At 66.6% G+C, this 112,827-nt stretch carries 111 protein-coding genes, 1 tRNA gene and 1 riboswitch; of the genes, 51 read left to right on the top strand and 61 right to left on the bottom strand.

From position 1 onward, the window contains the following. Positions 1-38: 38 nt before the first annotated feature. Together MNI96_RS00555 and MNI96_RS00550 are read left to right on the top strand one after the other, a co-directional pair. On the top strand, positions 39-629 hold the full coding sequence (locus MNI96_RS00555) for a L,D-transpeptidase (protein ID WP_249689407.1): 591 nt from the start codon (positions 39-41) through the stop codon (positions 627-629). A gap of 201 nt (positions 630-830) precedes the next feature. Beyond that, a complete protein-coding gene (locus MNI96_RS00550; protein ID WP_249689406.1) occupies positions 831-1,220 on the top strand; it encodes a c-type cytochrome in 390 nt (129 codons plus the stop codon). Positions 1,221-1,222: 2 nt separating this feature from the next. Here MNI96_RS00550 and MNI96_RS00545 read toward each other — a convergent pair whose 3' ends face one another. Further along, entirely contained in the window at positions 1,223-1,873 is a 651-nt protein-coding gene (locus MNI96_RS00545) for a L,D-transpeptidase (RefSeq protein ID WP_249690362.1), read from the bottom strand. Positions 1,874-2,009: 136 nt separating this feature from the next. Further along, positions 2,010-2,381, bottom strand: coding sequence for a gamma-butyrobetaine hydroxylase family protein (locus MNI96_RS00540; protein ID WP_502960284.1), 372 nt, complete (start codon positions 2,379-2,381; stop codon positions 2,010-2,012). Positions 2,382-2,607: 226 nt separating this feature from the next. On the opposite strand from MNI96_RS00540, the gene moaA reads away from it, so the two are divergent. Both moaA and MNI96_RS00530 read left to right on the top strand, forming a co-directional pair. Next, positions 2,608-3,609, top strand: a complete 1,002-nt coding sequence (gene moaA, locus MNI96_RS00535; protein WP_249689404.1) for a GTP 3',8-cyclase MoaA — start codon at positions 2,608-2,610, stop codon at positions 3,607-3,609. A 1-nt stretch (position 3,610) separates the two neighbouring features. Continuing rightward, a complete protein-coding gene (locus MNI96_RS00530; protein WP_249689403.1) occupies positions 3,611-3,940 on the top strand; it encodes a hypothetical protein in 330 nt (109 codons plus the stop codon). A 22-nt stretch (positions 3,941-3,962) separates the two neighbouring features. On the opposite strand, the gene MNI96_RS00525 is transcribed toward MNI96_RS00530, so the two are convergent. Next, on the bottom strand, positions 3,963-4,724 hold the full coding sequence (locus MNI96_RS00525) for a DUF3306 domain-containing protein (RefSeq protein ID WP_249689402.1): 762 nt from the start codon (positions 4,722-4,724) through the stop codon (positions 3,963-3,965). Beyond that, entirely contained in the window at positions 4,721-5,257 is a 537-nt protein-coding gene (locus MNI96_RS00520; protein WP_249689401.1) for a DUF3305 domain-containing protein, read from the bottom strand. Before MNI96_RS00520 ends, MNI96_RS00525 begins: the two co-directional genes overlap by 4 nt. 248 nt (positions 5,258-5,505) lie before the next feature. On the opposite strand from MNI96_RS00520, the gene MNI96_RS00515 reads away from it, so the two are divergent. Continuing rightward, positions 5,506-7,545: a 4Fe-4S dicluster domain-containing protein gene (locus tag MNI96_RS00515; protein ID WP_249689400.1), complete on the top strand. Its 2,040-nt coding sequence runs from the start codon at positions 5,506-5,508 to the stop codon at positions 7,543-7,545. A 48-nt stretch (positions 7,546-7,593) separates the two neighbouring features. Here MNI96_RS00515 and MNI96_RS00510 read toward each other — a convergent pair whose 3' ends face one another. The 18 genes from MNI96_RS00510 to MNI96_RS00425 form a co-directional block, all read right to left on the bottom strand. Then, on the bottom strand, positions 7,594-7,896 hold the full coding sequence (locus tag MNI96_RS00510) for a DUF3144 domain-containing protein (RefSeq protein ID WP_249689399.1): 303 nt from the start codon (positions 7,894-7,896) through the stop codon (positions 7,594-7,596). A 58-nt stretch (positions 7,897-7,954) separates the two neighbouring features. Then, on the bottom strand, positions 7,955-9,373 hold the full coding sequence (locus tag MNI96_RS00505) for a multicopper oxidase family protein (protein ID WP_283776273.1): 1,419 nt from the start codon (positions 9,371-9,373) through the stop codon (positions 7,955-7,957). Positions 9,374-9,484: 111 nt separating this feature from the next. After that, positions 9,485-10,708 (bottom strand): multidrug effflux MFS transporter, encoded by a 1,224-nt coding sequence (locus MNI96_RS00500; RefSeq protein WP_249689397.1) that lies wholly within the window; start codon positions 10,706-10,708, stop codon positions 9,485-9,487. 57 nt (positions 10,709-10,765) lie between these two features. Beyond that, the gene (locus MNI96_RS00495; RefSeq protein ID WP_249689396.1) at positions 10,766-11,668 is read right to left on the bottom strand and encodes a DMT family transporter; all 903 of its coding nucleotides are present in this window, start codon (positions 11,666-11,668) and stop codon (positions 10,766-10,768) included. A gap of 44 nt (positions 11,669-11,712) precedes the next feature. Beyond that, the gene (locus MNI96_RS00490; protein ID WP_283776272.1) at positions 11,713-12,726 is read right to left on the bottom strand and encodes a DUF6352 family protein; all 1,014 of its coding nucleotides are present in this window, start codon (positions 12,724-12,726) and stop codon (positions 11,713-11,715) included. Further along, a complete protein-coding gene (locus MNI96_RS00485) occupies positions 12,726-13,214 on the bottom strand; it encodes a DUF6505 family protein (RefSeq protein WP_249689394.1) in 489 nt (162 codons plus the stop codon). The genes MNI96_RS00490 and MNI96_RS00485 overlap by 1 nt, the downstream gene beginning before the upstream one ends. Beyond that, a complete protein-coding gene (locus tag MNI96_RS00480) occupies positions 13,211-14,026 on the bottom strand; it encodes a biotin/lipoate--protein ligase family protein (RefSeq protein ID WP_249689393.1) in 816 nt (271 codons plus the stop codon). The genes MNI96_RS00485 and MNI96_RS00480 overlap by 4 nt, the downstream gene beginning before the upstream one ends. Before the next feature lie 59 nt (positions 14,027-14,085). Further along, a complete protein-coding gene (locus tag MNI96_RS00475; RefSeq protein WP_249689392.1) occupies positions 14,086-14,277 on the bottom strand; it encodes a DUF6494 family protein in 192 nt (63 codons plus the stop codon). A 92-nt stretch (positions 14,278-14,369) separates the two neighbouring features. Further along, positions 14,370-15,290: a S1C family serine protease gene (locus MNI96_RS00470; protein ID WP_249689391.1), complete on the bottom strand. Its 921-nt coding sequence runs from the start codon at positions 15,288-15,290 to the stop codon at positions 14,370-14,372. Then, entirely contained in the window at positions 15,287-15,451 is a 165-nt protein-coding gene (locus tag MNI96_RS00465; RefSeq protein WP_249689390.1) for a hypothetical protein, read from the bottom strand. Before MNI96_RS00465 ends, MNI96_RS00470 begins: the two co-directional genes overlap by 4 nt. Further along, complete coding sequence (locus tag MNI96_RS00460; protein WP_249689389.1) at positions 15,448-16,836, bottom strand: c-type cytochrome; 1,389 nt, start codon at positions 16,834-16,836, stop codon at positions 15,448-15,450. The genes MNI96_RS00465 and MNI96_RS00460 overlap by 4 nt, the downstream gene beginning before the upstream one ends. 13 nt (positions 16,837-16,849) lie before the next feature. Beyond that, positions 16,850-18,010 (bottom strand): formate dehydrogenase subunit gamma, encoded by a 1,161-nt coding sequence (locus MNI96_RS00455; RefSeq protein ID WP_249689388.1) that lies wholly within the window; start codon positions 18,008-18,010, stop codon positions 16,850-16,852. A gap of 56 nt (positions 18,011-18,066) precedes the next feature. Further along, a complete protein-coding gene (locus MNI96_RS00450) occupies positions 18,067-18,264 on the bottom strand; it encodes a hypothetical protein (protein ID WP_249689387.1) in 198 nt (65 codons plus the stop codon). Positions 18,265-18,366: 102 nt separating this feature from the next. Next, the gene (fdh3B, locus tag MNI96_RS00445; RefSeq protein ID WP_067214644.1) at positions 18,367-18,966 is read right to left on the bottom strand and encodes a formate dehydrogenase FDH3 subunit beta; all 600 of its coding nucleotides are present in this window, start codon (positions 18,964-18,966) and stop codon (positions 18,367-18,369) included. Positions 18,967-18,978: 12 nt separating this feature from the next. Then, the gene (locus tag MNI96_RS00440; protein ID WP_249689386.1) at positions 18,979-21,960 is read right to left on the bottom strand and encodes a formate dehydrogenase subunit alpha; all 2,982 of its coding nucleotides are present in this window, start codon (positions 21,958-21,960) and stop codon (positions 18,979-18,981) included. 120 nt (positions 21,961-22,080) lie between these two features. Then, positions 22,081-22,272 carry a twin-arginine translocation signal domain-containing protein gene (locus MNI96_RS00435; RefSeq protein ID WP_120268116.1) on the bottom strand — a complete coding sequence of 64 codons (192 nt, stop codon included), beginning with the start codon at positions 22,270-22,272 and terminating at the stop codon, positions 22,081-22,083. Positions 22,273-22,358: 86 nt separating this feature from the next. After that, positions 22,359-23,030, bottom strand: coding sequence for a TorD/DmsD family molecular chaperone (locus MNI96_RS00430; protein ID WP_249689385.1), 672 nt, complete (start codon positions 23,028-23,030; stop codon positions 22,359-22,361). A gap of 458 nt (positions 23,031-23,488) precedes the next feature. Further along, positions 23,489-24,667 carry an Mrp/NBP35 family ATP-binding protein gene (locus tag MNI96_RS00425; RefSeq protein WP_249689384.1) on the bottom strand — a complete coding sequence of 393 codons (1,179 nt, stop codon included), beginning with the start codon at positions 24,665-24,667 and terminating at the stop codon, positions 23,489-23,491. Between the two features lie 271 nt (positions 24,668-24,938). Between MNI96_RS00425 and MNI96_RS00420 the strand changes: the two genes are divergently transcribed. The 10 genes from MNI96_RS00420 (at position 24,939) to MNI96_RS00375 (ending at position 33,330) form a co-directional block, all read left to right on the top strand. Continuing rightward, on the top strand, positions 24,939-25,406 hold the full coding sequence (locus MNI96_RS00420) for a BLUF domain-containing protein (RefSeq protein WP_249689383.1): 468 nt from the start codon (positions 24,939-24,941) through the stop codon (positions 25,404-25,406). Positions 25,407-25,537: 131 nt separating this feature from the next. Next, complete coding sequence (locus MNI96_RS00415) at positions 25,538-25,996, top strand: BLUF domain-containing protein (RefSeq protein ID WP_249689382.1); 459 nt, start codon at positions 25,538-25,540, stop codon at positions 25,994-25,996. 126 nt (positions 25,997-26,122) lie between these two features. Next, the gene (gene fdhD / locus MNI96_RS00410) at positions 26,123-27,043 is read left to right on the top strand and encodes a formate dehydrogenase accessory sulfurtransferase FdhD (protein ID WP_249689381.1); all 921 of its coding nucleotides are present in this window, start codon (positions 26,123-26,125) and stop codon (positions 27,041-27,043) included. Next, complete coding sequence (gene mobA, locus MNI96_RS00405; RefSeq protein ID WP_249689380.1) at positions 27,040-27,666, top strand: molybdenum cofactor guanylyltransferase MobA; 627 nt, start codon at positions 27,040-27,042, stop codon at positions 27,664-27,666. Before fdhD ends, mobA begins: the two co-directional genes overlap by 4 nt. Continuing rightward, positions 27,663-28,217, top strand: coding sequence for a molybdopterin-guanine dinucleotide biosynthesis protein B (gene mobB / locus MNI96_RS00400; protein WP_249689379.1), 555 nt, complete (start codon positions 27,663-27,665; stop codon positions 28,215-28,217). Before mobA ends, mobB begins: the two co-directional genes overlap by 4 nt. Next, positions 28,192-29,481 (top strand): molybdopterin molybdotransferase MoeA, encoded by a 1,290-nt coding sequence (locus tag MNI96_RS00395; RefSeq protein WP_249689378.1) that lies wholly within the window; start codon positions 28,192-28,194, stop codon positions 29,479-29,481. The genes mobB and MNI96_RS00395 overlap by 26 nt, the downstream gene beginning before the upstream one ends. A 198-nt stretch (positions 29,482-29,679) precedes the next feature. After that, on the top strand, positions 29,680-30,456 hold the full coding sequence (locus MNI96_RS00390; RefSeq protein ID WP_249690361.1) for an ABC transporter substrate-binding protein: 777 nt from the start codon (positions 29,680-29,682) through the stop codon (positions 30,454-30,456). Between the two features lie 63 nt (positions 30,457-30,519). Next, positions 30,520-31,233 carry an ABC transporter permease gene (locus MNI96_RS00385; protein WP_249689377.1) on the top strand — a complete coding sequence of 238 codons (714 nt, stop codon included), beginning with the start codon at positions 30,520-30,522 and terminating at the stop codon, positions 31,231-31,233. After that, positions 31,230-32,066: an ABC transporter permease gene (locus MNI96_RS00380; RefSeq protein WP_249689376.1), complete on the top strand. Its 837-nt coding sequence runs from the start codon at positions 31,230-31,232 to the stop codon at positions 32,064-32,066. The genes MNI96_RS00385 and MNI96_RS00380 overlap by 4 nt, the downstream gene beginning before the upstream one ends. 100 nt (positions 32,067-32,166) lie before the next feature. Further along, entirely contained in the window at positions 32,167-33,330 is a 1,164-nt protein-coding gene (locus tag MNI96_RS00375; protein ID WP_249689375.1) for a trans-sulfuration enzyme family protein, read from the top strand. On the opposite strand, the gene MNI96_RS00370 is transcribed toward MNI96_RS00375, so the two are convergent. After that, the gene (locus MNI96_RS00370; RefSeq protein WP_249689374.1) at positions 33,327-34,217 is read right to left on the bottom strand and encodes a LysR substrate-binding domain-containing protein; all 891 of its coding nucleotides are present in this window, start codon (positions 34,215-34,217) and stop codon (positions 33,327-33,329) included. The genes MNI96_RS00375 and MNI96_RS00370 overlap by 4 nt on opposite strands. Positions 34,218-34,630: 413 nt before the next feature. On the opposite strand from MNI96_RS00370, the gene MNI96_RS00365 reads away from it, so the two are divergent. The 3 genes from MNI96_RS00365 to MNI96_RS00355 all read left to right on the top strand — a co-directional run bounded on the left by MNI96_RS00365 (position 34,631) and on the right by MNI96_RS00355 (position 37,074). Continuing rightward, positions 34,631-35,509, top strand: coding sequence for an NAD(P)-dependent oxidoreductase (locus MNI96_RS00365; protein WP_249689373.1), 879 nt, complete (start codon positions 34,631-34,633; stop codon positions 35,507-35,509). Positions 35,510-35,638: 129 nt separating this feature from the next. Beyond that, positions 35,639-36,583, top strand: a complete 945-nt coding sequence (locus MNI96_RS00360; RefSeq protein WP_249689372.1) for a helix-turn-helix domain-containing protein — start codon at positions 35,639-35,641, stop codon at positions 36,581-36,583. A gap of 71 nt (positions 36,584-36,654) precedes the next feature. Continuing rightward, on the top strand, positions 36,655-37,074 hold the full coding sequence (locus MNI96_RS00355) for a VOC family protein (protein WP_249689371.1): 420 nt from the start codon (positions 36,655-36,657) through the stop codon (positions 37,072-37,074). Positions 37,075-37,096: 22 nt separating this feature from the next. On the opposite strand, the gene MNI96_RS00350 is transcribed toward MNI96_RS00355, so the two are convergent. Together MNI96_RS00350 and MNI96_RS00345 are read right to left on the bottom strand one after the other, a co-directional pair. After that, the gene (locus MNI96_RS00350) at positions 37,097-37,600 is read right to left on the bottom strand and encodes a DUF302 domain-containing protein (RefSeq protein ID WP_249689370.1); all 504 of its coding nucleotides are present in this window, start codon (positions 37,598-37,600) and stop codon (positions 37,097-37,099) included. A gap of 25 nt (positions 37,601-37,625) precedes the next feature. After that, positions 37,626-38,120 (bottom strand): Lrp/AsnC family transcriptional regulator, encoded by a 495-nt coding sequence (locus MNI96_RS00345; protein ID WP_185926488.1) that lies wholly within the window; start codon positions 38,118-38,120, stop codon positions 37,626-37,628. Positions 38,121-38,348: 228 nt separating this feature from the next. Between MNI96_RS00345 and MNI96_RS00340 the strand changes: the two genes are divergently transcribed. Further along, positions 38,349-39,323, top strand: a complete 975-nt coding sequence (locus MNI96_RS00340; RefSeq protein WP_249689369.1) for a sulfurtransferase — start codon at positions 38,349-38,351, stop codon at positions 39,321-39,323. A 107-nt stretch (positions 39,324-39,430) separates the two neighbouring features. Here MNI96_RS00340 and MNI96_RS00335 read toward each other — a convergent pair whose 3' ends face one another. Then, positions 39,431-40,066 carry a uracil-DNA glycosylase family protein gene (locus MNI96_RS00335; protein ID WP_249689368.1) on the bottom strand — a complete coding sequence of 212 codons (636 nt, stop codon included), beginning with the start codon at positions 40,064-40,066 and terminating at the stop codon, positions 39,431-39,433. Positions 40,067-40,227: 161 nt separating this feature from the next. On the opposite strand from MNI96_RS00335, the gene MNI96_RS00330 reads away from it, so the two are divergent. Both MNI96_RS00330 and MNI96_RS00325 read left to right on the top strand, forming a co-directional pair. Then, a complete protein-coding gene (locus MNI96_RS00330) occupies positions 40,228-41,796 on the top strand; it encodes a sensor histidine kinase (protein ID WP_249689367.1) in 1,569 nt (522 codons plus the stop codon). Between the two features lie 375 nt (positions 41,797-42,171). Next, positions 42,172-42,657, top strand: coding sequence for a helix-turn-helix domain-containing protein (locus MNI96_RS00325; protein WP_249689366.1), 486 nt, complete (start codon positions 42,172-42,174; stop codon positions 42,655-42,657). Between the two features lie 14 nt (positions 42,658-42,671). Here MNI96_RS00325 and cobT read toward each other — a convergent pair whose 3' ends face one another. After that, entirely contained in the window at positions 42,672-43,700 is a 1,029-nt protein-coding gene (gene cobT, locus MNI96_RS00320) for a nicotinate-nucleotide--dimethylbenzimidazole phosphoribosyltransferase (RefSeq protein WP_249689365.1), read from the bottom strand. A 107-nt stretch (positions 43,701-43,807) separates the two neighbouring features. Here cobT and cobS point away from each other — a divergent pair, with 107 nt between their 5' ends. The 4 genes from cobS (at position 43,808) to MNI96_RS00300 (ending at position 46,841) form a co-directional block, all read left to right on the top strand. Then, positions 43,808-44,635: an adenosylcobinamide-GDP ribazoletransferase gene (gene cobS / locus MNI96_RS00315; protein ID WP_249689364.1), complete on the top strand. Its 828-nt coding sequence runs from the start codon at positions 43,808-43,810 to the stop codon at positions 44,633-44,635. Between the two features lie 140 nt (positions 44,636-44,775). Then, the gene (locus MNI96_RS00310) at positions 44,776-45,891 is read left to right on the top strand and encodes an alpha/beta hydrolase (protein ID WP_249689363.1); all 1,116 of its coding nucleotides are present in this window, start codon (positions 44,776-44,778) and stop codon (positions 45,889-45,891) included. A gap of 51 nt (positions 45,892-45,942) precedes the next feature. Then, entirely contained in the window at positions 45,943-46,125 is a 183-nt protein-coding gene (locus MNI96_RS00305; protein ID WP_249689362.1) for a DUF1289 domain-containing protein, read from the top strand. Further along, a complete protein-coding gene (locus MNI96_RS00300) occupies positions 46,125-46,841 on the top strand; it encodes a retropepsin-like aspartic protease family protein (RefSeq protein WP_249689361.1) in 717 nt (238 codons plus the stop codon). Before MNI96_RS00305 ends, MNI96_RS00300 begins: the two co-directional genes overlap by 1 nt. Before the next feature lie 4 nt (positions 46,842-46,845). On the opposite strand, the gene MNI96_RS00295 is transcribed toward MNI96_RS00300, so the two are convergent. Together MNI96_RS00295 and dusA are read right to left on the bottom strand one after the other, a co-directional pair. Then, the gene (locus MNI96_RS00295; RefSeq protein WP_249689360.1) at positions 46,846-47,676 is read right to left on the bottom strand and encodes a sulfite exporter TauE/SafE family protein; all 831 of its coding nucleotides are present in this window, start codon (positions 47,674-47,676) and stop codon (positions 46,846-46,848) included. Positions 47,677-47,742: 66 nt separating this feature from the next. Next, complete coding sequence (dusA, locus tag MNI96_RS00290) at positions 47,743-48,783, bottom strand: tRNA dihydrouridine(20/20a) synthase DusA (protein ID WP_249689359.1); 1,041 nt, start codon at positions 48,781-48,783, stop codon at positions 47,743-47,745. Positions 48,784-48,959: 176 nt separating this feature from the next. Between dusA and MNI96_RS22055 the strand changes: the two genes are divergently transcribed. Beyond that, the gene (locus tag MNI96_RS22055) at positions 48,960-49,073 is read left to right on the top strand and encodes a glutathione S-transferase family protein (protein ID WP_502960283.1); all 114 of its coding nucleotides are present in this window, start codon (positions 48,960-48,962) and stop codon (positions 49,071-49,073) included. 12 nt (positions 49,074-49,085) lie between these two features. Here the strand turns inward: MNI96_RS22055 and MNI96_RS00285 are convergent, their stop codons facing one another. The 5 genes from MNI96_RS00285 to MNI96_RS00265 all read right to left on the bottom strand — a co-directional run bounded on the left by MNI96_RS00285 (position 49,086) and on the right by MNI96_RS00265 (position 54,518). Continuing rightward, positions 49,086-49,844: an ABC transporter ATP-binding protein gene (locus MNI96_RS00285; protein ID WP_249689358.1), complete on the bottom strand. Its 759-nt coding sequence runs from the start codon at positions 49,842-49,844 to the stop codon at positions 49,086-49,088. Continuing rightward, the gene (locus MNI96_RS00280) at positions 49,841-50,848 is read right to left on the bottom strand and encodes a FecCD family ABC transporter permease (RefSeq protein ID WP_283776294.1); all 1,008 of its coding nucleotides are present in this window, start codon (positions 50,846-50,848) and stop codon (positions 49,841-49,843) included. The genes MNI96_RS00285 and MNI96_RS00280 overlap by 4 nt, the downstream gene beginning before the upstream one ends. 23 nt (positions 50,849-50,871) lie before the next feature. After that, on the bottom strand, positions 50,872-51,891 hold the full coding sequence (locus MNI96_RS00275; RefSeq protein ID WP_249689356.1) for an ABC transporter substrate-binding protein: 1,020 nt from the start codon (positions 51,889-51,891) through the stop codon (positions 50,872-50,874). A 106-nt stretch (positions 51,892-51,997) separates the two neighbouring features. Continuing rightward, positions 51,998-53,695 (bottom strand): PHA/PHB synthase family protein, encoded by a 1,698-nt coding sequence (locus MNI96_RS00270; protein WP_249689355.1) that lies wholly within the window; start codon positions 53,693-53,695, stop codon positions 51,998-52,000. A gap of 253 nt (positions 53,696-53,948) precedes the next feature. Then, complete coding sequence (locus MNI96_RS00265; RefSeq protein WP_249689354.1) at positions 53,949-54,518, bottom strand: extensin-like domain-containing protein; 570 nt, start codon at positions 54,516-54,518, stop codon at positions 53,949-53,951. Between the two features lie 361 nt (positions 54,519-54,879). Here MNI96_RS00265 and MNI96_RS00260 point away from each other — a divergent pair, with 361 nt between their 5' ends. Further along, positions 54,880-56,184 (top strand): DUF2254 domain-containing protein, encoded by a 1,305-nt coding sequence (locus tag MNI96_RS00260; RefSeq protein ID WP_249689353.1) that lies wholly within the window; start codon positions 54,880-54,882, stop codon positions 56,182-56,184. Positions 56,185-56,342: 158 nt separating this feature from the next. On the opposite strand, the gene MNI96_RS00255 is transcribed toward MNI96_RS00260, so the two are convergent. The 6 genes from MNI96_RS00255 to MNI96_RS00230 are packed head-to-tail and all read right to left on the bottom strand — an operon-like array spanning position 56,343 to position 61,495. Next, positions 56,343-57,359: an energy transducer TonB family protein gene (locus tag MNI96_RS00255; protein WP_249689352.1), complete on the bottom strand. Its 1,017-nt coding sequence runs from the start codon at positions 57,357-57,359 to the stop codon at positions 56,343-56,345. After that, positions 57,359-57,817, bottom strand: coding sequence for an ExbD/TolR family protein (locus tag MNI96_RS00250; RefSeq protein ID WP_249689351.1), 459 nt, complete (start codon positions 57,815-57,817; stop codon positions 57,359-57,361). Before MNI96_RS00250 ends, MNI96_RS00255 begins: the two co-directional genes overlap by 1 nt. After that, a complete protein-coding gene (locus tag MNI96_RS00245; RefSeq protein ID WP_249689350.1) occupies positions 57,814-58,203 on the bottom strand; it encodes a biopolymer transporter ExbD in 390 nt (129 codons plus the stop codon). Before MNI96_RS00245 ends, MNI96_RS00250 begins: the two co-directional genes overlap by 4 nt. Further along, entirely contained in the window at positions 58,193-58,900 is a 708-nt protein-coding gene (locus MNI96_RS00240; RefSeq protein WP_249689349.1) for a MotA/TolQ/ExbB proton channel family protein, read from the bottom strand. Before MNI96_RS00240 ends, MNI96_RS00245 begins: the two co-directional genes overlap by 11 nt. Before the next feature lie 60 nt (positions 58,901-58,960). Next, positions 58,961-59,416, bottom strand: coding sequence for a hypothetical protein (locus MNI96_RS00235; RefSeq protein ID WP_249689348.1), 456 nt, complete (start codon positions 59,414-59,416; stop codon positions 58,961-58,963). Between the two features lie 18 nt (positions 59,417-59,434). Further along, positions 59,435-61,495 (bottom strand): TonB-dependent receptor domain-containing protein, encoded by a 2,061-nt coding sequence (locus MNI96_RS00230; protein WP_249689347.1) that lies wholly within the window; start codon positions 61,493-61,495, stop codon positions 59,435-59,437. A 395-nt stretch (positions 61,496-61,890) separates the two neighbouring features. On the opposite strand from MNI96_RS00230, the gene MNI96_RS00225 reads away from it, so the two are divergent. From MNI96_RS00225 to MNI96_RS00210, 4 genes are read left to right on the top strand one after another with little or no spacing between them, the layout of a single operon-like run. After that, positions 61,891-62,952, top strand: a complete 1,062-nt coding sequence (locus tag MNI96_RS00225; protein ID WP_249689346.1) for a hemin-degrading factor — start codon at positions 61,891-61,893, stop codon at positions 62,950-62,952. A gap of 23 nt (positions 62,953-62,975) precedes the next feature. After that, a complete protein-coding gene (locus tag MNI96_RS00220; RefSeq protein ID WP_249689345.1) occupies positions 62,976-63,872 on the top strand; it encodes a heme/hemin ABC transporter substrate-binding protein in 897 nt (298 codons plus the stop codon). Positions 63,873-63,891: 19 nt separating this feature from the next. Further along, on the top strand, positions 63,892-65,001 hold the full coding sequence (locus tag MNI96_RS00215) for a FecCD family ABC transporter permease (RefSeq protein ID WP_249690360.1): 1,110 nt from the start codon (positions 63,892-63,894) through the stop codon (positions 64,999-65,001). Further along, positions 64,998-65,819, top strand: a complete 822-nt coding sequence (locus MNI96_RS00210; protein WP_249689344.1) for a heme ABC transporter ATP-binding protein — start codon at positions 64,998-65,000, stop codon at positions 65,817-65,819. Before MNI96_RS00215 ends, MNI96_RS00210 begins: the two co-directional genes overlap by 4 nt. Positions 65,820-65,895: 76 nt before the next feature. On the opposite strand, the gene MNI96_RS00205 is transcribed toward MNI96_RS00210, so the two are convergent. The 3 genes from MNI96_RS00205 to MNI96_RS00195 are packed head-to-tail and all read right to left on the bottom strand — an operon-like array spanning position 65,896 to position 68,033. Then, the gene (locus tag MNI96_RS00205) at positions 65,896-66,303 is read right to left on the bottom strand and encodes a Fur family transcriptional regulator (protein WP_249689343.1); all 408 of its coding nucleotides are present in this window, start codon (positions 66,301-66,303) and stop codon (positions 65,896-65,898) included. A gap of 13 nt (positions 66,304-66,316) precedes the next feature. Next, on the bottom strand, positions 66,317-67,159 hold the full coding sequence (locus MNI96_RS00200; protein ID WP_249689342.1) for a metal ABC transporter permease: 843 nt from the start codon (positions 67,157-67,159) through the stop codon (positions 66,317-66,319). Continuing rightward, positions 67,152-68,033, bottom strand: a complete 882-nt coding sequence (locus MNI96_RS00195) for an ATP-binding cassette domain-containing protein (RefSeq protein WP_249689341.1) — start codon at positions 68,031-68,033, stop codon at positions 67,152-67,154. Before MNI96_RS00195 ends, MNI96_RS00200 begins: the two co-directional genes overlap by 8 nt. A 189-nt stretch (positions 68,034-68,222) precedes the next feature. On the opposite strand from MNI96_RS00195, the gene MNI96_RS00190 reads away from it, so the two are divergent. The 6 genes from MNI96_RS00190 to MNI96_RS00165 all read left to right on the top strand — a co-directional run bounded on the left by MNI96_RS00190 (position 68,223) and on the right by MNI96_RS00165 (position 74,669). Further along, the gene (locus tag MNI96_RS00190; protein WP_249689340.1) at positions 68,223-69,293 is read left to right on the top strand and encodes a zinc ABC transporter substrate-binding protein; all 1,071 of its coding nucleotides are present in this window, start codon (positions 68,223-68,225) and stop codon (positions 69,291-69,293) included. A gap of 421 nt (positions 69,294-69,714) precedes the next feature. Further along, positions 69,715-70,920 (top strand): GTP-binding protein, encoded by a 1,206-nt coding sequence (locus tag MNI96_RS00185; protein WP_249689339.1) that lies wholly within the window; start codon positions 69,715-69,717, stop codon positions 70,918-70,920. 53 nt (positions 70,921-70,973) lie between these two features. Beyond that, a riboswitch (cobalamin riboswitch) is annotated at positions 70,974-71,222 on the top strand. Positions 71,223-71,339: 117 nt separating this feature from the next. Beyond that, entirely contained in the window at positions 71,340-71,786 is a 447-nt protein-coding gene (locus MNI96_RS00180) for a DUF1636 family protein (RefSeq protein WP_249689338.1), read from the top strand. Further along, positions 71,783-72,661, top strand: coding sequence for an ABC transporter ATP-binding protein (locus MNI96_RS00175; protein WP_249689337.1), 879 nt, complete (start codon positions 71,783-71,785; stop codon positions 72,659-72,661). Before MNI96_RS00180 ends, MNI96_RS00175 begins: the two co-directional genes overlap by 4 nt. Positions 72,662-72,725: 64 nt before the next feature. Further along, positions 72,726-73,688 (top strand): ABC transporter substrate-binding protein, encoded by a 963-nt coding sequence (locus MNI96_RS00170; protein ID WP_249689336.1) that lies wholly within the window; start codon positions 72,726-72,728, stop codon positions 73,686-73,688. 3 nt (positions 73,689-73,691) lie between these two features. Further along, on the top strand, positions 73,692-74,669 hold the full coding sequence (locus tag MNI96_RS00165) for a FecCD family ABC transporter permease (protein WP_249689335.1): 978 nt from the start codon (positions 73,692-73,694) through the stop codon (positions 74,667-74,669). Positions 74,670-74,678: 9 nt separating this feature from the next. Here the strand turns inward: MNI96_RS00165 and MNI96_RS00160 are convergent, their stop codons facing one another. Further along, positions 74,679-75,146, bottom strand: coding sequence for an Lrp/AsnC family transcriptional regulator (locus MNI96_RS00160; protein WP_249689334.1), 468 nt, complete (start codon positions 75,144-75,146; stop codon positions 74,679-74,681). Positions 75,147-75,355: 209 nt separating this feature from the next. Between MNI96_RS00160 and MNI96_RS00155 the strand changes: the two genes are divergently transcribed. The 5 genes from MNI96_RS00155 (at position 75,356) to lpdA (ending at position 81,549) form a co-directional block, all read left to right on the top strand. Then, a complete protein-coding gene (locus MNI96_RS00155) occupies positions 75,356-76,507 on the top strand; it encodes an acyl-CoA dehydrogenase family protein (protein ID WP_249689333.1) in 1,152 nt (383 codons plus the stop codon). A gap of 65 nt (positions 76,508-76,572) precedes the next feature. Next, the gene (locus MNI96_RS00150) at positions 76,573-77,805 is read left to right on the top strand and encodes a 3-methyl-2-oxobutanoate dehydrogenase (2-methylpropanoyl-transferring) subunit alpha (RefSeq protein ID WP_249689332.1); all 1,233 of its coding nucleotides are present in this window, start codon (positions 76,573-76,575) and stop codon (positions 77,803-77,805) included. A 1-nt stretch (position 77,806) separates the two neighbouring features. Further along, positions 77,807-78,820, top strand: coding sequence for an alpha-ketoacid dehydrogenase subunit beta (locus MNI96_RS00145; protein WP_249689331.1), 1,014 nt, complete (start codon positions 77,807-77,809; stop codon positions 78,818-78,820). A 4-nt stretch (positions 78,821-78,824) separates the two neighbouring features. Further along, the gene (locus MNI96_RS00140) at positions 78,825-80,156 is read left to right on the top strand and encodes a dihydrolipoamide acetyltransferase family protein (protein WP_249689330.1); all 1,332 of its coding nucleotides are present in this window, start codon (positions 78,825-78,827) and stop codon (positions 80,154-80,156) included. 4 nt (positions 80,157-80,160) lie between these two features. Then, positions 80,161-81,549 carry a dihydrolipoyl dehydrogenase gene (gene lpdA / locus MNI96_RS00135; RefSeq protein WP_249689329.1) on the top strand — a complete coding sequence of 463 codons (1,389 nt, stop codon included), beginning with the start codon at positions 80,161-80,163 and terminating at the stop codon, positions 81,547-81,549. A 227-nt stretch (positions 81,550-81,776) separates the two neighbouring features. Here the strand turns inward: lpdA and MNI96_RS00130 are convergent, their stop codons facing one another. Genes MNI96_RS00130 through MNI96_RS00110 form a run of 5 tightly spaced genes read right to left on the bottom strand, consistent with a single transcriptional unit; the run spans position 81,777 to position 86,356 of the window. Next, the gene (locus MNI96_RS00130) at positions 81,777-82,556 is read right to left on the bottom strand and encodes an SDR family NAD(P)-dependent oxidoreductase (protein ID WP_249689328.1); all 780 of its coding nucleotides are present in this window, start codon (positions 82,554-82,556) and stop codon (positions 81,777-81,779) included. Beyond that, a complete protein-coding gene (locus MNI96_RS00125; RefSeq protein ID WP_249689327.1) occupies positions 82,553-83,014 on the bottom strand; it encodes a PCC domain-containing protein in 462 nt (153 codons plus the stop codon). Before MNI96_RS00125 ends, MNI96_RS00130 begins: the two co-directional genes overlap by 4 nt. Next, entirely contained in the window at positions 83,011-83,583 is a 573-nt protein-coding gene (locus MNI96_RS00120; RefSeq protein WP_249689326.1) for a PPC domain-containing DNA-binding protein, read from the bottom strand. Before MNI96_RS00120 ends, MNI96_RS00125 begins: the two co-directional genes overlap by 4 nt. Beyond that, positions 83,580-85,190, bottom strand: coding sequence for an acyl-CoA synthetase (locus tag MNI96_RS00115; RefSeq protein WP_249689325.1), 1,611 nt, complete (start codon positions 85,188-85,190; stop codon positions 83,580-83,582). The genes MNI96_RS00120 and MNI96_RS00115 overlap by 4 nt, the downstream gene beginning before the upstream one ends. Beyond that, positions 85,187-86,356 (bottom strand): acetyl-CoA acetyltransferase, encoded by a 1,170-nt coding sequence (locus MNI96_RS00110; RefSeq protein WP_249689324.1) that lies wholly within the window; start codon positions 86,354-86,356, stop codon positions 85,187-85,189. The genes MNI96_RS00115 and MNI96_RS00110 overlap by 4 nt, the downstream gene beginning before the upstream one ends. Before the next feature lie 137 nt (positions 86,357-86,493). On the opposite strand from MNI96_RS00110, the gene MNI96_RS00105 reads away from it, so the two are divergent. Together MNI96_RS00105 and MNI96_RS00100 are read left to right on the top strand one after the other, a co-directional pair. Further along, the gene (locus MNI96_RS00105) at positions 86,494-86,955 is read left to right on the top strand and encodes an Lrp/AsnC family transcriptional regulator (protein WP_067222522.1); all 462 of its coding nucleotides are present in this window, start codon (positions 86,494-86,496) and stop codon (positions 86,953-86,955) included. A 145-nt stretch (positions 86,956-87,100) separates the two neighbouring features. After that, positions 87,101-87,174 (top strand) — tRNA-Cys (locus MNI96_RS00100). Positions 87,175-87,332: 158 nt separating this feature from the next. On the opposite strand, the gene MNI96_RS00095 is transcribed toward MNI96_RS00100, so the two are convergent. The 8 genes from MNI96_RS00095 to MNI96_RS00060 form a co-directional block, all read right to left on the bottom strand. Next, positions 87,333-88,937 (bottom strand): amino acid adenylation domain-containing protein, encoded by a 1,605-nt coding sequence (locus tag MNI96_RS00095; protein ID WP_249689323.1) that lies wholly within the window; start codon positions 88,935-88,937, stop codon positions 87,333-87,335. Positions 88,938-89,010: 73 nt separating this feature from the next. Continuing rightward, a complete protein-coding gene (locus MNI96_RS00090; RefSeq protein WP_249689322.1) occupies positions 89,011-90,363 on the bottom strand; it encodes a hypothetical protein in 1,353 nt (450 codons plus the stop codon). Positions 90,364-90,410: 47 nt separating this feature from the next. Next, a complete protein-coding gene (locus MNI96_RS00085; protein WP_249689321.1) occupies positions 90,411-91,088 on the bottom strand; it encodes a YggS family pyridoxal phosphate-dependent enzyme in 678 nt (225 codons plus the stop codon). Between the two features lie 42 nt (positions 91,089-91,130). Next, a complete protein-coding gene (locus tag MNI96_RS00080; protein WP_249689320.1) occupies positions 91,131-92,414 on the bottom strand; it encodes a TRAP transporter large permease in 1,284 nt (427 codons plus the stop codon). After that, complete coding sequence (locus tag MNI96_RS00075) at positions 92,411-93,136, bottom strand: TRAP transporter small permease (RefSeq protein WP_249689319.1); 726 nt, start codon at positions 93,134-93,136, stop codon at positions 92,411-92,413. The genes MNI96_RS00080 and MNI96_RS00075 overlap by 4 nt, the downstream gene beginning before the upstream one ends. A 107-nt stretch (positions 93,137-93,243) precedes the next feature. Continuing rightward, positions 93,244-94,284 carry a TRAP transporter substrate-binding protein DctP gene (gene dctP / locus MNI96_RS00070; protein WP_249689318.1) on the bottom strand — a complete coding sequence of 347 codons (1,041 nt, stop codon included), beginning with the start codon at positions 94,282-94,284 and terminating at the stop codon, positions 93,244-93,246. A gap of 598 nt (positions 94,285-94,882) precedes the next feature. Further along, entirely contained in the window at positions 94,883-96,556 is a 1,674-nt protein-coding gene (ilvD, locus tag MNI96_RS00065; protein WP_249689317.1) for a dihydroxy-acid dehydratase, read from the bottom strand. 378 nt (positions 96,557-96,934) lie between these two features. Further along, the gene (locus MNI96_RS00060) at positions 96,935-97,981 is read right to left on the bottom strand and encodes a LysR family transcriptional regulator (RefSeq protein ID WP_283776270.1); all 1,047 of its coding nucleotides are present in this window, start codon (positions 97,979-97,981) and stop codon (positions 96,935-96,937) included. A gap of 535 nt (positions 97,982-98,516) precedes the next feature. On the opposite strand from MNI96_RS00060, the gene MNI96_RS00055 reads away from it, so the two are divergent. The 7 genes from MNI96_RS00055 (at position 98,517) to MNI96_RS00025 (ending at position 107,082) form a co-directional block, all read left to right on the top strand. Next, the gene (locus MNI96_RS00055) at positions 98,517-99,665 is read left to right on the top strand and encodes an acyl-CoA dehydrogenase family protein (protein WP_249689316.1); all 1,149 of its coding nucleotides are present in this window, start codon (positions 98,517-98,519) and stop codon (positions 99,663-99,665) included. A 329-nt stretch (positions 99,666-99,994) separates the two neighbouring features. Then, positions 99,995-100,267: an acyl carrier protein gene (locus MNI96_RS00050; RefSeq protein ID WP_139111194.1), complete on the top strand. Its 273-nt coding sequence runs from the start codon at positions 99,995-99,997 to the stop codon at positions 100,265-100,267. 44 nt (positions 100,268-100,311) lie between these two features. Beyond that, entirely contained in the window at positions 100,312-102,033 is a 1,722-nt protein-coding gene (locus MNI96_RS00045; RefSeq protein WP_249689315.1) for a cobalamin-dependent protein, read from the top strand. A 122-nt stretch (positions 102,034-102,155) separates the two neighbouring features. Further along, on the top strand, positions 102,156-103,160 hold the full coding sequence (locus MNI96_RS00040; protein WP_249689314.1) for a hypothetical protein: 1,005 nt from the start codon (positions 102,156-102,158) through the stop codon (positions 103,158-103,160). A gap of 14 nt (positions 103,161-103,174) precedes the next feature. Beyond that, complete coding sequence (locus MNI96_RS00035) at positions 103,175-104,185, top strand: 3-oxoacyl-[acyl-carrier-protein] synthase III C-terminal domain-containing protein (protein ID WP_249689313.1); 1,011 nt, start codon at positions 103,175-103,177, stop codon at positions 104,183-104,185. After that, the gene (locus tag MNI96_RS00030; RefSeq protein WP_249689312.1) at positions 104,182-105,249 is read left to right on the top strand and encodes an enoyl-CoA hydratase/isomerase family protein; all 1,068 of its coding nucleotides are present in this window, start codon (positions 104,182-104,184) and stop codon (positions 105,247-105,249) included. The genes MNI96_RS00035 and MNI96_RS00030 overlap by 4 nt, the downstream gene beginning before the upstream one ends. Before the next feature lie 258 nt (positions 105,250-105,507). Continuing rightward, positions 105,508-107,082 carry an MFS transporter gene (locus MNI96_RS00025; protein WP_249689311.1) on the top strand — a complete coding sequence of 525 codons (1,575 nt, stop codon included), beginning with the start codon at positions 105,508-105,510 and terminating at the stop codon, positions 107,080-107,082. A gap of 155 nt (positions 107,083-107,237) precedes the next feature. Here the strand turns inward: MNI96_RS00025 and MNI96_RS00020 are convergent, their stop codons facing one another. The 4 genes from MNI96_RS00020 to MNI96_RS00005 all read right to left on the bottom strand — a co-directional run bounded on the left by MNI96_RS00020 (position 107,238) and on the right by MNI96_RS00005 (position 112,371). Further along, positions 107,238-108,011: a 2OG-Fe(II) oxygenase gene (locus MNI96_RS00020; protein ID WP_249689310.1), complete on the bottom strand. Its 774-nt coding sequence runs from the start codon at positions 108,009-108,011 to the stop codon at positions 107,238-107,240. 153 nt (positions 108,012-108,164) lie between these two features. Then, positions 108,165-110,054 (bottom strand): IucA/IucC family protein, encoded by a 1,890-nt coding sequence (locus tag MNI96_RS00015; RefSeq protein ID WP_249689309.1) that lies wholly within the window; start codon positions 110,052-110,054, stop codon positions 108,165-108,167. 24 nt (positions 110,055-110,078) lie between these two features. Then, positions 110,079-111,440, bottom strand: a complete 1,362-nt coding sequence (locus MNI96_RS00010) for a lysine N(6)-hydroxylase/L-ornithine N(5)-oxygenase family protein (protein ID WP_249689308.1) — start codon at positions 111,438-111,440, stop codon at positions 110,079-110,081. Between the two features lie 187 nt (positions 111,441-111,627). Continuing rightward, positions 111,628-112,371, bottom strand: coding sequence for an ectoine synthase (locus MNI96_RS00005; protein WP_249689307.1), 744 nt, complete (start codon positions 112,369-112,371; stop codon positions 111,628-111,630). Positions 112,372-112,827 lie beyond the last annotated feature (456 nt).

The raw sequence follows: 112,827 nt of genomic DNA, 5'->3' as shown, positions 1-112,827 counted from the left end.
GGGCTGGTTCGGACGACCACCGGATGGGGAAACTGGATATGCGCCTTTTCAACCTGCTTGCCGCAACGCTCGTCGCCGCGACCATCGCGACGCCTGCGGCCGCAAACAGCTTCTTTGATCCTGCCACCCGCAAGTGGGTGGACTTCAGTGCTCACGGCGCGCCGAGCGGCAAGTCGCCGATCCGTCGCGAGACCGTGCGCTATGATGGCCCTTATGCGCCGGGCACGATCATCATCGATACCGGCGAGCGCCGCCTCTATCACGTCCAGAAGAATGGCCGTGCGATGAAGTACGGCATCGGCGTCGGCCGCGAGGGCTTCCAGTGGGCCGGTACCCAGCGGATCAGCCGCAAGGCCGAGTGGCCGGGCTGGACCCCGCCGCCGCAGATGCGTGCCCGCGAGCGCGCCAAGGGGCGTGTGCTGCCGGCGCACATGCCGGGCGGACCGAACAACCCGCTGGGCGCGCGTGCCATGTATCTCGGCAACACCCTGTACCGGATCCATGGCTCCAACGAGCCCTGGACCATCGGCACGGCCGTCTCGTCGGGCTGCATCCGCATGGCCAACGACGACGTCGTGCATCTCTACGACCGCGTCGATGTCGGCGCGCGGGTTGTGGTCAAGCGCTGAGCATTCGACAGCTTCATCCAGATGCCAAGGGCCGGCGTTTTGCCGGCCCTTTTGCATTGATCTGCCGTCGCGCCAGTACGATCTTGCCAGTGCTAGCGTGTGCTCGGGGAGAAAGCGGGGCGACCAGCGATGACATCGTACAGGACACAACGGCGGCAAAGCAGAGCGTCTTTCCGGTTGTCGGATTTGCGGGCAGCCGCCATGCGGACACTGATCGTCGCCTGTCTCCATTCGGTGCTTCTGGCGCCAGTTCCGGCTGCTGCGCAATCGCCGGACGAGACACTGGCGCAGCGCGGCAAGGCCTTGTCGCAACTGCATTGCGCCCGGTGCCATGTGGTGACCCCGGAGAACCGGATGACCGGCATCTCCTCCACCCCGTCCTTCATGATCATGGTCAGTGCGCTGGAAGACTGGCACGACCGGTTCGCAACCTTCCTTGCACGCCGGCCGCACCCGGCGCACCTGCGCTTCGAGAACGAGCCCCCTCGCCCGCAGGATAGCCCCGCTACGCTGGCCGAGGTCATCCTGACGCAGGACGACATCGAAGCCATCCTCGCCTATGCCGAAAGCCTGGCGGCCGCGGCGCGCTGATCTCAGCCGAGGACGACCACCTTCGCGCCGACTTCCACCCGGTTGTAGAGGTCGATGATGTCCTGGTGCCACATGCGGATGCAGCCCGACGAGGCGTTGGTGCCGATGGAGCGCGGTTGGTTGGTACCGTGGATCCGGTACAGGGTGTCGACGTTGCCCTGCCAAAGGTAGAGACCGCGCGCACCAATGGGATTGCTCGGGCCGCCTTCCTGGCCGTCGCGATACTTCTCTAGGGAGGGATCGCGGTCGATCATCTCTGCCGGCGGGAACCACTTCGGCCATTCCCGCTTGAAACGGATCGTGGCATCGCCCGACCAGGCAAAGCCTGCGCGGCCGACGCCGATGCCATAGCGGATCGCCTTGCCGCCCGGTTGGATGAGATAGAGAAACTTGGCGTGCGGATCGACGACCACGGTTCCCGGTTCGTGGCGGCTCATGTAGCGCACCGACTGGCGCAGATAGCGCGGGTCGAACTCCTTCCACGGGATGGCCGGAAGATAGAACCCACCGTCGCGCCGCGCCGCATAAGCCAGCGCATAATCCGGCGCGCCTTCCGCCGTCACTTCGAGGCCGGCATTGCGGATCGCGCCGCTCTTGGTCTGGCATGCCGCCAGCAACAAGGGCAGGCCGGCCAGAAGCGCCCGGCGGCTCATACCGCTTGAATTGCCCGCGCCCTGCTGTCCGGCAGCCCGGATTGTCGCTTCATCACCGCTCACGATTCGCACTCTCCGACGTGATTCCATCTGCAGCAACTATGCAGACGATTCCAAGCGGCTGTCGACGGCGGTTTCAGTGCCGCGGCTCGCGCGAAAGGCCCTTTTCCTCCAGCTCGCGCAGATAGCCGCCCCACAGTTCCTCCCGCTCGTTCGCCAGCGTGAGGAAATAGTCCCAGGAGAAGATCCCGGTGTTGTGAAGGTCGTCGAAATGGATGCGGACGGCATAGTTGCCGACGGGATCGATCTGCATGATCCCTACATTCATCTTCCCGGGCACCGTCTTGCGCTGTGCCGGCGAGTGCCCCTGCACCTCCGCAGAGGGAGAACAGACGCGCAGATACTCGGCGGAGTACTCGTGCGTCTCGCCAGTGTCGAAGGTGACGGTGAGCCGCTTGCGGTCCTTACTCAGACGGAGTTCCGTCGGCCAGGGCTTGCTGTCGGTCACGTTGCAAATCCTTCCCGGTTGCATTGCTTCGGTTGGCCGCGACGATAGTGGGGCTGCGGCAAACTGCAAGCGCCACGGCAGCCGGCTGCATCTCCTTCCTGCGCACAATTGACGCAAGTCTTCTTTCCGCTACCTTCATACCCAAATGGGGAGGAGACCGGAGGCACCGCGCATCCGGCGTCCAGATATCAAGAGGCCGCACCGGCGGCCGGGCAAGGAACACACGATGTCCCAGCAGATGATCGACCCGTTCGGGCGAACCGTCAGCTATCTGCGCGTTTCCGTTACCGACCGCTGCGATTTCCGTTGCGTCTATTGCATGGCCGAAGACATGACCTTCCTGCCCAAGCGGGAGGTTCTGAGCCTTGAGGAACTCGACCGGCTGTGCTCCGCCTTCATCGTCAAGGGCGTGCGTAAGCTGCGCCTGACCGGTGGCGAACCGCTGGTGCGCAAGAACATCATGAGCCTGATCCGCTCGCTCTCACGCCATATCGACAGCGGTGATCTCGAGGAGCTGACGATCACGACCAACGGATCGCAGCTCGCCCGCTACGCATCGGAACTTTACGACTGCGGCGTGCGCCGTATCAACGTGTCCATCGACACGTTGGATCCGGCGCGGTTCCGCGCGATCACCCGCTGGGGCGATCTTGCGAAGGTGATGGACGGGATCCGTGCGGCCACGGCAGCAGGCTTGTCGATCAAGATCAACATGGTCGCCCTGAAGGGCGTCAATGAGCACGAAATCGTGCCGATGATCGAATGGTGCCACGGCAACGGCTACGACCTGACGCTGATCGAGACCATGCCGCTCGGTGAGATCGACGAGGACCGGACGGACCAGTACCTGCCGCTTTCGCTCGTACGCGCCAACCTTGCCGCACACCTGACGCTCGAGGACATCCCGTACAAGACCGGCGGACCCGCCCGCTACGTGCGCATCGCGGAGACCGGCGGGCGACTTGGCTTCATCACGCCGATGACTCACAATTTCTGTGAAAGCTGCAACCGGGTTCGCGTGACCTGCACCGGCATGCTCTACATGTGCCTTGGGCAGGACGACAGCGCCGACCTTCGCGCAGCGCTGCGGGCCTCGGAGAGCGACGATCTGCTGTACTCTGCCATCGACGAGGCGATCGGGCGCAAGCCGAAGGGGCACGACTTCATCATCGACCGGCGTACGCGCCAGCCCGCGGTTTCTCGCCACATGAGCGTGACGGGCGGCTGAGATGGCGGAAGCGCCCGTCTCTCGCCCGCGAGCCATCGACGGCCTTGCTGCGCGCCTTGCCGCGCTCGCCGTCGCAGCGGGGCTCGCGGCTGCCATGGTGTGGATCGGAAAGGTCGGTTTCGCCGGCGTTCCCATGACGCCGTTCGAAAGTTCGAGCACCGTCAGCGCCGGCAGGACGTCGTCGGGCAACCCACAGCTCGACACGTGCCTCGCCGAACGCGTCGGCGCGGTAGACCAGATGCGCAAGGAAGGACTTGTCGACGCGGCGCGCTACGATACGTTCCGCTCGCGCGCGGTCAGCTATTGCGAGAGCCAGTTTCCGCCCCAGTAGGAGCACCGGCACTTCGCCTCGTTCAGATGAAGCGCACACGCCGACGTGCAGGACGAGCAGGCTCCTGGGCAGCAGGCGTGCGCGGACGAGCCACCTTCCCGTCATCGCGGGTCATGGGTGCCATAAGCGAGAGCCCATCTTGCACCGGCCCGTTCTCTCCTTCGGGCGCCTCCGCCAAGGCTTGCTGGTCATCGCTTTGCTTATCGGAGAGGTCGGAGACTTCAACCTCTATGCCTTGCGGATTGTCCGGGATCGCCTCGCCCGAAGTGCGTTCAAGAATCTCGTCCGAAGCGGGCTGCATATCGACTGCGTCGGCCACCGCCTCCAGCTTTTCCTCCACCTCCGACATCCAGCTGTAGCCCTTGCCGACTTGCCAGGAGGAGCGGATCCCGTCAGCGAAGGTCTCCACTGTACGGTAGTCCTCGTCGTAGTCGTTGAGGCCGTCGACACAGGCCAGCACCGGATTGGACCGCCAGAGCTTGCGCAGCGCCGCGTTCTTGAGCTGGGTGGAGACGCCCTCCTTCAGGAAGAGCGAGAAGTCAGAGTCGAAGGCGAGCGTCTCGAGATCGACAGCCTCGGCTGCCGCCCGGTTGGCCTCGGCAATCTCTTCGCGCGTCGCGCCAGGATGCTGTGCTTCGCCCTCCGGCTCGCTGTGGGAGAGTTCGGAACTCGCCTCGTCGAGCCCCGTCTGCTCAACTTCGGTGCTCTCGGCGACCTGCTGACGCGCTGCCTGCTTGCGCTGCGACCAGCGCGAGAGGAAGCCGCGGTCGGTCTCGGTGCTCACGGCTCCCGCTCCTCTCTGCGGCCGAGCGGCGAGAAGATCGGCTCCTTTCCGAAGATCTGCTTCTCGGTCTCGATGCGATCGCGGCGGCGCTTGCGGAACGCCGGCGCCTCCGGCAGCGAGGAGAGGTATTGCGCCATCCAGGCCACGGTCTCGCGCGGCATGGCGACCCGCTCCACCAGTCCGGCGGCGCTGTCGAGCACGCCCTGCGCCTCGTAAGGGTCGGCCGTGACGCCGCGCACCCTGTAGGGCGGTGTCTTCGGCATGATTTCGTCGTCCAGCATCGCCCAGATCGACGGCGTGCCGGTCTCGATATTGGCGTCGTAGGCCTCCACCATCTTGTGATGCAGGACGAGCATGTGCGGCGCGGACAGATAGCGGGTGATGCCATCGCCGTCATGGATGACCGTCCATCCCTCGGTGGCCGGTGCGTCAGGGATCACTTCCGTGACTTTCCACGACCAGTCCGCCCATTTCGAGGAGGACGGGCGACGCTCCAGCACGATGCCGAACGGCGCAAGCACTTCCCTTTGCACGTAAAAACCTCCCCGCAAGATGCGGTCCTATATTGCCGTATCTACGTAATTCTGGAGTACGCGGAGGAGAAAGGCAATGAGACCATGTTGGCGTACTCTCCCACCTTACTCCGACGACCGACAAGGATGCGCACAAGTTCAGGCAGGTAAGGAAAATCCGCACGAATTGCGCTAGTGTCAGGCAAATCGAACAAAAGCGGCTCGCCGGTGCCTCTGGGCAGGACAGGCGCGCGCCACGGAGGAACGACATGGCGTCGAGCAAACCCCGGGTCATGCTGTGCAATTGCGAGAAGACCATGCGTCTCGACGCAGGCCGCATCGCAGGGCTGGACAAGGACCACACCGTTCATACCCAGCTCTGCCGCGCGCAGATCGCCTCGTTCGAAAAGGCGTTGGCGACCGGCGAGCCGCTCCTCGTCGCCTGCACGCAGGAAGCCCCGCTGTTCCAGGAGATCGCCGAGGAGCGAGGCGCCGAACAGGAGCTCTCCTTCGTCAACATCCGCGAACGCGCCGGCTGGTGCGGCACGTCGACCGACCCGCATCCGAAAATCTCGGCCCTGCTCGCCGAAGCGCTGACACCCTCCGTTCCCGCGGCCCTGCACTCGATCGAATCGGATGGGGTCTGCCTCGTCTACGGTGCCGGCCAGCAGGCGCTCGACGCGGCACAGGCCCTGGAGGGTCGGCTGTCGGTGTCGCTGCTGCTCAGCGATGCCTCCGATCTCATTCTGCCCGGCACGCTGGAAATCCCGGTACACATGGGGCGCATTCGCATGCTCAAGGGATCGCTCGGCGATTTCGAGGTCACGGTCGACGGCTACGCCCAGATGCTGCCGTCGTCTCGTGGCGCGCCTTCCTTTGCCCTGGCCCGCGACGGCGCACGCGCCAATTGCAGCCTGATCCTCGACTTGTCCGGCGAGACGCCGCTGGTCAGTGCACCCTCCAAGCGCGACGGCTACATCCGCGTCGACCCCGGAAATCCGGCCGTCGTGGCACGGGCTATGTTCGACATCTCGGACATGGTCGGCACGTTCGAAAAGCCGCTCTACGTCACCTACGATGCCTCGATCTGCGCCCATGGCCGCTCGGGTAAGACCGGCTGCACCAACTGCCTGGACGCCTGTCCGGCGGGGGCGATTTCGAGCACGGGGCGCGAGATCGCCATCGACCCGGGCATTTGCGGCGGCTGCGGCTCCTGCGCAGCCCACTGCCCCACAGGCGCTGTCAGCTACCGCTACCCGGAGCGCGGCAGCCAGATCCGCCGGCTCCAGGCACTGCTCGGCACGTATCGCGAGGCCGGCGGCAGGGATGCCGTTCTCCTCGTCCACGAAAGCCGGCATGGCGGCGACATCATCAATGCGCTCGCCCGCCTCGGCGAAGGCCTGCCGGGCAACGTGCTGCCGCATGGCACCCATGCCGTCACGAGCTTCGGCCATGACTCCATGCTCGCCGCCGTCCTCGCCGGCGCCAAGCGCATCGTATTCCTCTGCCCGCCCTCCAAGGCGCATGAGCTGGACGCCCTGCGCATGGAGATCGAGCTCTGCGAGAGCCTGCTCACCGGCATGGGGCACAAGCCTCACGGCGCCTTCGCCATCGCCGTCGAAGACGACCCGGACGCCGTCTCCGGCTATTTTATGCTGGAGGCAACCCCGCTCTCCGTCCGCTCTGCAAGCTTCGATCCGGTCGGCACCAAGCGCGACGTCGCCCGCAGCGCGATCGCCCGGCTGCTGGAGGGCGCACCGATGCCGCAGGAAATGATCGCCCTGCCCGCGCACGCGCCCTATGGCCGCATCCAGCTCGCCTCGGACGGCTGCACGCTCTGCCTCGCCTGCGTTTCCGCCTGTCCGACAGCAGCGCTCTCCGACAACCCGGACAAGCCCCAGGTCAGCCTGACGGAAGCGGCCTGCGTGCAATGCGGCCTTTGCGCCAATACCTGTCCGGAGCAGGTCATCACGCTCGACGCGCGTTACAACGCCGCGCCAAGCGCCATGCGGCCGGAGGTGCTGCATGAGGAAGAGCCGGCCACCTGCGTGTCCTGCGGCAAGGCCTTCGGCACCCGCTCGTCCATCGCCCGCATCCGCGAAAAACTGTCCGGCAAGCACTGGATGTTCCAGCGTGCCGACCAGATCGCCCTGATCGAGATGTGCGACGACTGCCGGATTTCGGCGCAGTGGGAGATGGAGGACACGCCGCTGCGCGGCGGTGCGCGGCCGCGGATCGTCACCACGGACGATTACCTGTCGATGGAAAAGGGACCGCTGACCGCGGACGACTTCCTCAAGGACAATTGACAGGGACCGGTCGCCGCCCGGCGGCGAGCGGATTTCATCCGATCTAGCTCAAGCGCTTCCTGCCGGCGGATCCAGCTCCGGATCGGCGAGGTTCTGGCGCAGCATTTCGCGATAGCTCTCGACCATCCGGGTCACGAACTCCTCGTGATCTTCGACCCCGACTACGGTCTTCGCCACATGCGCGTTGTAGCGGGCCGCCGCCCAGAGGAACGCCATCTGCAGGTCGGTTGCCGGGATCTTGCGGTTCTCGCGGTTCGCCACATCGATGAACTTGCCCGCGACCTGCAGGAATCCGGTCGTGTCGAGCATCCCTGACGCGCGCCCTGCGCGCCGTTCCTGTCTGTTGGCCATGCGGGAAACGTTCCTCTCCTGTTGATGTGGTCGTGACCTGTTCGCCTTACGGCAGCGATCAGCTTATTTCGAACCAGCTCATCATGCCGGCTTCCTGGTGTTCGAGCATGTGGCAGTGAAGCATCCACTTGCCGGGATTGTCCGCGACGAAGGCAATTTCGACACGCTCGCCTGCCGCGGTCAGCACCGTGTCGCGCCACTCCTCCCGCGCAACCGGCGCACCGTTCCGGCTGAGAACCCGGAAGTGGTGGCCATGCAGGTGGATCGCATGCGGCCAGCGTGTGTCGTTGACGATGGGCATGCGCACCGTGCGGCCAAGCGCGGCCGAAAACAGCGCGGGGTCGTGATGGCTGCCGGCGATGCCGTTGAAGCTCCAGACCTTGCCCGCTTCCACGAGATCGCGCATGCCCTTCTTCTCACCGTGCAGCATCGCCCCGCTCATGCGCCCCATCGCCCCGCCCTCCATCAGCAGATCGACCGACAGGGCGCCATCGAGATCGAGCGCGGTCGCCAGCGGGTTCGCCGGCAGCCGCAAGGTCTCGGGCGAGGGATCTGCTCGGGCGACCGGATCTCCTTCGGCGCGCAGCTCGCAAGCCGCAAAGGGCTCGCGGGAAACTTCCTCGACTTTGAACACAGCCGTCTCATCCGGCACATCGACCATGAGATCGCAGCGCTGCCCCGGGGCGATCTCAAGCGTTTCGCCGGCCAGGGAATGGGGCTCCACCGGCTGGCCATCCAGCGCCAGGACGACCGGTGAAAGGCCGGCAAACCGAAGCTGGAGCACGCGCGCATTGGCCGTATTGAGGATGCGCAGGCGCAATCGCTCGCCGGGGCGGACCGCCTGCTTCAGATAGGGCTGTCCGTTGACGGTGAGCACATTGCCGAGACGGCCGGCATGGGCCCAGTCGTGCAGCATGCCCAGGCTCGCCAGGTCGATCTGCCGCGCCTCGTCGAGCCGCCAGTCGTCGAAAGCCATGACGAGATCGCGGTCGACGGCAACGGGGTCCTGCTCCTCCACGATCAGAACGCCATAGAGGCCGCGGGCCATTTGCTCCCAACTGCGATTGTGCGGGTGATACCAGAACGTGCCTGCGTCCGGTGCCTTGATGAGATATTCGAACGTCTCGCCGGGCTCGACCGGTTGCTGCGTCAGGCCGGCAACGCCATCATAGGCATTGTCGATCCGAATGCCGTGCCAATGGATGGTCGAGGGCTGGTCGAGCTCATTGCGAAAGTTCACGCGCAGGGTTTCTCCCTGCCGCATCCGCAGAACCGGCCCGGGCACGCCACCGTCATAGCCCCAGATGTCCGCGAGTGGACCGCCCTCTTCCCAAAGCGACGCCGTGCCGGGCCTTGCCACCAAAGTGGTCGGGCCGGATGTGCTCGCCAGGGAGGCACAAGGCAGAAGCGGCAAGGCGCCCGCGGCGAGCGCGGACTGAATCAGCAAACGGCGCGACGGCTCGGACCTTCTCGACATTGCAGGACCTCGTGTGGCTTTCGGCTTCACGGACTGCCGGAAACTGGTGCAATGCGCGGCGCCGACAAGCGGCTAACAGGCATAGACGATACCGCCTGCCGCGCGTCTTGCCTATTCCACCGCTTCCAGCAACCTTGCCGCAACACCGGATGCGACGGCCACGCAGCAGCTGACGGCCATGACGAGAACCAGCGGCCAGATGGTGCCCGGCCAAAGAACTCCCGTCAGCAGCCAGCCAACCAATGCCGAGGTGATCGCACCGGCGCCGATCTGCATGCTGCCCGTGAAGCCCGAAGCGGCGCCGGCAAGATCCAGCCGGACGCTGACGGCGCCGGCGATGGCGTTGGGCAGCGACATGCCGTTTCCGACACCGACGACGAACATCGGACCGAACAGCGATAGCGGGTGCACGTGCCCCATCCCGAAGGCGACGGCAATGGCGATCACCGCGAGGCTGAGGATGATGTTGCCGCCGTTGATCATCCGGCCGATGCCGATCCGCGCGGAAAAGCGTCCGGACGTCCAGTTGCCGACGATATAGCCCGCTGCAACCATCATGAAATAGAGCCCGTAGGTGGAGGGCGTCATGTTCATGAGCTTCGCCGCGATGAAGGGCGCTCCGCCGAGGAAGGAAAAGAACACGGCCGACGTGAAGGCCGAGGTCAGCGCATAACTGACAAATAGCGGCGAACGGGCAAGCACACCGTAGCTGCGCACCAGTCCCAGCAGTCCGCCTCCGGCGGCGGCGCGATTGTGGTTGGTCTCGTGCAGCTCGAACCAGGCCCAGATGAAGACGATGATCCCGAGAACGACCATCAGGTACGAACTGGTGCCCCAGCCGAAATTCTCGTCCAGCGCACCCCCGATGGCCGGCCCGATCATCGGGGCAACCGCCAGGCCCATCGTGACGTAGCCGATCATGCTCGCCGCCTGGCTGCGGTCGAACAGGTCGCGCACGATGGCGCGCCCCAACACGATGCCCGCGCAACCACCGGCCGCCTGCAGCACGCGGCCGATCAGCATCGTTTCGATGGTGTCGGCCAGTACGCAAACGACGCTGCCGATGATGAAGATGCCGAGGCCCCACATCAGCACCGGGCGCCGTCCGTGCCGGTCCGAGAGCGGGCCAATGCCGATTTGTGCGATCGCCACGGCCGCCAGATAGAGCGACAGCGTCAGCTGCACCATACCGGCGGTCGTGTCGAAGATATCCACCAGCGTCGGCATCGACGGCAGGTAGATATTGAGAGCCAGAGGATTGACGGCGGAGACGGCAACAAGGAGCGCGATTGTGGGGCGCCGCTCCGGCCCTGCCGAAGGGAGGGAATTTGTCATACGATCTGCTTTATGGCGCGCGACGGCACGTTGGCAAGGCTTGGCGAGCGCCGCCAATCATCGAGGCAAGTCGGCCGTAGCGGCAGGTCCGGCCTCGTCCAGTTTTTTGCGCTCACGCATCAGGCTGTAGAGCCCCGTGGCAACGACGATGGCGATTCCGGCGAGTGTCGGCAGGTCGGGGACGTCACCCCACACGAAATAGCCGATGATGATCGCCCAGACGATGATCGAATAGCGGAACGGGGCGACCAGCGAGATGTCGCCGATGCGCATCGCGTTGATGATGCAGACAAACCCGATCAGGATGAAACAGGCGGCCGCGGCAAGGAATGTCAGGTCCAGAAGCGACGGCACCGTCCAGGTCTCACCGACCGAAAGCGCCAGACCGGTCAAGGTAACGCCGACAAGCGTGGCGAAGGTGACGCCGAGCGTCGGGACGTTCTTCGGCAGCACGCTGGTCGTGAGGTCGCGCAGGGCCATGAAGAGCACTCCGGCGAGAGCCATCAGCGCCCATGCGTTAAACCCCTCCATACCCGGACGCACAATCAGCAGGACGCCGCTGAAGCCGACCGCGATGGCCGTCCAGCGCCGCCAGCCGACCGGCGCGCCCAGGAACGTTGCCGCACCTGCTGTCACCAGCAGCGGCAACGCCTGGAGGATCGCCGTGGCGTTGGCGATCTCCATGTTGAAGAGCGCCGTCAGGTACAGCACCGTTGCAGTCACCTCGGCAAAGACGCGCTGTCCGACCAGCCGGCTCGCCAGCAGGTGAAACCGCCTCACCTCGCCGTTGATCACGGCGAGCCCCAACACCAGCACCAGCGCCATAATGCCACGCACGAACATGATCTCGCCGAGCGGCAGGCGCTCGGAGACCAGCTTCACGAAGCTGTCGTTCACGATGAAACCGGCCATGGCCAGCATCATGAACAGGATGGCGCGGCCGTTTTCGGAGGTGAACATGGCAATGTCCGATTGCTTGCGGACAGGGGCCGCGGGCGGGACGTTCAGTTTCGAGGCCGAACGGGCAGGTTTGTCAACAGGTTCTGGGGTTTCATGCGCACGATATTGTCGGCGCCCATCGCCAGCCCCATCCAGACCGGCTTCCCGCGCATGCTCTCGATGGCATCGCCCCGATTGTCGAAATCCATGCGGAACAGGGCGACGATGCGCCCCAGATCCGCCTCCCCAACCTGCTGCCCCTCGTAGAGGGCATTGAGGATGCGCGTTGACTCCGCATCCAGCCCGACATGCCAGGACCAGCGCTCGTCGCGGATCGACTGCTGCGGCTGGATGCGCACAGACACCCCATGGAAATGGCCTATCCAGCTTTCCAGAACACGGGCGAAGGCATCCAGCGCCGGCTCGGTAAAGCGAAAATCGATGGCCGTGTCGAAGCGGTCCGACCGGTCCCAATAGATCGAGGCATTCTCCTCGGTGAGCACGTCCAGCGAGACCGACGGCATGGGCGTGCCGGCTTCCGCCAGCAGCGCACCGAGGCCGCCGAGGCCACCGGTGCGCGAATAGGTCTCGACCATCTCGGCATCGGCCAGCATCAGCTGTCCTTCCGCGGTGGTCACGACCTGCTCCCGGAACAGGAGTTCGCCGGCGCGCACGCGCAACGGGTCGGCCACCTTGCGCAGGACATTGTGGGTGATCAGGTGCACGAGTTGATCGATGAACATCGGCGGAATGTCGATGCCAGTGCCCTTGAAAAGGGCCGCATAGCCTCCCTCCAGGCTGCCATGGGCGACCAGATGGTCCCGGAAGCGCAGGACGACACGGTAGTTGTCGGCCGCATCCGGGTCGGCGATGGCCAGAAGATCGCTTTCGCCGACCGCGGCAAAGGGATCGGTCATCAGCGTCTCGAACAGGCGATGCTCGGCCTCGCAGGATTCTTCGACGGGATGGATCTCCGGCCTGGTGAAATAAGCCCGAAGGAAGTCCGGCGTCACCTCGAGATAGCCGTTCGCATCGCGGCTCAACAGGTGCGCCCCTGACGATTTCCAGAATTGCGGCATCAGTCGTCCTCGGTCACGTCCCAGATGCGGGCATGGGGCGCATCGCCCGGAGGCGTTACCAGGTGGAAGCTCTCGCGGATCGTCCCGTCGTCCTCGTCGATCTCCCGACTGATCGCCAGCAGTGCGTTGAGGTCGAGCTCCGCTGCAATCTCCGCCGTGTCACTGAGTTCCGCCTCGGCAACGGGGCGCGCCGCCTCCATGGAGGGGGCGCCATGCTCCTCGACGAAGTGCTTGCAGAGCCTTTCCAGCAGCCTCTCCCGTTCCTCGTCGGAGATTTCGGCCGGGGTCGCAAGTGTCGTCCAGCCGAAGTTCTCCAGCGACAGAAAGCCGGAGACGAACGCCTGGCGCAGCTTGCCGGTCAGGCCCTCGTCGGCATAGGCGCGAAAGGCGAACGTGCCGGGGATGACCCAGTCTCCCGCTTCCGCCGCGAGCGGAAACACCTTCGTGTCCGATACATCGAGCCGGATTGCCTTGAGCAGCCGCGTCATTGGTCATTTCCCCTGTTGTGCAGCGCCAACATGGCATCCTGGCTGTCGCGCCGGTCGAGATGCACCAGGTGCTCGCCGAGCGGAAGCACGACCGCAGAGGCCCCGTCGGCCGGCTTCAGCAAAAGGCCGCCGGTCTCGTCGAGCCCCAGAAACAATCCACGCTGTTCGCCCTGCGGCCCGGGTACCACGATCTCTTCCCTATAGCCATCGGCGCGGAACAGCCAGTTGTCCAGAACCGGCGCGAAGCCGTCGACGTCCCAGGAATGGATCCAGGTGAGCAGGTGTCGCGACAGGGATTCGATAGCAAGCCTATGCTCCAGCTCCGCCGCGCCCTCGTCGGCAAGGCTGGTGAGATGCGGCATCTCGCCCGGTTCCATCGGTCCTCCGACGGGAGCAAGGCGCACCTCGATGCCGACCACCAGCCAGAGCGGTGCGCCGTCCTCGCCGATATCCGTAGCCTGACGGAAGCGGGCACGCCCGACCCTTGCGCCGTTTGCGCGCAGGACGGCCGGCCATTCGTAGGTCAGGGCGATTTCCGGCGGGATCAGCGCGCCGATGGCATCGGTCGTGGCGACCATGGCGAGGAACAACATTTCGACGCCGCGCGCCGGCTCCACGTCAGGCTCCAGTACAAGCGCGATGCGGACATGCGCAGGATCGGACGACCACAGCAAATCTCCAGCCGAATAGTGGCCTGCTTCCGCGCCCGCCACCGCTGCCTCGAAGGGATGATCGCCACCATCCAGCCTGTGCCCCTTCAGCAAGGGCGGGAAAACCGGCTCCGGGAGCTGGTCGACGTTATTTTCCGGCAAGATGACTGTGTTCCTTCAAGAGTTGAATCCGGCAACGCCGGGGAGTATCCGAGGATGGCTCAACCCAGGTCGATCTTACCCGTGACCACATGCTCGAACTCCTGACCCTCCAGCGTCAACACGACCTTCGCCGCAAGCGTGCCGTCAGTTAGTCCGTTGGTGCGAACATGAGTCTCCAGAGCCTGTTGCGAGGTCACACCGACCTGCTTGAGGAACTTCCTGAGGGACATGTTGAAGGTTTCGTCGTTCATGAGACCTGTCCTTTCGATGCAGCAGCCGAACCGGATGGTGGCCGCAGGATAATATTCAGAACATGAATCCGGAAGCAGTCACAAGTGACTGATCAATCGGAGAGATCGAGCTTCGTTTCAGAAATCGATTCACCTCGGCGCAAGGTCACGATGCCGGTCGCGTCGCTTCGCTCCAGCCGCCCGCGCAGCAGTGCAACGCTTGCGAGAGGCCAGCCGTCGACTGCAAGGATCACATCGCCGGTCTGCAGGCCCGCTCGCGCGGCAGGGCCCTCTTCGCGAACCGAAATCACCTGAAGGCCGGCCGCCAGCGGACCAGCAGGCGTCGGGCGCAGGCTCGCCCCAAGCGCACGTCGCGGCGAGCGCCCCTCCTGTACCGCCTCGACAACCCTGCGGGCCAGCGCCCAGGAGACGGCAAAGTTCACACCGATATCGCCGTCGCCGGACTTCGTGTAGATCGCCGAGAGGATGCCGACAAGACGCCCTTGCGCGTCCACCAAGGCCCCGCCGGAGGCGCCCGGATTGACGGCGGCATCGGTCTGCACGAAATCCTCCACGGCGTTGAATCCGATGCCCCCTCGACCAGTCGCCGAGACCACGCCGCAGGTCACCGAGATGCCGAGACCGAAGGCATTGCCGAGCGCACAGACGGGGCTGGCAGGTTCAGGATCGTGGCCCGCCGCAAGGGCCGGCAATTCGATGCCCGCTCTCAACACAGCCAGATCGGTTTCCGGGTCACGGTGTACGATTTCGGCAGCGTGGACGCTGCCGTCGCCAAGGCGGATGCGAACGCTTTTCGCCGCGCCTATCACATGATCGGCGGTCAGCAGCAAACCATCCTTGCCGACGACGACGGCGGAGCCCTCCGGTTCCTCTGTCCGCCGCTGGTCAGCCGGCCAATCCGGCAACAACGCAACGACGGATCGCAGAGCCGCAGAGGCGCCAACAGTCTCGGCAAGAACCGTCGGCGCGCCTGCGACGAGGAACGCCAGGACGGCCACCGCCGGGCGGATCATTCGCCCGGTCGCTTGCCGGAATCGGGAGACAGCCGGACCGCACCCGGATTGTGGGACGAATAGACCGAGGCCGACGAATAATCGAGCTCGCGGGTCAGATAGGCCCAGGCCCCGGTCCCGATCACCGCGAGCGCCAGGATTGCGCTCAGGAACGCCTTCATTGCTTCTGTTCTCCTTGGCTGTCCGCCCCGCTCCCTTCGGGCGCGGTCGCACGTTTCAGATAGGCCACCAGGGCATCACGCTCCTCGTCGCTCCGCAGACGTTGGATCGGCATCTTGGAGCCGGGCGTCACCACGTCGGGACCGTGGTCGAAGAGATCGGAGATTGTCTGCTCGTCCCACAGAAAGTCGAGACGCTTCAGCGCCTCGGAGTAGGGATAACCGGGCAAGGTGCCGACGCGCCGTCCGAATACGCCATAAAGCGTCGGGCCGGCGCGATTGCCGCCATCGGGTGTAAGCGTGTGGCAGACGGAACACTTGCGCGCGAACTGCCGGCGTCCGAGATCGTCCTCCGCCGAGACCTGGAACCGGCGCGGAAACTGGCTTTCCACCGGCTCGAACGGCTCGCGCGGCGCCACCTGCCAGATGTTCACGTGATCATCCAGTCCGGCATAGAGCGCGATCGCGCCACCGGACGACAGGGCAAGCCCCCAGACCGGGCCATAGGGGTTCTCGAACTCTTCCAGCAGCTCCCACTCGCCGGTGTCGTAGACACGGATGCGCCCATCGCCGCCGCCGCTGGCAAGCCGGCTCCCGTCGTGCGAAAGCGCCAGAGACAGAACCGGCCGTTCGTGGCTGGCAAGCTGCTTGAATACCGCGCCTTGCGCGATGTCGATCACGGCAACCGCACCATCCGTCGCACCGAAGGCCAGATGTGTCTCGCCCGGAAGCAGGCGCATCACGTTGACGCCCCAGCCGTGCGAGTGGACCTCCCGCAGCATCTCTCCACTTTCGCGTTCAAACACCCGGATGGTACCATCATAGGAGGCGGTGAACACGCGGCTGCCGTCCCGGGAAAAGGCGACGGCATTGACGTTGCCGCGATGCCCGTCCAGCACCGCGCGCTCGGACAGCCTGTCGCCCTCCAGCGCGAAGATCCTGGCGGTACGATCCCAGGAGGCCGTCACGGCAAACTGCCCGTCGGCACTGACGGAGACCGCCAGCATCTTGTCGTCGCCGGTATCGACACGGTCGAGCACCGCGCCGTCGGACAGGTTCCACAGGATGACGGCGCCATCATCGCCGACCGACACGGCGCGCTGCGCTCCGGCGAAGGCGGCATCGTTTGCCGCAGCCTCATGGCCTATCATGCGATGAACGACCTGCCCCTTGCCAGCCTCGAACCTCCAGAGGATGACCGAGTAGTCGAAAGATGTCGTAAGGCCGTGCTTGTCGTCCGCATCGAGCGCGACCGAGCGAACCGGACCGCCATGACCGTGCAGCCGCTCCGGCCAGACCTGCGCAGACTCATCGCCGGCGGCGACCGCGTGGCCGCCGGCCAGCATGACCCCCAGAATGACGACGAAGGCGTTGATCACTGCCGACACGTCATGCTCCGGCCTATTCTGCGGGCTGAGTCTTTGTCGTTCCCTTGTGCTCCGCCTCGCGAGCCATCACCTCGTCGACCCAGAGCGAGTGATGCTCCTTCGCCCAGTTGAGATCGACCTCGCCGGACCCCATCGCATCGAACGCACCTTCCATGCCGATGGTGCCGATGTAGATGTGAGCGATGATCACGCAGATCAGGAACACGCTCATGATCGCGTGCCAGAGCGAGGCGAGCTGCTGCTCCTGCAGGGGGGACAGAGGCACCGGCAGCGCGGTCCCGAACACGGTGTTCACCAGCTCGAACGTGCCGGAGAAGAAGTGCGTTGTGTACGGGAAGAGCAGCGTCCAGCCGGACAGAGAGATCGAGAGGCCGCCGAGGATCGTCAGCCAGAAGATGACCTTCTGCCCGGCGTTGAACTTCTTCGCCGGCGGGTGGAGCTTGCGCGAGAAGATGCCGCCGCCCTGAAGCACCCACTTGATATCGGCCTTGTGCGGCAGGTTGTGGCTGACCCACATCACGAAGATGATGACGAGGCCCGCCATGAAGGCGAAGGCGAGATAATTGTGCAGGTACTTGCCGAAGATCGTGAGCGCGCCGAAGGCTTCCGGGCCGATCAGCGGCAGCAAAACGTATCGGCCGTACATCACATTGAGGCCTGTCAACGCCAGGATGATGAATGACGAGGCGAGCAGCCAGTGGCCGAAACGTTCGAAGGCGGCGAAGCGCGTGATGGTCAGGCCGGACCGGCCGTGCTCAATACGGATCCGGCCGCGGATCGCGAAGAACAGGCTCAGCACCACCACCATGGCCAGCATCGCCCAACTGGCGTAGAGCGCAAGCGGGCCATTGCGGATCGAGCGCCAAAGCTCCCCCTCCGACTGGACGAGGGTCGCAGCGTTCTGGTCCGGGATGGAAACCTGTCCGGCGACGCCCTGGCGCACGGCACGCCACATTTCGGTATCGGAATCCGTTCCCAGCGTGTTGCCGGGAACCCGTCCCTGTACGGGCGATGCCGCTGCCGGATCGTTGTCTACCGGTTGCTGCGCAAGAGCCGGATCCTGCACCGCAATCGCAAGGAACAGCGCGGCGAAAACCGCCAAGAGAGCGATGCGAAGCCGCCGGACAGGGCCATCCGAGATATGTGCGGGGCGCGCGGTTCCCGTGTCGTTCATCCTAGTCCCTCCCCTGTTCCGTCCACAGGCTTGATCTTCAGGCTTTTGTCGAGTTTCTAAAAGCGCTGCCGGTTGCCGCGCTCCTGCAGAGCACGACGCTCCTCCGCCGTCAGTGGGGCATCTTCCGCGCCCTGATAGACGCCCTTCTCCAGATGCAGCGGGCGATTCTGCTCGTCGTCCCGGCAGCCCGGAACCAGCGCCAGCAGCGCTCCCGCGACGATCAACATGCCCCAGGTGGCGGATCCCGATTTCACGTTACTCTCTCCTCGATCGGATTGCGGCGGTGCAATGCCTCGCCGACGCAACAGAGGCGGCCGCAGGCCGCCCCTGTCATTTTCAACGGCTGGAGCGACCGATCAGAAGCTGCCGGCTTTCTGCTCGTAGGCGGTCCCCCATCCCCACGCGCCAGAGCCGAAGCCGCGGGCCACGACGCGCTCGCGATAGATCGACGAGACCACGTCGCCGTCGCCAGCCAGCAGAGCCTTGGTCGAGCACATCTCCGCACAGAGCGGGAGCTTGCCCTCGGCAAGACGGTTGCGGCCGTACTTGGCATATTCTGCCGAGGAGTTGTCCGCCTCGGGGCCGCCGGCGCAGAAGGTGCATTTGTCCATCTTGCCGCGCGAACCGAAGTTGCCCGCCTGCGGATACTGCGGCGCGCCGAAGGGGCACGCATAGAAGCAATAGCCGCAACCGATACACAGGTCCTTGGAGTGAAGGACCACACCCTCGTCGGTCTGATAGAAGCAGTCGACCGGGCACACCGCCATGCAGGGCGCGTCGGAGCAGTGCATGCAGGCGACGGAAATCGAGCGCTCGCCCGGCTTGCCGTCCTGAATGGTCACCACGCGGCGACGATTGATGCCCCACGGCACCTCGTGCTCGTTCTTGCAGGCAGTGACGCAGGCATTGCACTCGATGCAGCGTTCGGCGTCACAGAGGAATTTCATCCGTGCCATGGTTTTTCCCCCTTACGCCACGCGCTCGATGCGGCAGAGCGTGGCCTTGGTTTCTTGCATCTGGGTGACGCTGTCATAGCCGTAGGTCTGGGCCGTGTTGGTCGCCTCGCCGAGCACATAGGGATCCGAACCGGTCGGATACTTGTGCCTCTGGTCCTCGCCCTGGAAATGGCCGCCGAAGTGGAACGGCATGAAGGCAACGCCCACGCCGACGCGTTCGGTCACCATGGCCATCACCTTGACCTTGCCGCCTTCCGGACCGTGCACCCAGACCATTTCCCTGTCGCGAATACCGAGATTGTTGGCATCGCGCGGATTGATCTCGATGAACATGTCCTGCTGCAGCTCGGCCAGCCACGGGTTGGAGCGGGTCTCGTCGCCGCCGCCCTCGTATTCCACCAGACGGCCCGAAGTCAGGATGATCGGGAAGTCCTTGGAATAGTCGTTCTCCTGGATCGACTTGTAGCGGGTGGGGACGCGCCAGAAGGTCTTGTCCTCATAGGTCGCATACTTGTCGAGCAGATCGCGACGGCTGGTGTAGAGCGGCTCGCGGTGCAGCGGCACCGGATCCGGGAACGTCCACACGACGACGCGGGCCTTGGCATTGCCGTAGGGCGCGCAGCCATGCTTGATCGCAACGCGCTGGATGCCGCCGGACAGGTCGGTCTTCCAGTTCACGCCGCCGACCCGGTCGTTGTAGTCCGACGGGATATCGCCGGTCTGCGAGGTCTCGCCGACCTCTTCCGCAGAGGGCATGGCATCGATCATGCCGGCCGCCCACTCGATCATCCGCCGCTCGTACGGCGTCAGATCCTTGTCCCAGCCCAGCTTGATCAGCATGGCCATCGTGAACTCGGGATAACCGTCCTCGATTTCCGAGCCGACCGGCCAGGAGCCTTCGGCCAGCAGGTTGTCGCCGTCCTTCTCCACGCCGAAACGGGCGCGGAAGCCCATGCCGCCCTCGGCGACCGGCAGCGACGTGTCGTAGAGCACCGCAGAGCCGGGGTGCTTCATTTCGGCAGTCCCCCAGCACGGCCAAGGCAAGCCATAGAAGTCGCCATCTGCCGGGCCGCCATTGGCGCGCAGGGTCGTGCGGTCGAACGTGTGCTGGTTCTCCATGTGCAGCTTCATCCGCTCCGGCGACTGGCCGGTATAGCCGATGGTCCACATGCCGCGATTGAACTCGCGGGTCACGTCCTCGATGAGCGGCTCCTCGCCGTTCACCTCGATATTCTTGAACATGTCCTCGGCAAAACCGAACTTCTTCGCGAAGAGATACGCGATGGTGTGGTCGGTCTTGGACTCGAACAGCGGATCAATGACCTTCTCGCGCCACTGCAGCGAGCGGTTCGATGCCGTCACCGAGCCGTAGGTCTCGAACTGAGTGGTCGCCGGCAGCAGGTAGACGCCGTCCTTGCGGTCATGCATCACCGCCGACATGGTCGGGAACGGATCGATGATGACCAAGAGATCGAGCTTCTCCATCGCACGCTTCATGTCGGGCAGACGGGTCTGCGAGTTCGGAGCGTGGCCCCAGAACACCATCGCGCGGGTGTTGTCCGGCTGAAGGAGGTTCGCCTTGTCTTCCAATACGCCGTCGATCCAGCGCGACACCGTGATGCCGTTCTCGAACATCATCGGCTTGTCCTTGCCGTCTGCGCCCTTCATCGTGGCGAAGCGTTCGGCAAGGCTGTCGTAGGAAACGCCCCACACGCGCGCCCAGTGGCGCCAGGAGCCTTCTGCCAGGCCATAATAGCCCGGCAGCGTGTCGGCAAGCACGCCCAGGTCCGTCGCGCCCTGCACGTTGTCATGGCCGCGGAAGATGTTGGTGCCGCCGCCGGCCTTGCCCATGTTGCCGAGCGCAAGCTGCAGGGCGCAATAGGCACGGGTGTTATTGTTGCCGTTGGTGTGCTGGGTGCCGCCCATGCACCAGATTACGGTGCCGGGACGGTTGTTCGCCAGGGTACGGGCGACGCGCTTCAGCTGCGACCCCGGCACGCCTGTGACGCGCTCGGTCTCTTCCGGCGTCCACTTGGCCACCTCGGCCTTGACCTGATCCATCCCCCAGACGCGCTGGCGCAGGAACTCCTTGTCCTCCCAACCGTTCTCGAAGATGTGCCAGAGGATGCCCCAGACCAGTGCGACGTCGGAGCCCGGACGGAAACGGACATATTCCGATGCATGCGCCGCAGTGCGGGTGAAGCGCGGATCGCAGACGATCAGCGGCGCCGCGTTCTCTTCCTTCGCCTTCAGCACATGAAGCAGGGAGACCGGGTGCGCCTCGGCGGGATTGCCGCCGATGATGAAGATCGCCTTGGAATTGTGGATGTCGTTGTACGAGTTCGTCATCGCACCGTAGCCCCAGGTGTTCGCGACACCTGCGACCGTGGTGGAGTGACAGATACGCGCCTGGTGGTCGACGTTGTTCGTGCCCCAGAAGGCGGCGAACTTACGAACCAGGTAGGCCTGCTCGTTGCTGTGCTTGGCCGAGCCGAGCCAGTAGACGCTATCCGGACCGCTCTCGTCGCGGATCTTCAGCATCTGGTCGCCGATCTCGTTGATCGCCTGATCCCAGGAAATGCGCTCCCACTTTCCGCCGACCAGCTTGGTCGGGTACTTCAGGCGGCGCTCACCATGGGCGTGCTCACGTACCGAAGCGCCCTTGGCGCAGTGCGAGCCGAGATTGAACGGGCTGTCGAAGCCCGGCTCCTGGCCGGTCCACACGCCGTCCTGGACTTCCGCCAGCACGGTACAGCCGACCGAGCAGTGGGTGCAGACGGACTTCTTGATCTCGACCTTGGCGTTGGTCGGCCCGGCCGCCTCGGCCTTGCGCACCATGCCGCCGGCGAGCGCCCCGGCTGCGGCGAGCCCACCCGCAGCAAGGCCCGACCTGCGCAGGAACGTACGGCGATCCATCGCGCTGGCGCCGATCGCCTCGATCGCGGAAGCCAGGCTGGAACGACGCGCAGTCCCGCTCGTCTTCTTCCTCAGCATCACGTTTCTCCCTCGATTGCGCAGGTCCGTTTCGTGACGGTTCATTCTGCGCATGCCCCTTTTTTGCCTACGGCTCGGGGCACTGAATTTCGACTTAAGACAGTCAGGCGGCCTCGGAGGTCAGAACCGGGCCGTGTCGTAGAAGGTCTTCACATGCTCGGTCTCGCGATAACCGCTGCCTGCCGCCTTGTCGGCCTCGACCGCTTCGGCTTCGCCGGTCACGAGCGTCGCGGTACCCGCTACGGCACCGAGCCCTGCAAGCTTCAGGAAACTCCGACGATCTGCCTCAATCGCTGTGTCCTTGCGTCTCATGACACCCTCTCGTTCCATCGCCATTGCCCTGGACAGCTGCTTTGCCGGCTGCCCGCCTTTTGCCCGGTCGTTGCCGGGCCAGATACTCAACCCGTCTTGCGGTGCTCCGCAAAAAGCCTATCCGCCTCGACCTCGACCGCAAGGAATGCCTGCCCCAGACGCCCCAGCGCCGGATACAACTCGCCCGTCGTGGACGCAGCCAGATCCTTGAAGAAATAAGGCGCCCAAACGGCTAGGTGAGCACGGAAGAAGGCGGAAGCCTCGTCCTCGCCCCCCTCGCCGAAGCTGCCGTCGATCAGCCCGGCCATCATCGCGCAAACCGCCGCGATGTGGTCCTCCGGCTCGTGAATGTCGGGATCGCGCTCGATACCGAGCCTACGCATGTCCTGACGCAGCATAGCCAGCGGCTTCTCGTTCAGAAAACCGGTCAGATAGTACGAAGCGTAAGGGACGAGTTCGCCCCGCCCGACGCCGATGAACAAGTCGTGATATTCGCGCCGGAGCGCCTCGGGATCGACAGCAGCAGCGAGACGGGAGAGCTCGGCCAGCGGACCACCGATTTCGCCGTCGAGGCGCGGCAGCGCCGCGACAGCGGCCAGCCAACCGCGATCTGCGGCCCGCTCGAGCCCGCTTGCCAGAATGCCGTAGAGAATGGCCCGCTCCCCGTCTTCGGGGGCGACAGCCAGCTTCTCTACCACATGCGCCTCCGTCGTTTCGGAATCCGCAACGGCGGCACCGAAATCCGGCTTGTTGATCATCCAGTCAATCTCCCTCGTCTTGCAGATTGTCATTTTGAACGGGTGCAAGCAAACGCTTTCGGTATTGCGCTGCGCACGACTTAATCATGCATATCGTGCAGTTATGTGAATTTCCTTGTACATAACGACACAAAATTACACATAATACATACTCAAGCTTCGCTCATTGATTGTGCGTCGCACAAAAATCGTACTGATCCCAGTTGGACATGCGACAAAAATTATCGATCGAGGGAGGCATTTTGCCTTGAAGTAAAAGTTAACTTGAATAGTCATGTTTCGAAAACACGTTGCCGAACAGTCAAACGTCCGTTCGCGAGCGTTCTCGCCAAGAACTTCCGCCATCAGTCGCGTCGCGATTCGCCAGCAACAAAAAGGGCTTCGCGACACTCGGCCGCGAAGCCCTTGCACAAGACGTCCAGGCTTTCCCCCCTGAAGGATGCGTGCCTGGGGTGACCCTAGCTCTCGATGACGATGCGCGGCGCGGCGCGCTGTCCGCCTTCGCGGTTGCGCTCGATCTCCGCCCATACCTTCGATGCGATGTCGCGATAGATCGCGGCATGGGTTCCTTCAGGGTCGGTAACGGTCACCGGCGTACCGGCGTCCGAGTTGATGCGGATCGCCATATCCAGCGGAACTTCACCGAGGAACGGCACGCCCAGCTTTTCGGCTTCCGCACGCGCTCCGCCATGGCCGAAGATGTCGTGGCGCCCGCCGCAATCGGGGCACAGGAAGTAGCTCATGTTCTCGACGATGCCGAGCAATGGCACATCCACGCGGCGGAACATGTTGAGCCCCTTGCGCGCGTCAATCAGAGCCAGGTCCTGCGGCGTGGACACGATCACCGCCCCGGCCAGCGGAACGTTCTGCGCCATGGTCAGCTGCGCGTCGCCGGTTCCCGGCGGCATGTCGACTACGAGCACGTCCAGTTCGCCCCAGGCGACCTCGCGCAACATCTGGGTGATGGCGGAGATCACCATCGGCCCGCGCCAGATCATCGGGGTCTCCTCGTCCACGAGAAAGCCCATCGACATCACCTTGATGCCGTAGCCCTCCAGCGGCTTGAGGATGCGACCGGAAACCGGTTCCGGCCGGCCCGAGACACGGAAGAGGCGCGGGATCGACGGGCCGTAGATGTCCGCATCGAGCACGCCGACCTTGAGCCCGTTCGCCTGCAGCGCGAGCGCCAAATTGCAGGTGGTGGTCGACTTGCCGACGCCGCCCTTGCCGGAGGCGACCGCGATGATCGCTTTCACGCCCGGCACGCCAGGCTTTGCCGCCTGCTCAGGCGCTGCATGCGCCGCACGGCGCTGCATCGGCGGCGGGACACTGCCCATGTCGGCGGCGGCGGGGGCCGGTCGCACCGGCGGCGTCTTGGTTCCCGCCCCGCCCTGGCGCTCGGAGGTCAGCGCCGCCAGCACCTTCTCGACGCCGGCGAGCTTGCCGACGACCTTCTCGGCCGCCTGCCGCATCGGCTCCAGCTCCTGCGCCCGTTCCGCCGGCACGGTGATCGAAAAGATCACCTTCCCCTCGGAAATGAAAACATCCGAGACAAGGCCAAGCGACACGATATCCCCTTTGAGATCCGGCCCCTTGACCTTGGAAAGCTCGGCAAGGACCTCTTCGCGCGTCGGCATTGCATCCCTCTTTTTCTTCCAGAACATCACGGTTCCCGTGCCCGATCACATGCGCGGAACGTAAGGCCGCACCTGGAAACGTCAATTGCTTTCCCGTCGCAGCCCCGCAAACACGCCCGGCACATCTGCGTTCATGTCCGGCGCAAACGCGACAAAACGGCAGCAGGGAGCGATTTTCACGTGCCCGTCGACGTCTCCTTAACCATTGGTCGAGACCTTGCGCGGCAAACTGCAAGGGTGGCTGGGGACACCGCAAGCAAGGATCGGAAAAATGGTGCTGAGTGCGATCTGCTACAGAGCCCGTATCGACGGCAGCTCCCTTGACGGCGTTCCTTCTCCGGAAGTCGACCGCCTGCTCGACCGGACACGTCGTCTCAACCGCCTCAACGGTGTCACAGGCGCTCTTCTGCGACAGGGAGATCATGTCCTGCTCTGGCTGGAGGGCGAGGCTTCGGGGCTCGCGGACAGCCGCGCCTGCACAGAGAGGGATCTCGGGCTTTCCCGCGTCGAACTTCTCTGCGAAGGCCCGCTCGACGCCCGCCTGTTTCCCCATTGCTGGCTCTGCCTTGCCAACAACGGGGCCAGCACGCAGGACCATCGCATGGAAATGCCCGCGAAGGTTGCCGATGTGCTGGCAGGCCCAGCCTCCGCCGATTTCGCGCAGGTCGCAGATGCGGTCCAGTGCCTTGCCCGGCGGATCGAGGATTGCCGCTACACGCGGGCGGCACTCCTGGTCTGAGCCTCGCAGCGGCGATCCTGCTTGCTTGCCAGCGAGTTAATGGTCACAGGCAAGACTTCGGTTTTCCACTTACGGAACACCAAGGGGTTGTCACTAGACTGCATGTCATGACAGACGCATCGAGGCAGTCCATGACCATCACCCGGCTCAGCTACAGGAGCAGGATCAACTTTAGCGACATGACCTTGTCGTTCGACGAGGAGGTCAACCGCTTGCTCGCGGTCGCGCGCCGCAACAATGCCCGAGACGGACTCACGGGTGCGCTGCTGCTCGCCGGACACACCTTTTTCCAGGTGTTGGAGGGCGAGTGCGGCGCAGTCGAAAGCGCTTACGCGCGCATTATCGACGACACCCGGCACATCGGCTGCCAGATCATCGACCGGCGCGACGATACGGCGCGTCTTCTGCCCGGCATGCCGATGTTCTTTGCTGATGCGCTCGATTCGCAGGACGGCGTGCTGTCGAACCTCTACATCCCGATCTGCCAGGCGCCGGATCTCGCGAGCTATGACGATCTCGCCTCTGCGGTGATCTTCAGTGCCGCCCGTCAGGCCCGTCTCAACACGCAGCCGCGCGCCATATCGGCTTGAGGCCGGCGCGCGCGTCCGTCCCCTTGCCAGCCTCGCCCCTCCTTCCCTAGTTTGATTGCAATAGACACCGTGCGCCGTGGGTCCCGTTTCGCGGGGGATTTCGAGTCGCACGGGAGGGAGGACAGCTTGCAGAACCTTCGAAAAGACGTTGCTCCGGAACGGTTGCCGGATTTTCTCGTCCGGCCCGATCCGCAGGACGAGCGCCTGTCCACCCCGGTAACCGGCATCGACCAGACCGGCCGCGAGGTGGAGATCCGCGTCGTCACGGAGCGGCCGCTGACACTCTATCTCAACGCGCAGGAGATCGTCACGATGATGACGATCGGCGACCGTCCGGATCTGCTGGCCGTCGGCTACCTGCTGAACCAGAACATGCTGCGGCCGGACGACCGCATCACCGGCATCGATTATGACGACGACCTCGAGGTTGTGGTCGTGCGCACCGAGCGCGAGACCAACTACGAGGAGAAGATGAAGAAGAAGGTGCGCACCTCCGGATGCGCGCAAGGCACCGTTTTCGGCGATGTGATGGAGCGCTTCGACGAGATCGTGCTCGACCCCTCGGCCCGCCTTCGCACCTCCTGGCTGCACGCCCTCACCCGTAAGATCAATACCCAGCCCTCGCTCTATCTGGAGGCCGGGGCGATTCACGGCTGCGTGCTGTGCCAGGAAGACCGGGCGGCCGCCTATATGGAAGACGTCGGACGGCACAATGCCGTCGACAAGATCGCCGGTTGGATGTGGCTCAACCATATCCCGCCGCAGGACAAGATCTTCTACACGACCGGCCGGCTGACCTCCGAGATGGTCATCAAGACCGCGATGATGGGCATTCCCATTCTCGTCTCGCGCTCGGGCTTCACCGCCTGGGGCGTGGAGCTTGCCCGCCGCGTCGGGCTGACGCTGGTCGGCCGGGCGCGTGGCCAGCGCTTCGTCGTGCTGTCGGGGCCCGAGCGGGTCGAGTACGACGCGCTGCACGAGGCAGGCGAGCGGGAGGATCCGCGCCACGCCCGCAAAGGCTCGCGCAGCGAGGGCGATGCCGCATGAGCACTGCAGATCTCGCAGGGTGCATCCTGGCCGGCGGCCTTGCTCGCCGCATGGGCGGCGGCGACAAGCCGCTGCTGCCGCTGGGCGGCGAAACCATGCTCGCCCGCGTCATCGCACGGCTTCGGCCGCAGGTCGGCCCTCTCGTGCTCAACGCCAATGGCGAGGCCGGGCGCTTCGCCGAGTTCGGCCTGCCGGTCGCGCCCGATCCGGTCGAGGGCTTTGCCGGGCCGCTGGCGGGCGTTCTCGCGGGTCTCCGCTGGGCGCAGATCCATGCTCCGGGTACGGACGGAATCGTGTCTGTCGCCGGCGACACGCCGTTCTATCCGGTGGATCTTGCTGCCCGCCTCGTTGCCGCACGCAGCGAGGATCCGCAACGGATCGTGCTGGCCCGGGCCGACGGGCACATGCACCCGGTCTTCGGCTACTGGCCGGTCGCGGTCGCGGACTCGCTCGAGACTTTCCTGCGCCAGGGTACGACGCGAAAGGTGCTGGCCTTCGTCGACCTGCATCCCAACACGAGCGCCGACTTCACCCCGCCGCCCGGCGCGCCCGATCCGTTCTTCAACGTCAACACGCCCGAGGATCTGGCTGCCGCCGAAGATCTCCTGAAGGCCGGAGCATGACCGACGAAAGCGCCCCTGCCCCGGTCTTCGGCATCGCCGGGTGGAAGAACAGCGGCAAGACCACCATGACCGAGCGCCTCGTCGCGGCGATCACGGCGCGCGGGTTTCGCGTTGCCACGGTCAAGCATGCACATCACGCCTTCGACATCGACCACGAGGGCACGGACAGCCATCGCCACCGGACGGCCGGTGCCGTCGAGACGGCCCTGGTGTCGGGTCGCCGCTGGGCCGTGATGCACGAATTGCGCGACGAGGCGGAACCTTCGCTTGAAGAGATCCTTGCCCGCCTGTCGCCCTGCGACCTGGTGCTGGTCGAGGGCTACAAGCGCACGCCGCTGCCCAAGCTGGAGCTGCGGCGGTCTTCTGCTGCGCGCGGCGAGCCGCTCTCACCGGGCGATCCGCATGTGGTCGCCATCGCTTCGGACAGCGCCGTGGCGGATACGGCCCTGCCGGTCTACCATCTCGATGATATCGACGGCATCGCCAGCTTCATCCTGACCACCTGCGGACTTTCCGGGACGCGACATGGCTCCGACCAGACGACTGCTTGACGACTGCTTCCTGCACGACCGCGACCGGCTGAGCCATGCGGAGGCGCTGGCCATCCTACGCGAGCGGGTCGTCCCGGTGGTTGAGCGAGAGGCCGTCGGGCTCGACCACGCCCATGCCCGTATTCTGGCAGAAGCCGTCTCGGCGCCTCAGAACGTCCCGCTCGCCGACAATTCAGCCGTCGACGGCTACGCGTTTCTCCATGAGCACTATCTCTCCGCCGGCGACGGCCTCTTGCCGGTCTCCGCGCGCATCGCGGCGGGCCATCCGCTCGAGGCCCCGCTCGCCGTCGGCAGTGCGGCGCGAATCTTCACCGGCGCCCTGATGCCGGAGGGCGCGGACACGGTCGCCATGCAGGAGGACTGCGAAATCGCCGAGCGCGGCGGGCGGACTTTCGTGCATGTTCCGCCCGGCCTGAAGCCCGGCGCCAACCGGCGCAAGGCCGGCGAAGACCTGAAGGCCGGCGAGGTGCTGGTGCGGGCCGGCGCCAGGCTGAGACCGCAGGACATCGCGGCGATCGCCTCCACCGGCACGGACCGGGTCGGCGTGTTCCGCAAGCTGCGCGTGGCGCTGGTCTCCAGTGGCGACGAGTTGCGCCGCCCCGGCCAGCCTTTGCCTGCCGGAGGCGTCTACGACAGCAACCATTTTCTCCTGTCGGGGTTGGTGGCGGCAAGCGGCGTTGATGTCACGGACTTCGGTATCCTGCCGGATCGCTCGGAGGCGGTGCGTGAAGCGCTGGCAAGCGCCGCAGCGAGCCACGATGTCATCGTCACGACGGGCGGCGCCTCTCGCGGCGAGGAGGACCATTTCGTCGACGCCATCGACGAACTCGGCAGCCGGCACATGTGGCAACTGGCGATCAAGCCGGGCCGGCCGATGAATTTCGGCCGTATTGGCGACTGCGTCACGCTCGGCCTGCCGGGCAATCCGGTCGCCGCCATGGTTTGCGGCCTTCTCTACGTCCTGCCGGTCCTGTCTGCGCTCGGCGGCGGCACCTTCTTCGAGCCGGTTCGCTACCAGATCCCGGCCGCCTTCTCCGTGCCGAAGAAGAAGCCCGACCGCCGCGAGTTCTATCGCGGCATTCTGGGCCGCGATGCGACCGGGCGGACCGTCGTGCGCAAGTTCGCCCGCGACGGCTCAGGCCTCATCACCTCACTGCGCGAGGCAGACGGCCTTATCGAGATTCCCGAGGAGATGATGTCGGTCGCCGAGGGACAGCTCGTCGATTTCATCAGTTTCGGCGATTACGGCCTCGCTGCACGCTAGTCCAGACGCAAAAATCCCTGCACTTTCCCCTACGATACCGGAAACAATTGCGGAACAACGTTCCCCGTTCTGCGCAAGCGATGGGGACAATCCAGCGTAAAGCGGTTGAACTTCGGATAATTTTGGTGGGAGTATGAAATCTGACCTCGCGCCGAAAAAATGGACGCGGGCAGAAAACAGTACCGCAGGGGACACATGATGCGTTTGATGAAGATCGCGGCTGCAGCCGCGCTGGCCATTGCTACCGTAGGCGCAGCCGAGGCCAAGGACTGGACCAAGGTGCTGATCGGCACCGAGGGCGCCTATCCTCCCTTCAACAACCTAACCTCCGACGGCCAACTCGTCGGCTTCGACATCGACATCGCCAAGGCGCTCTGCACCGAGATGAAGGTCGAGTGCGAGTTCGTTGTCCAGGACTGGGACGGCATGATCCCGGCGCTGCAGGCCGGCAAGTTCGACGCAGTAATCGCCTCCATGTCGATCACCGAGGAGCGCCTGCAGAAGGTCGATTTCACCAACAAGTACTACAACACGCCACCGGCCATCGCCGTCCCCAAGGACAGCGACATTCCGGCTGCGACCAAGGAAGCGCTGGCCGGCAAGCTGCTGGGCGCGCAGTCGTCGACCACTCACTCCAACTATGCCGAGGCCAAGCTCGGCGATGCCGAGCTGAAGCTCTATCCGACGCCGGACGAGTACAAGCTGGACGTCGCCTCGGGCCGCATCGATGCGGTGATCGACGACGTCGTCGTCCTGTCCGAGTGGCTCGCCACCGAGGACGGCGCCTGCTGCAAGCTGCTCGGAACCCTGACGCCGGATCCGGTGATCAACGGCGAGGGCGCCGGCATTGCCATCCGCAAGAACGAGCCCGAGCTCAAGGAAATGTTCAACACGGCCATCGAGGCGATCCGCGCCAACGGCACCTATGAGCAGATCCAGTCGAAGTATTTCGACTTCGACGTTTATGGCGGCTGACGACCGTTGAACCTCGCGGGCGGCAGTCGTCTGCCGTCCCGCTAAGACCAGCGGTTCCGTCGCATGAATGAAGCCCTCACCCTGATAGCGTTCGGCCCGGACGGCTGGGGCGACGAGATCGCGCGCGGCGTTCTCGTCACCGTGTCGCTGGCGCTGGCCTCGCTGCCCTTCGGCCTCGTGCTCGGGTTCCTGATCGCGCTGGCCAAGAATTCCGGCGAACCGTCACTGCGTTCGGCGGCGAATGTCTACACCACCATCTTCCGCGGCCTACCCGAGCTTCTCACCCTGTTCCTCGTCTATTACGGCGGACAGATGCTGCTCAACGAGATCGCCCGCGTCTTCGTCACCGGCGCGACCGTTGACGTGAACTCGTTCATCGCCGGCATGGTCGCGCTGTCGCTGGTGTTCTCGTCCTACGCCTCGGAGGCTTTCCTCTCGGCGTTCCGTGGGATCCGCCAAGGGCAGTACGAAGGCGGCTATGCGCTCGGCCTCAGCCGCTCGCTGACGATGCGTCTTGTGATCCTGCCGCAACTGATCCGCCTCGCCCTGCCCGCGCTCGGCAATCTCTGGCTGATCCTGCTCAAGGAAACCGCCCTCGTGTCGGCTATCGGGCTCGACGACCTCCTGCGGTGGGCCGGCATCGCCGCCCGCGTCACCAAGGAGCCCTTCCTGTTCTTCGGTGGCGCCTGCCTGATCTATCTGGCTCTGTCCATGATCTCGTCTGCCGGGCTGTCCCGGATCGAGACCTGGACGCGGCGAGGCGAGGCACCGCGATGAGCTGGGTCAGCAACGAGACGCTCGCCCCGCAGCCGGCTCCGCCGGCCCGCCAGCGCCGCTGGACCGGAACGCGCATCGCCGGCCATCTCCTCATGGCGCTCTGGATCGTTGCCGGCGCCAACCTGCTGTACTACCTCGCCAGCAATGTCCTGTCGGACTTCTTCCGGGACTACTGGCAGAAGTATCTCGACGGCATCGTCATCACGTTGCAATTGGTCGGCCTGTCGATGGTCGCCGGCGCGGCACTGTCGCTGCCGGTGGCGCTGGCGCGCGCCTCGCGCAACCCGTTCATCTCCGGGATTGCCTACGCCTATGTCTACTTCTTCCGCGGCACGCCGCTGCTCGCCCAGACCTTCCTGATCTACTATGGCGCCGGCACGTTCCGCCCCTTCTTCAGCGACATCGGCCTGTGGTGGTTCTTCCGCGACGCCTGGTATTGCGCCGTCTTCGCCTTCACCCTGAACACGGCTGCCTACCAGGCCGAGATCCTGCGCGGCGCGGTGCAGAATGTCGACAAGGGCCAGTGGGAGGCCGCAGCCGCGCTCGGCCTGCGTAAGGGCATCACCTTCTGGAAGGTGGTCCTGCCGCAGGCGATGATCGTCGCGCTTCGCCCCTATGGCAACGAGCTGGTGCTGATGATCAAGGGCTCCGCCATCGTCTCGCTGGTGACGATCTTCGACCTGATGGGCGAGACGCGGCGGGCATACTCGCGCACCTTCGACTTCCAGGCCTATATCTGGGCGGCCGTGCTCTATCTCATCGTCGTCGAGGCGCTGCGACGGCTCTGGGACGAGATCGAGCTTCGCCTCACCCGGCACCTGCGCCGCAACTGACCAGTTCCCTTCCGCGAAAAATCGAAACGCCTGCCCCATTGCGGGGCCGGCGTTTCGCGGCTACCGCTTGCCTCAAGATCAGTATCACCGGAGTTTCCCCATGGCCGAAACGACCAACCGCAGCCTCTCTCCCGCTTCGCTTCTGGCTCACGGCGGCGGCGGCATCGATCCGGTGAATGGCGCGGTCGTTCCGCCGATCCACACCGCCACCACCTTCGCCCGCGACACCGAGTACCGCCTGACCAGCGCTGCCCACATCTACTTGCGCGACGACAGCGACCTCGTGCGGCAGATCGAAGGCCTCGTCGCGACGCTGGAGAATGGTGCAGAAAGCCGTGCCTTCGGCTCCGGCATGGCGGCAATTTCCGCGACGCTACGCAGCGTGCGACCGGGCGGCACCATCGTCGCGCAGTCGGGCATCTACTGGGGCACCACCTTCTGGCTGCGCAAGCATTGCGGTCACGCAGGGATCGCCCTGATCGAAGCGGATGCGGCCGACACGGTGCGCTTCTGCGAGACGCTCCGCGAGACCGGGCCAGACCTCGTCTTCCTGGAGGTGCCATCCAACCCGTGGCTGACCGTCGCCGACATCGCTCCCATCGCCGAGGCCGCCCATGCGCTGAAGGCCGTGGTTGCGGTCGACGCCACCGCCGCCACGCCGCTGCTGATGAAACCGCTGGAACTCGGCGCGGACCTCGTCGTGCATTCGGCAACCAAGGCGCTGAACGGTCATTCCGACGTGCTGGCCGGCATTGCCACCTGCCGCGACGCGGACAGCGACGCCTGGCGCTTCATCCGCGAGGAGCGGCACGATGCCGGTGCCGTGCTCGGTCCCTTCGAGGCCTATCTGCTGCTTCGGGGCCTGCGCACCCTGTCCCTGCGGATGGAGCGCATGTGCGCCAACGCGCAGGCCGTCGCCGAGATGCTGGAGGCGCATCCCGCGGTAGAGAGCGTCCTCTATCCGGGCCTTGCCAGCCACGCCTCGCACACTGTTGCCAGCCGGCAGATGGCGGGCGGCGGCTACCTGATGTCGGTGTTGGTCAAGGGCGGCGCTGCAGAGGCCCTGGCGGTCGCCGGGCGGCTGGAGCTGATCAAGCGGGCAACCTCGCTCGGCGGCGTGGAGAGCCTCGTCGAGCATCGCCACACCATCGAGGGTGACGCCACCGGCGTTCCGGTCAACCTGCTGCGCCTATCCATCGGCATCGAGGATGCGGGCGACCTGATCGCGGACCTGTCCTCCGCCCTTGCGCCGCTCGCCCGTTAGTCCGACACGGCACCTCGCCCGTCGCGGTGGCTTCGCAGCCAAGCGATGAAGGTCTTGAGCGGCGGCCGCTGCACACCCGGCCGCGTGACGAGGTGGTAGCCGTTGCCGCGCTCCTCGTCCTCGAACAGGACCCGCAGATGGCCCGAGCGGATCTCCGGCTCGATGAACGCGCGCGCGGCAGCGGTCACCCCGTCGCCGCGCCGCAGACTTTCCAGCATCATGTAGCCCGGCATGTGCAGGTTGTTGCCCTTCGACGGCGCGATGCCCTGTCGCTTCCACCAGTTGGCGCTTTCATTGGCGCCGAGCTCCTGCAGCCAGGGATACTCCCGCAGTTTCGTCAAATCCGTGAAATCCGTATCGCCGACGAGCGAGCGCGCCGCCACGACGACGAAGCTCGTCAGCAGCAACGGTTCCGAATTCAGCCCCCGCCACTGCCCCTTGCCGAAGCGGATGGCGAGATCGACGCCACCCGGCTCCAACTCGACCACGTCCGCCGTCGGGTTCAGCATCAGTTCGATATCCGGGTGCCGATGCCGAAACTCGGAGATGCGCGGCATCAGCCAGCTGACCGCGAAGGTCGGCGTCATGGTCACCTGCAGCGGGCGGGTACGGTCGGCATCGGTCAGTTCCGCCACCGCCCGGTGCATCAGCGAGAAGGCCTCGTCGAGATAATCGGCAAGCGCGCGCCCCTCCTGCGTCAGGGCAAGTCCCCGCCCCTCGCGCACCACCAGTTCGGTCCCCAGGAACGCCTCCAGCGCCCTAACCTGCTGGCTGATGGCTGCATGGCTGACATTCAGCGTTCGTCCAGCTCCGGCCAGCGTCCCGGCCTCCGCCACGGCGGCGAAGGCGCGCAGACTGGCGAGCGACGGCATCCGGCGCCATTCCATATGTAAGCCTCACTTACATTCCGAAGTTTTTCCTGAGTCGCACGAATGGCCAAAAACCGCAATGCTCCCCTACATGAGATCGCCCTGATGGAGAGCCGACATGATCGACGCACTTGCAAGAACCTATCTGATCGCCTTGCGGGCCGAGGACCAGGTCCTTCCGCCTCTCGAGTCGCCGCGTCGGATCTGGCGCCCGGTGAAGCGCCGGCCTGCGACATCGCCCGTCACAGCCCGCGATACGTAAGACGACGGCCGGAGCCTCCCAGCTCCGGCCGCCCGCATTTGCGAAACCTTGTTCTGGATGCACTCCCTCCCTGACACTGGCAGCACGATGCGCTAAAGAGGATGCGACATCATACAATTGCCGTCCTGGCCGGGACGGCTCAGCCAACGAACTCAGGAGGAGGGGCGCAATGGCGAAAGTTGCATTCATCGGTCTCGGCGTGATGGGTTATCCGATGGCCGGTTACCTCAAGTCGCGCGGCGGCCACGACGTCACCGTCTACAACCGCACCGCCGCCAAGGCGGAGAAATGGGCGGCGGAACATGGCGGCTCCCACGCCGCGACGCCCGCCGCGGCGGCCGAGGGTTGCGATTTCGTCTTCGCCTGCGTCGGCAACGACGACGACTTGCGGTCGGTCACCACCGGCCCGGACGGCGCCTTCCACGGCATGAAGAAGGGCGCGATCTTCATCGACAACACCACCGCCTCGGCGGAAGTCGCACGCGAGCTGTACGAGGCCGCGAAGGCCAAGGGCTGCAGCTTTCTCGACGCGCCGGTGTCCGGCGGACAGGCGGGGGCCGAAAACGGCGCACTGACCGTCATGGTCGGCGGGGATGCCGACACCTTCGAGGCCGCTCGCCCCGCCATCGAGTGCTTTGCCAAGATGGTCGGCCACATGGGCCCGGCCGGCGCCGGCCAACTCACCAAGATGGTCAACCAGATCTGCATCGCCGGACTGGTGCAGGGCCTTTCCGAGGCCATCCACTTCGCCAAGAAGGCCGACCTCGACGTCGCCAAGGTGATCGAGGTGATCTCGAAGGGCGCGGCCCAGTCCTGGCAGATGGAAAACCGTTGGCAGACCATGCGCGACGACAAGTTCGACTTCGGTTTCGCTGTCGACTGGATGCGCAAGGATCTCGGCATCTGCCTGAAGACCGCCAACGAGACCGGTGCCCGCCTGCCGGTCACGGCGCTGGTCGACCAATTCTACGCCGAGGTGCAGGCCATGGGCGGCAACCGCTGGGACACGTCCAGCCTCATCGCCCGCCTGCAGAACGCCGGCAAGTAACTCCCCAAAAGGCCCGGCGGCACCGCGCTGCCGGGCCCGGCCGGGGTTGCGCCCGGGCCCGGACTGCTCCACCCTTCCCCCGCGCTCCAGAATGGCACGGACGACAGGAAGTGGGAGCATCTGGAAAACATGAGCAAGCGCACCAGCGCCCGGCGCGATCTCGCCGCTCCGGTGGTTCACGTCGCGTCCGGTAGGGACCTTCCCGATCCGCATACGCCCGGCATGAACGCGCCCGCCGACTGCGGCGTCGTCTTCCTGCACAGGCCTGCCCCGCCATCCTTGCGCCCCTTCTACACCGAACTTGCCACCTATGAGGAAACCGGCGGCTTCACGATCCGCCAGATCGAGACTGCTTCGCTCGCGATCCCCCTCATCATCAGCTTCGGTACGCCTTTCCGCATCCGTCTCGGCCAGACACCGATCGCCGGAGATGAGCAACCGAGCTTCATTGCCGGTCTCGATACCGCGCGCATCTTCATCGCCTCGAGCGGCCGCGCTGCCTGCCTGCAGGTCAATCTGACGCCGGTCGGCGCGCAGCGCCTCCTCGGCATCCCGGCGTCCGAATTCGCCGGACGGATGGTGCCGCTCGCCGATCTTGCCCATCCGCAGATCTCGGAGCTTCGCCGACGCCTGGAGGACACCGACGACTGGAACGCCCGGCTCGACTGCGCGGAAGGCTTCCTCGCCGCCGGCTTCGGCGCGGCGGCCGCAGAGCCCAGCCACCCTCTGGTGGACATCGCCTTCGGTCTCATCGCTTCCGGAGGCGTGCATCGCATCGACGATCTGGCCGCACGGATCGGCTGGAGCCGCAAACACCTTGCCGACCGCTTTTCGCGCGCGTTCGGCCTTTCGCCGAAGACAGTTGCCCGCATCGCCCGCTTCAACCGGGCGCAGGCACTTGCCCGCGCGGCAAAGCGCCCCGACTGGGCGGATATCGCCAGCGCCGGCGGCTATTCGGATCAGGCGCACATGATCCGGGAGTTCGAGGAGTTCGCGGGGCTCTCGCCGCGTGCCTGGTGGTTGAGCCTCGACAAGCTCGGCTCCGCGACCTGGCAGGACCCGCCGGGCAGGTGACATTTGTTCAATCGTCTGCCGGACACGGCGGCTATCTCTGAGCCGTTCCGCAACGAGAACAAAGGTGATCCATGACGATGTCCCCTGCCCCTTGCATCTTTCCGGCCCTTCGCTTCGGCAACGCCCGCCAGATGGTGGAGTGGCTGCAACAGGCCTTCGGCTTCACCGTCCACGCCTGCCATGAGGCGCCTGACGGCACGATCGCCCATGCCGAACTCGCGCTCGGCAGCTCGATTTTGATGCTGGGACAGGCGCGCGACGACGATTTCGCGAAAATCGTCGGCCAGCCGGACGGCCCGGCTGGCAAGACGCTCTACATCGCGGTCGATGACATCGACGCGGCCTTTGCTCGCGCCGAAGCGACAGGCGCCGTCATCGTCGAGCCGCTCGTCACCCGCGACTACGGCAGCCGCGAGTTCATCTGCCGGGATCCGGAGGACAATGTCTGGTGCCTCGGCACCTATTGGCCGAAGGTCGGCGAGAACGCCTGAGGCGAGACCGTCATCGGCCCGCTCACTCGCCTCCGGCTTCCTCGACGATGCCGGCGAGCAGCGCGTTCACTTCGGCGATGGCGGCCCGCGATGCCTCGCTTCCCGTTTCGGGGAGCGGACGGTAGCCGACGGAGACCTTTCCGGTCGCATCCGGCGTCTCGTAAAGGAACACCGAATAGGGACAGAAGGCGAGGTTTTCCGCCGCCGCCTCCATTGCCGCGCGCGACAGCCGGGCGGAGCAGAACAGCAGCGCTTCCGCGTTTACGAAGACCTGCGTCTGCGACCCGACGTCGGCGGCCGTGCGGGTCAGCATATCGCCGACATTGGAGACATGGTCGATGACGAGGCCGCGATTGATGATCGCGTTCTCCAGGTCGAAGCGCACGTCCTCGTAAGACCGCTCCACCTGGCGGATCTTCGGCCCGTCGGCGGCCATCGCCGGGGCGGCGGACACGGCGCATGCCATCAGGCCAGCAACCGCAAGCCGTCGCCAGGTCTGGCCCTGCCGCCGCGAATGCTCTTCCATGTCTCGCCTCCCTCTCTGGCGCACCCTACTGGTCGTCGCGTTCGGCGCGCGGCTTCTCCGTCTGGACATAGCCGAGCGGCAGCTGGCTTGTCGACTTGATCTGCTCCATGGCGAAGGAGGTGGAGACGTCGGAGATGTCGATCTTGGCGATCAGTCGCTTGTAGAACGCATCATAGGCCTCGATATCCGGCACCGCGACCCGCAACAGGTAATCGACCTGCCCGGCCATCCGGTAGAACTCGATCACCTCGGGGAACTCGGAGATCACGTCGGCGAACTTGCGCAGCCAGTCGTCGTTGTGCCGCGAGGTGGTGATCGCCACGAAAGCGGTGACCTTCACGTTGATCTTCTTTGGATCGAGGATCGCCACCCGGCGCTGGATGACCCCATCCTCCTCCAACTTCTGGATGCGACGCCAGCAAGGTGTTGTGGAAAGTCCGACCCGGCGGCCGATTTCGGCGACCGGAATGGTGCAATCCTCCTGGAGGATCGAAAGGATGCGTCTGTCGATGCGGTCGATCATGGGTTCCTGGCTCGGCGGCTCGAGAGGTATCCGGATTCATTTTCCAATGAACCACATTCAGGCAACTCTCTTTTTCTTCTGCTGGTTGGATAATGGAGAATATTAGATTTTTCTTCCAATTTCCGTCTCGATTTCGCTTGCCGCGTTTTGTCTCCGGTGTCAACTCCTCTCTTGAAAAAGCGTCTGCAAAGCTCGCAGGCGGCCATCCTTTCCGGAGGCAGACAGATGTTTGCGTTCTCTCGTCTTGCGGCGACCCTTCTGGTGGTCGCCACATCCTTCGCCGCGCCAGCCGCCGTTGCTGCGCCCGACGTGACGCCGCTGGTCAGCCCGCAATGGCTCGCCGACAATCTCGAGCGCGACGATGTCGTCGTCATCGACATCCGCTCGCCCTTCGCCGGCTCCGGCAAGGACGACTATCTCAAGGGCCATGTGCCCGGCGCAGTGTGGAGCGAGTATCCCGGTTACTGGCGCACGGACCGCGGCGACCTGGTGGGCATCCTTCCGTCCGTCGAGAAGCTCGAGGCGGCCCTGTCGGAGCTCGGCCTGTCGGAAGACAAGGCGCTGGTGATCGTGCCGGCCGGCGGCAACAGCTCGGAATTTTCCGCCGCAGCGCGCGTCTACTGGACCGTGAAGTATCTCGGCCACGACGCGGTCGCTATCCTCGACGGCGGTCACAAGGCCTGGGTCGCGGCTGGTCACCCGGTCGAGACCGGCAATGTAACGCCCGTCGGCGACATGTTCATCGCCGAGCCGCGCGCCGATTATCTCGCGCAGACCTCCGATGTCGCGAAGCGCCTTGAGACCTCCGCAGTGTTGATCGACGGCCGTCCGGCCGACCAGTTCGCAGGACTGGACAAGCACTCCAAGGCGACGCGCTTCGGCCGGATCCCCGAATCTGTCAGCCTCGACCAGGCCGTCTTCTACGACGATGCGAAGGGCCAGCTGAAACCGCAGGCCGAGATCTCGGCCCTGGTGCCGGCAACGCTGGGCGACAAGTCGGTGGAAATCGTCTCCTATTGCAACACCGGCCACTGGGCCGCGACGAATTGGTTCGTGCTGCACGAACTGCTCGGCTACCGCAACGTGTCGCTCTACGACGACAGCATGGTCGGCTGGTCGCAGGACGAGTCCCTGCCGATGACCTCCGACCGCACGGTCATCGACGAGGTCCGCACCTTTCTGAGCGACCTGTTCGGCTGATCGGCCGCACGCTTCCCCTCTGGGATACTCCCCGGGGCCTTGCGCCCCGCACCTTCAGCCGGCGTTCGGGCCTCGTCCCGGGCGCCGGCCTTTTTTGAGCCCCCACCTCAGTCCAGAAGACGCGCCACCTCCCTCCGCACCACCGGCAGGCACTCCTCCTCGAACCAGGCATTACGCTTCAACCAGGCATTGTTGCGCCACGAAGGATGCGGAAGCGGGACGGCAGCGACGCCCTCGGCCCGCGTTTCCTCCAGGATCTCCCGCCAGGCAGCGACCGTCTCGCGCACGGAACCGCGGCGATGGTCGCCGAGGTGATAGGCCTGCGCATAAGCGCCGATGACGAGCTTCAGCCGCAACTGCGGCATGGCGGCAAAGACGTGGTCGTGCCAGAGCCGGCGGCACTCGCGGCGCGGTGGCAGATCGCTGCCCTTGTCGTCGAGCCCGGGAAAGCAGAATCCCATCGGCACAATGGCGAGTTTCGCAGGATCGTAGAAGACATCCTCGCCGATCCCCATCCACTCGCGCAGCCGGTCCCCACTCGGATCGGTGAACGGACGGCCGCTGGCGTGAACGCGCGTTCCTGGTGCCTGACCGCAAACCGCGATGCGGGCCGTCGACGACATCACGCAGACAGGTCGCGGCTCGTGCGGCAGCGGCCGTCCCGCCGGAGCCGTGACGCAGGCCCTGCAGGTGCCGATCTCGCGCGCAAGCACAGCAAGCTCCGGTCCACTTTTCGTTGTCATGCATTCTCCTTGCCCGCCGCCGGCATGTCCCGACGCCGTCCATGTAAGGTCGTGACGTTTGGTTAACCACGTCCTTGAGGCGGATATTAAGGGTTGGTCACCACACTGGACCTGTTTCGATCCAACCGGGCAAGATCCCGGCAACCAGGTGCCCGAGCTACATGTCCGCGCAGGAAACCACCAGCAGCGAGGCGAAAACGGCCCTCAACAGCGAGCGCGCCCGGCGACGGCGCGACGTGGCGAAGACCGTGCGCAATGTGCGCGAGCGGCTGTCGACGGGCGACGGCTCTACGCCGAACTTCGAATACGAACTGCTGCTGACCTTCGCCAAGAATCGCCTGAGTGCGGCGCTCGCGCTGCCGCTCTTCGCTCTGATCGTCGGCAGCATCTCGCTGCTGTGGATGCGGGTCGACATCGTCGTCGGCTGGCTCGTCTTCACGCTCATCGCGCACACGCTGCTGCTGATGGCCTGCCGCCGCTTCGAGCGCGAAACTCCGGCCGAGGCGGACCTGCCGCGCTGGCGCCGTCAGATGATCATCGGCGACATGCTATACGGCCTGTCCTGGGCCGGGTTCTTCCTGCTGCAGTCGACCGCGCCCGGTCATGACGGCTCGGAAATCTTCCAGTTCGCGACGATGCTGATCGTCATCGCCATGCTGACCATGCTGTCGGCCAGCCTGCCCCGTGCCCTGCTCGCCGGCACGCTGCCGATCACGCTAGCGATCGTCGCGTCCTTCCTCAACCAGCAAACGGCAATCCACTACGCGATGATGGCCATGGCCATCGGCGCGCAGGGCTTCTTCCTGATGCTGGGCAACCAGTTGCATGTCTCCACGGTTACGATGCTAGCCTTCCGCGCGGAAAAAGATCACCTCATCTCCGAGCTGGAGCAGGCAAATGCCATCTCCGACGAGGCGCGCCGACGTGCCGAGGAAGCCAACCTCGCCAAATCGCGCTTCCTGGCGACCATGAGCCACGAGCTGCGCACGCCGCTCAACGCCATTCTGGGCTTCTCCGAGGTCATGAAGAACCAGCTTCTCGGCCCGATGCAGAACGATACCTATCGCGAATATTCGGCCGACATCCACAATTCCGGCCAGCACCTTCTGAACCTGATCAACGAGATCCTCGACCTGTCGCGCATCGAGGCGGGCCGCTACGAGTTGACCGAGGAAGCCGTGCCGTTGGCCGAGCTTCTCGACGACTGCAAGCACATGATGGCGATCCGCGCACGCAAGAAGAGCATCACCATCACGGAAACCTACGAGGTCGATCTGCCGAAGCTGTGGGTCGACGAGCGGGCCGTGCGCCAGGTCATACTCAACCTGATGTCGAACGCGGTGAAGTTCACCCCTTCGGGCGGCGAGGTGCACATCAAGGCCGGCTGGACCGCGGGCGGCGGCCAGTACATCTCCATCCGCGACAACGGCCCGGGCATTCCGGACGACGAGATTCCCATCGTCATGCAGGCCTTCGGCCAGGGCGCCATCGCCATCAAGAGCGCGGAGGAAGGCACCGGCCTCGGCCTGTCCATCGTCCAGGCGCTGGTGCAGATGCATGGCGGCAAGTTCGAGCTGCGCTCCAAGCTGCGGGAAGGCACCGAGGTGATCGTCACCTTCCCGGCCTCGCGCGTGCTGGAAGCCATGCCGGCGCTGGAAGAGACCGCAAGCGCGGGCATCAACCCGCGCCGCAGCGCCGCCCGGCGGATGATCGTGCGCAAGGCGTCCTGAGGCGGCAGCACGCGCTGCCGCCGTCCGTCCGGAGCCTTTCGTTCTATTCGGCGCCTGTCCGGGACAGCCCGAAAAAGTCGGCCACAATGCCGACGATCTCCTCATGCGCCCTCCCTCGGTCCGTGCCTTGCGGATCGTCGCAGATCGGATCGTCCTGCCACTTTCGCAGCAGTTCCGCCCGCCCTCCTTGCACAGGCCGAGAAAGCTGAAGTGCCACGCCGGCACGACTGCGACTGGCGCGCGCCGGGCACGCGGGCAGCAAGACCGTTGCCGTTCGGCCCGACATCCACTCACGGCCAGCGGTGCTCATCGCCCAGATTGACGAAAAGGACCGGCGTCCGGACACCGGCAAGGCTTTCCTCTACTGCGGCGTGCGTGAACCCCACCTCATCGCTGGCGCTTCTGGCCGTGGGCCTGCTCGGCCTCGTCGCCGCGCGCCCCGGATCGGTGGGAGAGGACGAAGGGCCCGATAGCGACGAGGCAGTCCCCGGGGAGACCGGAGCCGAGAGCGGGGCGGACATCGAGGCCGACAAGGAGTTGATGGCGCGCCTCGACGCACTGCTCGACCAGGGCGGTGCTTGCCTCGATCCGGATCTGACGCTCGCCCGCCTTGCCCGGCGCCTGCACGTTCCAGTGAAACAGCTCTCGGTGGCGATCAACCGCACGCAAGGCGAGAACGTGTCACGCCATGTCAACGGCTACCGCATCCGCCACGCCTGCAAGCTGCTCGTGGAAGGCCACGGCGTAACCGCGGCGATGCTGGCCAGCGGCTTCAACACCAAGTCCAACTTCAACCGCGAATTCCTGCGCGTGACCGGCGAGACGCCGAGCGCCTATCGGGCGCGGGTTTCTGCCGGCTGAGACGGAAGCGGGAGTCAGTTATCGCCCTTCCCCGACACACCGGCATCGGCAAACGTCGCCATGCCGTCATGCACCTGCGCGGCCGCACGCACGATACCGGCGGCAAGCGCCGCGCCCGTTCCCTCGCCGAGGCGCATGCCCAGATCGAGCAACGGCTCCTTGCCGAGCTTTTCCAGCGCCATGCGATGCGCCGGCTCGGCGGACAGATGCGCGAAGAGGCAATGATCGAGCGCGCGCGGATCCATCGCATGCAGCACGGCGACGGCGGCGGTCGCGACGAAACCGTCGACGATCACCGGCGTGCGCTGCAGGCGCGCGGCCAGCACCGCACCGGCCATGGCGGCAAGCTCGCGCCCACCGACGCGGCGCAGCACCTCGAGCGGATCGCTCGTCCCCTCGATCCGAGCGACGGCCTGCTCGACGGCGGCACGCTTGCGCGCCATGCCCTCGGCGTCGACGCCGGTGCCCGGCCCCACCCAGTCGCCCGGCGCACCGCCGAACAGGCCGGCCAGCAGCGCGGAGGCAACGGTGGTGTTGGCGATGCCCATCTCGCCGATGCACAGCAGGTCGGTTCCGCCGGCGACCGCCTCCATGCCGAATGCCATGGTCGCGGCGCAGTTGGCCTCGTCGAAGGCGTCTTCCTCCGTGATGTCCGGCGTCGGCATGTCCAGCGCCAGATCGAAGATCTTCAAGCCGAGATCGTGGGCGATGCAGATCTGGTTGATCGCCGCGCCGCCGGCTGCGAAATTCTCCACCATCTGCCGGGTGACGCTGGCGGGAAACGCCGAGACGCCCTTGTCGGCAACGCCATGATTCGCCGCAAAGATCGCGACGACCGGGCGGCTGACCTTGGGCCGGCCGCGGCCGCTCCAGCCTGCCAGCCATTCGGCGAGGTCTTCCAGCTTGCCGAGCGAACCGGCAGGCTTGGTCAGTTGCGCGTCGCGGGCGCGCACTTCCGCCACCGCATCCTCGTCGGGTCCGGGCATCTGGCGGACCAGGTTGCGAATGTCGTCGAAGGGAAGCGCGGACGGCGAAAGGGACATGGGCTGGAGACTCCGGCTGGCATCGGCAGTCCGCACGATCTTGGCGGCGGGCGGGGGTCGATCTATAAACCGGCGGGCGCAGGCTCGCAAAGTCGGATGAGTGAAAAATGAAGCCTGAGGCCGAAATCCCCCATGACAGGATCGCTGACCCGGTGTTGCGCTCGGCTGCCGACCTTGCGGCCTGCCTGCGTTTCTTCTCGCGCGTGCCCTTCCCGGCGGTGAACCGGCTCGACGATCTATCGCAGCTTCCCGCCTTCTCCCGCGCTGCCTGGCTGGTGCCCGTCGCCGGCGCCCTGCTCGCCCTGCCGCCGGCCCTGCTGCTGACCCTCCTCGGCCTCACGGACCTGCCGCCGCTTGCCGCATCGCTCCTTGCCGTCGCCTTCGCGATGACGCTCACCGGCGCGCTGCACGAAGACGGGCTCGCCGATGTCGCCGACGGGTTTTTCGGCGCCAGCCGGCGCGAGCGACGGCTGGAGATCATGAAGGACAGCCGCATCGGCGCTTTCGGCACGCTGGCGCTTGTCGTCTGCGTCGGATTGCGGGCCGTGCTGCTCGCAGCGCTCATGGAGCGTGTCGGCGCGCTTTCGGCAGCTCTCCTGCTGATCCTGGCCGAAGCCGTCTCGCGCGCGGCCATGGTCGGCGTGTGGACGGCGCTCGCCCCTACCCGGCCCGACGGGCTGGCGGCGGCCAGCGGCCAGCCCTCGTCTCGCGCGGCGACGGCGGCCGTGCTGCTCGGCCTTGCCGCAGCGCTTGCCGGCCTCGCCCTGCTTCCCGCCCTGACGGTCTTCGCCGCGCTGCTCCTTGCCGCTACGGCAGCTACCGGCACCGCCCTGTTGGCACGGGCACGCATCGGCGGGCACACGGGCGATGTGCTCGGCGCGACACAGCAGCTAACCCTTATCGGTCTGCTTCTCGGCTTCTGCCTTGCGCGATGACTGCATCCCGGCGCATTTGCTGGTAGAGAAGACTATAGGCTTTCGGCAGGCGCTGCCGGCCGGTTTCAAGTGAGGTCCGCAGCGTGCCGAGTTCCGCTTCCCGTTACGGCAGAAACGCCTCCGCCCGACCGGCGGCTGTGGTGATCCTTGTCGCCGCGCTGATCCTTGCCGCCTGCGCCGGGCGCCCCGGCCCGGGCAGCCTGATCGAGACAGACGCGACCGCACCCGGCGCAAGGACGCATGAGATCCTGATCGCCACCACCCGCAAGCGCGACACCACCCGCGGCAGCCTGTTCAGCGGCGAGCGCGGCGGCGGGCTCGACCATGCGGTCGCCACCGTTTCCGTCCCGCCCGACCACAAGCCGGGGGCGATCGAGTGGCCGTCCATTCCGCCTGGCGACCCGACCAAGGACTTCACCCTGCGCTCGGCCGCCTATCTCGACGACAAGGGATTCAGCGCCGAGTTGGAGCGCCAGCTGGCGAAACGACCGAGGGGCAAGCGCGAAGTCTTCCTCTTCGTCCACGGCTACAACACGCGCTTTCCCGAAGCGCTCTACAGGATGACGCAGCTGAAGCACGACAGCAACATGCCGAGCGTGGCCGTGCTGTTCACCTGGGCCTCCAGCGGCGACGTCACCGGCTATCTCTACGACACCAACAGCGCCACCATCGCTAGAGACTCGCTGGAGCGGACCCTGCGCGCCCTCACCTCCTCGAGTGCAGATAGGGTCAACATACTGGCCCACTCGATGGGCAACTGGGTGCTGACGGAGACGATCCGCCAGATCCGCATCTCCGGAAAGCCGCTGCCGGCCCGCAAGATCGGCCTGATCGCGATGGCCGCGCCGGATGTCGACGTCGATGTGTTCAAGGCGCAGCTGCGGAGCAGCGGCAGACCGGAACGACCTTACGTCATCCTCGTTTCCCGTGATGACCGGGCCTTGCGGGCCTCCAGCCTGCTCGCCGGCGGCGAGCGACTCGGCGCCTATGGCGACGAGGAGGAGCTGGCAAAGCTCGGTGCTGTGGTCGTAGACCTTACTGCCGTGAAGGGAGACGATGCCGCAAACCACGGCAAGTTCGCCCAGCTCGCCCAGGTCGCGCCCGAACTCAACCAGGCGCTTCAGTCGCTGGAGCTACGGCAGCAATCCGGGCCGACTGAGACGACCCTGGATGTGGTCGGCAACACGGCCAAGGCGGCGGTCACCTTCCCGCTTAAGATCCTCACCGCGCCGATCACGATCTTGTCCAGGCGATGAAATCTCCCACATGGGTTGGATGACACCGCAACGACAGGACCAGCGAGAGACATGACTGGCAGCGACAGCCCCTGCATCCGCCTTTGCCGGGTCGATCCGGCAACCGGCCTTTGCGTCGGCTGCTGGCGGACGCTCGACGAGATTGCCGGCTGGGCGAGCTTTTCGGACGATCAGCGGCGCGCGATCAACGCCTCGCTTTCAGATCGGATCACCTCGACGGCGGAGGCAAGCTGATGTTTCGCGGCAAGACTGCAGGCCTCGTCATCCTCGCGCTCCTGGCCGCCGTGATCGTGACGGCCCTCGTCGCGTATTTGTTCGGCTTCCAGATGCCGGGCGACGACGGCGGCTATTCCGAAACCGGTCCCCGCATCGTCGCGCTGCTGGCCTTGCTCGTGGTGATCGGCGGCTCGATGGCCGCCTCTCCGCGCCAGGTGCCGGCGCTGCTGCGCAGCCTACTCATCTGGGGAGCTCTCGGTGCGCTGCTGGTCACCGGCTATGCTTGGCGGGACGAGCTGGAGGTCATCGCCCGCCGCGTGGTCGGAACGCTGGTTCCCGGCATGGCGCTCACCGATCCGCAGACCGGCACCATCACGATCATCCGCGACGGTTCCAGCCACTACCGCATCGCCGCGCAGGTCAACGGCACCGATGTCGACTTCCTGTTCGACACGGGCGCCTCGGCCGTGACGCTCACGGATGCCGATGCGCGCGCCGCCGGCCTCGATCCCTCCGTGCTGTCTTACACGGTTCCGGTATCGACGGCGAACGGGCGCACCGAGGTCGCCACCGTACGGCTGGACCGGTTGCAGATCGGCGAGCTCGCGCTTGCGGACCTGCGCGCCTTCGTCGCCCGGCCGGGCGCGCTGGAAACGAGCCTGCTCGGCATGTCGGCGATGGACCGGCTCAAGAGCTGGCGTGTCGAGGGCAACAGGCTGATCCTGGAGCCGTGAGGCGTCAGCCCCACAGGCTCCAGGCGAAGCGGACGGCCACCGACAGCAGGAACAGGCCGAAGAAGACCTCGAGATAACGGCGCGGCAGCGCGTGGGCGATTTTCACGCCGAACGGCGCGGCAAAGGTGGTGATCGGGATGATCAGCGCCACACCGAGAATGTTGACATAGCCGAGCGAAAACGCCGGCAGGTCCGCCGCGCCCCAGCCTGCCCACATCATGCCGATGACGCCGGGAATCGAGATCAGCACGCCGGTGCCGGAGGAGGTCGCCACCGCCTGATGGATCGGCCGGCCAAACAGGGTCATGAAGGTGTTGTTCATGACGCCGCCGCCGATGCCCATCAACGTGGAGAAAAAACCGATCAACACGCCGCAGATCGCCCTGACTGGATTGCCTGGGATGTCGTTGCCGATCTTCCAGCTCTCACGGTTGAACAGCATGCGCAGGCCGACGATCACTGCGATGCCGGCGAAGATGCCCTTGAGGCCGTCGCCGGAGACATAGGCCGCGACCAGGCTAGCGACGACCGCACCGGCCGGCACGGGGATGATCCAGCTCTTCAGCAGCTCAAGATCGGCCGCACCGCGCTTCTTGTGCGCCATGAAGGAGCGGATGGACGTCGGCACGATGATGCCGAGCGAGGTCGCCACCGAGATGTGCATGCGGACGGACTCGTCGACGCCGAGCCAAGTGAGAAACTGGTAGAGCACCGGCACCAGCACCGCCCCGCCGCCGATGCCGAAGACGCCGGCAAGCAGGCCGGCGACGGCGCCCGACGCAACAAGGGCAAGCACGAGGCCGATGACCTCGCCGTTGATCGACGACAAATCCATGAAAGCCCCCACTGGATGCGGCGCGGGAAGGAAGCGGGGACAAGCGGGCCGGACTCAGACGGTCGCCTACCCCGTGGCTTCTAACTGACCCAAGGCGGCCGCTTTGTCCAGTCCGGCACCGGAAATCTCGGCAAGGGCAGCATCCAGCACCTCGATGCCGGCCCCCGGTTTCACCGCGTCCACCGTGAGGCGGCGGCGCCAGGAGCGCGCGCCCGGCACCCCGTGATAGAGGCCGAGCATGTGGCGAAGCATCTGGTTCGCCCGGCCGCCCTCTTCGAGCCGCGCCAGGATATACGGGCGGAAGGCCTCGACCGCGTCCTCGCGCGTCGCGGCGGGGTTTTCCGCCCTATGCAGGCGGCGGTCGACATCGGCCAGCAGCCAGGGATCATGATAGGCCGCACGACCCAGCATCACCCCGTCGACCCGCTCAAGATGCACTTCCGCCTCGTCGAGGTCGGGGATGCCGCCGTTGATGCCGATGTAAAGGTCCGGCAGGCGCTGCTTCAGCCGGTAGACGCGGTCGTAGTCGAGCGGCGGAATATCGCGGTTTTCCTTAGGCGACAGGCCTTTCAGCCAGGCCTTGCGGGCATGCACCCACAGCGCGTCGACGCCTGCCGCGACCACGGCGTCGGCCAGCCGGTCGAGCGCCTCTTCCGGGTCCTGGTCGTCGACGCCGATGCGGCACTTGACGGTGACCGGGATCGAGACGACGCCCCGCATCGCGGCAACGCTTTCGGCGACAAGCTCCGGCTCGCGCATCAGGCAGGCGCCGAACCGGCCGGACTGTACCCGGTCGGACGGGCAGCCGACATTAAGGTTGACCTCGTCATAGCCAAACTCCTCGACGACGCGGGCGGCCTCGGCCAGTTCGCGCGGGTCCGAGCCGCCGAGTTGGCAGGCGACAGGATGTTCCATGGCGTCGAAGCCAAGGAGTTTTTCCCGGTCGCCATGAATGACGGCGGCGCTCGCCACCATCTCGGTATAGAGAAGCGCATGGGAGCTCAGATGGCGGTGGAACGCCCGGCAATTGCGATCGGTCCATTCCATCATCGGCGCCACGGCCAGTTTCGGCCGGTTGGCTGCGGTGTAGAGGCGCGGTGTCGTCATGGGCGGCTAGATAGCACCGGCAGCGCGATTTTCCTAGGCTCCACCTCTGCTTCAGGCCTTCCGAAACCAGCCTGCTGTTCCTAGATGGACAGTCTTCCCTGGTCGCTCGCCAGATTCGTCGGCGACACGTCCGCCACCCGGGCCTCAAGACGCTGGATCGATTCCTGGAGATCCGCGTGAAGCACACGGAGAGAGTGGTTGCCGCGCGTGAACGGCTCGCAGCCGGGCGCTTCACCATCGCCGACCTGCTGATGGCAGACGTATTGACGTATTCCGCCTCCGCCGACTGAGCGCCAGCCAATCTATTTGCGGTATAGGATCCTGAGGATGTCGTCGTCCGAGCGCAGGAAGTCGCAGTCGACGCGAAACACATCGCGCAGGAGGTCCGGGTTAAGCACCTCGGCCGGCGCCCCGCTCGCCACGACCTGTCCCCGGTGCAGCACCAGCAGCCGGTCGCAGAACATCGCGGCGTGGTTGAGATCGTGCAGCGCGACGATGGTCGTCAGCCCGAGCTGCGAGACGAGGCGCAGCAACTCCAATTGGTGCTGGATGTCGAGATGGTTGGTCGGCTCGTCGAGAAACAGCTCGCGCGGCTGCTGGGCCAGAGCGCGGGCGATGTGGACGCGCTGGCGCTCGCCGCCCGACAGGCTGTGCCAAGACTGACGGCGGAATCCGGTCATGCCGACCTGCTCCAGGGCGGTGTCGACGGCCCGGGTGTCGGCCGGCCGCCAGGCCGCGAGCGGACCGCGATGCGGCGTGCGGCCGAGCCGCACCACGTCCTCCACCGTTACGTTCACATCAGTCGCGGCATGCTGCTGGACCAGCGCCACGCGCCGCGCCAGCTCCCGACGGCCGCTCCGAGCGATATCCGTGCCGTCGAGCAGCACACGGCCCGAAGCCGGGCGTCGCAGGCCAGCCAGCAGGCGCAGCAGCGACGACTTGCCCGAGCCGTTCGGCCCAAGCAGCCCGAGCACCCTGCCCGGCTCGACGTCGAACGACACGTCGTCGACAATGGTCTTGCCCCCGACGCGCCACACGAGATTTTCGGCGCGAACGCTCATGTTGCGGGCCTCGCGCGGTAAAGTATCAACGCAAAACACGGCACGCCCACCAACGCCGTGACGATGCCGATCGGCAGTGTCTGCTGCTGCATGACGCTGCGCGAGACGATGTCGGCGAGCACCATGAACACGGCTCCGACCAGCAGGCAGGCGGGCAGCAACCGCATGTGTCCGGGCCCGATGAGGAAGCGCACCGCGTGCGGAACCACCAGGCCGACGAAGCCGATGGATCCGACCATGCTGACGATGGTCGCCGTCATCACTGCGGTAACGGCGAAGAGGACAAGTCTGACGCGCTCCACGGATATCCCCATGGAAGCGGCGGCGTCATCGCCGAAAGTGAAGGCATCGAGCGCCCGTGCATACCAGATGCACACGCCGAGGCCGATCGCGACCACCACGGCCAGCAACTGGAACTCGGGCCAGCGCACGCCGCCGAGGCTGCCGAGCAGCCAGAACATCACGTCGCGCGCCTGCTGGGCATTGCCCGAGGTGGTGACGATATAGGCGGTGAGCGCGTTGAAAAGCTGGGCGGCCGCGACGCCGGACAGGATGGTGCGGTCGGCCCCGCCCCGCCCGCCGCCGGAGAGGACCGCCACGAAGACGAAGGCCGCCAGCGCCCCGGCGAATGCGCCCATCGAGAGCGAGATCGCCCCGGCGCCGACGCCGAGGATAATCACCGCGACGGCCCCCGTGGAGGCGCCTGCCGAGATGCCGAGCACATAGGGCTCGGCCAGGGCATTGCGCAGCAGCGACTGGAGGATAGCGCCGCACATGGCCAGGCCGGCGCCGCACAGGGCGGCGACGAGCGCACGGCTGAGCCGCAGGTCCCAGATGACGCTGGCCTGGATCCGGCTGATGTCGGCGGAGGTCCAGCCGAACTGGTTGGTCACGGCGAGCGCCACGGTGCGCAGCGGGATGTGCATCTCGCCTATCCCCACCGCCGTGGCGATCGCCAGCACCAGGACGGCCAGCGATCCGACCACCAATGCGGCGAACTGCAGGCTCGCCCTCGACGGGGATAGCCTCACTTCAGCAGTCCGAGCGCCTCGAGCTGCGCGGCGACTTCCTCCGCGCCGTAGATGGTGCGGATGGTCGGGTTCATCGCCGCCCCGTTCATCGTGACGATATAGCCCTTCTGCACCGCCTCCATCTGGCTGACGGTCGGATCGCCCTTCAGGAAGGCGATCTTGTTTTCCGCCTTGTCGAGGTCCCAGCGGTTGCGGTCGAGGGAGGCGGCGACGATCACCGTCGGATTGGCGGCGATGATGCCTTCCCAGCCGACCGTCGGCCATTCGGCCTCGGTGGTGATGGCGTTGCGGCCACCCAGCACGTCGGCGATGAAGCCGGAGGCACCGTTCTTGCCGCCGAGATAGGCATCGTCCGCAACCGACGGGCTGGAGAACCAGAACAGGAAGGTCAGGTCCGGATTGTCCCCGAGACGGGCGCGCAGGTCCGCCTCGCGCTTCTTGAAGTCCGCGATCAGCTTCTGGCCGCGATCGGCGACGTCGAAGATCCGCGAAAGCTCGTCGATCTCCTGGAACAGGAGATCCATGTTCCACAGCTGCTGGCGGCTGCCATAGAAGTCGCCGGTATCCTTGCGGGTGTTGCAGATACCCGGCGCCAGGTAACTGGGGATCCCGAGCGCTTCGAAATCCTCGCGCTTGGACACCTTGCTGTCGGGCCCGAGCAGCAGCGGCAGCTGGGCTGCGATGAAATCCGGCTCCTCGGCCAGGATCGATTCCAGCGTCGGCAGCTCCACGGTCAGCAGCTTCACCTTCTCGTTCGCCTCGGCGAGCTCCGGCAGCACCTTGGTCGGCCAGAAGGCCGATGCGGCAAGACGGTCCTCCAGCCCGAGCAGCAGCAGGATTTCGGCGCTGTTCTGGCCGAGCGCAACCGCGCGCTGCGGGGCCTTCTCGAACGTGACCGTCGCACCGCAGTTTTCGATCGTCAGCGGATAGCTGGTCGGCTCGGCACGGGCGGCGGACCCAAGGGCAAGGGTGGCCAGCGCGAGCGTGGCGGCGGCGAGAGAGAAGCTGGAAGACATGAGGATTGGTCCGCGCGTCTGAGGGGGATGCGCGAGAGCTACTCCGGTGGGGCAATCAATTCAAGAGTATTTAACTCATGTTTTTTATCCCCTCCACACATGCTGCTCACATCAGGTGAATGTAGCTGCCAGGTGCCGGCTCCAGCGGGGGTAACCCCTTGTCCGGCGCGCCGATGGCCGGAGGTACCCCCTCCCCGCTGCTGCGCGCGAGAAGCCAGGCGGACCATTCCGGCCACCAGGAGCCGGGGCGCGGCCGGTGCCGGTCCTGCCAGCCGTCGGGACCGGAATAATGGGCGCCGACCGGGCGATGCGACAGGCGATAGTGCCGGCGCGGATGGCCCGGCTCGCTGAGGATGCCGCCGTTATGCCCGCCCTTGGTCAGCACGAAAGTCAGGTCGTTGTCCGTGAAAAGCTGGGTCTTGTAGACGGATGTCCACGGCGCGATGTGATCGGTCTCGGTCGCCACGACGAACATCGGCGCGGAGATGTCCTTCAAGGCAATGACGCGCCCCTCGACCGCGAAGCGGCCGGCCGTCAGCCGGTTTTCCAGGAACAAGCCCCGCAGATACTGCGAGTGCATGCGTGCCGGCATGCGGGTCGTATCCCCGTTCCAGACGCCGATGTCGGTGGGAAGATCGTTCTGGCCGAGCAGATAGCGCCGCACGGCCCGGGTATAGATCAGGTCCTCGGCACGTATAGCGGCGAAAGTGCGGGCCATTTGCGGGCGGTCGAGATAACCCTGATCCCACATCATGTCCTCCAGGAAGGCCACTTGGCTCTCGTCGAGAAAGAGCAGCAATTCCCCGGCCTCGACGAAGTCCACCTGCGCCGCCATCAGCGTGACCGAGGCGAGGCGCTGGTCGCAATCCCGCGCCATGGTGGCCGCGGCAATCGCCAGCATCGTGCCGCCGAGACAATAGCCGACGGCGTGAATGCGTTGGTCCGGGACGATGGCGGAAATGGCGTCCAGCGCCGCCATGACGCCGCGCTTGCGATAGTCCTCCAGCGACAGATCAGCCTGCGCGGCGGTCGGGTTCACCCAGGAGATCATGAAGACCGTAAAGCCATGATCGACGAGGTATTTCACCATCGAGTTCTGCGGCGACAGGTCGAGAATGTAGTATTTCATGATCCAGGCCGGAACGATCAGGATCGGCTCGGCCTGCACCTTCTCGGTTGTCGGCGCATACTGGATAAGCTCAAGGATATCATTGCGGTAGACAACGGTGCCGGGAGTGCAGGCAAGGTCGGTTCCGAGCCTGAAGCCCTCGGGCGGCGGGTCGTGGCGCTGGGTCAGCGTCTTGACGAGGTCCTGCGAGAAATGCCCCGCCCCTTCCACGAAATTGCGCCCGCCCTGGCGGATGCTCGCCTCGATGATCTCCGGATTGGTCAAGGGGAAGTTGGAGGGCGAAACCACGTCGAGCGCCTGCCGCGCCATGAAACGGGTCCGATTGGCATCCTGCTCCTCCAGACCGCGCAGGCGGTCGGTCGCATGATCCCACCAGTCCTGAACGGCGAGGAAGCCCTGTTTCCAAGTGCGGAAGGGCAGCATCTCCCAGTCCGGATGGTCGAAACGGTGGTCGAAAGCCTTGGGCGCAAAGGGCGCGCGAGCCTCGCCCTCGGCGCCCGGCAGGCAGGCCGCCGCCAGTTTCAGCGCATTTTCCTGCGCGCGCTCGACCAGTTCCAGCTGGCGCCCGGGCGCCCGGCTCATATGCAGCGCCCAGTCGCTCCAGGCCTCGATGAAGGCATGCGGCGAGAGGCCACCGGTGACCCGCGCCACCGCCGCGCGCACGCTGCGATCCATCGTTTCGTGCAGATGACGGGCCGGTTCGGGGGGCTGCGGCGACCGGGCCGGCAGTGTCGCCGACGGGGTACCCGCCGCGGCAAGGGCTGTCCCGGCAAAGAGTTCAGCTTTGTTTTGCGCGCGCCTGGTCATGGCAGCCTCGATGAACGTTCGGTGGGTCGCGGCTCGACGGCCGCATACCGATCTTGCCAGAGACAAACGGGGCCGGCCTTGATCTGTGTCATCCTGTCGAACGAAACCGTATCCCCCTACGCTAGCGGCAATAAGGCGAGCGGCGCGGCTTCGTGTCGAGGTGGAAGTGGTCGTCGTGATAGGCATCGGAGCCGGGACCGAGCACGGTGGTGAAGGGTCCGCACGCCGCGGCCCGCAGCGCTTTCTGCAGCCGCATCGCCTCGCCGGCATCGCTGCCGGTCTGGCGCGGGGCAACGGCGAACTCCCGCCCGTCCTTCAGAATGAGCCCGCGGATATCGACGGCCCGGCCGAAGGAATGCTCGCTGAGCCTCGCGCCGGCAATGCGGTTGCGGCCACGGCAATGATAGGAGGCCGCGACGCGGATCTGGGCGACGTCGGAGCCGAACGTGGAGCTTGCCAGCGGGGCGACGACCTGTGCGGCGAAGCGCGCGGCGACGGCCGCCGTATCGCAGGACAGCACGGCTTCGGGAACCAGCGCCATGCCGCCGACCGCCGAGACGGAGACGGCATCCTCGATGCCGCAGGCACCGGGCGCCTCGACCGGCGGCAACCGCTCGAAAACGGCGCCGAGCTGGCGCAATGCCGCGATGCACCCCGTCACGGCCTCGCCGTCCGGAGCACGGCTATCCACGCCCGGAGAAACGCTCGCGACCCGGTTGTTCCCGGCCTCCGTCGCGCCGCGCGCGAGCTCCGAAGCGGGGACAACCGGCTTGCGGCGAGGCAGGATCGCGATCTCTCCGGCCGTTTCCCGAAAGGGCTTTTCGGCCGGGATATCCTCCGCCTGTCCCCGCGCTGCGGCCTGCGGGACCGAAAGCGCCGGCCTTGGCTGCGGCAGCGGCGTCTTCGCGCCGGCCCCGGCCGTCATAGCGGACAGCAGCAGGCCTGCGGCAAACGCAATCCCCGCTCGCCTCGCCCCGCAACAAGCGTATAGGCTTGCAAGGTCAACGGGCGGCAGCGCCCGCGCCCGATACGATTGTTCCACAGGAGACGACGTGTTCAAGAGCCTTTCCCTGCTTCGGTTGCAGCGCATGGTGCGGGGGTTCCTCTTCGTGCCGGCAGTGCTGGCAATCTGCGGCCTGCTTCTGGCAGGTCTGGCGGTATCCATCGACCGTTCGGATCTGTTCGATCCCGTCTTCGAGGCGCTGCCGTTCCTCAACATTTCCACCAGCGGCGCCCGTTCCGTGCTGGGTACGATCGCGGGAGCGATGATGACCGTCATCAGCCTCGTCTATTCCCTGACGCTGGTGGTGTTCACGCTGGCGGCGGGCAATATCGGACCACGGCTGCTGGAGACGTTTACCGACAATCGTGTCAATCAATCGACCATCGGACTGCTCGGCGCCACCTTTCTCTATTCCCTCTTTGTCCTCTATGTGGTCGGCGAAAACGAGGTGCCGCGCCTTTCGGTAGCGATTGCCATCGCCCTGGCCACCACAAGCTTCTTCTGGGTCGTGTATTTCGTCCACGACACGGCCCGCAGGGTGATGGTGGATAACGAGATCGCCCGGACCCAGCGCTCGCTGCGCGCCGCCATCGACCGACTGCTTGCGGACGAGCCGAAGGAAGAGCCCGACGACCGGAATGCCATCCCGGATGGCGAGGGGACCCCGGTGACCGCGCACTCCTCCGGCTATGTCACAGCCGTGCAGGCGGAAGCCCTGCTGCGCCACGCCGTCGAGCAGGACGGGTTCGTCCAGGTGGTGGCGCGGCCGGGCCATTTCATCATCGCCGGGACGCCGATCGCGATCCTGCACCGGGTCGGCGGCAGCGAAAAGGCGCTGGCCGGGGCGGTGCACCGCTCGATCTTGCTGGCCGACGCGCGCTCTGCCGACGGGGACATCCTGTTCAACGTCCATCTCAACGTCGAGATCGCGCTGCGGGCGCTGTCGCCGGGCATCAACGATTCCTATACGGCGATCAGCGCCATGGACCAGCTGTCGGCCTCGCTGGCGATCATCCTGCAGCGCGGCGCGCCCTCGTCGCTGATCTGCGACGAGGAGGACAAGCCGCGCGTCTGGCTGGAGCTGATCGAGGTGAAGGAGATCGTCGGCACCGCGCTCCATCCGCTGCGGCGGGCGGCGAGCGGCAACGTCATGGTGGTGCTGCGGCTGGTCCAGGCCATCGGCCGCATGGCCCTCGTGTGCCGGAGCGACCACGCGACCATCCTGCGCACGCATCTGCGCCTGATCGCCACCGACGCCAACATCGCCGTGCGTAACCGCGACGACCGGGCGGAAGTGGCGCATGAGCTCTACAAGGCGCATCGCAACCTGAAAAGGGCCGACGGGCGGCGCTGACGTTGCCTTACCTGGAGCGGCTGCACGGGGACAAGGCCGGAAAAAGCGAAGGCCTGGACGGTGGTCCCGCCCGGGCATATCCGGCTTGCAACGCCTTGAGACGAATTTTGCAACATTCCTTATCGAAATCGCCGAATTTCGAGAACGGCGTCTCAAAATCACTCGAACTCGATTTCCGTGGTGAAACTCCAGTTCTTACGCCGTGCCTCCGGCGGGATGGGGGGGAAAGGCTGCGCCCGCTGCACCGTGCTCAGTGCCGCCCGGTCGACGGTCTCGTTGCCGGAGCTCCTGACCAGACGCACGCCGGCGAGGCCGCCATTGCTGGCGACGACGAAAGTTACCACCGCCATGCCCCGCTGGCGGCCGACGCTGCCGCGCCGCTTCGCGCGCTCGAGCTTGCTTTGCACCTTGCCCATGTAGTTGGAGGCGTCGGCATTGCCGAACTCCTTCGACTTGCCGACATTGCGGGAGCCACCGGCCTTGGCGGTGGCGTTCGAATTGCCGCCGTGGCCGCTGGCGGTCTTCTTCGAGCGGGCGCTGGCGGCCTTCTCCTTCTGCCGCTTGACGGTGTCGGCCTTGCGGGCCGGGGCTTCGCGGCGGACCTCGGCGATCTTCAGGTCCTTCGGCCGGGCCTGCGGCATCGGCACGGCGGCGGTCGCCTCCAGCCGCTCCGTCGAGGGAACGGGCTCCGCCTCGACCGGCGAGACGCTGGCCTGGACGGGCGCGGCCTCGGGAGCCTCGGCCGGCACCGTCTCGGCGGTCTGCGACAGGGGCTCGGCGGTCTCGCTGGCGACCGGGGTCGGCTCGGCCGGCGGCTCCACGGCCTCCACCACCTCTTCCGGCGGCACGGCCTCGCTGTGCGGCACGTCGGGAGCAGCGGCTTCCTCGCTCAGGGACTCTTCCAGCGCGGTGGCGTGCTCGACGGGCTTCTCGCCCTCCGGCGCGTCGATGGGCGTGACAACATCCGATGTTTCGCTCGTCACCTCGGTGTGCTCGCCATCGGCGCCGGCCTGCAGCGCATCGACGAAGGCATCGCCGAGCTCGGCCGACAGGACCGTGCCGCCGCCCTCGATCTGAGTGCCGGAACTCTCGTGCATGATGACGGCGACCGCCGAGGCGTGCACCGCCGTCGAGATCATGAGAGCCGCGGCGACATGATGCGGTCTCAGCTTCATCACTCCGCTCCCCTGGTTACGAGCGATACCTTGCCGGCGCCGGCCCGGTAGAGCTGGTCGGCGATCTCCAGCATGCGCGCCGCGTCGAGATCGCGGTCGACGGCCAGCAGCACGGCGGGCCCGGCATTGCCGGCGTCTTCGCCAGATGCGGGGCCGGGAACGGGGCCGGGCGTGACATCGGCCGTGTCGGCTCCATCCACGCCGAGAGACGCGAGATAGGCGGGTATCTCGACCGGCTGGCCGCGATGGGACAGGCGCCCCTCGCTGTCGGCGAAGAGCGCGTCCGGCGGGGCGAGCGGCGGCGCCTCAGTCGTCTCCGCAAGCGTGACGTCCGGGTCGACCGGCGGCGCGAGCTGGCCGGCGATGAGGAAGAAGATCAGCATCAGGAAGACGATGTTGATCAAGGAGATGGTGCTTTCCGCCTGACGCTTGGGCGGTGCCTGGCGAACCTTGATCATTTCGGCCTCGCGACGATCACTTTCAGCTCGCCGCCGCCGCGCAGCAGCTCGAGCGCGCTGACCAGATCCTGGGCGCGGGCGCCCTCGCGCGGGACGAGCAGCGCCGTCTTGGCGCCGGCCTCGACCAGCGAGGAAACGGCGGTGCCCGGCGCTTGCGGATCAATGAGGGTGCCGTTCACGGTGAGGCCGTTCGCATCGACGGTGGCGAAGATGTCCGGCCGGGTGACGGCCCCGCCCGTGCCGCCGCCGGGAGCCGCCAGATCGACCTGCGCGAAGCGCGTGAAGGTCGAGGACAGCATGAAGAACAGCAGCAAGAGGAAGATCACGTCGATCAGCGATGTCAGCGACAGGCGGCGCCTTCGCGGACTGGCGAAGTCAATGCGCATTGGCCACCTGCTCGTAGCCCCCCGCCTCGACCTCCTCGAACGCCGCACGGGCACCGCCGCGCGCCTGCTCAAGCAGCACGGCGGAGGCAAGCGTCTCGACGGCGACCTTCTCGTTCTCGATCCGGCCTTCCAGATAGGTGACGACGAGCGAGACCGGCATGGCGACGGCAAGGCCGACGGCGGTGGTCAGCAGCGCCACCCAGATGCCGCCGGCGAGCAGCGACGGGTCGACGGCATTGCCGGCCGACTGCAGGTTCTGGAAGGCCTCGATCATGCCGAGCACGGTGCCGAACAGGCCGAGCAGCGGCGCGATCTGGGCGATGGCGTCGAGCGCCTTCATGCCGGCGTTGTAGCGGTGCAGGCGGCGGGTTGCGGCGCGGGCGATGTCTTCCTCGACCAGGGCCTTGTCGACGGCGTAGCCGCCCTCGCCCGACTGCATGGCGATGGCCACGGCCTCCTCCGAGGCGCTGCGGATGTCGCCGAGCGCCTGCCAGGCCTCGCGGCGGCGGCCATGGCCCCACAGGCGCACGGCGGTCTCGGCCCGGCCGGGGCGGCCGACCCGCTGCGTCCAGAACTGCGCGAGCTTGAGGATCACCACCGTCAGGGCGATCACGGACAGGCCGGCGAGCACGGCGACGACGGGGCCGCCGAGCTCCAGGAAGCCCGAGATCGAGGCGAGAATGTCGGCGAAAGACATGGGTGCGTTCCTAACAGCTCATGAAGTTCCGGGGCCGTTCGGCCCTTGTGTGATTTCAGCCTAGCGGCCGAGGGGAATGTCGGCCCGGCTGGCGAGCGACAGCTGCGCCCGGCAATGGGCGGCGGCACCGCCCTCGCCGCACTGGGCCGGCCCGTTGACGAGGATGCGGCCGAGCTTGCCGCAGGCAACGCCGGCAAGATCGAACTGGCGCACCGAGGTCTTTTCCGGCGCAAGCGCGCCGAAGTCGAAGGTGGTGAGCCGGTCGACCAGGCCGTCGCTGTCGAACAGCACGAACTCGAATCGCGGCTGCGGCACCTCGCCCCCGGTCGCATTGCGCACCACGAAGGTCAGGCGGCACCCGCCTCCGCCATTGTCCGCGACCCGGTTCAGCTCGATGTGAAGACCGGACGAGGACGCCCCGTCCTGCGAGGCGTCCTCTGCGGCCCGTGCCTGGCCGGCCCACAGGGCCGCGGCGGTCAAAGCCGCCGCGGCCACGATTTCAAGCCTGCGTCCCATTCGTCTCTCCCTGTCGGCCTACCATCCGAGGGTCTTGGCCAGAGTCAACTTGAACGTGCGCCCCTTGCCGTCGTCTCCGGCCAGGTTGTTGCGATACTGCTTGTCGAAGAGGTTTTCCACCGCACCGCGGACCTCGAAGCCGGCCATCATGCCCTCGTCCGGCTTCCAGTCGGCGAACAGGTCATGCACCGAATAGCCGCCGAACCCGCCCGCACGCGCGGTGGCGCCGGTGCCGATGGAGCCGGCAAAGAGGCCGCGCCAGCCGAAGGACAGGTCGTAGTCCGGCAGGCGGCCGCCGAGCGTCACGGCCAGCGTGTCGGCCGGGATGGTGTTCAGCGTGGCGCCGGTCGCCTTGTCCTCGCCGTGGATGTGGCTGAAGGCCAGGCTGCCGAAGAAGAACTCCGAATCGTAGGCCGCTTCCACCTCGACGCCCATGATCTCGGCGGCGTTGATGTTGACGTAGTACGAGACCGGGGTCGGCAGACCGCGCGCCGGGTTCGGGGCGATCATGTCCTTCAGGTCGTTGTAGAAACCGGTGGTCTTGACCTGCAGGCCGTCGCCGGAGGTGAACAGGTCGAAGGCCTGCATGGTGAAGCCGACCTCGAAGGCGTTCGAGCTCTCCTTGGTCAGGTTCGGGCTGACGGTCCGCCCGCCCGGATAGCTGCCATCGCCCGGGTTGGTCGAGTAGAGCTCGTCCAGCGTCGGCACACGCTCGGTATGGGCGAGCGAGCCGAACAGCGAGAACGTGTCGTTCAGCTTGTACATCACCGCAAGCTTGGGCGAGAACGCCGTCTCGTGCCGCTGGTTGCCGCCGATGACGCTGCCGGACGGATCGAGGTCGACGAAATCGACGCGCACGCCCGGGATGAGGGTCAGCCGGTCGTTCCAGATCAACTCGTTCTGCGCGAAGAAGCCGAACTTGGTGTCCGTACCCTCGGGATGAAACGAGACCGCGCCGAACACGGTGTCGGCCACACGCTCCTGGTAGCTGAGCTGGGTGCCGAAGGTGAAGTAGTTGCGGATGGCGTCGCCTTCGTAGTCGAAGGTGTTCTGCAGCCGGCCCGACCAGGTGCGGTAGGCGTACTCGCTGTCGAAGAACAGCGGCGAGGGAATCGGTGCCGAGGCGTTGCTCTGGTTCACCTGGGTGTCCGAGAAGGACAGGTTCAGCTTGAGATCGAGCCAGGGATTGTCGCTGGCCGGGTTCTCGTAGGCGAAGACGACGGTCTGGTCGGTGATCTCGCGGTCGATGGTGCCGAAGGGCAGCGTGCCGGTCTGCGAGTAGGCCGTGTCGTCCGCATCGCTCTGCCAGCGCTCGTAGGACAGGCGGACCGACTGCTCGTTGTTGTCGCCGAAGCGGTGGACGATCTTGGCAAGGCCGGAGAAGGACTCGAAGTCGGAGCCGACGACCGGCTGGCCGAGGCCGTTCTCGTATTCGCCGGAGCGGCGGAAGTTGCCGTTGAGCAGCATCGAGGTCTGGTCGGAGAAGGCGTAGGCCGCGGTGACCGACGCCATGGCGCCGTTCTTGTTGGAATCGTACATCGTCTTGAGACGCACGGCCGCGGTGTCGCCCGGCTTGATGAAGTCTTCCGGATCCTTGGTGGTGAAGTTGATCACGCCGCCGATGGCGCCCGACCCGTAGAGGGTGGACGAGGCCGGCCCGCGCAGGACCTCGACCTGCTTGTAGAGCTCGGGATCGGAGAAGAACGAGCCCATGCGGTACTGCTCATAGAACTTCACCGCGCCGTCGACCGCGACGATGATCTTCGATTCGTCCGACGAGCCGAGATCGCCGATGCCGCGGATGTTGAAGGACTGGCCGCCGATGCGGTCGCTGCCGACGATGGTGACGCCCGGCACCTGACGGAACAGCTCGCCGATGGTCATCGCCTGCTCGGCGTCGATGTCCTCCTGGTCGAGAACGGTCACCGCCTGCGGCGTGTCGATCGCTACCTTCTCGGCGCCCGCGCCGACGACGATGCGCTGCAGCATGGTCGCGCGGCCGGGATCGCCCTCGGCCGCCGCGTCCTGCGCCAAGGCGCCCGAAACGCCGCTCAGCGCGCAAAGCGCGACGCCACTCATCAAGACAGCGACCCTGCCCGCCGCCGTCATTTCAGTCCTGTACGAGCCTGCCAGCCCCATTTGACAACTCCAATCGTGCTCGATCGCTCGCTGGCATGCGCTTGCTTGCTCGTCGAATGTTGATAAAACTTGAGAAACTTGCTCAGGTATTGATGTCGTTACAAAACATGAGTAATTGAGTCAAGTATGAGATCGGCATTCCGATCACAGGCAACCCGTTCGGCACCTTAGCCAGCACAGCCTTTCCGCCGGAAAATAGCGGTGGCGCGCATGAGCCGCGCCGGACACCGCCTTCCCTGGAAAGGTGCAAGCCCAGGTCGAACCCGACCGGCCCGCATGGACGCGAGCCCGCCAGACGCGGATCGCGGCACGGCCGCTTGCAACAAGGTGACCCCATGACTCGCGAAACTACCGATTACGAACACGTCCGCCGCATGCGCGCCGAGAACCCCAAGATGCGCGAGCGCGACCTCGCCCGCATGCTGGAGCTGAGCGAGGCGGAATTCGTCTCCGCCTTCTGCGGGCTCGGCGTCAGCCGCATCGAGATCCGCTTCGAGGAGATCTTCAAGGCTCTGGGCGGCGTCGGCGAGGTCATGGCGCTGACCCGTAACGAAAGCGCGGTGCACGAGAAGATCGGCGTCTACGACCGCTTCGTGCCCGGCAAGCGCGCGGCGATGATGCTGGGCGCGGACATCGACACGCGCATGTTCCCGACCGCCTGGGTGCACGGTTTCGCCGTCGCCAAGACCGGCGAGGACGGCGTCGAGCGCCACAGCCTGCAGTTCTTCGACGCGCACGGCGATGCGGTGCACAAGGTGCATACGCGCCCGGGCACGGACATGGCCGCCTGGACCACGCTGGTGGAGAGCCTGCTCGCCGACGACCAGGAGCCGGGCCTGCTCACCGAGGTGACGCCGGCCGAGATCTCCGCCCGTCCCGCGCTGGAGCGCGACAAGCAGGACGCGCTGCGCGAGCGCTGGCAGGCGCTGACCGACACGCACCAGTTCCACGGCATGCTGCGCGATCTCGACCTGCACCGGCTGAATGCGCTCACCCTTGCCGGGGACGATTATGCCTGGCCGCTGGCCGAGGGCGCGGTGCCGGCGATGATGCAGGCGGCGGCCGACAGCGGCCAGCCGATCATGTGCTTCGTCGGCAATCGCGGCTGCATCCAGATCCATTCCGGACCCATCGCCAAGATCGCGCCGATGGGCCCCTGGATCAACGTGATGGACCCCGGTTTCCACCTGCACCTGCGCACCGACCACATCGCCGAAGCCTGGGCCGTGCGCAAGCCGACCAGCGACGGCCACGTGACCTCCGTCGAGGCCTACGACGCCGACGGCACGCTGATCATCCAGTTCTTCGGCGTGCGCAAGGAAGGCAAGGTCGAGCGCACCGACTGGCGCGAGCTGGTCGAGGGGCTGGCACGCCCTGCGACCGTCGCCGCCGAGTGACCCAACACAAGTCTGGACGGACCATGACCCTTCTTTCCCCCCGGCCGTTCGGCCGCACGCTTCGCCGCATCGCGCTGGCCGCAGCGCTCACCCTGCCCGCCACACCGGCCTTTGCCGAGGAGGCCGCCGACATCTCCGGCGCGCAGCGCATCGTTTCCATCGGCGGCTCGGTAACCGAGATCGTCTATGCGCTCGGCGAGGAAGGCCGGCTGGTGGCGCGCGATTCCACCAGCGGCTTCCCGCAGGCCGCAACCGAGCTGCCCGATGTCGGCTATATGCGCGCGCTCTCGCCCGAGGGCGTCTTGTCGGTGAAGCCCGACGCCATCCTGATGCTGGAGGGCAGCGGCCCGCCGGAAGCGCTCGCCGTGCTGCGCGAGGCCGGCGTGCCCTATGTCGCCGTTCCCGAGACCTATGACCGCGCCGGCATCCTCGGCAAGATCGAGACGGTCGGCAACGCGATCGGCGCGGGCGACAAGGCCGCCAAGCTGTCCGAGCAGGTGGCTGCGGAACTCGATGCCGCCGTCACTGAAGCGAAGGCGCGCGGCCGCGATGCGCGCGTGCTCTTCATCCTGTCGATGAACGGCGGGCGGATCCTCGCCTCCGGCACGGGAACGGCCGCCAACGGCATCATCGAGATGGCCGGTGCGACCAACGCCATGGGCGTGTTCGAGGGCTACAAGCAGATCAACGACGAGGCGCTGATCGCCGCAGCTCCCGACGCGATCCTGATGATCAGCCGCGGCGAAGGCCATACCGCCTCCGCCGACCAGGTGTTCGCCAATGCCTCGCTGGCGCAGACGCCGGCCGGCCAGAACAAGCGGCTGATCCAGATGGACGGCCTCTACCTGATCGGCTTCGGCCCGCGCACCGGCGCTGCCGTGCGCGACCTGTCGGCAGCGCTCGCCGATATGGGCCTTTGAGGGAGGCGTGCCCGTGAGCCTGACCTCCTCGTCCCTGTCCGAACGGCTGCTGCCCGAGCGCGTGGTCGCCCGGGCGCGCCTCGGCGACCGCGAGCCGCTGGCGCGGCTGGTGATCGCCGGCCTCGCCGTGCTGCTTGTTGCGGTGATGCTGTTCTCGCTGACCACCGGCGCGCTGCAGATCAGCCTGTCGGCCGTCGTCGACGGGCTCTTCGGCCAGGGCGAGGCGGCCAGCCCGTCGGAGCTGCGCGACCGGATCGTGCTGATGGATGTGCGGCTGCCGCGCGTCCTGCTCGGCGCGCTGATCGGCGCGGCGCTGGCGGTTTCGGGTGCGGTGATGCAGGGCCTGTTCCGCAATCCGCTCGCCGATCCCGGCATCGTCGGCGTGTCGGCGGGCGCAGGGCTGGGCGCTGCCTCGATGATCGTGCTCGGCACCACGGCGCTGTCGCCGGTGGTCGCCGTGCTCGGCATCTACGCCCTGCCGCTGGCGGCCTTTCTCGGCGGTCTCGTCACCACCTTCGCGCTCTACCGGATCGGCACGCGCGGCGGCATGACCTCCATCGCGACGATGCTGCTGGCCGGCATCGCGCTGGCGGCGCTGGCGGGGGCTGCAACGGGCCTGCTGGTCTTCGTCGCCGACGACCAGCAGCTGCGCGATCTCAACTTCTGGGGGCTCGGCTCGCTGGCCGGCGCCAACTGGGAAAAGATCCTGGCGGCCGGGCCGATCATCGCGATCGTGCTGGTCGGCGTGCCGTTCCTGGCAAGCGGGCTCAACGCCCTGGTGCTGGGCGAGGCGGCGGCCGGGCACCTGGGCATCCGCGTGCAGCGGCTGAAGCGGATCGCCATCGTCGCGGTGGCGGCGGCGACCGGCGCCTCGGTCGCGGTCAGCGGCGGCATCGGCTTCGTCGGCATCGTCGTGCCGCATCTGCTGCGGCTGACCATCGGCCCGGACCACCGCTTCCTGCTGCCGGCCTGCGCGCTGCTGGGCGGCAGCCTCCTGATCCTCGCCGACACGGTGAGCCGCACCATCGTCGCCCCGGCGGAGCTGCCCATCGGCATTCTCACCGCGCTGGCCGGCGCGCCGTTCTTCCTGTGGATCCTGCTGCGACGGAAAGGGCTGATCGCCTCATGAGCACGCCTGCGACCCCTACTCTCGAGATCGAGGCGCTGCACGTGTCGCTGGGCGGCACGCCCATCGTCCGCGATGTCTCCTTCAGCGCGAAGGCCGGCCAGGTGACGGTGATCGTCGGGCCCAACGGCTCGGGCAAGAGCACGACGCTGAAGGCGGTGACCGGCGAGCTGCCCCATAGCGGGCGGGTGCGGCTCAACGGTACGGAGGTCGGCGGCCTGCCGCCGGAAGCGCTGGCGGGCCTGCGCGCCGTGCTGCCGCAGCATGCCAGCCTGACCTTTCCGCTTACGGTCGCCGAAGTGGTGCGGCTCGGCATCCGCCGGGGCGCGCTGATCGCCGGCTCGCCGCACCGGCGCATCGCCGAGGCGCTGGAGCGGGTCGATCTCGACGGATTTGCGGCGCGCGACTACCACTCGCTGTCGGGCGGCGAGCAGCAGCGGGTGCAGCTCGCCCGGGTGCTGTGCCAGGTCTGGGAGCCCTGCCCGGACGGGGTGCCGCGCTGGCTGTTCCTCGACGAGCCGATCTCCAGCCTCGACATCCGCCACCAGATCCTGATCATGGATGTCGCCGCCGACTATGCGCGGGCCGGCGGCGGCGTGGTCGCGGTGCTGCACGACCTCAACCTGACGGCGCTCTATGCCGACCATATCCTGGTGATGAAGACCGGCCGGCTGCTGTCGCAGGGAACGCCGAAGCAAGTGATCACCGACCGGCTGGTGTCGGAGGCGTTCGACCACCCGTTGCGGGTGTCGGCGGTGCCGGCGGGCGAGGTTCCCTTCATCCTGCCGCAGGCGGCGGGACCGGCCGCGGCGGTGCGCTGAAATTTGTCGCCCTGTCAGGCTGCCGCTTGAGATTTTTTGCCTGTCTTAGGCAACAGCCTGGGATTTTTTGCCTGCCTCAGGCAGCAGCCTGACAGGTGGCACAAGTGCCGCGCAGTTCCACCGTCGACTTGCGCACGACGAACCCGTCCTTGCCGGCAAGGTCGCGCAGGTGGTGCGCGAGATGGGCGTCGTTGAGTTCGCGCACCTGTCCGCAGGTCTCGCAGATGGCGAAGGCGGCGGTCTCGTGCCCCTCGCAATCGGGATGGCGGCAGGCGACGAAGGCGTTGATGCTTTCCAGCCGGTGCACCGCGCCCATTTCCACCAGCTTGTCGAGCGCGCGGTAGACCTGCGGCGGGGCGCGGAAGCCCTCCTCGCGCAGCTGGTCGAGGATGGTGTAGGCGCTCAAGGGCGCGCCGGCGCGTTCCAGCGCCGACAGGACCAGGGTCTGGTTGCGCGTCAGTCCGGACAGGGTGTCTCCGCTCATCGACCGGTCCTCATCAGTTGGCTTCCCCCGGGCGCGAGCCCTTTTCGTCCCTGCCGAACAGCCTCGGCAACCATCCGGCGACCGGCGACAGGCTGGCGAGAAACAGCACCAGCGCCGCGACGACGATGGACGGCCCCGACGGCGTATCCCACTCCAGCGAGGCGAACAAGCCGCCGACCACCGCAATGGCCCCGACAAGGGCCGCGATGACGGCCATCTGCTCCGGTCCGCCGGACAGGCGGCGCGCGGTGGCGGCCGGAATGATCAGCATCGCCGTGATCAGCAGCACGCCGACGATCTTCATCGAGATGGCGATGACGGTCGCCAGCAGGATCATGAAGATGAGGTTGGCCCGGTCGGGGCGCAAGCCCTCCGCCTCGGCCAGCTCGCGGCTGATCGTCGCCGCAAAGAGCGGCGTCCAGATCATCACCAGCACGGCGAGCACCGCCGCGCCGCCGACATAGACGGCGAGGATGTCGAACTTCGACACGGCGAGAATGTCGCCGAAGAGAAAGCCCATCAGGTCGATGCGCACCCAGCTCATGAAGGCGAGCGCGACGAGGCCGAGCGCCAGCGAGGAATGGGCGAGCAGGCCGAGCAGCGCGTCCGAGGAGAGCGAGGCCCGGCGCTGCAGGCCGAGCAGCGCCAGCGACACCATCACCGAAACGGCAAAGACCGAGAGCGTGATGTTGACCTGCATCAGGAAAGCCAGCGCCACGCCGAGGAGTGCGGCATGGGACAGCGTGTCGCCGAAATAGGCGAGCCGCCGCCACACGACGAAGCAGCCGAGCGGCCCGGCGACGAGGGCAACGCCGACGCCGGCGATCAGGGCGCGCAGGAAGAAGTCGTCAAGCATGGCGCCCTCCGGCCGGGGACGCGGCAGCGCCCCCTGCCCCGTGATCATGACCGTGATGGTCGTGATGGTGGTGGCCGTCGTCCGGGTGGCAGTGTGTGGTGATGCTGCCGTCGGCGTGCATCACCCGCCCGTCCGCCAGATGAGTGTGGTCGTGATTGTGCTCGTAGACGGCGAGCGTCGCATCGGCGCGGGCGCCGAACAGCTGCTTGTAGGCCTCGCTCGAGGCGACCGCCGTCGGCGCGCCCTGACAGCAGACATGGCCGTTGAGGCAGACGACATGATCGGTCGCCGCCATCACCACATGCAGGTCGTGCGAGATCAAGAGGATGCCGCAGCCGATGTCGTCGCGGATGCGGCGGATGAGATCGTAAAGCGCGACCTCGCCGGAGAAGTCGACGCCCTGCACCGGCTCGTCGAGGACGAGAAGATCGGGCTTGCGGGCCATGGCGCGCGCGAGCAGCGCGCGCTGGAATTCGCCGCCAGACAGGTTGCGCATCTCGGCGCGGCGCAGATGCGGAATGCCGGTCGCCTCCAGCGCGCGGTCGGTCTCGCGCGAGGAAATGCGGCCGGTGAGCGAGAGGAACCGCTCGACGGTGAGCGGCAGCGTCCAGTCGATGCTGAGCTTCTGCGGCACATAGCCGACGGCAAGGCCGGGGCAGCGCTCCGCCCTGCCCTCGCTCGGGGCGATGAGCCCGAGCGCGGTCTTGGCCGTGGTGGACTTGCCCGAGCCGTTCGGCCCGATCAGGGTGACGATCTCGCCCCGGCGCACGGCCAGGTCGACGCCGCGCACCAGCCAGCGGCCGTCGCGGAACACGCCGGCCGAGGTGAGGCGGACGAGATCCTCGCCGGTGGGCCTCGATGGGGTCGTCAACATGGGGCTGGGTCCTGATTCACGCGGCCATCCTCCAATGCTCCCGCGCGGCGGGCAAGTCCCGCGCGTTTCGCAGTGCGGGAGATTTTTCGGCAGAGGGTCCGACAGGGGGCTTGCCCGTCTGTATCTCACACGTTATAGCGTAACGCAACAATGTAATCTTATAACATGTCAGCCGATACGGAGACGTTCATGACGCTTGCCCGCACATTGCTGCTGTCCGCCTCGCTGCTGGTTGCGACGAGTGCCGCAGGACATGCCGCACCGAAGGTGGTGGCCTCGATCAAGCCGGTTCATTCCCTCGTCGCCTCGGTGATGCAGGGTGTGGCCGAGCCGCAGTTGATCATCGAGGGCGCCGGATCGCCACACACCTACAGCCTGCGCCCCTCGCAGGCGCGGGCGCTGCAGGAGGCCGACCTGATCTTCTGGATCGGCCACGAGCTGGAGGCCTTCCTGGAAAAGCCGGTCGAGACCATCGGCACCGGCGCAAAGTCCGTCGAGCTGATCGACGCGCACGGCCTCGTAAAACTTCCCTTCCGAGAGGGCGGCGCGTTCGAGGGCCATGATCACGGCGAAGACGGGCACGAGGGACACGATCACGCCGGCCACGACGACGACAAGCATGACGACCATGCGGGCCACGATCATGACGAGACGCACGGACATGACGAGAAGCACGAAACGGCCGAGGCACATGGTCACGACCATGGAGACGATGACGTCCACGGGCACGCGCATGGGGCCTTCGACGCGCATATCTGGCTCGACCCGGAAAACGCCAAGGCCATGGTGATGGAGATCGCCGAGGCGCTGTCGGAAGCCGACCCGGACAACACCGCCGCCTATGAGGAAAATGCGGCCAAGACGGTGGAGCGGATCGAGGCGATGCGCGCCGACATCGACACGCGCCTGGCGCCGCTGCGCGGCAAGGGCTTCATCGTCTTCCACGACGGCTACCAGTATTTCGAGAAGCGCTTCGGCGTGACCGCCTCCGGCTCGATCACCGTCAGCCCGGAAGTGATGCCAGGCGCGGAGCGGGTCGCCGAGATCAAGGCCCGCATCGGCGATCTGGGTGCGACCTGCGTCTTCGCCGAACCGCAGTTCGAACCGAAGCTGATCCAGGTGGTGACCGAGGGCACCGATGCCCGCTCGGGCGTTCTCGACCCGCTGGGCGCGGAACTCGCCGACGGGCCGGACCTCTATTTCGGCCTGATCGACGGGCTGGCCAGCTCGATGGAACAGTGCCTCGGCGGCAACGGCTGAGGCGGGAGCGCATCGCTATCTTCCACGGCTGTCATACCTGCGAAGGCAGGCGTCCAGTATCCGCCTGAGCAAATGGCGACGCGAAGGAAGCGGCCTCGGGCGGCAGCGCTGAGGTCTTGGCCGAACCGTTCGGGGTTACTGGATACCGGTCTTCGGCTGCGCCGAAACCGCGACGACAGGCGGGGCGTCGGCGTGTCCTCGCCGCCGCTCTGGAAACGAATGGGTCCCGGATCTCGCGATGCTCGTCCGGGGTGACGGCAGAGAGGATGCGAAGCTGTGCCCTTTTCTCAGATCGTCCCAGGCCATGCTTCGCGTGCCCCAGGGGAACGGCCGAGAGAATAAATAATCGCGGCGGCTCCGGCCGCCTTTCTTTCGGTCAAGTAATGTTATGTAATAACATAATGAATCAGGAGCTTTCGCGATGGACAATCGCCTGCCCGTCACCGTGCTGTCCGGCTTTCTGGGCGCCGGCAAGACCACCCTGCTCAACCACATCCTCACCAATCGCGAGGGGCTGCGGGTCGCCGTCATCGTCAACGACATGAGCGAGGTGAACATCGACGCCAGCCTGGTGCGCGAGCGCGGCGGCAACGTCTCGCGCACGCAGGAGCGGCTGGTGGAAATGACCAACGGCTGCATCTGCTGCACCCTGCGCGAGGACCTGTTGCGCGAGGTCAAGACCCTGGCCGGCGAAGGCCGCTTCGACCATCTGGTGATCGAATCCACCGGCATTTCCGAGCCACTGCCGGTCGCCTCGACCTTCGAGTTCCGCGACGAGGCGGGCGAGAGCCTGAGCGACGTGGCGCGGCTCGACTCGATGGTGACGGTGGTGGATGCAGCAAACCTCTTGAAGGACTACGGCTCCACCGACTTCCTCGCCGAGCGGGGAGAATCGCTCGGCGAGGAGGACGAGCGCACGCTGGTCGACCTGCTCGTCGACCAGATCGAGTTCGCCGACACGATCATTCTCAACAAGGTGAGCGATGCCCGTCCGCTGGACCTTGAGGCTGCGCGCCAGATCGTGCGCGCCCTGAACCCGGATGCGGTGGTGATGGAGACCGACCGCTCTGCGGTCCCCTTGCGCGACGTGCTCGGCACCGGCCGTTTCGACTTCGACAAGGCGCACGAGCATCCGCTCTGGTTCAAGGAGCTCAACGGCTTCGCCGACCATGTGCCGGAAGCGGAGGAATACGGCATCCGTTCCTTCGTCTACCGGGCGCGCCGGCCCTTCGCCCCGCGGGCGCTGAGCCGCTTCGTCAACAAGAGCTGGCCGGGCGTGATCCGCGCCAAGGGCTTCTTCTGGTTGGCGACGCGGCCGCAATTCGTCGGCGAGATCAGCCAGGCAGGCGCCTTCGTCACCACCGAAAAGCGCGGGCTGTGGTGGTCGGCGGTGCCGCGCCAGCACTGGCCCGAGTCGCCCGAATGGCGGCAGGCGATGGAGCCCTACCTGCATCCCGTGTGGGGCGACCGGCGGCAGGAAATCGTCTTCATCGGCACGGGCGGCATGGACGAGGCTGCGATCCGCGCCGAACTCGATGCGGCGCTGGTCGCCGACACGGGCTTCCATCCCGAGCGCTGGACCGGGCTCGACGACCCCTTCCCCGCCTGGGGCAGCGCGGCGGCCTGAACCGGCCCTGCGCCCGGCCGTCGGCGATTGGTCTTGATGCAGCCCCCGTCATCTGCCAGTTTGGCGGCGATGGTTGCCGACGGCCGAACCGCCAGAGGCATGAAAAGGGAACACGGTGAGGCGTACCCATCAGGGGCCGAGACCGTGGCTGCCCCCGCAACTGTAAGCGGCCGGGGCCGACGTCCTTTACCGGACGAATGGCCCGGGCCCAGCCGCACGATGCCACTGCCCGAAGCCGGGCGGGAAGGCGCGGCCGGGCCGGACCCGCGAGCCAGGAGACCTGCCATCTCCCGCAAACGACGACCGGACGGGGTGTTCCGGGAAGGTAGCCATGACACGCAACGATTCCATCTTCCGCCCATCCAGGGTCTTTGTCCGCAGCCTGCCGAACCTTGCGGCCGAACGCGCGGGGCAGCGCCATGGCGCATGATCTCGCGCTCGGCGAACGCCGCATGGAGGCAACGCCGGACACGCGCCGGCACTGCATCACCGTGTGCACCACCTGCCGCGACCCGGAAACGCGCGAGCGCCCGGGTGCGGACCTCATCGAGACCTTGAACGCGGCGCTTGCCGAAAACGGTCTGGCGCATGTGAGCGTTGAGGGCGCGGCCTGCATGGCCGGCTGCTCGCGCCCCTGCACGGTCGCCTATCAGGCCGAGGGCAAGGCGAGCTATCTCTTCGGCGACATCGAGCCGGCGCGCGACGTGGCAACGCTCGTCGCCTTCGCCCGGCAATATGCCGAGCTCGAGGACGGCTGGTGCTCCTCGCTGCAGCGCCCCGAAGGGCTGAAGGGCAAGACGCTGGCGCGCATGCCCGCCCTGCCCGCTTTCGCCCCCGGAGTGCCGGGGCGGAGGGACGGCGCATGAGCCATCACAGCGGAACCCCGGTGGTGCTGGAGCTGCAAAAGGTCGGCTACCGGCCGCGCGGCGCCGATGCGCTCCTGTCCGACCTGACGCTGCATGTGCATGACGGCGAGATCCTCGTCGTTGCCGGGCCGAACGGCGCGGGCAAGTCGACCCTGATCCGGCTGATCGCCGGGCTGAGCGAGCCGACCGGCGGCGAGATGCGGCTCGGCGGCAAGCCGTATCGCGACGTGCCGATCACCGAGCGCGCCCGCATCATCGCCTATGTCGGCCAGAGCGAGGAGAGCTGCGACCGGCTGACCGTTTCGCAATATGTCTCGCTCGGCCAGCTGCCGCATCACCGCACCGGCGGGCGCGAGGCGAGCGCCAGGGCGACCGACGAGGCGCTGGCGCTGGCCGACCTGACGCGGTTTGCCGGCCGGCGGATGGGCGAGATCTCCGGCGGCGAACGCCAGCGGGCGAAGATCGCCCGCGCCGTCTGCCAGCGCCCGCGCATCCTGGTGCTGGACGAGCCGACCAACCATCTCGATCCGCTGGCACGCGGCGAGCTGCTCAGCCTCGTCTCCGGCCTCGGCATCACCGTGGTTGCGGCCCTGCACGACCTGACGCTGATCGAGGCCTTCGCCAGCCATGTGGCGCTGATCCAGGGCGGGCAGCTCATCGCGCACGGCCATCCGGTCGAGGTGCTGTCGAGCGAGCGGGTGCGCGCGGTGTTCAGCGTCGACATGCACCGGATGCAGCATCCGGTGGAGGCCCGCCAGATCAGCGTGCTGGACATCCCCATCGAGGGGCGGTTCGGCGCCGCTACGGCGGGCGAAACGGCCGGGCCGGCCGCACCCAGTGCTCCGCATCTGCATGCGGTGGCAACGCGCGGCTGAGCCCCGCTTTTCCCTTGTCTCCGACGTTTCCCGGTTATTCATCCTCACGAGGAGCCTGTCCCCCATGAAGAAGTCCGGCCTCAAGCGCCTGTCCCTGTTCGCCGCCGCGATGGCCTTCGCCACACCGGCGCTCGCCTTTCCCGTCACCGTCGACAATTGCGGGACGCCGCTGACCTTCGACGCCGCGCCCGAGCGCATCGTGGTGCAGGACATCAACATGAGCGAGATGGCCTTCGCGCTCGGCCTGCAGGACCGCATGGTCGGCGTCAGCGGCATCAGCGGCTGGTACAAGACCAGCGAGGATTTCGACCGCAAGCGCGGCGACATCCCCGAGATCGCGCCGAAGTACCCAACGCTGGAAAATCTCGTCGCCGCCGATCCGGACCTGTTCTTCGCCGGCTGGTATTACGGCATGAAGCCGGGCGGCGACGTCACCCCCGACACGCTGGCGCCGCACGGCATCAAGACGCTGCTCCTCACCGAAAGCTGCATCCATCTCGACAAGGCACGGCCCAAAGCCTCGCTCGACCTGCTCTATGGCGACATGCTGCGGCTCGGCACCATCTTCGGCAAGGAGGCCGAGGCGCAGGCGCTGGTCGACGGCTGGAAAGCACGGATGACGGAGCTTAGCGCGCGCATCGGCGAGACCCGCGACATGAAGGTGTTCCTCTACGATTCCGGCGAGGACAAGCCCTTCACCGCCGGCCGCTTCGCCATGCCGACGGCGATGATCGAGGCGGCCGGCGGGCGCAACGTCACCGCGGACATGGAGACCAGCTGGGGCACCACCTCGTGGGAAGCGGTGGCGGCGGCCGATCCGCAGTTCATCATCCTGCTCGACTACCAGGACGGCGGCGGGGCGGACAAGCTGCGCGCCTTCCTGGAAGCGCACCCTGTGATGAGCCAGACCGAGGCTGTGAAGAACGCCCGCTATCTGCCTCTGCGCTATGAGGAACTGACGCCCGGCCCCGCAAACATCGAGGGCATCGAGCGGCTCGCCCGCGCCATGCATCCGGAAGCGTTCTGAGCCATGCGGCTGGCGCTGGTCCTTTGCGGCGGATTGCTGGCGGTGCTTGCGCTGCTGGTGGCCGCCGTTGCCATCGGCTCGACGCCGCTGCCGGTGCGCGCGGTGATCGACGCGCTGGCCGGCGGCGACGGACCGACGGCGCGCATCGTCGTGGACCTGCGCCTGCCGCGCGCGCTGCTGGCGCTGCTCGTCGGCGCCGGACTCGGCACGGTCGGCTGCCTGCTGCAGACGACGACGCGCAACGACCTGGCCGATCCGTTCCTGTTCGGCCTGTCCTCGGGCGCGGCGGCCGGGGCGGTGCTGGTGATCACGGTCACCGGCGACCTGCTCGGCCTGTGGACGCTGCCGCTCGCCGCCTTCGCCGGCGGCATGGCGGCATCAACCATCGTGCTGGCGCTGATCGCCCGGCTCGGCGACCGGGGACCGGCGCGGCTGGTGCTGGCCGGGCTTGCGGTCTCGTTCCTGTTCATGGCGCTGACCAACTATCTGGTCTTTGCCGGCGACCAGCGAGCCGCCCATTCGGTGCTGTTCTGGACGCTGGGCGGGCTCGGCCTCGCCCGCTGGGACCTGCTGCCGATCGCGGCCGTCGGGCTTGTGGCGATCCTCGCCTTCGCCTTCGTCCGCCACCGCAATTTCGACGCGCTGCTGGCCGGCGAGGACACCGCGCGCACGCTCGGCGTCGACGTGGTGGCGCTGCGCCGCACCACGTTTCTGGTCTGCGCCTTCGCGACGGCCGCCTTCGTGTCGATCAGCGGCGTGATCGGCTTCGTCGGGCTGATGGTGCCGCATATCGCCCGCGCGCTTGCCGGCCCGATGCACGGGCGCTTCGTGCCGGTGGCGGCGCTCACCGGCGCGGCGCTGCTGCTGGTCAGCGACATCGCCGCGCGCACCCTGCTGGCACCGCAGGAGCTGCCCATCGGCATCGTCACCACGTCGCTGGGGGCCGTCTTCGTGCTCGCCCTGCTGACCCGCGAGCCGTGAGCGGCCGCCTCAGCCGGGCACGCAGGAGGTCACCTTCTTCAGGCAGCGCAGCGAGAAGCTGGACTTGGAATGGCGCAGGCCCGGGATCGGGAACAGCCGCTCGCGCAGGAATTCCTCCACGCCCTTGGTGCCGCTCGCCGCGACCTTGACGAAATAATCGCAGTCGCCGGCCATCAGGTAGACCTCCAGCACCTCCGGGATCTCCGCCATGGCCTTGCCGAAGCCCTCCAGCGCTTCCGGGTCGTGCCGGTCGAGCGAAACCTCGATCAGCACCGTCTCGCCGACGCCGAGCGCCTCGTGGTCGAGCACCGCCGTGTAGCCGGAAATCACCCCCTCCTCCTCCAGCCGGCGCACCCGCTGCCAGCACGGGCTCGGCGACAGGCCGACCTCGCGCGCCAGTTCGGTGTTGGACAGGCGCCCGTTGGCGACCAGCGCCTTGAGGATGCGACGGTCGATGTCATCAAGCTGTCGCGCCACAACAGGTTCCTCCTTCATATGGCATCATTGCAGAAGGATATTTCACACATGGGTAAAATCGAAGCAAATTCAGCATGAAATTTCACGCATAGCGGGCAATAGTATTGGAAACATCCCGAGACCTGACCGCCCGACACCGCCGGTGCACGGGCCCGCATCTCATGCCATCGTCAGGGACCGGGCGCATTTCAGGCGAGGAGGCGCCGTACATGGATTTTGCGCTGTCCGAGGAACAGACCCTCATTTTCGACATGGCCCGCGACTTCGGCCGGGAGGCCATTGCGCCTCACGCCTATGCCTGGGAAAAGGCCGGCACCATTCCCCGCGAGGTGCTGCGCCAGGCGGGCGAACTCGGCTTCGGCGCGCTCTACGTGCCGGAAGAATACGGCGGCACCGGCCTGACCCGGCTCGACGCGACGCTGGTCTTCGAGGCATTGTCCGAGGCTTGCCCTTCCGTCGCGGCGTTCATCTCGATCCACAACATGTGCGCCGGCATGATCGCCAATTACGGCAACGAGGAGCTGCGCGCGCGCTTCCTCGCCCCGCTCGCGAGCATGGACAGCATCGCCTCCTACTGCCTGACCGAGCCGGGCTCGGGCTCGGACGCGGCGGCCCTGCGCACCCGCGCGGCGCGCACGAACGAGGGCTATGTGCTGAACGGCAGCAAGGCGTTCATCTCCGGCGGCGGCTATTCCGACGTCTATGTGGTGATGTGCCGGACCGGCGAGGACGGGCCGAAGGGCATCTCGACGCTGGTGGTCGAGGACGGCAGCGAGGGCCTGTCCTTCGGCGCGGCGGAGCACAAGATGGGCTGGAAGGCGCAGCCGACCGCGCAGGTGCAGTTCGACGACTGCCCGGTGCCGTCGGAAAACCTGCTCGGCGAGGAAGGCAAGGGCTTCGCCTATGCCATGAAGGGCCTCGACGGCGGGCGGCTCAACATCGCCGCCTGTGCGCTCGGCGGCGCGCAAGGCGCGCTGACCGCGGCGACCCGCTACATGGGCGAGCGCAAGGCCTTCGGCAAGACGATCGACCAGTTCCAGGGGCTGCAGTTCCGCCTCGCCGACATGGAGATCGAGCTGCAGGCCGCGCGCGTGTTCCTGCGCCAGGCGGCGTGGAAGCTCGACCAGGGCGCCGCGGACGCGACCAAGCATTGCGCCATGGCCAAGCGCTTCGTCACCGACACCGCGTTCCGCGTCGCCAACGACGCGCTGCAGATGCTGGGCGGCTACGGCTATCTCGAGGATTACGGCATCGAGAAGATCGTCCGCGACCTGCGCGTGCACCAGATCCTGGAAGGCACCAACGAGATCATGCGCGTGATCGTCGCCCGTGCCATGCTGGCCGAGCGCGACCGTTCCTGATTGCCCCCGCGGTGCGCGGGCCGCGCGCCGGACGGACTTGCACACTTGTCGACGAAGGAGTTTTCATGACCGCTCCACGACCGCTTTCCCTTCACGTCCCCGAGCCCGGCTGCCGGCCGGGCGACACGCCGGACTTCTCCGATTTCGAGATCCCGCGCGCCGGTGCGGTGCGCCGGCCGGCCATCGACGAGGCGCCGGAAGACATGCGCGACATGGCCTTTTCGGTCGTGCGCGTGCTGAACAAGGCCGGCGAGGCGGTCGGCCCCTGGGCGGGGCTGCTCGATGCCGAGGCGTTGCGCACGGGCCTGCGCCACATGCTGACCCTGCGCCAGTTCGACGAGCGCATGCTGAAGGCGCAGCGCCAGGGCAAGACCAGCTTCTACATGCAGCACCTGGGCGAGGAGGCCGTGTCCTGCGCCTTCCGCATGGCGCTGCAGGACGGCGACATGCACTTCCCCACCTACCGGCAGGCCGGTCTGCTCATCGCCGGCGGTTATCCCATGACCGACATGATGAACCAGATCTACTCCAACGCCGCCGACCCGCTGAAGGGTCGCCAGCTGCCGGTGATGTACTCGGCGCGCGACCACGGCTTCTTCACCATCTCGGGCAATCTCGGCACGCAGTTCATCCAGGCGGTGGGCTGGGCGATGGCCTCGGCGATCTCCAACGACACCAAGATCGCCGCCGGCTGGATCGGCGACGGCTCGACCTCGGAGAGCGACTTCCACGCCGCGATGGTCTTCGCCTCCAGCTACAAGGCGCCGGTGATCCTCAACATCGTCAACAACCAGTGGGCGATCTCCACCTTCCAGGGCATGGCGAGGGGCGGTGCCGTCACCTTCGCCGCGCGCGGCCACGGCTTCGGCATCCCCTCGATCCGCGTCGACGGCAACGACTATCTCGCGGTCCATGCGGTGGCGAGCTGGGCGGCGGAGCGGGCGCGCTCGGGCCTCGGCCCGACATTGATCGAGCACGTCACCTACCGCGCCGGCGGGCACTCGACCTCGGACGATCCGTCCGCCTATCGCTCGAAAGAGGAGTTCAGCGCCTGGCCGCTCGGCGAGCCCATCGACCGGCTGAAGCGGCACCTCATCACCATCGGAGAGTGGTCGGAGGAGCGCCACACCCAGGCGCTGGCCGAGATCACCGACGAGGTGCGCGCCTGCCAGAAGAAGGCGGAGGCCAACGGCACGCTGATCTCCGGGCCGAAGCCCTCGCCGCGCCTTATGTTCGACGATGTCTACGCCGAGATGCCGCCGCATCTCCAGCGCCAGCGCCAGGAAGCGGGGTTCTGACATGGCACGCATGACCATGATCGAGGCGATCCGCAACGCCCATGACCTCGCCATGGACCGGGACCGGCAGGTCGTCGTGTTCGGCGAGGATGTCGGATATTTCGGCGGCGTGTTCCGCTGCACCGCCGGCCTGCAGAAGAAATACGGCAGCAACCGCTGCTTCGACGCGCCGATCAGCGAGAACGGCATCGTCGGCGCCGCCGTCGGCATGTGCGCCTACGGCTTGAAGCCGGTCGTCGAGATCCAGTTCGCCGACTACATGTACCCGGCCTACGACCAGATCGTCAGCGAGGCGGCGCGCATGCGCCACCGCTCCGCCGGCCAGTTCACCTGTCCGATGGTGATCCGCATGCCGACCGGCGGCGGCATCTTCGGCGGCCAGACCCACAGCCAGAGCCCGGAGGCGCTGTTCACCCATGTCGCCGGCCTCAAGGTGGTGGTGCCGTCCAATCCGCGCGATGCCAAGGGCCTGCTGCTCGCCTCCATCGAGGACCCGGATCCGGTGATCTTCCTGGAGCCGAAGCGGCTCTACAACGGTCCCTTCGACGGCCATCACGACCGACCCGTCGTCTCGTGGAAGAACCACGAGCTCGGCGATGTCAGCGAGGATTATTTCACCGTGCCGCTGGGCAAGGCGAAGATTCGCCGCGAGGGCTCGGCGCTGACCGTGCTGGCCTACGGCACCATGGTCTATGTCGCCCAGGCGGCGGCCGAGGAAGCGGGCGTCGACGCGGAGATCATCGACCTGCGCACGCTGCTGCCGCTGGACCTGGAGACCATCGAGGCCTCGGTGAAGAAGACCGGACGCTGCGTCGTCATCCACGAGGCGACCAAGACCTCCGGCTTCGGCGCCGAACTGAGCGCCGCCGTGCAGGAGAGCTGCTTCTACCACCTGGAAGCGCCGATCGTCCGCGTGACGGGCTGGGACACGCCCTACCCGCATGCGCAGGAGTGGACCTATTTCCCGGGTCCCGAGCGGATCAAGCGCGCCTTCGCGCAGGTTCTGGAGGGCTGAGTCCATGGGTATCTTCACCATCACCCTTCCCGATATCGGCGAAGGCATCGCCGAGGCCGAACTGACCGAATGGAACGTCGCCATCGGCGACGAGGTCCAGGACGAAGACGTGCTCGGCACCGTGATGACCGACAAGGCCGCCGTCGAGATCCCCTCGACCGTCGCCGGCAAGGTCGTGTGGCTGTGCGGCGAGCCGGGCGACGTGATCGCCATCGGTGCGAAGTTCATCCAGATCGAGGTCGAGGGCGAAGGCAACGACGCCGCCGCAGCCGACGCCCCCGCCCCCAAGGCGGAGGCGGACAAGGTTGAGGACAAGGCCGAAAAGCCGGCCGCAGCGCCCGCCCCGGAAAAGCCTGCGCCCAAGTCCGATGCCAAGCCGGACGCGAAGGCCGGTGCCAAAGCCCAGCCCGCCTCACCGTCCCAGGCGGCACGACCCGCCGCCGCGCATCGTCCGCTCGCCGCCGGCGAGAAGCCGCTCGCCTCGCCGGCCGTGCGCCGGCGCGCCCAGGAGGCCGGCATCGACCTGCGCCGGGTCGGCGGATCGGGCCCGGCGGGCCGCATCCTGCACGAGGATCTCGACGCCTATATCGAGCACGGGCCGCCGACGGCGCGCCAGAGCGGGCGCATGCCCGCGCTCGGCACCCGCGACGTCAAGGTGGTGGGCATGCGCCGGCGCATCGCCGAGAAGATGGCGCTGTCCAAATCCCGCATCCCGCACATCACCATCGTCGAGGAAGTCGACGTCACCGCGGTGGAGGAGCTGCGCGGCCAGCTGAACGCAGCGCATGCGGCGAGCCGCGGCAAGCTGACCCTGCTGCCCTTCGTCATGCGCGCCATCGTCATGGCGGTGCGCGAGCAGCCGGAAATGAACGCGCTCTACGACGACGAGGGCGGCGTGGTGCGCCAGTACGACGGCGTGCATATCGGCATCGCCACCCAGACCCCGGCGGGCCTGACCGTGCCGGTCGCCCGCCATACGGAGGCGCGCTCGGTCTGGGACTGCGCGGCCGAAGTGGTGCGCCTCGCCGAGGCCGCGCGCGAGGGCAAGGCGAGCCGGGAAGAGCTCTCCGGCTCGACCATCACCATCACCTCGCTCGGGCCGCTCGGCGCCATCGCCACGACGCCGATCATCAACCACCCGGAGGTGGCGATCGTCGGTATCAACAAGATGGCGGTGCGCCCCTTGTGGGACGGCAAGGAGTTCCAGCCGCGCAAGGTGATGAACATCTCCTGCTCCTTCGATCACCGCGTGATCGACGGCTGGGATGCCGCCGTCTTCGTCCAGAAGCTGAAGTCGCTGCTGGAAACCCCTGCCCTGATGTTCGTCGAGGACTGAGCCCATGAGCGACATGACCTGCAAGCTGCTGATCATCGGCGCCGGTCCCGGCGGCTATGTCTGCGGCATCCGCGCCGGCCAGCTCGGCATCGACACGATCATCGTCGACGAGCAGAAGCCCGGCGGCACCTGCCTCAATGTCGGCTGCATCCCCTCCAAGGCGCTGATCCATGCGGCCGAGGAGTTCCACAAGCTGTCGCATTTCAACGGCAGCTCGCCGCTCGGCATCACCGCCGCCTCGCCGCAGATCGACCTCTCGGCCACCATCGACTGGAAGAACGGCATCGTCGCCCGGCTGAATGCCGGCGTCGCGGGCCTCTTGAAGAAGTCCGGCGTGCGGCTGATCGCCGGCAAGGCGACCTTCCAGGACGGCAAGACCGTCAAGGTGACGACCGGCGACACCTCGGTGCAGATCCGCGCCGAACAGGTGGTGATCGCCACCGGATCGGCGCCGGTCGAGCTGCCCTTCCTGCCCTTCGGCGGCAAGGTGATCGGCTCCAGCGAGGCGCTGTCGCTGCGCTCCGTGCCGGAGAGGCTCTGCGTCGTCGGCGGCGGCTATATCGGCCTGGAGATCGGCACGGCCTTCGCCAAGCTCGGCGCCAGGGTCACCGTGGTCGAGGCGGCCGAGCGGATCCTGCCGCAATACGACAGCGCCCTCACGCGTCCCGTCCTCAAGGCGCTGCAGGCGCTCGGCATCGAGGTGATGCTGTCGACCAAGGCGAAGGGGCTGGGCGACAAGGGACTGTTGGTGGAAACCGCCGAGGCTGGCGAGCGCGAGATCGCCGCCGACAAGGTGCTGGTCACCGTCGGCCGCCGTCCGCGCTCCGACAGCGCCAACATCGCCAGCCTGGGGCTGGCCACCGACGGGCCGTTCCTGCGCGTCGACGACCGCTGCCGCACCTCGATGCAGGGCGTCTTCGCCGTCGGCGACGTCACCGGCGAGCCGATGCTCGCCCACCGCGCCATGGCGCAGGGCGAGATGGTGGCCGAGATCATCGCCGGCCACAAGCGCAGCTGGGACAAGCGCTGCATCCCGGCGGTGTGCTTCACCGATCCGGAGATCGTCACCTGCGGCCTGTCGCCGGACGAGGCGAAGGCGCAGGGCGGGGCGGTGACGACGGGGCAGTTTCCCTTCGCCGCCAACGGCCGCGCCATGACGATGGAGGCCGAGGACGGCTTCGTGCGCGTCGTCGCGCGCAAGGAGGACGGGCTGATCCTCGGGTTGCAGGCGGTGGGCCGCGGCGTTTCGGAACTCTCCGCGGCGTTCTCCATCGCCATCGAGATGGGCGCTCGGATCGACGACATTGGCGCGGTGATCCACGCCCACCCGACCCAGAGCGAGGGCCTGCAGGAAGCGTGCCTTGCCGCGCTCGGCCACGCGCTGCACATCTGACGGGACGGCGGGCTGTCCGGTAGGACGCCCCTTCTCCGGCTTCGTCCTTGCGGATACGAAAATGGCCCGCGCCCCTCTCGGGACGCGGGCCTTTGTTGCGGCGGGACGGGCGGAGCGGCGGAACCTGCGGCGCGGTTCCGTGACGCCCCTCCCGGCTCGTCGCGATCCGCCGGACCGCATCTTGCGGGTCGGCGGGGGAGCTCGTGTGCCGGCGGTCCCCGGCGCTTCTAGATACCGGCCGACAGAAACCCTCCATCGACCACCAGAATCTCGCCGGTGACGAAACTGGCGGCCGGCGACAGCATGAAACCGATGGCCTCGGCCACCTCTTCCGGCGCGCCGTAGCGGCGCTGCGGAATGCGGCTGATCCAGGCGTTGCGGGCGGCATCGCTGTGCAGCCCGTCGAGCAGCGGCGTGCTGATCGGCCCCGGCGCGACCGCGTTGACGCGGATGCCGAGCGGGGCGAGCTCGCCGGCCATCACCTTGGTCATCGTCACCACCGCGCCCTTGGAGGCGCCATAGGCGGTGCGCAGCGAATTGCCGATCAGGCCCGACACCGAGGCGATGTTGACGACGGCGGCATCCGGCTCGCGCTCGGCCGCCACGAAGGCGCGCACGGCAAGGAAGGTCCCGACCACGTTGACGTCGAGCACGGTGCGCATCAGCTCCGCATCGGTCTCGCGGAAGGGCACCGCGCGGGCGATGCCGGCGGAATTGACCAGGCCCGCGAGCGGTCGGCCGAAGCGCTCCTGGATGCCCTCGAAGGCGAGTTGCAAACTGCCCTCGTCGCGGATATCGGCGCGGGCGCCGAACAGGCGGTCGGACGCGCCCGCGAACTCGGCCGAGAGGTCGGCGATCGCCTTGTCGAGCGCCTCGCGCGACATGTCGAGCAGCGCCACTTCCGCGCCGCGGGCCAGCAGCCAGCGGGCGGTCGCAAGGCCGATGCCGGACGCCCCGCCGGTGACGATATGACAGCGCTCCTCGAGCGTGCGGTTGAGATCGGTCATGCGCGTGCGCTCCCCATTGCATCGGAAACCGGGGCGGCCCGCGCCCCAGCGACGGTGCCGGCAGGAGCCGCATCGGGCAGCCATTCCTCCAACACGATTTCGAAGGTCACGCAGACCGGGTTCTGACCGGGCAGGAAACGGCCGCCGCTGATCGCGCCGTTCGGCTCGGCGAGCACGCCGTGCAGCACCGCGACCGGATTGCCGGCCTCGTCCGCTTCGACCATGCCGGTCATGCCGATCACCTCCACCGCCGGGCCGCGCACCACCTTGATGCGGCCGGAGGAAAAGGCGACGCAGGCATCGGTCAGGCTGCCGAGCCCGGCGCGCAGGAAGCACTGTTCCAGCCCCTCGCGCAGGCAGATCTTCTCCACCGCCTGCACCAGGTCCTCGTTGGGATGGACGCGGGCATAGACGGTCCGGCCGGTGCGGCCGCTGACAAGCTTCACCTCTTCGCTCATTGCACCCCTCCTGAACGCTCCAGAGGCCGGAAGACGGTGTGGTTGGTCTCCGCATCGGGCAGCTGCCGGATGTCGAAACTGTCGAACACCGTCATGCGGACCCGCAAGCCCTCGCCACTGACGCGGCTGGCGAACGTGTCGAGATGACCGCCCAGCACCCGCCCCTCGTGCGGCTCGGCGAACCAGGCATGGCAATGCAGCAGCGGCGCGCCGTCGGCGCCGATCCCCAGCGTCGCCGAGCCGCCGAAGGCACGCACGGCCCCAGCATTCGTCATCGGCGTGTAGGTAACCACGCGCTCGCCGCCGGGATCGGGCGCGGCGAGGCAGTAGATGCAGGGCTCGAAGCCGCCCGACAGGATCTCGAAGGCTGCGGGCCGCCATTCGCCGCCGGTCGCCGCGCGCATCGCCGCGCCGAAGGCCTCGACCAGCGGCGTTCCGGGGACGAGCCGTACCAGGCACGAGCGCACGTCCTCGCAGACATCCATGCCGAGGGTGATCCGGTCGCGGGCGACCGGGCCGGGCTGACGCAGCAGCCGCGAGGCGGCTGGCAGGCCGCCAGGCGCCCTCACCTCGCCCCCTCCAGCACCGGCGCTTCGGCAAGGCGGCTTTCCAGCAGCTCGCGCACCGCCTTCTTGGTGATCTTGCCGTAGCCCGAGCGCGGCAATTCGTCGAAGACGACGAAGCGCTTGGGGATCTTGTAGCCGGCGATGCGGGTGGCGAGGTCCGCCTTCAGCTGCTCCGGCGTGATCTCGGCGCCCGGCTGCAGGACGATGGCGGCCACGCCGATCTCGCCCCACTTCTCGTCCGGCATGCCGACGACGCAGGCCTCGGCCACCGCCGGATGGGCGACGATCTTCTCCTCGACCTCCAGCGGATAGATGTTGGAGCCGCCGGAAATGAACATGTCCGAGGCGCGCCCGGTGATGAACAGGAAGCCGTTCTCGTCGAAATGGCCGATGTCGCCGGTGCGGAACCAGCCGCCCCGGAAGGACTCCGCATTGGCCTTCTCGTTGCGGTAGTAGCCGTTGAACACCGCCGGGCCGATGACGCAGATCTCGCCGTTTTCCAGCGGCGGCAGCGGATTGCCGTCGTCGTCCTGGATCTCGATCTGCATGCCGGTGCGGGCATAGCCGCAGGTGCCGACGCGCACGCCCGGCCCGTCCTCCGGGTCGTGCAGATGCGGCGGCAGCACCGTGATGTTGCCGGTCACCTCGCCGAGGCCGAAATACTGCACCAGACAGCGGCCGAGCTTGCGCAGCGCCGTCTTCTGGTGCTCGCGCAGCATCGGCGCGCCGGCATAGATGACATGGCGCAGCGAGGAATGGTCGTAGCGATCCACCGCCGGATCGGAGACCAGCGCGGTCAGGATGCTCGGCACGGTGAACATGTTGGAGACGCGGTGGCGCTCGATCAGGCGGAACGCCTCGTCGGCGTCGAGGCTGCGCGAGACCGTCAGCACAGTGGTGACGCAGCGCGCCACCTGGATCAGCTGGTGGATGCCGGCCCCGTGCGACAGCGGCGCGACGACCAGCGAGGCATCGTCCGAGGTGGTGCCCGGCATCAGGTCGGCGAGATGATTGGTGATGACGAAGGCCATCTGCCCATGGCTGAGCACCGCCGCCTTCGGCTTGCCGGTGCTGCCGGAGGTGAAGAAGAACCAGCAGGGATCGTCCCGCTCGACGGGAGCTGCACGGAAGGGCTTGCCCAGCTCCGCCGCCACCAGATCGGCGTGGACATGCTCGCCGCCCCGCGCCTCGCCGATGCAGATGACGATTTCGGCCCCCGCCTCGCGCGCCGCATCGGCATGGGCGGCGAATTCCGGCTCGTAGATGATGGCCTTCGCCTGCGACGAGCTGGCGATATGCGAGACGTCGTCCGGCAGGATGCGGAAATTGGTCGGCACCCAGACGGCGCCGAGCTTGTAGACCGCGAACATGGTCTCGAACATCTCGACCGAGTTGCGCGACTGGACGATCACCTTGTCGCCAGGGCCGATGCCGAGGCCGGCCATCGCATGGGCGAAGGCGTCGACGCGGGCGTTCATCTCGACCCAGCTGACGACCCGCTCGCCATGCACGACGGCGGGCCGGTCCGGATGGCGGCGGGCGGCATCGGTGAGCAGGTCGCCGAGATTCATCACCCGGTTGGACATGCGCTCGGCGCCTTCCACCCTCATTTCAGCCGCTCCAGGATCGAGACGTAGTTGGCGACCGCCGCCCCGCCCATGTTGAACACGCCGGCAAGCTCCGCGCGGGGCAGCTGCATGTCGCCGGCATCGCCGCAAAGCTGCATCGCCGCCATCACATGCTGGGAGACGCCGGTGGCGCCGATGGGATGGCCCTTGGACTTCAGACCGCCGGACGGGTTCACCGGCAGGCGGCCGCCGAAGGCGGAAATGCCCTCGTCGATGATGCGGTGCCCCTCGCCCTCGCGGGCAAGACCCATCGCCTCGTATTCCAGCAGCTCGGCGATGGTGAAGCAGTCGTGGGTCTCGACGAAGGACAGATCGGCGACGCCGACCTTGGCGCGCTCATAGGCCGAATTCCAAGCCCTAGCAGCACCTTCGAAGGATGTCTTCGAGCGACGGCTGAGCGGCAGGAAGTCGTTCACATGCTCGGCGGCGCGGAAATACACCGCGCGCGGCGCGGTGGTCAGCGCGGTATCCGTGTCGGCGATCACCATCGCCGCCGCCCCGTCGGAGATCAGCGAGCAGTCGGTGCGGCGCAGCGGGCCGGCGACGATCGGGTTCTTCTCCGAGACCTCGTTGCAGAAGTCGAAGTCGAAGGGCTTGCGCATATGCGCATAAGGGTTGGCCATGCCGTTGGCGTGGTTCTTGGCGGCGATCCGCGCCAGGCTCTCGCGCCGGTCGCCATGGGCCTGGAAATAGGCCTGGGCGATGTTGGCGAAGACGCCGGCGAACCCGCCCTCCACCTCGGCCTCTTCCTTGCGGTAGGACGCACCGAGCAGGATGTCGCCGACTTCCGGCGTCGGGGTCGCGGTCATCTTCTCGACGCCGACGACCAGCACCCGGCGGGCGCGCCCGCTCTCGATCTGGCGGATGCCGGCATGGATCGCGGCCGAGCCGGTGGCGCAGGCGTTTTCCACGCGCGTTGCCGGGGTGAAGCGCAACTCCGGCACCGCAAGGGCGACCAGGGACGCCTGGAAATCCTGTCTGGAAAAACCGTTGTTGAAGGTGCCGAGGAAGATCGCGTCGATCTCTTGCGGACCGACATCGGCGTGTCTGAGGCACTCGCCGACCACCTCGGCAATCAGTTCCTCCGCCCCCGCCGCGTCCGATTTGCCGAACCTGGAATGGGCCCAGCCGATCATGCAGGCTCCCATCGCGCTCCTCCCTGCGACTTACACCATCAGCGCCGTCACTATAGAGCCGGCAATCCGGCTAATCTTGTCTTTTCGAGGCGTCCGAATAGACTAGCGCGCATGAAACCAGCGCGCCAGCGCTTAGACGGAGCTGAAACATGCAGCCACTCGACGAAACCGATCTGAAGATCCTGCGCGTCCTGCAACAGGACGGTTCCCTCTCCGTCACCGAGGTGGCCGAGCGAGTCGGTCTGTCGCAGTCGCCCTGTTCGCGCCGCATCAACCGGATGATCGAGGACAAGGTGATCCTCGGCCGGTCGATCATCCTCGACCGCCGCAAGCTCGGCTTCGACGCCACCATCCTGGTGCGCATCAAGCTGTCGGGCCACGGGCGCCAGTCGATCTCGGTGTTCCAGGAAGCGGCGCTGAAGATCCCGGAAATCCAGGTGGTGCAGCTGATGCTCGGCGAATTCGACTTCAACCTGCGCGTCGTCGTGCGGGACATGGATCACTTCCAGACCCTGCTGCGCGAGAAGCTGGTGATGCTGCCGGGCCTGCACGAAATCCAGAGCACGGTGATCCTGGAAGAAACCAAATACACCACACATCTTCCGATATGATCGAGAAATATCCATCAATAGACGCTCGATTATCCAAATTTAATATTATATATATCGATATCATTATTATAATTGATCACTGAACATCGAGATCATAAGGTCTCTCTACAGGCAGACGGAGCGGAACACACTCCGAAAAACCTGCGGCCTCGTGGCGGAATGGCTACGCAAGGGATTGCAACTCCCTTAATCCTGGTTCGACTCCAGGCGAGGCCTCCATTCCCCTCTTCCTCGCGCAGTTCGTGAGGAATGCGGCCATGGGAATGGCTCGTTTCAGCTCCTCCCCTTATCACCCGCCGTCACCACGCTTTGTTGGTATCTCCGATTCCCGCGTCGGTATCGGAGGAGACGGCATGGGGCACTCTAACGCCCCGCGCTCAGGCCGGCTGCGCCGTTGCCTCCTGCTGCCGGCGCAGGGCCTGGCGGTCGATCTTGCCGGTCGAGGTGCGCGGCAGGGTATCGACCGGCACGAAACGCTCCGGCACCATGTAGTTGGGCAGGAAGGCCAGGCAGTGCCGCTTCAGCGTGCGCGCATCCGGCACCTCACCGGGCGCGATGAAGCAGGCGGCCAGCGTGCGGTTGCCGTCGGCGTCGAGTTCGTCGATCACCGCCACCTCGCTGATGGCGTCGTGGCGCAGCAGGGCTTCCTCGACCTCGCCGATATTGACGCGGAAGCCGCGGATCTTCACCTGGGAATCCCGCCTTCCGACATAGTGCAGCGTGCCGCCCTCGCCGATGCGCACCAGATCGCCGGTGCGGTAGAGCAGGTCGGGGTAAAGGTCGTGGCGCGGGTCCTGGACGAACTTCGCCGCCGTCATCGCCGGATCGCCCCAATAGCCCTTGGCCAGCGTCGGCCCGCGGGCGCAGAGCTCGCCTACGGCGCCTTGCCCCGACAGCACCTCGCCCTCCTCGCCCAGCACCAGCACCTCCATATGGGCGCAAGGCACGCCGATGGGCAGCGGCCCGTCGTCCGGCAGGCCGGTCAACGTGTGGCAGGTGACGTCGTTGATCTCGGTGGCGCCGTAGATGTTGTGATAGCGCGCCTTCGGCAGACGGGACATGAGATCGCGCAGCTCCGCCGGCGGATAGGGCTCGCCGGCGAAGAAGATCAGCCGCAGGTGATCGAACTCCGGGCCCGGATCGCCGAGCTGGCGGGTGATCATCCGCAGCACGGACGGCACCGACTGCCACACGGTGACGCGGCTTTCGGCAATGAAGCGCACCAGGTCCGTCGCCATGAAGGAGATGCCCTGCGGCACCAGGTGCACGCAGGCCCCATGCGCCAGCGTCGTCCACACGTCGAACAGCGACAGGTCGAAATGCAGCGGCGAATGGGAGGCGACCCGGTCCTGCGCTTCAAGCGCGAAATATTCCCCCGCCCAGTCGGAAAAGGCGACGATGGCCCGGTGGCTGATCATCACGCCCTTGGGGCGACCGGTCGAGCCCGAGGTGTAGAGGATGTAGGCAAGGTCCTCGTCGATCACCTGCAAGGGCGGCGGAGCGATCCCCTCGCCCCTCCCCTCGCTGACCGGCTCCAGCATCACCGGGGCGATGCCGCGCGCGTCCGGCGACAGCGCCAGCGGCACGCCGCCCGTCACCAGCACCGGCGGCAGCTCGCAGCCCTCGATCACCAGCGCCTCCAGCCGCTTTGCCTTGTTCCCCGAGGAGATCAGCATCGACGGCTCGCAGTCCTTGAGAATTCCAGCAAGGCGCGGCGCCGGCCCGGTCGGGTCGAGCGGCACGCAGATCGCGTCGGCCATCATCACGCCGAGCAGCGCGCCGACAGCCTCCGGCGACTTGTCGAGGTAAACGGCCACCCGGTCGTCGCGGCGCACGCCTCCGGCGCGCAAGGCGCCGGCAATGCGGGCGGCGAAATCCTGCAGCTCCGCCCGCGTCCATGTCGTAGTCTCGAAGGCGATGGCGGCAGCTTCCGGCGCCTGCCGCGTCAGGGCCTCGAGCAGTCGCGGAATGATGCGCGCCATCGTCGTACTCCTGTCCCTTTGTTTTTACGCAATTCCAAACGGAAAACAGGTTCCCGCTTCCCCTGGAATTGCTTCAGAGATCGTACCGGCCCATCAACCAGGCGAAATACTGGAAGCGGTTGCCGAGGAAGCGCTCGGCCTTGCCCCACATCTCGTCGTCGGTGATGTCGCTCGGATACTTGCGCCCGACCGCGCTGCGCTCGAACAGCGGCCGCAGCAGGGTCAGCGCCAGGATGTAGAAGAGGTCGTGGTCCATCTTGTAGGACTTGCGCCGGTCCCCGTCCCAGCCGCCGAGAATGTCGTCCCGGTGCTTGGTCAGCAGCGCCAGATGCGGGATGAAGTAGCCCCACAGGCGGCGGGAGATGGTGCGGATCTCGGCCTCCGGCACGTCCGGGAAATAGCCGGCGATCTTCGCCGCGATCGGATCGAACTCCATCAGGTTGTCGATGGTGTATTTGCCGAGCGCGGTCGGATAGCCGATCTTGCCGACCATCCGGTAGATGGCGCTGGCCAGGTCGCGCCAGGACTGCATCGCCTTTGCCGTCGGCGGCAGGTTGTTGATGTCCTGCACGGAATCGAGGTCGATCAGGAACAGCCGCTTGCTCTCGACCGAGTAGACGAAATTGCCCCAGTCGCCGGAATAGCGGTAGAGCTCGGCCAGCGAGAAGTCGTGCAGCAGCTTGCCGGCCTCACGGGCGAGCTTGCAGATGACGGCAAGGCGGACGCGCTCGTCGTCCGGGTCGCCCTCCACGCCGAGCGCCTCGCGGATGCCGTCGTAATGGGCGTCGAAGGCGGGATCGCTGCCGCGCGCCATGCCGGCGCCGAACAGGATCTCCGAGATGCGGTAGGAGGCGGAGCCGGGCGAGAGCGTCAGCACCGCGCCCATCGGCTGGTCCTGGAAGGTCAGGTTGCCGCCGTATTCGATCACCGCCAGCGGCGCGATGGTCGGCACGCCGTGGCGCACGAGGCGCTCGGCGGACCAGAACTCGCGATGGGCCCGCTCGTGGACGATGCCGCCGATCGGGCTCGGCGAGCTGTAGGCGTATTTGTATTCGCCCTCGTTCGAGATGCCGAAATGCGGATAGGTGACGAGATATTCCAGCAGGTCCGTCAGCGGCGGCACGGGATCGTTGCCGGCATCGTCATGCAGCTTGTTGGAATATTCCGCATCGCCCGGCAGGATCGGGTTCCAAAGGCCGACGCCCTTGAGCTTGGCCGCATGGAAGGTGACGGAAGGGTCGTCCTTCAGCGCGATGGGCTCGTTCAGGCTTTCCCAGGAGCCGCGGCCGCGCCGGGTGAAGGTCGGCACATGGCCGTTCCAGCTGGCGATGTCGAGCAGGCGCTGGAACTCGCCGTCCGAGATGGTCAGGCCGTCGAACTGGTGGGTGATCCGGTAGTCCAGCTTCTGGTGAGCGTTGATATTCATCTGGTAGGATCCTGAATTCAAAAAGGAAAAGCCGAGTCAGACGTGGGTCAGGCATACGTCCTTGCGCCGAAGATTGCCGAGCCGACGCGCACGCTGGTGGCGCCGTAGATCACCGCCTTCTCGTAGTCGCCGGACATGCCCATGGAGCGGCGGGCAAGCCCCGCCTTGTCGGCGAGCGCGGCCAGCAGCTCGAAATGCGGCGCCGGGTCCTCGCCGGCCGGCGGGATGCACATCAACCCCTCGATGGTCAGCCCGTGCACGTCGCGGCAGCGCTCGACAAAGGCGATGGCCTCGTCGGGATCGATGCCGGCTTTCTGCGGCTCGCGCCCCGTGTTCACCTGCACGTAGAGGCGTGGGCTGCGGCCCTGGCGGGCGATCTCGCGGGAGATCTCGGCGGCGATCTTTTCCCGGTCGACGGACTCAATCACGTCGAACAGCGCGACCGCGTCCTTCGTCTTGTTGGACTGCAGCGGCCCCAGAAGGCGCAGCTCGATGTCGGGGAACTCGGCCTTCAGCGCCGGCCATTTCTCCTGCGCCTCCTGCACCTTGTTCTCGCCGAACACGCGGCAACCTGCAGCGATCACCGGGCGGATCGCCTCCGCGTCGAAGGTCTTGCTGACGGCGACCAGCGTCACCGGGCCGGGATTGCCCTCGCGCACTTCCTCCGCCGCCGCGATCTTCTGCAGCACTGCCGTGAGCCGCTCCACCGATTGATCCTTGGTCATGGTCTTCACTCTCTGTGTGACGGTTGTCGAAAGGGACGGCGCCTACATGCCGACTGCGAACATGCGCGGCACCAGGAGGGTGATGGCGGGGAACAGCGCGCACAGCACCACGATCACCACATGGGCGAAGGCGAAGGGCAGCGACTCGCGCACCGCGCTTTCGTATGGGGCGTTGGCTATTCGCGCGGCCGTCATCAGGGTCAGCCCGACGGGCGGGGTGATGTTGCCGAGGTTGAGCGCCAGCAGCATCACCATGCCCGCATGCAGCGGGTGGAAGCCGAGCTCGACCAGGGCGGGAGCGAGCACCGGCACGGCGATGATGATCGCCGGCAGAACGTCGATGAACATGCCGATGACGATGAGCAGTGCTGCGACCGCGAGGATCTGCACCACCGGATTGTCGCTCATGCTGGCGATGGTCTCGGCCGCTTGGCGGGCGATGCCGGAGCGGGTGACGAACCAGCCGAGCACGTTGGACGCGCCGAGCAGCAGGAACACCACACCGCTGAAGCTGACGGTGGAGACGAGCGACTCCCAAAGGTCCTGCCGGCTGAGCCGGCGATAGGCGAAGCCGCCGAGCACCAGCGCGTAGATGCAGGCGATCACCGAGGCCTCGGTCACCGTGGTCACGCCGCTCAGCACGCCGCCGAGAATGACCAGCGGAATGCCCATCGCCGCCAGCGCGCTGAGGCCGGTCGAGACGATCACCGAGAGCATCACCCGCTGGTGGCTGGCATAGCCGCGCTTCCACGAGATGATGCCGCTGACGACCAGCATGGCGAGGCCCATCATCAGACCCGGCACGATGCCGGCGGCGAAGAGGCCGAGGATCGAGATGTCGCGCAAGGTCGCCGCGTAGGCGATCATGATGATGCTGGGCGGGATGATCGGCCCGACGATGGCCGAGCAGGCCGTGATGGCGGCGCAATAGGCGGCGCTGTAGCCCTCCTTGCGCATGGAGGGGATGAGCGTGCGCCCGATCGCCGCCGTCTCGGTCACCGCCGCGCCGGTCAGCCCGGCGAACATCAGGCAGGTGGTGACGTTGACATGGGACAGCGCGCCCGGCACCCGGCCGAACAGCGAGCTGGCGAAGGCGATCAGCCGCTCGGTCAGCCCGGCGCGGTTCATGATCTCGGCGGTGATGATGAAATAGGGCACGGCGATCAGCACGTAGCCCGATACGCCGGAGTAGAAGCGGTCGGCGAGGATGCCGAGGAAATCCGCCCCGCCGATGGAATAGGCGCCGACCATGCCGGCGGCCGTCAGCACCAGGCCGAGCGGCAGGCCGATGAACATCAGCACGATGAAGGCGACGGAGGCGCTCATCCCGCGGCCTCCGCGATGCGGCGCGCCGGCTCCGGACCGGCCTCGCGCCCGCCTGTGCCCGCCGTGTCCGGATCGCCCGCGACCGTCGGCGGCCCGTCGCCGAACTCCAGCTCCGCTTCCGCCGCCTCGACCTCCTCGGCCGCCGCGCTGATCGCGCCGCGCTCTTCCAGAAGGGCCATGCCGTCGACGAGGTGCAGGCACAGGATCGCGCCGGCCACCGGCACGGAGGCCGCCGTCCAGTGATGCGCCACCTGCAGGCTGGGGGAGATGATGTAGAGGTTGGTCGCCTCGCGGAAGAAGCCGAAGCCGTACCACAGCAGCGCCAGGGCGAAGAGGCCGATGGCGACAAGGTTCACCGCCTGCGCCAGGCGCGCGGCCCAGCGGGGCAGCCGCCGTGCCACGGCGAGGATGGCGATATGCTCGCCATACTTGAACGCCACGGTGATGCTGAGCATGCCGAGCCAGGGCAGGAACAGGCGGAACAGCGACGGACGGGTATTGGCATAGGCGAAAGCGAGCGGCCCGCTGTCGAACAACGAAGCATGACCGAGCCGCCCCGCAAGCGCCAGGCCCAGCTCCAGAACGATGCCGGCCGCAGAGACGAGCAGCATCACGGCGAGCAGGACCGCGCAGACGAGAATGGTCGCACGGTTGACCGTGTCGCTGGCCCGGCGCAGGGCGCCAAGCAGCGCTCCCGGCCCGATGGAGGTAATCGTGCTCATGAGTTCGGTCCCGGTCGGCTGAGGCGATGTCTTGAACGGGGCTGGCGCGCGCGTCCGCGAGAGGCAGGCGGCGGCCGGACACGCCCCGTCGCCGCCTGCCATCCGCGTCAGTCGAGATAGAGCTCGACGGCGGAACGGTTCAGCTCGTCATGAATGCGCGAGACTTCGGCGCGCAGATCGTCGTAGAGCGAGGCCTTCTCGCCGAACTCCGCCACCAGCCACTCGCGATAGAGCGGCTGCGAGATGTCGCGCATGCGCTGCTTCTCCTCGTCGGAGAGGATGTGGCACTGCTCGAACTTGTTGCAGGAGTTCACCCAGCCGACGACGGTGATCTGCGCGGCGATGCCATGGGCCATCGCCACCGCCTCGCGGGCGGAGGTGATGACGATCTTCTTGTAATTGTCGGGCAGCTGCGAGAACCAGGCCTCGCTGACGCTCCAGGTGATGGTGTTGTAGACGTGGCCGCTCCAGGTGGTGAAGTCGGTCACGTCGTAGAACTTGAAGATGTCGTTGACGCCCGGCGCGTGGAAATGGCCGTCGACCAGGCCGGTGGCGAGGCCCGTCTGCAGCTCGCCCCAGGGCAGCGGCGTCGGCGAGGCGCCGAGCGCACGCATGATCGTCATGTGCGCCTGGTTTTCCTCCACGCGGATGCGCAGGCCCTTCAGGTCCTCGACCTTGGTGATCAGCCGCTTGTTGTTGGCGAAGGCGACGAAGCCGCCGCCGTCGTCCAGCGTGCCGAGATAGCGCAAGCCGCTTTCCTGGACCATCGGCTTCATGAATTCGGCGAACCAGGGGCTGTCGAAGAAGGCCCAGGCCGTCCGGTAGTCGGGAAACAGGAACGGCGAGGTGATCATCTCGTAGTTGCGGTAGAAGGAGGCCTGCGTGCCCGAGCCCAGCATGACCGACTGGATGGTCTTGCCGACGCGGGTCTGCTGCGCGGCTTCGACCTCGCCGCCGAGCGCGCCGTTGCCGAAAATCTGCACGTCGATGTCGCCGCCCGTGGCGCTCTCGACCAATTGCTCGAAATGCTTGAGGGCCGGCGCGGTCTCGTTGTTGGTCAGGTCGTCCGGGTAGAGGTGCGCGATCGTCATGGTGTAGCTGGCGGCCTTTGCCGGAACCGCAAGGCCGGGAACCAGCGCCAGCGCCACGGCTCCGGCCAGCAGCAGCGACCGCGCACGCCCCAGTCGGGAGGTGCCCGACGGTTTCTTTTTCGCGCGCAGGGGAACTGCCGACCCTGCCGTTTCGTTACTTGCATCAAGGAAGCAACAACACCACTCTTCAGCCGACATAGTTTCCCCTCCTCAAGCGAATATTATTCTACTCGATTGTAAATTGAGGATAGGAAACGGCCTTGAGCCGGTCTAATTCTATTTTTCTATTTCTTGTGACTATTGCAACATGCATCTTCGTAACTGGAAAGCGACACGCACAAATACCAACGGCCGGGATCTTCCGACCCCGGCTGACAGTCTGGCATCCTGGGCCAGGATCTACTGCCTGACCTTGCCGACCCGGATCGACCGGCTGGTTCCTGGCCCGGGTCTCGTCCGCCCGTTCCGGCCGTTCGGAAAACCTGCCCGTCCAGCCACCGGCACCGTCCCCCCATCAACCGGATGGTGCGGCGACCGGACGGGCATAGAGCGGGCTGCGTTCCGGTCGGACCGCCGTTCCGCTCTATCTCTTTTCGTCGGCGCCTTTCCGCATGCGGGGCGGGCAAGCCCCGCCCCGAGGCAGTTCAAGGCGCCGTCAGCCCGTCACCGCGCCCTTGTTGGCAGGCAGGGCGAGCTGGGAGAACTTGCCGAGCACGCCATTGCGGTAGCGCGGCTCCGGCTGGCGCCAGTTGGCGCGGCGGCGGGCGAGTTCCTCGTCGTCCACCTCCAGCTGCAGCAGCTGGCGCGAGGCGTCGATGGTGATCGTGTCGCCCTCCTCCACCAGGGCGATGGTGCCGCCCTCATAGGCTTCCGGCGTGACGTGGCCGACCAGCATGCCCCAGGAGCCGCCCGAGAAGCGGCCGTCGGTGATCAGGCCGACGTCGGCACCGAGGCCTCGGCCGATGATCGCCGAGGTCGGGGCCAGCATCTCCGGCATGCCCGGGCCGCCGCGCGGGCCGAGATAGCGCAGCACCAGCACGTCGCCGGGGCGGATGCGGTCGGACAGGATCGCATCCATCGCCGACTGCTCGTCGTCGAAGACGCGCGCCGGGCCCGTGATCGAGGTCGACTTGAGGCCGGTGATCTTGGCGACCGCGCCGTCCTCGGCCAGGTTGCCGCGCAGGATGGCGAGATGGCCTTCCGGATAGAGCGCCTGCTCGATCGGCCGGATCACGTCCTGGTCGGCGGGCGGGGCATCCGGCACATGGGCCAGTTCCTCGGCGAGGGTCCGGCCGGTGATGGTCATGCAGTCGCCGTGGAGCAGGCCGGCATTCAGCAGGATCTTGAGGATCTGCGGCACGCCGCCGGCCTTGTGCAGGTCGACCGCCATATACTTGCCGGAGGGCTTCAGGTCGCAGATCACCGGAACCTTGCGGCGGATCCGCTCGAAGTCGTCCAGCGTCCACTCGACCTCGGCCGCGTGGCAGATGGCAAGGTAATGCAGCACCGCATTGGTGGAACCGCCGGTCGCCATCACCAGGGTGATCGCGTTCTCGACGCTCTTGCGGGTGACGATGTCGCGCGGCTTCAACCCCTTCTTCACCGCCTCGACGAGGACGCGGGCGGATTCGGCCGTGGAGTCGAATTTCTCCTGGTCGATGTTGGCCATGGTCGAGGAATAGAGCAGCGCCATGCCGAGCGCCTCGAAGGAGGAACTCATGGTGTTGGCGGTGTACATGCCCCCGCAGGCGCCGGTGGTCGGGCAGGCATTGCGCTCGATGCCCTCGAAGTCCTCCTCGCTCATCCGGCCGGCCTTGATGGCGCCGACCGCCTCGAAGGCGGAGATGACCGACAGGTCCTGGCCCTTCCACTTGCCCGGCTTGATCGTGCCGCCATAGACGTAGATCGCCGGGACATTGGCGCGGACGATGCCGATCATGCCGCCGGGCTTGTTCTTGTCGCAGCCGCCGAGCACCAGCACGCCGTCCATCCACTGGCCCTGCACCGTCATCTCGACGCAGTCGGCGATGACCTCGCGGGAGATCAGCGAGTATTTCATGCCTTCCGTGCCCATCGACATGCCGTCGGAAATGGTGGGCACGCCGAAAAGCTGCGGATTGGCGCCCGCCTCCTTGATCGCCTTCACCGCCACGTCGGCCAGCGGCTGCAGGCCGGCATTGCAGGGCGTGATCGTCGAATGCCCGTTGGCAATGCCGATCATCGGGTTGTCGAAATCTTCCTTGGTGTAGCCGAGACCATAGAACATGGCCCTGTTCGGCGAACGCTCGATCCCTTGCGAAATCGTCTTCGAACGCTCGTTGTATGGCACCCGCAGTCCTCCCTGGAAACGCGCGCAGCGCCGGTCCGCCGCATGTCCGGCCCGTCACGCAGGCCGCCTCCCGATCCGGACGGACACGGCCGGCCCTCCCGGCGTTCGCGAGCAGCCTCGGGAGAGTGGCGCAACCGCCTAAAATCCCACGCTGTTTCGTGTCCGCAGAAGGTGTGCCCGTCAGCTTTCCGGCGACGGTATCGCCTCGCCTTTCATTTCAGAAATATATTTGTCATGCGGTATTAGGTCATTTTAAGACTTAATCTCTGCCGCAGGACGGGGTCCCGGGCGCGCCGGGACGACGGCGGCGCCAGCCCTCCCAAGCCGGCGCCGACCCTCGTGTTTGCGTTCGATGATGCGGAAAGGGACGTCCCCGCGTCAGTCGAGCCGGCCGGCGTGGCCGTGGCCGTTCAGGTCGCGGCGGGCATGGACCAGCGCCGCCTCGGGCAGACCGACGCCGGGCGCCCCTCCGCCCAATCCTTCGCCCAGCCCTTCGCCCGTACCGCCGTCCTCTTCCCCGGCCTGTTCGCCGAGGCCGCGGGCGATCTCCACCAGGCGCAGCACCGTCGGCGAAGGATCTTCCTTGCGCCACACGAGGCCGGTCTCGATCACCGGCGGCTTGCCCTCCAGGCCGACATAGCGCACGCCCATGCGCCCCAGCCGGCGCAGCGAGCCGGGCACCAGCGCAAAGCCCATCCCGGCCGAGACCAGGCTGATGATGGTCTGCATCTGGATCGCTTCCTGGCCGATGACGGGCTCGATGCCGTGGGAGGCGAAATAGGTGGTGATGATGTCGTGGAAGGCCGGGGCCGAGCGCCGCGGGAACAGCACCAGCGGCTCCTCGGCGACGTCCTGGATCTTCAGACGGCCATTGACGATCTCCACGCGCCCGGCCCGCACCCACTCCTCCGGCACGGCCGCCACCAGCGGCTCGTGCAGCAGCGGCAGGTAGGACAGCGAGGTGTGCAGGGTCTGGTGCAGCGGAATGATCAGCCCGGCATTGATATCGCCCTGCATCAGGGCCTCGACCTGCAGGTCGCTGGTCATCTCCTTCAGCGTCACCTTCACCTCCGGGAAGGTGACGCCGTAGTGGCTGATCAGCTCGGGCAGCAGGTTGTAGTCGGCCGTCGTGACGAAGCCGAGCTTGAGCGAGCCGATCTCGCCGCGGGCGAGCTGGCGCGCCAGCCCCGGCAGGGCCTCCACCTCCTGCAGCAGCTTGCTCACATGGGACAGAAGGTGCTCGCCGACCGGCGTCAGCGCCACATTCCGCTTCGTCCGCTTGAACAGCGTGACGGACAGTTCCTCCTCCAATGCCAGAATGGCCTGACTGAGCGGAGGCTGCGTCATACAGAGCCGCTCCGCGGCCCTGCCGAAATGCAACTCCTCCGCAACCGTTACAAAGAACTTGAGCCTTCTCAGATTCATTGCTTGCCTTCTGCTCCCTAGGATTGGCCGATTTTTGCTGTCCCCAAAAATTCGAACGCAAACCTTTATATGGCAAAAATATATATTTCTCGACACGAACGGAAAGTTGTATTGTGGTTGTAATTAAAATTAGTTTCTCGTTTCAGGAGTCCATGCAATAAACGAAATCGCATTCCAATGCAGAGAACACGAAATGGGGAGGAGCTTATGGCATATGTATTTCGTATCAATGACGCGAAGAGTTCGAATTTGAGCTCCATCAAAGAATAAACCTCCCGATAAGATCACTGTCACTATTATCAATGAAGTTTTCGTCAGGGGAAGATTCTGCCCCGGGCAACGGCGAAGCCATGCCTTCGTCCGTCGTTCGAGGCCGCCTTCCTGCCCGGCGAAACCTGCAGCCGCCATCCAACCACCAGCCGGACGTCCGCGCAAATCCCGCAAGCCTCGTCCGGCCGGTGATCCGAGCCTGCGGCTTTCGTCCGCCCGACGGACCGCCGCCGCCAGACCCATTACCTGACGACGAGGAGCGCAGATGGACTTCAGCTTCACTCCCGAGCAGGAGGCCTTCAAGGAGAAGGTCGTCCGCTTCGCAAAGGACGAGCTCAACGAGGGCGACCTCAAGCAGCGCGATGCCGAATGCATCCTGTCCCGCGACCTGTGGCGCAAGATCGCCGGCTTCGGCATTCTCGGCCTTCCCTTCGAGAAGGCCTATGGCGGCGCCGAGCAGGACATCATCACCACGGTGCTGGCCATGGAGGCGCTCGGCTACGGCTGCCGCGACAACGGCCTGCTGTTCAGCATGAACGGCCAGATGTGGACCGTGCAGATGCCGATCGCCCAGTTCGGCACGCCGGAGCAGAAGGACAAGTACCTGCGCGGGCTGATCGCCGGCGAGCTGATCGGCGCCCACGGCATCACCGAGGCGGAGGCCGGCTCCGACGTGATGAGCCTCGGCACCACCGCGACCCGCGACGGCGACCACTACGTGCTCAACGGCGCCAAGGTGTTCTGTACCAACGGGCCGGTCGCGGACGTCTTCGTCATCTTCGCGACGGTGGACAAGAGCGCCGGTTCGCTCGGCCTCACCGGCTTCATCGTCGAGCGCGACACGCCGGGCCTCACCATCAGCCCGAACCGCCGCAAGATGGGGCTGCGCACCTCGCCGATGGCCTGGCTGACGCTGGAGGACTGCCGGGTGCCGGTCACCGCGCGCATCGGCAAGGAAGGCCAGGGCGGGCGCATCTTCAACAATTCCATGGAGTGGGAGCGCAGCTCGATCCTGGCCAACCTGGTCGGCGCCATGGAGCACCAGGTCGAGCAGTGCGTCGCCCATGCCAACAAGCGTACCCAGTTCCGCAAGCCGATCGGCAAGTTCCAGTCGGTGTCCAACCGCATCGTCGACATGAAGCTGCGGCACGAGACCTCGCGGCTGCTGCTCTACAAGGTGGCCTGGCTGAAGAAGACCAAGGGCAGTTGCCCGATGGAGGCGGCGCTTGCCAAGCTCTATCTCAGCGAAGCCTGGGTCGCCTCGTGCCAGAATTCCGTCGTCATCCACGGCGGCTACGGCTACATGGCCGACTACGAGGTGGAGCGCGACTTCCGCGACGCGGTCGGCAGCCTGCTCTATTCCGGCACGTCGGACATCCAGCGCACCATCGCCGCGCGCGCCCTCGGCCTGTAGCCCGCCCGCCTTCCCTCCCCGCGCCCGGCGTTGTTCTTCGCCGGGCGCGGACTGCAGTGCAACATGAAACTTCTCTGGCATTTCTACGTATATTCAAAATCAAAACGCATATCAGTCGATAGAAATTCAGTCAGAATAGCGTTATTGACTTGCCATTCTTGCTCAATAATCTCTTTCCGTTAGGAAAATTTCTCAAAATAACAAGAATATCCATTCAGTCACTGTGCGACTGACAGGGCGCCGACGGGTATCGCCGCCGCCCGAACGGACTGCAACGGCCGGGCTCTCCCTGCGGAGAGCCGCGACAGCCTGATGGAGGAGATAAGCCCGTGAGTGCACCCGACCTGATGAGCGTACAGAAGAACCTGCTCGCCTACCTGATGGAAAACTCCGGCGTCAACGTGTCGGGCGGCATCGACCCGGAAGAGAACCTGCTCGACAGCGGCATTCTCGACTCTCTCGGCATCGCCGAGGTCACCGAATACATGGAAAAGGAATTCGGCATCGCCATCGACGAGGACGAGATCACCTCGCAGAACTACAAGACGCTGAACGCGCTCTCCGGTTTCTGTCACAGCAAGATCACGTCAGCCGCGGCCTGAGGACTTTCGTCCACACGGTCCGGCGCCCGAGGAATGGCGACACCATGACACGTATCAAGGCCGACCTGATCCTGGTCCATGCACCGGCGATCTTCGACTTCCGCAACCGGGACGATTTCGTGCTCGGCTGGTACTCCAGCCAGGAGAGCAGCAACGTCACCCCGATCTTCGAGATGCACCCGCTCGGCTTCCTGTCGATCAAGAGCTTCCTCGCCGAGCGCGGGCTGGACGTGAAGATCGTCAACCTGGCCTCCTTGATGCTCAAGCATCCCACGCTCGACGTGGAGAAGCTGTTCGAGCATCTCGACGCGCCCGCCTTCGGCATCGACCTGCACTGGCTGCCCCACTGCCAGGGCTCCATCGAGGTCGCCGGGGTGCTGAAGAAGGTGCACCCGGAGAGCTTCGTCGTCTTCGGCGGCATCGTCTCCACCTATTATGCCCGCGAGATGATGCAGTACCCGCAGATCGACGGCGTCATCCGCGGCTACGACACGCTGGAGCCGCTGGCGGACCTCGTCGGGCAGCTGAAGCGCGGCGTGCGCGGGCGCCTGGACGTCCAGAACATGGTCTACAAGGACAAGGGGGAGGTCGTCGACAACGGCCATTCCTACACGCCCGACGTGCTCAACGACGTGGCGATCGACTGGTCGAAGATGTTCCCCAAGACCGACAACCTGCTGAACATGCCCAACCTGATGGTGCTGCCGAACACCGGCTGCCAGCAGAGCTGCGGCTGGTGCTCGGGCTCGCGCTGGGCCTATCAGCGGATGATGAACGTGGAGAAGAAGACCGTCTTCCACCGCCGCTCGGAGCAGCTGGCGCGGGAGATCACCACCTTCCCCAAGACCGAGTCCCCGCTCAGCGTCTACACGCTGCAGGCCTACTCGGAATCCGCCCCGCGCCTGCTCTCCTACCTGGAGGCGGTCAACGACAGCGGCGTCGTCAGCTCGGTCTCCTTCGAGCAGTTCCGCCTGACCAAGCCTTCGGTGCTCAAGCAGATGGTCGAGGTCGCGCCCGATCTCGACATCTACATCAACCTGTCGCCGCAGTCGCACGACGTGGAGATCAGCCGGCTCAGCGGGCGCGGCACCTATACCAACGAGGAGATGGAGGACTGGATCGCCGCCGCGCTCGATGTCGGCATCAAGGGCTTCTACCTCTGGTACACGATCGGCATGCCGAAGCAGACCCATGCCTCGGTCATGGAGACGGTCGCCTATTCGCGCCGGCTGATGCAGCGCTTCCCGAACGACAAGGTGATCCCGACGATCTTCGGCATGGTGCCGTTCCTCGATCCGGGCTGCCAGTGGTTCGAGCAGCCGGACGAGCACGGCTACACCGTGTTCCACCGCGATCTCGAATCCCATCGCAAGTCGCTCACCCAGCCGCGCTGGCGCGACGCGATGAACTACGAGACCAAGTGGATGAAGCGCGACGAGTTCCTGCCCAGCATGTACGAGGCGATGCAGGTCATGGCCAACGACAAGGCGGAGTTCGGCCGCATCACCAAGCGCTCGATCAGAATCGTCAACGACCGCATCGACCACCTGCGCTACCTCACGGGCTCCGTCGACCGAGCCTATGAGCTCGACGGCGGGCTGCCTGCCTCGCTGCGCCAGGAGATCGGCCGGCATAACGACGAGATCCTCTCCTACGCGGCGGATGTCGCGCTGGTGAAGAAGCCCCTGTCGGGCCGCTGGTACGACGACCACACGGTGCCGGCGGAGATCATCGAGGCCTGCACCGGCACCGCCCGGGCCGCCTGAGCGCCTCGCGCCCCCTATCGGCCGCGCCGCCCTGCCCGACCTCGCCCGCCGGCCGTCACGGACGGCGGGCAAGCGGGAGACCGGGCGGCGCGCCCTTCTCTCCCAGCCAGGAGCCGGATCCCATGACCCGCGAAAGCGTTACGGAACCCGTCGGTCTGCTTGCGGCCGCCCATTACCTGCCCGAGCGCACCAGCCCGCTCGACGAGATCATCGCCCGCGAGACGGGACCCGTCGACGTCACCGCCGCCGCGCGGCTCGGCGTCGACAGCGTCCATGTCTTCGAGGGCGAGAGCCCGACGGACATGGCCGTTGCCGTGTCGCGCAAGGTGCTGGAGACGGCGGGCCTCACCCCGCTCGACCTCGATGCGATCATCGACTTCTCGATGATGCCGCAGCGCTATGTCGAGCCGGCCTGGTCGATGAGCAACGAGCTGCAAGCCGAACTCGGCGCCAAGCGCGCCTTCACCCTCGGCTATAGCGGCGGCCACTCGTCGAACCTGCATGCGGCGATCAAGTTCGCCCGCGCGCTGATCCTCGCCAACGACGACGTGCACCGGGTGCTGCTGGTGGCCTCCGACCAGGCGATTGCCGGCAACCGGGTGATCGCCGGCCAGGACGCCCCGCTCACCGTGCTGGGCGACGGCGCCAGCGCCGTCATCGTCGCGCGCGGGGCGGGCCGCGCCCGGATCCTCGGCACCGCCATGCGCTCCAACGGCGCGCTGCACGACGTGCTCAACATTCCCGGCGGCGGCATGAAGCACCCGACCCGGCTCGACCTCTACCGGCTGACGCTGGATGCGGCCAAGCACGCGCGCGCCGACCGCACCAATGAGCTCAAGGGACTGGTCGACAAGCTGCTCGCCCGGCACGGGCTGTCGGGCGGCGACATCGGCCGCACCATCACCGCCAACATCTCCGCCTCTGACGCGCAGGCGGTCGGCGACAGCCTCGGCGCCGGCGAACGGCTGGTGCCGGCGGGCTTCGCCTCGCGCGGGCACCTGCATGCCTCCGACCTCGTCCTCAACCTGCTGGAACTGGAGGAGGAGGCGCCGCCCGCGGGCACCCACGTGCTGCTGGCTACCCATGGCCACGGCTTCCTCTACGGCGCCACCTTGCTGCAATACTGACAGGGGAGTTTCAGATGGACCACGTCGGCATCCTTTCCGAAGCCTTCTACCTTCCGCCCGACAAGAAGCTGGTGGCGGACGTGTTCCGCGACGAGGACGTGCCGTTCGGCACCTTGTCGAAGAACATCGACTTCCAGCGCGACATCGGCATCCACGACATCCATGTCACCGACGAGCTGCCCTCGGTGCTGGCCATTGCGGCCGCGCGCCGCGCCCTCGACCAGGCCGGGGTGGCGCCCGAGGAGGTCGATCTCGTCGTCGACTTCACCTCGATCCCGGAGGACTATGTCGGCCCGACCTGGTCGGCCGCCGGTCTCGTGCAGCAGGAATTGGGGCTGGACAATGCCTTCGCCACCGCCGTCAACACCGGCGGCTGCGCCAGCTACCACCTGGCGCTGAAGACCGTCGTCTCCCTGATGCTGGCCGACGACGACGTGTCGACGGCGCTGCTCTTCGCCGGCGACCGCACGCCGGATCTCAACAAGACCTATTATCCGATCACGGTGGCGAGCGACGGCGGCAGCGCGCTCGTGCTGCGCAAGAACGCGGCCCGCGCGCGCATCCTCGGGGTGGAGACCATCTCCATCGGCCGGCTGCACGACGTGTGGTACGTGCCGGGCCTGCAGAACCGCCAGCCGAACGAGGAAGTGACCGAGCGGCTGCTGCACATGTACGCCAAGATGGACAAGTTCAACGAGGGCGTCATCCCGATCAACTTCCGCATGTTCGGCAAGGTGATGACCCAGCTGCTCGACAAGCTGGGCCTCAGCTTCGACGACGTCGACTATTACGTCTATCCGACCTTCTCGACCTGGGATCAGGCCTATTTCATGAAGAAGTTCGGCCTGCCGAAGGAGAAGGTCTACACCAGCGCGCTGAAGCATCGCGGCCATGTGCAGGAAAGCGACATGGTCATCAACTACGCGGAGGCGGTGGAACAGAACCTCATCCGCACCGGCGACAAGGTGATGGTCGTCTCCAACGGCGCGGGCTTCGCCTGGTCGGCAGCCCTCATCCACCATTGAGCGCCACTCTCGCCCCGCCGCAGCAGGACGAACTCCTGGTGCGGCGCAAGGGCCGCGCCGGGCGGATCACGCTGAACCGTCCCCGCGCCCTCAACATGCTCAGCGAGGCGATGCTTGCCGGCATCGCCTCGGCGCTCGAGGACTGGCGGAACGATCCGGCGGTCGAACTCGTCGTCATCGATGCGGTCGGCGGGCGGGCCTTTTGCGCCGGCGGCGACATCGCCGCCGTGCATGGCCGCATCGTCCGCGGCGACGTGGACGGCGCACGCGGCCACTGCCTTGCCGAATACCGTCTCGACCTTGCCCTTGCGCAGTACCCGAAGCCCGTCGTCGCCTTGATCGACGGCACTGCCATGGGCGGCGGCCTCGGCCTGGCGCTCCACGCCAACTATTCCATCGCCAGCGAGCGAGCGAGCTTCGCCATGCCGGAATGCGGCATCGGCTGGATCCCCGATTCCGGCGCTTCGCATCTTCTCTCCGGCCTTCCCGCTCCGCTCGCCGCCTTCATTGCCCTCACCGGCGAGAAACTCGGCGCGGATACGGCCGCGGCGCTCGGCCTCCTGCGCCGGCGCATCGCCTCGGACCAGATGTCGGAGCTGGCGGAGGCGCTGTGCGCGCAAGGCATCGCCGCCCTGCCCGCGCCCGTGCCGGACAGCACTGCTGCCCCCGCCCTGCCCGGCTTCTCGCCGGAGCTGGAGCATGCCTTCGCCGCCCCCGACGTGCCGCAGATCCTCGCCCGGCTGGAAGCGGGCGGCGAGGCTTGCGCGCGCGCCGCCCGCGCCCTCCTCAAGGCCTCGCCGCTCGCGCTCGCGCTGACCTTGGGGGCGCTCGCCCGTGCCCGCCGGCAGGGCAGCCTGGAGGCCGCGCTCGGGTTCGAGTATGCCGTGGTCTCTCGACTGATGACCCATCCGGATTTCGCGGAAGGCATCCGCGCGGCCATGATCGACCGCGACCGCCGTCCGGTCTGGACGCAGCCCCACACGCATCGCTTCACGGACGCCGACCTCGCGCCGTTCCTGCCCGCTGCCGGCGCGCCCTTGCCGCTGGCGCTTGATGGGCCTTGAACGTCAGTCGCAAAGGCACCTGAACCCTGCGGAATTATATATTTCCCCCGCTTCCGGGGCGCCTTTAGATTTTCTCGGGCAAGGCGCAGAAAAGATCAACAACGATGCGGGGTTGCACCCGGATCGCCATCGTTCGCGCGCAGCGCTTGCGGGAGGAGAACCGCCCCTTTCCCGCCTTGCAGTCGTTTCACGGCAGATCGCCGTCGGAGGCTTCGCCAACCGGCGACCGTTTCCGCAAACGCATTCGGGAAACAGACAATGACCTCAGTCCAATCGACACCACGTTCCTCCTTGATGGACAACTGGCCGACGCTCGCGGTCGCCGCGCTCGGCTCGTTCCTCGTCATTCTCGACGTGACGGTGGTGGCCATCGCGCTGCCCTCCATCGAGCGGGAGCTGAAGGCGAGCTTCGCCGAGCTCCAATGGATCATCAACGCCTACAACATCGCCTATACCTCGGTGCTGATCGCCGTCGGCGCCATCGCCGACTGGTTCGGTCGCAGGCGGGTGATGGTGATCGGCCTCGCCCTGTTCGGCGTCACCTCGCTGATCGTCGGCCTCGCCGACACGCCAACGGCGCTGATCTGGGGGCGTGTCGCGCAAGGGCTCTCGGCCTCCGCCATGCTGATCCTCGGCGTCGCGCTGATCTCCAATGCATTCCAGGGCTCCGACCGGGCCCAGGCCTTCGCGCTATGGGGCGTGTCGATCGGTTGCGGCGCGGCCTTCGGCCCCATCGTCGGCGGCATTCTCGTCGACCTGCTCAGCTGGCGCTGGATCTTCCTGCTCAACGTGCCGATCGTCGCGGTGCTGATCACGCTGTGCTACTGGCGCGTGGAAGAATCCTCCGACGACAATGCGGGCGGCCTCGACTGGCCGGGCATCCTCACCTTCACCGGTGCGCTGGGCTGCCTCTCCTACGCAGTGATCGAGGGCGGCGAGCGCGGCTGGGGCAGCGACACCATCCTGGCGGCCATTGCCGGCGCCGTGGTGCTGTTCCTGCTGTTCGTATGGATCGAGACCAGCGTGAAGAAGCCGGCCTTCGACCTGCGCCTCTTCCGCATTCCCACCTTCACCGGGGTGCAGCTGGTCTGCGTGCTCAACAGCATCACCTTCTGGGTCATGCTGGTCTACCTGCCGATCTACTTCCAGGTGGTGCACGAGATGTCCGCGTCCTCGGCCGGCCTGATGCTGCTGCCGATGACCATCCCCCTGCTGCTCGTCGCCCCGCTCGGCGCGCGGCTCGCCTCGCCCGACCGTCTCGGCGTGCGCGGTCTCATCGCCTTCGGCTGCGCGCTCGTCGCCGTCGGCTTCCTGTGGCTCGCCATCGCTCCCCCGGCCGAGGTGGTCGTGTGGGTGGTCGCCTTCCTGCTGCTCGGCATCGGCACGGGCCTGATCAACGGCGAGCTCTCCAACGTTGCCACCGCCGTCGTCCCGCCGGAGCGGGCAGGCGTCGCCTCGGGCGTCAACATCACCTTCCGCCACGGCTCCTTCACCCTGTCGATTTCGGTGTTCGGCGCCATCCTGCTGTCCAGCATCACGCTGCAGCTCGGCGGCTCGGGCGATCTGGCGACCGCGCTCGGCGAAGGCCTCACCAATACGGCGAACTTCATCGCCCGCGGCGACTTCGCCGGCGCCGTTGCCAGCGCGCCGGTCGAGGTCCAGCCGGCAGTCACCGAATTCGGCCGGGCGAGCTTCGCCTCCGCCTTCTCGGTGCTGATGTGGATCGTCGCCCTGCTTTCGGTTCTTGCCATCGTCATCTCTGGTCTGATGATCCGGCGTCGCGACCTGCTGGCGGGGCCCGAGGCCCCGGCAACCGCAGCGGCGGGCGAGTAACCGGAAGGCCGTCCGCCGCTTCAGCGGAATCCGGCCCGCTTTCCAGGAGGCGGGCCGGGTTGCGGCGGAAGGTTCCTCCCCGAAATAAACTAGGGCGCGCCTTCATCCCGAAGGCGCGCCCCTTTTCGTTCCGGCAAGAGGATGAAGCGGCAGCGTCAGCTCCAGTAGGTCAGCGGCTGGTCGTCGCCGCGATAGCCGACGAAGCAGGACATCGTCACCCGGCGCCCGCCGACGCCCGGCGTCACCCCGTGGATCAGCTGCGAATTGAACAGAACCAGGTCGCCGTTCTCCGGCCGGATCACCAGCCGCGGCTCGCCCAGCACCTCGCGGTCGAGCCCGTCGCGGGTCTCCTGCTCCTTGTCCTGCTCCGGCGTCGGCTCGCTCAGCCACAGCTCCAGCTCGCCGCCCTCCGGCGGCATGTCGAGATACACGTTGACCGCCAGCTGGCCGGTCAGGTCCGACGTGCCGTTCGACAGCATCCGCGCCAGCCGATCGTTGTGCGGCAGCATCTTGGCGCCCGGATCGATCACCCGGCAGGTGCCGACGAAGCTCTTGCGCCCGTCGATGGTCTGGATGGTCGCGCCCGCCGGCCAGACTTCCTCCAGCAACAGGCGGAAATGGTCGAGCGGCGTCAGGTTGGGGTAGATCATGTCGCGGATGCCCCAGATCGAGCGCATCGCCTCGCTGTGGTAGCGGTTGGCGTTGTCCGCGTCCTTGCCGACATCGACATAGCCCATGCCGAGTCGCTTCAGCGCGTTCTGCACCTTGTAGGCTTCCAGCTCCGAATGGCCGGCGATGCAGTCGGCGAAGGTGGCCGACAGGTCCTTGGGGTAGAAACCCGGCACATGGATCGCATCGATGTTCTTCGCGATGAGCTTGCGGAGGCTGTCCGCGTTAAGCTCCTTCGAAATCTCGATAGCCTTCAACATCGTATTTCCCTTCCCGGATAGGCAGAAATGACGAGCCGTTTGCTTTCGAAAACCATCGAAAGACGGCGCGCCTCCAGTATTCCAGAGAGGGTTTCTTGCAACAAAGTCCGTTTTCATATCTGCGCAAGCAGCGCGAGACAGACGAAACCGGCCTCAGCCCGGGCCGAGGAAATAGGTCCCGATATGCCCCATCGCCCGGCGCAGCACGCCCGGCGACCCGTCCGCCCCAATGGTCAGCGGATTGGGCAGCGTCCCGGCATATTCGAACCCCTTGTCGGGATCGTTGGGATCGAGAAGCTGCCGGTTGTCGCGCAGCTGCAACCGGTTGATGCAGTTGCGGGGGAACTCCGGCACGAAGACGTCGTGGCGGGCGAACTTGTCCGCATATTGCGGCTGCGCCGCCTGGTACTCGCGCACGCACTCGCCGACCAGCGCCCAGAACCGCGCCTCGGGCAGCACCTGCCGCTCGTCGAGGATCGCCGCCAGATGGCGGAAATAGCAGTCGAAGACATCGGTGAAGATGCCGTCCAGCCGCACCGCATCGTCCAGCACCACGCAGTTGCGCCGCACCACCGGCGGCAGCGTCGCGCCGCTGTTGAGGATGCGCATCTCCTCCGCCAGGTCCTTCATGACGATGCGCGTCGGCGCGTCGTTCTCCAGAATGAGAATGACGTTCTCGCCATGCGGCATGAAGATGATGTCGTAGGCGTAGTAGCAGTGCAGCACCGGCGCCAGATAGGCCTTGAGGTAGCGGCGGATCCACTCCTCCGCCCCCAGCCGCGAACGCTCGATCAGGCTGGCGGTCAGCGAATCCCCTTGCGGGTCGAGATGCAGCAAGGCGGCCATCGTCATCAGCCGCTCGCCGGGCCGGATCAGGTTGACCGGGCTTTCCCGCCACAGGGCGGCGAGCACGTGCTTGTAGGGAGAATCCGCCGCCAGCCCTTCCTCGTAATAGGGATTGCGGTAGCTGATCGTCGCCTGCTCGCAGATCAGGCAGAAGCCGTTGTCCTGCAGGTAGCGGTCGCGCGCCAGCAGGTTGCGCAGCCACTCGTTGATCTCCGGCGTCGTCTGCATGTCCTCCGGCGACAGGCCGCGCTGCAGCATGAAGCCCATGTTGAGGATCGACAGCGCCATCTTCACGTAGCGCTTCGACGGCGCCGAGGCATTGAAGAAGGTGCGGATCGACTGCTGCGGCTGGTAGAGGTCCCGCGACAGGCCGAGATAGACGATGTTGCGCCGGGCGATCTCCGGGGCAAAGCTCATCGAGATCCGATTGAACCACTGCCAGGGATGCACCGGCATGAAGTGGTAGCGGTCGGGGTCGAGCCCCTCGCCGGTCAGCTGCGCCCGGTAGTCGGCGACCGTGTCCTCTCCCAACTCTTCCGCCATCAAGCGGTCGTGGTCGATGCCGGCCATCGCGGTGAAGCGCGAATGCTCGCGGGAGACCGCGATCCAGACGATGGACAGCGGACCCGCCGCCTCCGGCGCGTAGAGCGGATAGTCGGCCGTGTCGAAGCCGAGCCGGCCGTTGTTGGCGACGAAGGAGGGATGACCCTCGGTCATGCCCGTCTCGATGGCCTGGAAGTCGGCGCCGGCAAGGTCGGACGCCCGGTGCGGCTTGGTCGCCGCCTTGTAGGCGCTGCCGTAGAGAATGCTGCTGATCTCGTCGAGATAGACCGGCATCATCGCGTCGCGAATGCCGAGCTCGGTCTTGAACTCGATGATGAACTTCAGCGCGTCGAGCACTGCCTGCTCGCCCCTGATCCGCTTCTTGATCGAGTGGGCGTCCACCTGCCAGTGGTCGAGGCGCATGCGCCGGGCGCGGAACGTGTATTCGATGCCGAGCGCCGGCTGCTCCAGCACGTAGCTTCCGGCCTGGCCGGCGCCTGCCGGCTCCACCTCACGCGGGGCAAGCAGCAGCTCGTGGGCGAATTCGGAGATCGCCTTGCGCACCAGCTGCCGATTGGCCCACAGCCAGCGGTCGCTTTCCAGATGCGCGGTCGCACGCTCGTGCGGCGGCATGGTCTGCAGGGCGGCGGTCATCGCATCCATCGTCGTCTTGCCCCGTCAGCCGCCGGCCGAGACGGCGGCGGTAAGGCCGTCCGCGGGCGAGGAAAAGCGCTGGAAGGCGAGGCTCCGCTCCACCGGGTAGTATTCCTTGCCCAGCACCTCGCGGATGATGACCGAGTTGCGGTAGCAGGACTGGCCGAGGTCCGGCGGCAGGTAGCTGTCGGCGTGGATTTCCGCGTTCTGGACGAAGATCTCGCCGCCCTCCTTGTCGATGCTGCAGTTGCGCGCCACCGCGAAGCGCCCCTCCCCGCACCAGTTGATGCGGTCGGAGATGGGCTTCAGATAGTCCGGCATGCGGAACCGGTAGCCGGTGCCCATGATCAGCACCTCCGTCTCCAGCTCGAAGGACTTCTCCTCCTCCACCTGACGGAAGGTGACGCGGAAGCTGTCGCTCGCCGCATCGTGGGTGCAGGCCTCCACCTCTGTGTTGGAGATCAGCATCATGTCGACATCGCCGCCGAGCAGCTTGCGGTAGCGCAGGTCGTAGATATCGTTGATCAGGGACGGGTTGACGCCCTTGAAGATCGCCTGCATCGCCCGCACCAGGTCCTCGCGCTTGGGCCGCGAGAGCGAGAAGAAATAGTCGGCATAGTCCGGCGTCGTCATCTGCAGGGTGAACTTGGTCAGCTCCCGCGGCACGAGGCGCGAGGAGCGCGTCACCCAGTTGAGCCGGTAGCCGTAGCGGTCGATGTCGGTGAGCAGGTCGTGATAGACCTCGGCCGCGCTCTGGCCCGAGCCGACCACGGTGATCGACTTCCTCTGCCGCACCGCCTCGCGGTTGCGCAGGTAGTCGGCGCTGTGCAGCAGCGTGCCGCGCAGCGGCTCGCACGGGGCGGGCAGCGCCGGCGACATGCCCGAGCCGAGCACGATGCGGCGGGCGAGCAGCACCTTGCGCTGGCCCATCTTGGTGTTGAAGCTGGTCACCCGGTAGACGCCGGCCTTCTCGTCGTATTCGACGGCCTCCACCTCGCGGTTGAACACCACGTTGTCGAGACGGCTAGCGGCCCAGCGGTAGTACTTGTTGAATTCGTTGCGCAGCAGGAAGAAGTTTTCCGTGTCCAGCAGGAACGCATAGAAGGCGTAGATCCGGCCGGTCTGCTTCAGGTAATTGAGGAAGCTGAACTCGCTGGTCGGATCGGCCAGGGTGACGAGGTCGCACAGGAAGGGCGTCTGCAGCGTCGCCGTTTCCAGCAAGGTTCCCTCGTGCCAGTTGAACTGGTCCTTGCGTTCCAGGAACAGGCAGTCGAGATCGCGGATCGGCTGGGTCAGACAGGCGAGCCCGAGATTGAACGGGCCGATACCGATGCCGATGATATCGAAGACATGGCCTTCGGCGCTTTGCACGGATTGCGACGTCATTGAAACTCCTTCCGGCGACGCCAACCGGGACGCGGACGGCATCCGCGGCGGACGGGAAAACCTTAGCGATCCGGCAAAAGCAGTTGAAATATATTATATTCGGCCCATTCGGTGGCTTGGCGACTGATTGCCGCCAAGCCCCGCTCGCCTGGTCCGAGACGGGTTCCAGCGCGCTGGAGGGCGTCTCTCAATAGGACGACGGCCGGCCGCCGGAAAAGTCGTGTGCCTCGGTGCCTTCGATCGGCGGGCTGAAGATGCTGAGGCAGATGGCGGGATCGCGCACCACCATCCGGTGGGCATCGTTGCGGTTCATGATGAAGGCGGTCGCCCGGGCGCCGTTGGTGTCGATCGGGTGGCTGCCGCTCTCCCACACATATTCGCCGCTGCCCGAGACATAGTAGCAGCTCTCGAAATGGTGCCGGTATTGCAGCGGCGAGTCCGTATTGGCATTGCCGAGCGTCTGGCACAGGGCGAAGCCGAAGCCGTCGGCCTTGACCAGCAGGCGCCGGCTCTGGCCGTTGCCCCAGAAGACGTCGCGCTCGGTGCCGATGAACTCGTCGACATGGCGGATCAGCGCGTCGGCGCGGATCGCCTCCTGCGGCCCTTCGCCGCCGAAGACGGTGCAGATGCGCATCTCGGTCTCGGCGATGAAGCTCACCTCCGCGCCGGCCCGCGCGGCGACCAGCGTTCCGGGCGAGGCGCGCTCGCTGCGCCCGTCGACGGTCACAGTGCCGCTGCCGGAGAGGCAGAAATGCGCCTGCGCGGGAAACTCGCCGGCGGCATCGCGCGCCACCGTGTCGGCAGCGCCGGCGGCCAGCGTCGTATCGTAGAGCGCGTGGCCCACCTGGTCGTTGCGCGAGACCACCTCGCGGGACACCGCATAGCGGAAAACCGGCGCATCGCCGGCGGCCTTGAAGGTACGGACGATCACGTTTGAGCCCTCCTCGAACATGCCGGGCGGCCTGTCTGCCGGGCCGCTGCCGGACGTATTCGCAAAGGCTATCCCGCGCGCCTTCAAAGGCATAAATCTTGTTTTGTCTTAATTCCGACGCGAGATGATATCGAAGGCATGCCTATATTAAGTATATTACGCAATAATTCGAAAAATATATTCAAGACCACAGCCCGCGATATTGGAAAGCGGCAGATTGCCCCCGCGCTCGTCCACCCACCCCTCCTTGCGTCCTCCCGGACGGCGCGCCAGCGCCGAGCCGGGGCCGGAGAGCCGAGGGCCTGTCGAAGGCACTCCCGCAAGACACCGCAACCGCCGTGGCTCTCCGGTTCCGGGTCTCGCGATGCTCGCCCGGAATGACGACGAGAGAGGGTGGAGCGCCTCACACCCGCCGAGGGTGCCAAAGGGTCCCGGCTCTCCGGCTTCGCCTGCGGC

Source organism: Stappia sp. WLB 29, assembly GCF_023507705.1.
In the GTDB taxonomy this organism is placed as follows: domain Bacteria; phylum Pseudomonadota; class Alphaproteobacteria; order Rhizobiales; family Stappiaceae; genus Stappia.
The sequence above is the reverse complement of the archived record's forward strand: the minus strand, read 5'-3'. Positions and strand labels throughout refer to the sequence as shown.

Bases quoted from the DNA above. Each gene is read 5' to 3' on its own strand.
- MNI96_RS00555 (WP_249689407.1), top strand. From the start codon at position 39: ATGCGCCTTTTCAACCTGCTTGCCGCAACGCTCGTCGCCGCGACCATC.
- MNI96_RS00550 (WP_249689406.1), top strand. From the start codon at position 831: ATGCGGACACTGATCGTCGCCTGTCTCCATTCGGTGCTTCTGGCGCCA.
- MNI96_RS00545 (WP_249690362.1), bottom strand. From the start codon at position 1,873: ATGAGCCGCCGGGCGCTTCTGGCCGGCCTGCCCTTGTTGCTGGCGGCA.
- moaA (WP_249689404.1), top strand. From the start codon at position 2,608: ATGTCCCAGCAGATGATCGACCCGTTCGGGCGAACCGTCAGCTATCTG.
- MNI96_RS00530 (WP_249689403.1), top strand. From the start codon at position 3,611: ATGGCGGAAGCGCCCGTCTCTCGCCCGCGAGCCATCGACGGCCTTGCT.
- MNI96_RS00515 (WP_249689400.1), top strand. From the start codon at position 5,506: ATGGCGTCGAGCAAACCCCGGGTCATGCTGTGCAATTGCGAGAAGACC.
- MNI96_RS00510 (WP_249689399.1), bottom strand. From the start codon at position 7,896: ATGGCCAACAGACAGGAACGGCGCGCAGGGCGCGCGTCAGGGATGCTC.
- MNI96_RS00505 (WP_283776273.1), bottom strand. From the start codon at position 9,373: ATGTCGAGAAGGTCCGAGCCGTCGCGCCGTTTGCTGATTCAGTCCGCG.
- MNI96_RS00500 (WP_249689397.1), bottom strand. From the start codon at position 10,708: ATGACAAATTCCCTCCCTTCGGCAGGGCCGGAGCGGCGCCCCACAATC.
- MNI96_RS00495 (WP_249689396.1), bottom strand. From the start codon at position 11,668: ATGTTCACCTCCGAAAACGGCCGCGCCATCCTGTTCATGATGCTGGCC.
- MNI96_RS00490 (WP_283776272.1), bottom strand. From the start codon at position 12,726: ATGCCGCAATTCTGGAAATCGTCAGGGGCGCACCTGTTGAGCCGCGAT.
- MNI96_RS00485 (WP_249689394.1), bottom strand. From the start codon at position 13,214: ATGACGCGGCTGCTCAAGGCAATCCGGCTCGATGTATCGGACACGAAG.
- MNI96_RS00475 (WP_249689392.1), bottom strand. From the start codon at position 14,277: ATGAACGACGAAACCTTCAACATGTCCCTCAGGAAGTTCCTCAAGCAG.
- MNI96_RS00470 (WP_249689391.1), bottom strand. From the start codon at position 15,290: ATGATCCGCCCGGCGGTGGCCGTCCTGGCGTTCCTCGTCGCAGGCGCG.
- MNI96_RS00465 (WP_249689390.1), bottom strand. From the start codon at position 15,451: ATGAAGGCGTTCCTGAGCGCAATCCTGGCGCTCGCGGTGATCGGGACC.
- MNI96_RS00455 (WP_249689388.1), bottom strand. From the start codon at position 18,010: ATGAACGACACGGGAACCGCGCGCCCCGCACATATCTCGGATGGCCCT.
- fdh3B (WP_067214644.1), bottom strand. From the start codon at position 18,966: ATGGCACGGATGAAATTCCTCTGTGACGCCGAACGCTGCATCGAGTGC.
- MNI96_RS00440 (WP_249689386.1), bottom strand. From the start codon at position 21,960: ATGCTGAGGAAGAAGACGAGCGGGACTGCGCGTCGTTCCAGCCTGGCT.
- MNI96_RS00435 (WP_120268116.1), bottom strand. From the start codon at position 22,272: ATGAGACGCAAGGACACAGCGATTGAGGCAGATCGTCGGAGTTTCCTG.
- MNI96_RS00430 (WP_249689385.1), bottom strand. From the start codon at position 23,030: ATGATCAACAAGCCGGATTTCGGTGCCGCCGTTGCGGATTCCGAAACG.
- MNI96_RS00425 (WP_249689384.1), bottom strand. From the start codon at position 24,667: ATGCCGACGCGCGAAGAGGTCCTTGCCGAGCTTTCCAAGGTCAAGGGG.
- MNI96_RS00420 (WP_249689383.1), top strand. From the start codon at position 24,939: ATGGTGCTGAGTGCGATCTGCTACAGAGCCCGTATCGACGGCAGCTCC.
- MNI96_RS00415 (WP_249689382.1), top strand. From the start codon at position 25,538: ATGACCATCACCCGGCTCAGCTACAGGAGCAGGATCAACTTTAGCGAC.
- mobA (WP_249689380.1), top strand. From the start codon at position 27,040: ATGAGCACTGCAGATCTCGCAGGGTGCATCCTGGCCGGCGGCCTTGCT.
- mobB (WP_249689379.1), top strand. From the start codon at position 27,663: ATGACCGACGAAAGCGCCCCTGCCCCGGTCTTCGGCATCGCCGGGTGG.
- MNI96_RS00395 (WP_249689378.1), top strand. From the start codon at position 28,192: ATGGCTCCGACCAGACGACTGCTTGACGACTGCTTCCTGCACGACCGC.
- MNI96_RS00390 (WP_249690361.1), top strand. From the start codon at position 29,680: ATGCGTTTGATGAAGATCGCGGCTGCAGCCGCGCTGGCCATTGCTACC.
- MNI96_RS00385 (WP_249689377.1), top strand. From the start codon at position 30,520: ATGAATGAAGCCCTCACCCTGATAGCGTTCGGCCCGGACGGCTGGGGC.
- MNI96_RS00380 (WP_249689376.1), top strand. From the start codon at position 31,230: ATGAGCTGGGTCAGCAACGAGACGCTCGCCCCGCAGCCGGCTCCGCCG.
- MNI96_RS00375 (WP_249689375.1), top strand. From the start codon at position 32,167: ATGGCCGAAACGACCAACCGCAGCCTCTCTCCCGCTTCGCTTCTGGCT.
- MNI96_RS00370 (WP_249689374.1), bottom strand. From the start codon at position 34,217: ATGGAATGGCGCCGGATGCCGTCGCTCGCCAGTCTGCGCGCCTTCGCC.
- MNI96_RS00365 (WP_249689373.1), top strand. From the start codon at position 34,631: ATGGCGAAAGTTGCATTCATCGGTCTCGGCGTGATGGGTTATCCGATG.
- MNI96_RS00360 (WP_249689372.1), top strand. From the start codon at position 35,639: ATGAGCAAGCGCACCAGCGCCCGGCGCGATCTCGCCGCTCCGGTGGTT.
- MNI96_RS00355 (WP_249689371.1), top strand. From the start codon at position 36,655: ATGACGATGTCCCCTGCCCCTTGCATCTTTCCGGCCCTTCGCTTCGGC.
- MNI96_RS00350 (WP_249689370.1), bottom strand. From the start codon at position 37,600: ATGGAAGAGCATTCGCGGCGGCAGGGCCAGACCTGGCGACGGCTTGCG.
- MNI96_RS00340 (WP_249689369.1), top strand. From the start codon at position 38,349: ATGTTTGCGTTCTCTCGTCTTGCGGCGACCCTTCTGGTGGTCGCCACA.
- MNI96_RS00335 (WP_249689368.1), bottom strand. From the start codon at position 40,066: ATGACAACGAAAAGTGGACCGGAGCTTGCTGTGCTTGCGCGCGAGATC.
- MNI96_RS00330 (WP_249689367.1), top strand. From the start codon at position 40,228: ATGTCCGCGCAGGAAACCACCAGCAGCGAGGCGAAAACGGCCCTCAAC.
- cobT (WP_249689365.1), bottom strand. From the start codon at position 43,700: ATGTCCCTTTCGCCGTCCGCGCTTCCCTTCGACGACATTCGCAACCTG.
- cobS (WP_249689364.1), top strand. From the start codon at position 43,808: ATGAAGCCTGAGGCCGAAATCCCCCATGACAGGATCGCTGACCCGGTG.
- MNI96_RS00305 (WP_249689362.1), top strand. From the start codon at position 45,943: ATGACTGGCAGCGACAGCCCCTGCATCCGCCTTTGCCGGGTCGATCCG.
- MNI96_RS00300 (WP_249689361.1), top strand. From the start codon at position 46,125: ATGTTTCGCGGCAAGACTGCAGGCCTCGTCATCCTCGCGCTCCTGGCC.
- MNI96_RS00295 (WP_249689360.1), bottom strand. From the start codon at position 47,676: ATGGATTTGTCGTCGATCAACGGCGAGGTCATCGGCCTCGTGCTTGCC.
- dusA (WP_249689359.1), bottom strand. From the start codon at position 48,783: ATGACGACACCGCGCCTCTACACCGCAGCCAACCGGCCGAAACTGGCC.
- MNI96_RS00285 (WP_249689358.1), bottom strand. From the start codon at position 49,844: ATGAGCGTTCGCGCCGAAAATCTCGTGTGGCGCGTCGGGGGCAAGACC.
- MNI96_RS00275 (WP_249689356.1), bottom strand. From the start codon at position 51,891: ATGTCTTCCAGCTTCTCTCTCGCCGCCGCCACGCTCGCGCTGGCCACC.
- MNI96_RS00270 (WP_249689355.1), bottom strand. From the start codon at position 53,695: ATGGATCGCAGCGTGCGCGCGGCGGTGGCGCGGGTCACCGGTGGCCTC.
- MNI96_RS00255 (WP_249689352.1), bottom strand. From the start codon at position 57,359: ATGAAGCTGAGACCGCATCATGTCGCCGCGGCTCTCATGATCTCGACG.
- MNI96_RS00250 (WP_249689351.1), bottom strand. From the start codon at position 57,817: ATGATCAAGGTTCGCCAGGCACCGCCCAAGCGTCAGGCGGAAAGCACC.
- MNI96_RS00245 (WP_249689350.1), bottom strand. From the start codon at position 58,203: ATGCGCATTGACTTCGCCAGTCCGCGAAGGCGCCGCCTGTCGCTGACA.
- MNI96_RS00240 (WP_249689349.1), bottom strand. From the start codon at position 58,900: ATGTCTTTCGCCGACATTCTCGCCTCGATCTCGGGCTTCCTGGAGCTC.
- MNI96_RS00235 (WP_249689348.1), bottom strand. From the start codon at position 59,416: ATGGGACGCAGGCTTGAAATCGTGGCCGCGGCGGCTTTGACCGCCGCG.
- MNI96_RS00230 (WP_249689347.1), bottom strand. From the start codon at position 61,495: ATGAGTGGCGTCGCGCTTTGCGCGCTGAGCGGCGTTTCGGGCGCCTTG.
- MNI96_RS00225 (WP_249689346.1), top strand. From the start codon at position 61,891: ATGACTCGCGAAACTACCGATTACGAACACGTCCGCCGCATGCGCGCC.
- MNI96_RS00220 (WP_249689345.1), top strand. From the start codon at position 62,976: ATGACCCTTCTTTCCCCCCGGCCGTTCGGCCGCACGCTTCGCCGCATC.
- MNI96_RS00210 (WP_249689344.1), top strand. From the start codon at position 64,998: ATGAGCACGCCTGCGACCCCTACTCTCGAGATCGAGGCGCTGCACGTG.
- MNI96_RS00205 (WP_249689343.1), bottom strand. From the start codon at position 66,303: ATGAGCGGAGACACCCTGTCCGGACTGACGCGCAACCAGACCCTGGTC.
- MNI96_RS00200 (WP_249689342.1), bottom strand. From the start codon at position 67,159: ATGCTTGACGACTTCTTCCTGCGCGCCCTGATCGCCGGCGTCGGCGTT.
- MNI96_RS00195 (WP_249689341.1), bottom strand. From the start codon at position 68,033: ATGTTGACGACCCCATCGAGGCCCACCGGCGAGGATCTCGTCCGCCTC.
- MNI96_RS00190 (WP_249689340.1), top strand. From the start codon at position 68,223: ATGACGCTTGCCCGCACATTGCTGCTGTCCGCCTCGCTGCTGGTTGCG.
- MNI96_RS00185 (WP_249689339.1), top strand. From the start codon at position 69,715: ATGGACAATCGCCTGCCCGTCACCGTGCTGTCCGGCTTTCTGGGCGCC.
- MNI96_RS00180 (WP_249689338.1), top strand. From the start codon at position 71,340: ATGGCGCATGATCTCGCGCTCGGCGAACGCCGCATGGAGGCAACGCCG.
- MNI96_RS00175 (WP_249689337.1), top strand. From the start codon at position 71,783: ATGAGCCATCACAGCGGAACCCCGGTGGTGCTGGAGCTGCAAAAGGTC.
- MNI96_RS00170 (WP_249689336.1), top strand. From the start codon at position 72,726: ATGAAGAAGTCCGGCCTCAAGCGCCTGTCCCTGTTCGCCGCCGCGATG.
- MNI96_RS00165 (WP_249689335.1), top strand. From the start codon at position 73,692: ATGCGGCTGGCGCTGGTCCTTTGCGGCGGATTGCTGGCGGTGCTTGCG.
- MNI96_RS00155 (WP_249689333.1), top strand. From the start codon at position 75,356: ATGGATTTTGCGCTGTCCGAGGAACAGACCCTCATTTTCGACATGGCC.
- MNI96_RS00150 (WP_249689332.1), top strand. From the start codon at position 76,573: ATGACCGCTCCACGACCGCTTTCCCTTCACGTCCCCGAGCCCGGCTGC.
- MNI96_RS00145 (WP_249689331.1), top strand. From the start codon at position 77,807: ATGGCACGCATGACCATGATCGAGGCGATCCGCAACGCCCATGACCTC.
- MNI96_RS00140 (WP_249689330.1), top strand. From the start codon at position 78,825: ATGGGTATCTTCACCATCACCCTTCCCGATATCGGCGAAGGCATCGCC.
- lpdA (WP_249689329.1), top strand. From the start codon at position 80,161: ATGAGCGACATGACCTGCAAGCTGCTGATCATCGGCGCCGGTCCCGGC.
- MNI96_RS00130 (WP_249689328.1), bottom strand. From the start codon at position 82,556: ATGACCGATCTCAACCGCACGCTCGAGGAGCGCTGTCATATCGTCACC.
- MNI96_RS00125 (WP_249689327.1), bottom strand. From the start codon at position 83,014: ATGAGCGAAGAGGTGAAGCTTGTCAGCGGCCGCACCGGCCGGACCGTC.
- MNI96_RS00115 (WP_249689325.1), bottom strand. From the start codon at position 85,190: ATGAGGGTGGAAGGCGCCGAGCGCATGTCCAACCGGGTGATGAATCTC.
- MNI96_RS00110 (WP_249689324.1), bottom strand. From the start codon at position 86,356: ATGGGAGCCTGCATGATCGGCTGGGCCCATTCCAGGTTCGGCAAATCG.
- MNI96_RS00105 (WP_067222522.1), top strand. From the start codon at position 86,494: ATGCAGCCACTCGACGAAACCGATCTGAAGATCCTGCGCGTCCTGCAA.
- MNI96_RS00095 (WP_249689323.1), bottom strand. From the start codon at position 88,937: ATGGCGCGCATCATTCCGCGACTGCTCGAGGCCCTGACGCGGCAGGCG.
- MNI96_RS00090 (WP_249689322.1), bottom strand. From the start codon at position 90,363: ATGAATATCAACGCTCACCAGAAGCTGGACTACCGGATCACCCACCAG.
- MNI96_RS00085 (WP_249689321.1), bottom strand. From the start codon at position 91,088: ATGACCAAGGATCAATCGGTGGAGCGGCTCACGGCAGTGCTGCAGAAG.
- MNI96_RS00080 (WP_249689320.1), bottom strand. From the start codon at position 92,414: ATGAGCGCCTCCGTCGCCTTCATCGTGCTGATGTTCATCGGCCTGCCG.
- MNI96_RS00075 (WP_249689319.1), bottom strand. From the start codon at position 93,136: ATGAGCACGATTACCTCCATCGGGCCGGGAGCGCTGCTTGGCGCCCTG.
- MNI96_RS00060 (WP_283776270.1), bottom strand. From the start codon at position 97,981: ATGAATCTGAGAAGGCTCAAGTTCTTTGTAACGGTTGCGGAGGAGTTG.
- MNI96_RS00055 (WP_249689316.1), top strand. From the start codon at position 98,517: ATGGACTTCAGCTTCACTCCCGAGCAGGAGGCCTTCAAGGAGAAGGTC.
- MNI96_RS00045 (WP_249689315.1), top strand. From the start codon at position 100,312: ATGACACGTATCAAGGCCGACCTGATCCTGGTCCATGCACCGGCGATC.
- MNI96_RS00040 (WP_249689314.1), top strand. From the start codon at position 102,156: ATGACCCGCGAAAGCGTTACGGAACCCGTCGGTCTGCTTGCGGCCGCC.
- MNI96_RS00035 (WP_249689313.1), top strand. From the start codon at position 103,175: ATGGACCACGTCGGCATCCTTTCCGAAGCCTTCTACCTTCCGCCCGAC.
- MNI96_RS00025 (WP_249689311.1), top strand. From the start codon at position 105,508: ATGACCTCAGTCCAATCGACACCACGTTCCTCCTTGATGGACAACTGG.
- MNI96_RS00020 (WP_249689310.1), bottom strand. From the start codon at position 108,011: ATGTTGAAGGCTATCGAGATTTCGAAGGAGCTTAACGCGGACAGCCTC.
- MNI96_RS00015 (WP_249689309.1), bottom strand. From the start codon at position 110,054: ATGACCGCCGCCCTGCAGACCATGCCGCCGCACGAGCGTGCGACCGCG.
- MNI96_RS00010 (WP_249689308.1), bottom strand. From the start codon at position 111,440: ATGACGTCGCAATCCGTGCAAAGCGCCGAAGGCCATGTCTTCGATATC.